Origin of the sequence: Microbacterium arborescens, assembly GCF_049707515.1 — a bacterium.
Classification (GTDB): domain Bacteria; phylum Actinomycetota; class Actinomycetes; order Actinomycetales; family Microbacteriaceae; genus Microbacterium; species Microbacterium arborescens_B.
In genome coordinates this window covers 1-114,762 of record NZ_JBNAFI010000001.1, presented here as the reverse complement: position 1 = coordinate 114,762, position 114,762 = coordinate 1, and the positions used below count along the sequence as shown (strand labels likewise).

General features: G+C 69.8%; 103 protein-coding genes and 1 riboswitch. Of the genes, 48 read left to right on the top strand and 55 right to left on the bottom strand.

All coding sequences use genetic code 11. The annotated features are described in order from the left end of the window. The first annotated feature begins 446 nt into the window (after positions 1-446). Positions 447-1,631: an HNH endonuclease signature motif containing protein gene (locus tag ACPYN5_RS00515; RefSeq protein ID WP_424447030.1), complete on the top strand. Its 1,185-nt coding sequence runs from the start codon at positions 447-449 to the stop codon at positions 1,629-1,631. 423 nt (positions 1,632-2,054) lie between these two features. On the opposite strand, the gene ACPYN5_RS00510 is transcribed toward ACPYN5_RS00515, so the two are convergent. Next, on the bottom strand, positions 2,055-2,831 hold the full coding sequence (locus tag ACPYN5_RS00510) for an enoyl-CoA hydratase-related protein (protein ID WP_424447029.1): 777 nt from the start codon (positions 2,829-2,831) through the stop codon (positions 2,055-2,057). Between the two features lie 119 nt (positions 2,832-2,950). On the opposite strand from ACPYN5_RS00510, the gene ACPYN5_RS00505 reads away from it, so the two are divergent. Then, positions 2,951-6,727 (top strand): choice-of-anchor I family protein, encoded by a 3,777-nt coding sequence (locus ACPYN5_RS00505; protein ID WP_424447027.1) that lies wholly within the window; start codon positions 2,951-2,953, stop codon positions 6,725-6,727. Positions 6,728-6,746: 19 nt separating this feature from the next. Here the strand turns inward: ACPYN5_RS00505 and ACPYN5_RS00500 are convergent, their stop codons facing one another. From ACPYN5_RS00500 to ACPYN5_RS00485, 4 genes are read right to left on the bottom strand one after another with little or no spacing between them, the layout of a single operon-like run. Further along, complete coding sequence (locus tag ACPYN5_RS00500) at positions 6,747-7,937, bottom strand: bifunctional 2-methylcitrate synthase/citrate synthase (protein ID WP_424447026.1); 1,191 nt, start codon at positions 7,935-7,937, stop codon at positions 6,747-6,749. Between the two features lie 57 nt (positions 7,938-7,994). Beyond that, the gene (gene prpB, locus ACPYN5_RS00495) at positions 7,995-8,921 is read right to left on the bottom strand and encodes a methylisocitrate lyase (RefSeq protein WP_424447025.1); all 927 of its coding nucleotides are present in this window, start codon (positions 8,919-8,921) and stop codon (positions 7,995-7,997) included. After that, entirely contained in the window at positions 8,921-10,441 is a 1,521-nt protein-coding gene (locus ACPYN5_RS00490; protein WP_424447024.1) for an MmgE/PrpD family protein, read from the bottom strand. The genes prpB and ACPYN5_RS00490 overlap by 1 nt, the downstream gene beginning before the upstream one ends. Next, complete coding sequence (locus ACPYN5_RS00485) at positions 10,438-11,100, bottom strand: GntR family transcriptional regulator (protein ID WP_424447023.1); 663 nt, start codon at positions 11,098-11,100, stop codon at positions 10,438-10,440. The genes ACPYN5_RS00490 and ACPYN5_RS00485 overlap by 4 nt, the downstream gene beginning before the upstream one ends. Positions 11,101-11,207: 107 nt before the next feature. Between ACPYN5_RS00485 and ACPYN5_RS00480 the strand changes: the two genes are divergently transcribed. Continuing rightward, on the top strand, positions 11,208-11,738 hold the full coding sequence (locus ACPYN5_RS00480) for a ribonuclease H family protein (RefSeq protein WP_424447022.1): 531 nt from the start codon (positions 11,208-11,210) through the stop codon (positions 11,736-11,738). 33 nt (positions 11,739-11,771) lie between these two features. Here ACPYN5_RS00480 and ACPYN5_RS00475 read toward each other — a convergent pair whose 3' ends face one another. From ACPYN5_RS00475 to ACPYN5_RS00435, 9 genes are all read right to left on the bottom strand, one after another. Continuing rightward, a complete protein-coding gene (locus tag ACPYN5_RS00475; protein WP_424447021.1) occupies positions 11,772-12,383 on the bottom strand; it encodes a hypothetical protein in 612 nt (203 codons plus the stop codon). A 59-nt stretch (positions 12,384-12,442) separates the two neighbouring features. Then, positions 12,443-13,327 (bottom strand): hypothetical protein, encoded by an 885-nt coding sequence (locus tag ACPYN5_RS00470; protein WP_424447020.1) that lies wholly within the window; start codon positions 13,325-13,327, stop codon positions 12,443-12,445. Next, complete coding sequence (locus ACPYN5_RS00465; protein ID WP_424447019.1) at positions 13,324-13,938, bottom strand: hypothetical protein; 615 nt, start codon at positions 13,936-13,938, stop codon at positions 13,324-13,326. The genes ACPYN5_RS00470 and ACPYN5_RS00465 overlap by 4 nt, the downstream gene beginning before the upstream one ends. A 23-nt stretch (positions 13,939-13,961) precedes the next feature. Beyond that, positions 13,962-15,233: a hypothetical protein gene (locus ACPYN5_RS00460; protein WP_424447018.1), complete on the bottom strand. Its 1,272-nt coding sequence runs from the start codon at positions 15,231-15,233 to the stop codon at positions 13,962-13,964. Next, positions 15,230-15,532 (bottom strand): hypothetical protein, encoded by a 303-nt coding sequence (locus tag ACPYN5_RS00455; RefSeq protein ID WP_424447017.1) that lies wholly within the window; start codon positions 15,530-15,532, stop codon positions 15,230-15,232. The genes ACPYN5_RS00460 and ACPYN5_RS00455 overlap by 4 nt, the downstream gene beginning before the upstream one ends. A gap of 100 nt (positions 15,533-15,632) precedes the next feature. Beyond that, positions 15,633-16,115, bottom strand: coding sequence for an NUDIX hydrolase (locus ACPYN5_RS00450; protein ID WP_424447016.1), 483 nt, complete (start codon positions 16,113-16,115; stop codon positions 15,633-15,635). Positions 16,116-16,137: 22 nt separating this feature from the next. Then, positions 16,138-17,151: an aldo/keto reductase family protein gene (locus tag ACPYN5_RS00445; protein ID WP_424447015.1), complete on the bottom strand. Its 1,014-nt coding sequence runs from the start codon at positions 17,149-17,151 to the stop codon at positions 16,138-16,140. A gap of 78 nt (positions 17,152-17,229) precedes the next feature. Next, positions 17,230-18,510 (bottom strand): dual-specificity RNA methyltransferase RlmN, encoded by a 1,281-nt coding sequence (gene rlmN, locus ACPYN5_RS00440; RefSeq protein ID WP_424447014.1) that lies wholly within the window; start codon positions 18,508-18,510, stop codon positions 17,230-17,232. Positions 18,511-18,515: 5 nt separating this feature from the next. Beyond that, the gene (locus ACPYN5_RS00435; protein ID WP_424447013.1) at positions 18,516-18,911 is read right to left on the bottom strand and encodes a MerR family transcriptional regulator; all 396 of its coding nucleotides are present in this window, start codon (positions 18,909-18,911) and stop codon (positions 18,516-18,518) included. Positions 18,912-18,963: 52 nt separating this feature from the next. Between ACPYN5_RS00435 and ACPYN5_RS00430 the strand changes: the two genes are divergently transcribed. From ACPYN5_RS00430 to ACPYN5_RS00400, 7 genes are all read left to right on the top strand, one after another. Continuing rightward, entirely contained in the window at positions 18,964-19,458 is a 495-nt protein-coding gene (locus ACPYN5_RS00430; RefSeq protein ID WP_424447012.1) for a flavin reductase family protein, read from the top strand. Between the two features lie 23 nt (positions 19,459-19,481). Next, positions 19,482-20,819, top strand: a complete 1,338-nt coding sequence (locus tag ACPYN5_RS00425; RefSeq protein ID WP_424447011.1) for an NtaA/DmoA family FMN-dependent monooxygenase — start codon at positions 19,482-19,484, stop codon at positions 20,817-20,819. 4 nt (positions 20,820-20,823) lie between these two features. Continuing rightward, positions 20,824-22,146, top strand: coding sequence for an NtaA/DmoA family FMN-dependent monooxygenase (locus ACPYN5_RS00420; RefSeq protein WP_424447010.1), 1,323 nt, complete (start codon positions 20,824-20,826; stop codon positions 22,144-22,146). An 89-nt stretch (positions 22,147-22,235) separates the two neighbouring features. Continuing rightward, positions 22,236-23,147, top strand: coding sequence for a PRD domain-containing protein (locus ACPYN5_RS00415; RefSeq protein ID WP_424447009.1), 912 nt, complete (start codon positions 22,236-22,238; stop codon positions 23,145-23,147). 186 nt (positions 23,148-23,333) lie between these two features. Beyond that, entirely contained in the window at positions 23,334-25,193 is a 1,860-nt protein-coding gene (locus ACPYN5_RS00410; RefSeq protein WP_424447008.1) for a beta-glucoside-specific PTS transporter subunit IIABC, read from the top strand. Between the two features lie 84 nt (positions 25,194-25,277). Continuing rightward, on the top strand, positions 25,278-26,696 hold the full coding sequence (locus ACPYN5_RS00405; RefSeq protein WP_424447007.1) for a glycoside hydrolase family 1 protein: 1,419 nt from the start codon (positions 25,278-25,280) through the stop codon (positions 26,694-26,696). A 116-nt stretch (positions 26,697-26,812) separates the two neighbouring features. Further along, on the top strand, positions 26,813-27,688 hold the full coding sequence (locus ACPYN5_RS00400; protein ID WP_424447006.1) for a Cof-type HAD-IIB family hydrolase: 876 nt from the start codon (positions 26,813-26,815) through the stop codon (positions 27,686-27,688). On the opposite strand, the gene mmuM is transcribed toward ACPYN5_RS00400, so the two are convergent. Next, positions 27,681-28,559, bottom strand: coding sequence for a homocysteine S-methyltransferase (gene mmuM / locus ACPYN5_RS00395; RefSeq protein WP_424447005.1), 879 nt, complete (start codon positions 28,557-28,559; stop codon positions 27,681-27,683). The two genes, ACPYN5_RS00400 and mmuM, sit on opposite strands and share 8 nt — an antisense overlap. Before the next feature lie 75 nt (positions 28,560-28,634). Here mmuM and ACPYN5_RS00390 point away from each other — a divergent pair, with 75 nt between their 5' ends. After that, a complete protein-coding gene (locus ACPYN5_RS00390) occupies positions 28,635-29,504 on the top strand; it encodes a Cof-type HAD-IIB family hydrolase (RefSeq protein WP_424447004.1) in 870 nt (289 codons plus the stop codon). Beyond that, positions 29,504-29,986: a GNAT family N-acetyltransferase gene (locus ACPYN5_RS00385; protein WP_424447003.1), complete on the top strand. Its 483-nt coding sequence runs from the start codon at positions 29,504-29,506 to the stop codon at positions 29,984-29,986. The genes ACPYN5_RS00390 and ACPYN5_RS00385 overlap by 1 nt, the downstream gene beginning before the upstream one ends. An 8-nt stretch (positions 29,987-29,994) precedes the next feature. Here ACPYN5_RS00385 and ACPYN5_RS00380 read toward each other — a convergent pair whose 3' ends face one another. Next, positions 29,995-30,684: a GntR family transcriptional regulator gene (locus tag ACPYN5_RS00380; RefSeq protein ID WP_424447002.1), complete on the bottom strand. Its 690-nt coding sequence runs from the start codon at positions 30,682-30,684 to the stop codon at positions 29,995-29,997. Positions 30,685-30,873: 189 nt separating this feature from the next. Between ACPYN5_RS00380 and ACPYN5_RS00375 the strand changes: the two genes are divergently transcribed. Genes ACPYN5_RS00375 through ACPYN5_RS00350 form a run of 6 tightly spaced genes read left to right on the top strand, consistent with a single transcriptional unit; the run spans position 30,874 to position 38,026 of the window. After that, positions 30,874-31,791, top strand: a complete 918-nt coding sequence (locus tag ACPYN5_RS00375; RefSeq protein ID WP_424447001.1) for an ABC transporter permease — start codon at positions 30,874-30,876, stop codon at positions 31,789-31,791. Beyond that, the gene (locus ACPYN5_RS00370; RefSeq protein ID WP_424447000.1) at positions 31,788-32,675 is read left to right on the top strand and encodes an ABC transporter permease; all 888 of its coding nucleotides are present in this window, start codon (positions 31,788-31,790) and stop codon (positions 32,673-32,675) included. Before ACPYN5_RS00375 ends, ACPYN5_RS00370 begins: the two co-directional genes overlap by 4 nt. Further along, on the top strand, positions 32,672-34,261 hold the full coding sequence (locus ACPYN5_RS00365) for a dipeptide ABC transporter ATP-binding protein (protein WP_424446999.1): 1,590 nt from the start codon (positions 32,672-32,674) through the stop codon (positions 34,259-34,261). The genes ACPYN5_RS00370 and ACPYN5_RS00365 overlap by 4 nt, the downstream gene beginning before the upstream one ends. A gap of 11 nt (positions 34,262-34,272) precedes the next feature. Continuing rightward, complete coding sequence (locus ACPYN5_RS00360) at positions 34,273-35,814, top strand: ABC transporter substrate-binding protein (RefSeq protein WP_424446998.1); 1,542 nt, start codon at positions 34,273-34,275, stop codon at positions 35,812-35,814. Beyond that, positions 35,811-37,034 carry an amidohydrolase family protein gene (locus tag ACPYN5_RS00355; protein WP_424446997.1) on the top strand — a complete coding sequence of 408 codons (1,224 nt, stop codon included), beginning with the start codon at positions 35,811-35,813 and terminating at the stop codon, positions 37,032-37,034. Before ACPYN5_RS00360 ends, ACPYN5_RS00355 begins: the two co-directional genes overlap by 4 nt. After that, on the top strand, positions 37,031-38,026 hold the full coding sequence (locus tag ACPYN5_RS00350; RefSeq protein ID WP_424446996.1) for an ornithine cyclodeaminase family protein: 996 nt from the start codon (positions 37,031-37,033) through the stop codon (positions 38,024-38,026). Before ACPYN5_RS00355 ends, ACPYN5_RS00350 begins: the two co-directional genes overlap by 4 nt. A gap of 39 nt (positions 38,027-38,065) precedes the next feature. Here ACPYN5_RS00350 and ACPYN5_RS00345 read toward each other — a convergent pair whose 3' ends face one another. The 3 genes from ACPYN5_RS00345 to ACPYN5_RS00335 are packed head-to-tail and all read right to left on the bottom strand — an operon-like array spanning position 38,066 to position 40,466. Next, positions 38,066-38,908, bottom strand: coding sequence for an SDR family oxidoreductase (locus ACPYN5_RS00345; protein WP_424446994.1), 843 nt, complete (start codon positions 38,906-38,908; stop codon positions 38,066-38,068). Then, positions 38,905-39,708, bottom strand: a complete 804-nt coding sequence (locus tag ACPYN5_RS00340; protein WP_424446993.1) for an enoyl-CoA hydratase/isomerase family protein — start codon at positions 39,706-39,708, stop codon at positions 38,905-38,907. Before ACPYN5_RS00340 ends, ACPYN5_RS00345 begins: the two co-directional genes overlap by 4 nt. Continuing rightward, positions 39,705-40,466: an SDR family NAD(P)-dependent oxidoreductase gene (locus ACPYN5_RS00335; RefSeq protein WP_424446992.1), complete on the bottom strand. Its 762-nt coding sequence runs from the start codon at positions 40,464-40,466 to the stop codon at positions 39,705-39,707. The genes ACPYN5_RS00340 and ACPYN5_RS00335 overlap by 4 nt, the downstream gene beginning before the upstream one ends. A 64-nt stretch (positions 40,467-40,530) precedes the next feature. Here ACPYN5_RS00335 and ACPYN5_RS00330 point away from each other — a divergent pair, with 64 nt between their 5' ends. Further along, positions 40,531-41,040 carry a GNAT family N-acetyltransferase gene (locus ACPYN5_RS00330; RefSeq protein ID WP_424446991.1) on the top strand — a complete coding sequence of 170 codons (510 nt, stop codon included), beginning with the start codon at positions 40,531-40,533 and terminating at the stop codon, positions 41,038-41,040. A gap of 8 nt (positions 41,041-41,048) precedes the next feature. Here the strand turns inward: ACPYN5_RS00330 and glpK are convergent, their stop codons facing one another. The 3 genes from glpK to ACPYN5_RS00315 form a co-directional block, all read right to left on the bottom strand. Continuing rightward, positions 41,049-42,563 (bottom strand): glycerol kinase GlpK, encoded by a 1,515-nt coding sequence (gene glpK / locus ACPYN5_RS00325; RefSeq protein WP_424446990.1) that lies wholly within the window; start codon positions 42,561-42,563, stop codon positions 41,049-41,051. A 46-nt stretch (positions 42,564-42,609) separates the two neighbouring features. Continuing rightward, positions 42,610-43,362 (bottom strand): MIP/aquaporin family protein, encoded by a 753-nt coding sequence (locus ACPYN5_RS00320; RefSeq protein ID WP_424446989.1) that lies wholly within the window; start codon positions 43,360-43,362, stop codon positions 42,610-42,612. A gap of 103 nt (positions 43,363-43,465) precedes the next feature. Continuing rightward, a complete protein-coding gene (locus ACPYN5_RS00315) occupies positions 43,466-45,187 on the bottom strand; it encodes a glycerol-3-phosphate dehydrogenase/oxidase (RefSeq protein ID WP_424446988.1) in 1,722 nt (573 codons plus the stop codon). Between the two features lie 121 nt (positions 45,188-45,308). Here ACPYN5_RS00315 and ACPYN5_RS00310 point away from each other — a divergent pair, with 121 nt between their 5' ends. Beyond that, the gene (locus ACPYN5_RS00310) at positions 45,309-46,289 is read left to right on the top strand and encodes a sugar-binding transcriptional regulator (RefSeq protein WP_424446987.1); all 981 of its coding nucleotides are present in this window, start codon (positions 45,309-45,311) and stop codon (positions 46,287-46,289) included. Positions 46,290-46,332: 43 nt separating this feature from the next. On the opposite strand, the gene ACPYN5_RS00305 is transcribed toward ACPYN5_RS00310, so the two are convergent. From ACPYN5_RS00305 to ACPYN5_RS00295, 3 genes are all read right to left on the bottom strand, one after another. Then, a complete protein-coding gene (locus ACPYN5_RS00305; protein WP_424446986.1) occupies positions 46,333-47,124 on the bottom strand; it encodes an energy-coupling factor transporter transmembrane component T family protein in 792 nt (263 codons plus the stop codon). Continuing rightward, entirely contained in the window at positions 47,121-48,683 is a 1,563-nt protein-coding gene (locus tag ACPYN5_RS00300; protein WP_424446985.1) for an ABC transporter ATP-binding protein, read from the bottom strand. Before ACPYN5_RS00300 ends, ACPYN5_RS00305 begins: the two co-directional genes overlap by 4 nt. Positions 48,684-48,685: 2 nt before the next feature. Beyond that, a complete protein-coding gene (locus ACPYN5_RS00295; protein ID WP_424446984.1) occupies positions 48,686-49,327 on the bottom strand; it encodes an ECF transporter S component in 642 nt (213 codons plus the stop codon). Next, positions 49,320-49,429: riboswitch (TPP riboswitch) on the bottom strand. It overlaps the preceding gene by 8 nt. 37 nt (positions 49,430-49,466) lie before the next feature. On the opposite strand from ACPYN5_RS00295, the gene ACPYN5_RS00290 reads away from it, so the two are divergent. Then, positions 49,467-50,873, top strand: a complete 1,407-nt coding sequence (locus tag ACPYN5_RS00290; protein ID WP_424446983.1) for a D-alanyl-D-alanine carboxypeptidase family protein — start codon at positions 49,467-49,469, stop codon at positions 50,871-50,873. 39 nt (positions 50,874-50,912) lie between these two features. On the opposite strand, the gene ACPYN5_RS00285 is transcribed toward ACPYN5_RS00290, so the two are convergent. Together ACPYN5_RS00285 and ACPYN5_RS00280 are read right to left on the bottom strand one after the other, a co-directional pair. Continuing rightward, positions 50,913-51,836, bottom strand: a complete 924-nt coding sequence (locus ACPYN5_RS00285) for a DnaJ domain-containing protein (protein WP_424446982.1) — start codon at positions 51,834-51,836, stop codon at positions 50,913-50,915. A gap of 130 nt (positions 51,837-51,966) precedes the next feature. Beyond that, positions 51,967-53,049, bottom strand: coding sequence for an enoyl-CoA hydratase/isomerase family protein (locus tag ACPYN5_RS00280; protein ID WP_424446981.1), 1,083 nt, complete (start codon positions 53,047-53,049; stop codon positions 51,967-51,969). 132 nt (positions 53,050-53,181) lie between these two features. Here ACPYN5_RS00280 and ACPYN5_RS00275 point away from each other — a divergent pair, with 132 nt between their 5' ends. Together ACPYN5_RS00275 and ACPYN5_RS00270 are read left to right on the top strand one after the other, a co-directional pair. Then, positions 53,182-54,135: an ATP-binding cassette domain-containing protein gene (locus ACPYN5_RS00275; RefSeq protein ID WP_424446980.1), complete on the top strand. Its 954-nt coding sequence runs from the start codon at positions 53,182-53,184 to the stop codon at positions 54,133-54,135. Continuing rightward, complete coding sequence (locus tag ACPYN5_RS00270) at positions 54,132-54,950, top strand: ABC transporter permease (protein ID WP_424446979.1); 819 nt, start codon at positions 54,132-54,134, stop codon at positions 54,948-54,950. The genes ACPYN5_RS00275 and ACPYN5_RS00270 overlap by 4 nt, the downstream gene beginning before the upstream one ends. Here ACPYN5_RS00270 and ACPYN5_RS00265 read toward each other — a convergent pair. From ACPYN5_RS00265 to ACPYN5_RS00240, 6 genes are all read right to left on the bottom strand, one after another. Further along, positions 54,917-55,342: a hypothetical protein gene (locus ACPYN5_RS00265; protein WP_424446978.1), complete on the bottom strand. Its 426-nt coding sequence runs from the start codon at positions 55,340-55,342 to the stop codon at positions 54,917-54,919. The two genes, ACPYN5_RS00270 and ACPYN5_RS00265, sit on opposite strands and share 34 nt — an antisense overlap. A 71-nt stretch (positions 55,343-55,413) precedes the next feature. Continuing rightward, positions 55,414-56,214, bottom strand: coding sequence for a uroporphyrinogen-III synthase (locus ACPYN5_RS00260; RefSeq protein WP_424446977.1), 801 nt, complete (start codon positions 56,212-56,214; stop codon positions 55,414-55,416). Between the two features lie 231 nt (positions 56,215-56,445). Beyond that, the gene (locus ACPYN5_RS00255) at positions 56,446-56,712 is read right to left on the bottom strand and encodes a hypothetical protein (RefSeq protein ID WP_424446976.1); all 267 of its coding nucleotides are present in this window, start codon (positions 56,710-56,712) and stop codon (positions 56,446-56,448) included. After that, positions 56,702-57,112: a phage holin family protein gene (locus ACPYN5_RS00250; RefSeq protein ID WP_424446975.1), complete on the bottom strand. Its 411-nt coding sequence runs from the start codon at positions 57,110-57,112 to the stop codon at positions 56,702-56,704. The genes ACPYN5_RS00255 and ACPYN5_RS00250 overlap by 11 nt, the downstream gene beginning before the upstream one ends. A 1-nt stretch (position 57,113) precedes the next feature. Beyond that, a complete protein-coding gene (locus tag ACPYN5_RS00245) occupies positions 57,114-57,473 on the bottom strand; it encodes a hypothetical protein (RefSeq protein ID WP_424446974.1) in 360 nt (119 codons plus the stop codon). A 94-nt stretch (positions 57,474-57,567) separates the two neighbouring features. Then, positions 57,568-59,016 carry a protoporphyrinogen/coproporphyrinogen oxidase gene (locus ACPYN5_RS00240; RefSeq protein WP_424446973.1) on the bottom strand — a complete coding sequence of 483 codons (1,449 nt, stop codon included), beginning with the start codon at positions 59,014-59,016 and terminating at the stop codon, positions 57,568-57,570. A gap of 40 nt (positions 59,017-59,056) precedes the next feature. Here ACPYN5_RS00240 and ACPYN5_RS00235 point away from each other — a divergent pair, with 40 nt between their 5' ends. Next, positions 59,057-59,635, top strand: a complete 579-nt coding sequence (locus tag ACPYN5_RS00235) for an HhH-GPD-type base excision DNA repair protein (RefSeq protein WP_424446972.1) — start codon at positions 59,057-59,059, stop codon at positions 59,633-59,635. 237 nt (positions 59,636-59,872) lie between these two features. On the opposite strand, the gene ACPYN5_RS00230 is transcribed toward ACPYN5_RS00235, so the two are convergent. Both ACPYN5_RS00230 and ACPYN5_RS00225 read right to left on the bottom strand, forming a co-directional pair. Then, the gene (locus ACPYN5_RS00230) at positions 59,873-60,169 is read right to left on the bottom strand and encodes a GIY-YIG nuclease family protein (RefSeq protein WP_424446971.1); all 297 of its coding nucleotides are present in this window, start codon (positions 60,167-60,169) and stop codon (positions 59,873-59,875) included. A 642-nt stretch (positions 60,170-60,811) separates the two neighbouring features. After that, positions 60,812-62,200, bottom strand: a complete 1,389-nt coding sequence (locus tag ACPYN5_RS00225) for a glycine--tRNA ligase (RefSeq protein ID WP_424446970.1) — start codon at positions 62,198-62,200, stop codon at positions 60,812-60,814. Positions 62,201-62,339: 139 nt separating this feature from the next. Here ACPYN5_RS00225 and ACPYN5_RS00220 point away from each other — a divergent pair, with 139 nt between their 5' ends. Both ACPYN5_RS00220 and ACPYN5_RS00215 read left to right on the top strand, forming a co-directional pair. Further along, a complete protein-coding gene (locus ACPYN5_RS00220; protein WP_424446969.1) occupies positions 62,340-63,749 on the top strand; it encodes an SPFH domain-containing protein in 1,410 nt (469 codons plus the stop codon). 173 nt (positions 63,750-63,922) lie between these two features. After that, positions 63,923-64,729 (top strand): SDR family oxidoreductase, encoded by an 807-nt coding sequence (locus ACPYN5_RS00215; RefSeq protein ID WP_424446968.1) that lies wholly within the window; start codon positions 63,923-63,925, stop codon positions 64,727-64,729. A 22-nt stretch (positions 64,730-64,751) separates the two neighbouring features. Here the strand turns inward: ACPYN5_RS00215 and ACPYN5_RS00210 are convergent, their stop codons facing one another. Beyond that, complete coding sequence (locus ACPYN5_RS00210; protein ID WP_424446967.1) at positions 64,752-66,485, bottom strand: LuxR C-terminal-related transcriptional regulator; 1,734 nt, start codon at positions 66,483-66,485, stop codon at positions 64,752-64,754. Between the two features lie 183 nt (positions 66,486-66,668). On the opposite strand from ACPYN5_RS00210, the gene ACPYN5_RS00205 reads away from it, so the two are divergent. Continuing rightward, positions 66,669-67,268, top strand: coding sequence for an arsenate reductase/protein-tyrosine-phosphatase family protein (locus tag ACPYN5_RS00205; RefSeq protein ID WP_424446966.1), 600 nt, complete (start codon positions 66,669-66,671; stop codon positions 67,266-67,268). 114 nt (positions 67,269-67,382) lie between these two features. On the opposite strand, the gene ACPYN5_RS00200 is transcribed toward ACPYN5_RS00205, so the two are convergent. Beyond that, positions 67,383-68,627 (bottom strand): hypothetical protein, encoded by a 1,245-nt coding sequence (locus ACPYN5_RS00200; protein WP_424446965.1) that lies wholly within the window; start codon positions 68,625-68,627, stop codon positions 67,383-67,385. A gap of 108 nt (positions 68,628-68,735) precedes the next feature. On the opposite strand from ACPYN5_RS00200, the gene ACPYN5_RS00195 reads away from it, so the two are divergent. Then, positions 68,736-70,106 carry a tyrosine-protein kinase domain-containing protein gene (locus ACPYN5_RS00195; RefSeq protein WP_424446964.1) on the top strand — a complete coding sequence of 457 codons (1,371 nt, stop codon included), beginning with the start codon at positions 68,736-68,738 and terminating at the stop codon, positions 70,104-70,106. Between the two features lie 92 nt (positions 70,107-70,198). Then, positions 70,199-71,659, top strand: a complete 1,461-nt coding sequence (locus tag ACPYN5_RS00190) for a tyrosine-protein kinase domain-containing protein (RefSeq protein ID WP_424446963.1) — start codon at positions 70,199-70,201, stop codon at positions 71,657-71,659. Positions 71,660-71,768: 109 nt separating this feature from the next. Here ACPYN5_RS00190 and ACPYN5_RS00185 read toward each other — a convergent pair whose 3' ends face one another. After that, complete coding sequence (locus ACPYN5_RS00185) at positions 71,769-73,244, bottom strand: hypothetical protein (protein ID WP_424446962.1); 1,476 nt, start codon at positions 73,242-73,244, stop codon at positions 71,769-71,771. 1 nt (position 73,245) lies between these two features. After that, positions 73,246-74,037, bottom strand: a complete 792-nt coding sequence (locus ACPYN5_RS00180) for a glycosyltransferase family 2 protein (RefSeq protein ID WP_424446961.1) — start codon at positions 74,035-74,037, stop codon at positions 73,246-73,248. A gap of 63 nt (positions 74,038-74,100) precedes the next feature. On the opposite strand from ACPYN5_RS00180, the gene ACPYN5_RS00175 reads away from it, so the two are divergent. After that, a complete protein-coding gene (locus tag ACPYN5_RS00175; RefSeq protein ID WP_424446960.1) occupies positions 74,101-74,565 on the top strand; it encodes a GtrA family protein in 465 nt (154 codons plus the stop codon). A gap of 27 nt (positions 74,566-74,592) precedes the next feature. On the opposite strand, the gene ACPYN5_RS00170 is transcribed toward ACPYN5_RS00175, so the two are convergent. Continuing rightward, the gene (locus ACPYN5_RS00170; protein ID WP_424446958.1) at positions 74,593-76,422 is read right to left on the bottom strand and encodes a DUF4012 domain-containing protein; all 1,830 of its coding nucleotides are present in this window, start codon (positions 76,420-76,422) and stop codon (positions 74,593-74,595) included. A 156-nt stretch (positions 76,423-76,578) separates the two neighbouring features. Between ACPYN5_RS00170 and ACPYN5_RS00165 the strand changes: the two genes are divergently transcribed. The 4 genes from ACPYN5_RS00165 (at position 76,579) to ACPYN5_RS00150 (ending at position 85,102) form a co-directional block, all read left to right on the top strand. Then, positions 76,579-78,135, top strand: a complete 1,557-nt coding sequence (locus ACPYN5_RS00165) for a sugar transferase (RefSeq protein WP_424446957.1) — start codon at positions 76,579-76,581, stop codon at positions 78,133-78,135. 69 nt (positions 78,136-78,204) lie between these two features. After that, positions 78,205-79,341, top strand: coding sequence for a glycosyltransferase family 4 protein (locus tag ACPYN5_RS00160; RefSeq protein ID WP_424446956.1), 1,137 nt, complete (start codon positions 78,205-78,207; stop codon positions 79,339-79,341). Next, a complete protein-coding gene (locus tag ACPYN5_RS00155; protein ID WP_424446955.1) occupies positions 79,338-80,219 on the top strand; it encodes a glycosyltransferase family 2 protein in 882 nt (293 codons plus the stop codon). Before ACPYN5_RS00160 ends, ACPYN5_RS00155 begins: the two co-directional genes overlap by 4 nt. A gap of 185 nt (positions 80,220-80,404) precedes the next feature. Beyond that, the gene (locus tag ACPYN5_RS00150; RefSeq protein ID WP_424446954.1) at positions 80,405-85,102 is read left to right on the top strand and encodes a CBM96 family carbohydrate-binding protein; all 4,698 of its coding nucleotides are present in this window, start codon (positions 80,405-80,407) and stop codon (positions 85,100-85,102) included. Positions 85,103-85,231: 129 nt separating this feature from the next. Here ACPYN5_RS00150 and ACPYN5_RS00145 read toward each other — a convergent pair whose 3' ends face one another. The 7 genes from ACPYN5_RS00145 to ACPYN5_RS00115 form a co-directional block, all read right to left on the bottom strand. Then, positions 85,232-85,786 (bottom strand): DEAD/DEAH box helicase family protein, encoded by a 555-nt coding sequence (locus ACPYN5_RS00145; protein ID WP_424446953.1) that lies wholly within the window; start codon positions 85,784-85,786, stop codon positions 85,232-85,234. A gap of 12 nt (positions 85,787-85,798) precedes the next feature. Beyond that, positions 85,799-86,479 (bottom strand): IS5 family transposase, encoded by a 681-nt coding sequence (locus tag ACPYN5_RS00140; protein ID WP_424446952.1) that lies wholly within the window; start codon positions 86,477-86,479, stop codon positions 85,799-85,801. Further along, a complete protein-coding gene (locus ACPYN5_RS00135; protein ID WP_424446951.1) occupies positions 86,398-86,679 on the bottom strand; it encodes a transposase in 282 nt (93 codons plus the stop codon). Before ACPYN5_RS00135 ends, ACPYN5_RS00140 begins: the two co-directional genes overlap by 82 nt. A gap of 61 nt (positions 86,680-86,740) precedes the next feature. After that, the gene (locus ACPYN5_RS00130) at positions 86,741-88,006 is read right to left on the bottom strand and encodes a hypothetical protein (protein ID WP_424446950.1); all 1,266 of its coding nucleotides are present in this window, start codon (positions 88,004-88,006) and stop codon (positions 86,741-86,743) included. 51 nt (positions 88,007-88,057) lie between these two features. Beyond that, complete coding sequence (locus ACPYN5_RS00125) at positions 88,058-89,305, bottom strand: oligosaccharide flippase family protein (protein ID WP_424446949.1); 1,248 nt, start codon at positions 89,303-89,305, stop codon at positions 88,058-88,060. A gap of 32 nt (positions 89,306-89,337) precedes the next feature. Then, positions 89,338-90,162 carry a hypothetical protein gene (locus ACPYN5_RS00120; RefSeq protein ID WP_424446948.1) on the bottom strand — a complete coding sequence of 275 codons (825 nt, stop codon included), beginning with the start codon at positions 90,160-90,162 and terminating at the stop codon, positions 89,338-89,340. 50 nt (positions 90,163-90,212) lie between these two features. Continuing rightward, entirely contained in the window at positions 90,213-91,355 is a 1,143-nt protein-coding gene (locus ACPYN5_RS00115) for a glycosyltransferase (RefSeq protein WP_424446947.1), read from the bottom strand. Between the two features lie 183 nt (positions 91,356-91,538). Between ACPYN5_RS00115 and ACPYN5_RS00110 the strand changes: the two genes are divergently transcribed. Together ACPYN5_RS00110 and ACPYN5_RS00105 are read left to right on the top strand one after the other, a co-directional pair. Continuing rightward, positions 91,539-92,909: an AAA family ATPase gene (locus ACPYN5_RS00110; RefSeq protein WP_424446946.1), complete on the top strand. Its 1,371-nt coding sequence runs from the start codon at positions 91,539-91,541 to the stop codon at positions 92,907-92,909. 116 nt (positions 92,910-93,025) lie between these two features. Next, positions 93,026-93,292, top strand: coding sequence for a hypothetical protein (locus tag ACPYN5_RS00105; protein WP_424446945.1), 267 nt, complete (start codon positions 93,026-93,028; stop codon positions 93,290-93,292). A gap of 267 nt (positions 93,293-93,559) precedes the next feature. On the opposite strand, the gene ACPYN5_RS00100 is transcribed toward ACPYN5_RS00105, so the two are convergent. Then, the gene (locus ACPYN5_RS00100; protein ID WP_424446944.1) at positions 93,560-94,618 is read right to left on the bottom strand and encodes a hypothetical protein; all 1,059 of its coding nucleotides are present in this window, start codon (positions 94,616-94,618) and stop codon (positions 93,560-93,562) included. A 419-nt stretch (positions 94,619-95,037) separates the two neighbouring features. Between ACPYN5_RS00100 and ACPYN5_RS00095 the strand changes: the two genes are divergently transcribed. Both ACPYN5_RS00095 and ACPYN5_RS00090 read left to right on the top strand, forming a co-directional pair. Continuing rightward, a complete protein-coding gene (locus tag ACPYN5_RS00095; RefSeq protein ID WP_424446942.1) occupies positions 95,038-95,973 on the top strand; it encodes an aldo/keto reductase in 936 nt (311 codons plus the stop codon). Between the two features lie 113 nt (positions 95,974-96,086). Then, complete coding sequence (locus ACPYN5_RS00090; RefSeq protein WP_424446941.1) at positions 96,087-97,451, top strand: HNH endonuclease signature motif containing protein; 1,365 nt, start codon at positions 96,087-96,089, stop codon at positions 97,449-97,451. A 145-nt stretch (positions 97,452-97,596) separates the two neighbouring features. Here ACPYN5_RS00090 and ACPYN5_RS00085 read toward each other — a convergent pair whose 3' ends face one another. Further along, positions 97,597-97,926, bottom strand: a complete 330-nt coding sequence (locus ACPYN5_RS00085; RefSeq protein WP_424446940.1) for a hypothetical protein — start codon at positions 97,924-97,926, stop codon at positions 97,597-97,599. Further along, positions 97,923-98,783, bottom strand: coding sequence for a cation-transporting ATPase (locus tag ACPYN5_RS00080; RefSeq protein ID WP_424446939.1), 861 nt, complete (start codon positions 98,781-98,783; stop codon positions 97,923-97,925). Before ACPYN5_RS00080 ends, ACPYN5_RS00085 begins: the two co-directional genes overlap by 4 nt. A 274-nt stretch (positions 98,784-99,057) precedes the next feature. Here ACPYN5_RS00080 and ACPYN5_RS00075 point away from each other — a divergent pair, with 274 nt between their 5' ends. After that, the gene (locus tag ACPYN5_RS00075) at positions 99,058-100,662 is read left to right on the top strand and encodes a hypothetical protein (protein ID WP_424446938.1); all 1,605 of its coding nucleotides are present in this window, start codon (positions 99,058-99,060) and stop codon (positions 100,660-100,662) included. A gap of 105 nt (positions 100,663-100,767) precedes the next feature. Here the strand turns inward: ACPYN5_RS00075 and ACPYN5_RS00070 are convergent, their stop codons facing one another. Then, positions 100,768-102,228, bottom strand: a complete 1,461-nt coding sequence (locus ACPYN5_RS00070; protein ID WP_424446937.1) for a protein adenylyltransferase SelO — start codon at positions 102,226-102,228, stop codon at positions 100,768-100,770. A 113-nt stretch (positions 102,229-102,341) separates the two neighbouring features. Between ACPYN5_RS00070 and ACPYN5_RS00065 the strand changes: the two genes are divergently transcribed. The 8 genes from ACPYN5_RS00065 (at position 102,342) to lepB (ending at position 110,415) form a co-directional block, all read left to right on the top strand. Next, positions 102,342-103,652 (top strand): UDP-glucose dehydrogenase family protein, encoded by a 1,311-nt coding sequence (locus tag ACPYN5_RS00065; RefSeq protein ID WP_424446936.1) that lies wholly within the window; start codon positions 102,342-102,344, stop codon positions 103,650-103,652. A gap of 57 nt (positions 103,653-103,709) precedes the next feature. Further along, positions 103,710-104,801 carry an acyl-CoA dehydrogenase gene (locus ACPYN5_RS00060; protein ID WP_424446935.1) on the top strand — a complete coding sequence of 364 codons (1,092 nt, stop codon included), beginning with the start codon at positions 103,710-103,712 and terminating at the stop codon, positions 104,799-104,801. Continuing rightward, a complete protein-coding gene (locus ACPYN5_RS00055; protein ID WP_424446934.1) occupies positions 104,795-106,159 on the top strand; it encodes a PIG-L family deacetylase in 1,365 nt (454 codons plus the stop codon). The genes ACPYN5_RS00060 and ACPYN5_RS00055 overlap by 7 nt, the downstream gene beginning before the upstream one ends. Beyond that, the gene (locus ACPYN5_RS00050) at positions 106,156-106,869 is read left to right on the top strand and encodes a glycosyltransferase family 2 protein (protein ID WP_424446933.1); all 714 of its coding nucleotides are present in this window, start codon (positions 106,156-106,158) and stop codon (positions 106,867-106,869) included. The genes ACPYN5_RS00055 and ACPYN5_RS00050 overlap by 4 nt, the downstream gene beginning before the upstream one ends. Positions 106,870-106,959: 90 nt before the next feature. Beyond that, complete coding sequence (locus ACPYN5_RS00045) at positions 106,960-107,109, top strand: hypothetical protein (RefSeq protein WP_424446932.1); 150 nt, start codon at positions 106,960-106,962, stop codon at positions 107,107-107,109. Positions 107,110-107,230: 121 nt separating this feature from the next. Continuing rightward, complete coding sequence (locus tag ACPYN5_RS00040) at positions 107,231-108,187, top strand: nucleotidyltransferase family protein (RefSeq protein WP_424446931.1); 957 nt, start codon at positions 107,231-107,233, stop codon at positions 108,185-108,187. After that, positions 108,178-109,662: a tyrosine-protein kinase domain-containing protein gene (locus ACPYN5_RS00035; protein ID WP_424446930.1), complete on the top strand. Its 1,485-nt coding sequence runs from the start codon at positions 108,178-108,180 to the stop codon at positions 109,660-109,662. Before ACPYN5_RS00040 ends, ACPYN5_RS00035 begins: the two co-directional genes overlap by 10 nt. A 3-nt stretch (positions 109,663-109,665) precedes the next feature. Beyond that, on the top strand, positions 109,666-110,415 hold the full coding sequence (gene lepB, locus ACPYN5_RS00030; RefSeq protein ID WP_424446929.1) for a signal peptidase I: 750 nt from the start codon (positions 109,666-109,668) through the stop codon (positions 110,413-110,415). A 69-nt stretch (positions 110,416-110,484) separates the two neighbouring features. Here lepB and ACPYN5_RS00025 read toward each other — a convergent pair whose 3' ends face one another. The 4 genes from ACPYN5_RS00025 to ACPYN5_RS00010 all read right to left on the bottom strand — a co-directional run bounded on the left by ACPYN5_RS00025 (position 110,485) and on the right by ACPYN5_RS00010 (position 114,254). After that, positions 110,485-111,459: an AraC family transcriptional regulator gene (locus ACPYN5_RS00025; RefSeq protein WP_424446928.1), complete on the bottom strand. Its 975-nt coding sequence runs from the start codon at positions 111,457-111,459 to the stop codon at positions 110,485-110,487. Positions 111,460-111,588: 129 nt separating this feature from the next. Beyond that, positions 111,589-112,242: a hypothetical protein gene (locus ACPYN5_RS00020; RefSeq protein WP_424446927.1), complete on the bottom strand. Its 654-nt coding sequence runs from the start codon at positions 112,240-112,242 to the stop codon at positions 111,589-111,591. 154 nt (positions 112,243-112,396) lie between these two features. Further along, positions 112,397-113,785, bottom strand: coding sequence for a PqqD family peptide modification chaperone (locus ACPYN5_RS00015; RefSeq protein WP_424446926.1), 1,389 nt, complete (start codon positions 113,783-113,785; stop codon positions 112,397-112,399). Between the two features lie 46 nt (positions 113,786-113,831). Next, a complete protein-coding gene (locus ACPYN5_RS00010) occupies positions 113,832-114,254 on the bottom strand; it encodes an acyl-CoA thioesterase (RefSeq protein ID WP_424447664.1) in 423 nt (140 codons plus the stop codon). A gap of 166 nt (positions 114,255-114,420) precedes the next feature. Between ACPYN5_RS00010 and ACPYN5_RS00005 the strand changes: the two genes are divergently transcribed. Then, entirely contained in the window at positions 114,421-114,672 is a 252-nt protein-coding gene (locus ACPYN5_RS00005; protein ID WP_424446925.1) for a three-helix bundle dimerization domain-containing protein, read from the top strand. Positions 114,673-114,762: the final 90 nt, after the last annotated feature.

The window sequence follows — 114,762 nt, the reverse complement described above, 5'->3', positions numbered from 1 at the left end:
GCGCGGGCTAGCCCTTCGGGTCAATGCTGGCGGCGCCCCGTTGATCTTGGCGTGGAAGCGGCGGGCGGCGCTGGCGGCGGCCGTACAGAGCGCGCAGCAGCGGGCGAGTGGCGGTCATCGGTAACGGAGGCGGACCCTGCCCGGCGCGCCGGGTTGAGAGTCGAGCGGTTGATTCCTCCCCAAGCTGAGGCCATGACGAAAGTTCCACAGCCGTACATACATTCGACTTGAATGTCGTACCCCGCTGTCATTATGGGTACATGCAAGCGAGTCGCGTTGAGCGTGATCAGGGCGGGGACCTCGATCCGTCGCCGCACGCCCACGCGTTCTCGACGTTCGCTGCGGCACTGAACGCGGCGCACGCGGCTGACATTCTCACAACGCGGGCGCTTGCCGAGTTGGGTCGGTCGGCTCTGCGCGAGGCGCGCCGTGATGGGGTGCGTGGGATGGCGTCGGACATGGAACTGCGGTCGGTCGCGGCCGAGGCGGCAGGGTTGGCGCGGCGCAGCGACCGCCGACTGCAGGCCGATATCGATCACGCGTTGACGATCGTGGATGACTACCCTGCCGTGTTCGCCGCGTGGGAATCGCGCCGGATCACCCGCGACCACGTCGACGTCGTCGTGAAAGCCGGCGCCGGCGTGCCCGCGGAAGTGCGGGCGGAGTTCGAGGCTGCGGCGATCGCGGTATGCGAGCGCGACATCGCCACCCGAGTCCGAGAGCCGTTGCGGGCTCTGACGGAGAAACTGCATGAGCGGTCGTTCACACAGCGGCACCGCGAGGCTGCCGCGGGACGGTGTGTGCGGATGCTGCACGGTCCCGACGGGATGTCGGATGTGATCGCGACGGTCCCCACGGTGATCGCGGCGGGAATGCTCGACCGACTCACGCAGATGGGCCAGGCGGTCAAGGACGCACGGGTAGGTGCCGGAGCGGCTGCAGACGCTGCGGCCCCGGGCGAGGCACCCGACGTGCGGACGATGGATCAGCTGCGCGCCGACATCCTCAGCGACCTCGTCCTCGGCGGGGCGCCCGTCGTCGACCCCACCTACGGGACCGACCGGGCCGGCGGGCTCGGCGCGATCCGCGGGCGCGTGCAGGTCGCCGTCACGGCCGAGACGTTGATGGGGAAGGACGAGCATCCCGCCGAGGTGGTGGGTGCTGCGCTGATCGACGCGGAGAGCGCCCGCAAGCTCGCGGGTCAGGTGTCCGAGTGGGACCGGCTCTTCATCGACCCCGTCACCCGCACCCCCGTCGAGGTCGACACATACCGGCCGACCGCGTCGATGAAGAAGCTCCTCACCGCCCGCGACCAGCACTGCCGATTCCCCGGATGCCGGCGTGCCGCGATCCGCTGCGAGATCGACCACACCATCGACTACGCCACAGGCGGGCACACCCACATCTTCAACCTCGCCCACCTCTGCCAAAGACACCACTCCATGAAGCAATTCACCAAGTGGGGAGTCCGGCAAGTTGGCGGTGGGGTTCTCGAATGGACCTCACCCCTGGGCCGGGTCTACCGCGAAGACGTCCCGATACCGGCGGTGTGCTTCACGATCGACACCGCGAACCCACCACCACCGGGCGCGGGAACGGGCGGGCCGCCCGACGCCCCACCACCCTTCTGAGATCCGTCAGCGCGCGCTGCCGCCGCGTCTCCCGAGAGCGAGACACCTCCAGGCGACCCCTGGCGCGCAATACCCTGCAAACACGCCCCGGCGCGCGACACCTCCGAGCGCGCCCTGGCGCGCGACACCGCCGAGCGCTCCCGGCGCGCGACACCTCCGGGCGCCCCCGACGAGCCGCCCCCCAGCGGGTAGCTCATCGGGGCATTTCATCCTGTAAGCAACGGCCGCACGGCGACGCTGCCGCCGATCGAAAGCTCGACCAGTCCAGGACCGCCCCGTTGCCGAGAACCCCGTCAGCACGAAGCACATCAGCGCGAGCAGCGCTATCGCGAACCGCGACTTCGCGAACCCCATCAGCGCGACCCGCGACAGCACGAACCGCATCAGCGCGAACCGCGACGCCGAGCCTTCCGCCCGAATAGGTCAGCGGTGCCGGAACTCCGGGCTGCGCTTCTCGGCGAAGGCTGCCATGCCTTCCTTCTGGTCCTCGAGGGCGAACAGCGATGCGAAGAGCGTCCGCTCGAGACGAAGCCCCTCCGCGGTCGTTGTCTCCTGCGAAGCACGCAGCGCCTGCTTCGCCGCGTACACGACGGGAAGCGACCGCGAAGCGATCCGCTCGGCCACCGCGCCGGCCTCGTCGAGCAGCTGCGCCGCCGGCACGACTCGTGACACAAGCCCGGCACGCTCGGCCTCGTCCGCCGGCATCCGGCGTCCGGTCAGCACGAGCTCGGCGGCCTTGTAGTAGCCGATCGCCCGCGTCAGCCGCTGCGTCCCCCCGATACCCGGGATGACTCCGAGGTCGATCTCGGGCTGGCCGAACACCGCGGTGTCGGCGGCGAGCACGATGTCGCACATCATCGCCAGCTCGCACCCACCGCCCAGAGCGAACCCGGCGACGGCGGCGACGACGGGCGTCCGCACCCGGGCGAAGTCCTCCAGCGCCGCGAAGGGATTGTCGATAGACATGTCCCGCGCACTCTTGCCGGCCATCTCCTTGATGTCGGCGCCCGCCGCGAACGCTCGCTCCGAGCCCGTCACGACGATCGCTCCGATCGCCTCATCCCGGTCGAACGCCGTCGCCGCATCAGCGAGCTCGGTCACGAGGGTGGAGTTCAGCGCGTTCAGCGCCTCGGGCCGGTTCAGCGTCACCCAGCCGACGCGCCCTCGCGTCTCGGTGACGATCGTGGTGTAGTCGCTCATCCCCTCATCGTGCCACGCGCCCCTCCGCACGTCTCCGGCCCGTTGCCGTCGATTCACATTCCGGACACATGGGCGGAGTAGTCACGACATGCACCCGTTCACCCGACCAGAGGACACCTATGCCTTCGCCTGCCCGGAACCGCGCGGTTCCCCGCACGCTCGCCGCCGTCGCCACGGCCGCACTCACCTGCACACTGGCGCTGACCCCGCTCACTGCGGCATCCGCGGCGATCGTGCCGGACCCGATCGTCGACTCCGCCCCCGGCGCGACGCTCGCCCTCACCCCGATCGGAACCCACGAGACCGGCGTCTTCGACGAGTCGGCCGCGGAGATCGTGCAGTCGTACCGCGACCGCCTCTACGTCGTCAACGCGCAAGCCGGATCCGTCACGGTGCTCGACAACAGCGACCCGACGGTGCCGCGCGAGCTGTTCACCCTCGCCGACGCGGGCACTGCCAACTCCCTCGCCATCCGCGACGACGGACTGGGAGTCGTCGCTTTCGAAGCGGAGGACAAGACGGCGAACGGATCGCTCGTGTTCTTCGACGCGAACGCCGACGACGCGGCATCCGCTCGCTTCGGATCGGTCACCGTGGGCGCCCTGCCCGACATGGTCACCATCTCCAAGGACGGCGCATACGCGGTCGTGGCCAACGAGGGCGAGCCCGCCGACGACTTCTCCCGAGACCCGGAAGGCTCCATCGGCGTCGTCGCTCTGCCGAAGAGCCTCACCGCTCCCGACCAGTCGGCCGTCCGCATCGCCGGATTCGGCGCCTTCGAGGCCGGCGGCGCGAAGCAGCTCGACCCCGAGGTCCGCGTCTTCGGTCCCGACGTGGCCGCGCCCGACCAGGGAGACCGCCCTCTCACCGCGAACCGCGTCAGCCGCAACCTCGAGCCCGAGTACCTCACCGTCGACGGCACCACCGCCTACGCGGCGCTCCAGGAGGCCAACGCGATCGCCGTCGTCGACCTCGTCAAGGCGGAGGTGACCGCGGTCCTCCCCCTCGGCTTCGCCGACCACGGCGTCGACGGGCACGGCATCGACCCGAGCGACCGCGACGACGCGATCGACATCCGCACGTTCCCGGGCTTGAAGGGCATGTACCTGCCCGACGGGATCCAGTCGTACTCGGCCACCACCGGCGGCAAGGCATCCACCTACCTCGTCACCGCGAACGAGGGCGACGCCCGCGAGTGGGGCGACTACGCCGAGGGCACCCGCGTCAAGGACCTGGGCTCCGACGGGCTGGCGCCCGTCTGCGCCGACACGTCGCTCGCCGGCCAGCTCGCCGACAGCGCACTCGGCCGCCTGAACGTCACCACCGAGAACGGCCTCCGCGACGACGGCAGCTGCTACGAAGAGCTCTACGCCTTCGGCTCGCGCTCGTTCTCGATCTGGGGCACCGACGGTCAGCTCGTGTTCGACTCGGGTGACGACTTCGAGCAGATCCTCGCGCGCGTCGCGCCCGAGTTCTTCAACTCCAACCACACCGAGGCCAACCTCGAGGGGCGCAGCGACGACAAGGGCCCCGAGCCCGAGAACCTCTCGATCGGCACCGTAGGCGGCCGCACGTACGCGTTCATCGGATTCGAGCGCGTCGGCGGGGTGATCGTGTACGACATCACGGACCCCGCGGCTCCGACCTACGTCACGTACGTCAACAACCGCGACTTCACCGCGGCAGACCCGGCCTCGCCGGCCGCCGGCGACCTCGGCCCCGAAGGCATCCAGTTCATCCCCGCCCACCGCTCGCCCTCGGGCCAGCCGCTCCTGGTCGTGGGCAACGAGGTCTCGGGAACCACGACGGTCTACGGCGTCGAGCAGCTGATCGGCGGCGCGCCGGCGGCCCAGCCCGACATCCGCATCCTGACGATCAACGACTTCCACGGTCGCCTCGTACCCGAGTCCAACGGCGTAGCGGGCGCGGCCGTGCTTGCCGGCGCCGTCTCGAAGTTCCGCCAGCAGAACCCGAACACCCTGTTCGTCTCGGCGGGCGACAACATCGGCGCATCCGCGTTCGAGTCGTTCATCGACGCCGACACCCCGACGATCGACGCCCTCCGCACCACAGGACTCGACGTCAGCGCCGTCGGCAACCACGAGTTCGACCGCGGCTTCGCCGACTTGACTGACCGGGTCATCCCTGGCTACGAGGGCGACGAGAACGCCGACGCGTTCAGCGACCTCGCACTGGGCGCCAACGTGTTCGTGAAGGGCACCGACGAGCACGCGCTGAAGCCGTACACGATCAAGGACGTCGACGGCACGCAGGTCGCGTTCGTCGGCACGGTCACGCAGCAGACGGCCGGCATGGTCAGCCCCCAGGGCATCGCGGGCATCGAGTTCCGCGATCAGGTCGAAGCGGCCAACGACGCCGCGGGTGCGGCGGTCGCCGAGGGCGCAGACGTCGTGGTGCTCCTCGCGCACGAGGGTTCGGCCGGCGCGGACTGCGCCGCGATCGCGACCGAGGCCGGCGACTTCGGCGATCTGGTCCGCGGCGCGTCCGGGGACATCGACGCGATCGTCTCGGCGCACACGCACCAGAAGTACGCGTGCGAGATCGGGGGCCGCCCGGTGATCCAGGCGCACCAGTACGGCACGACGCTCGGCTCTCTCGACATCGAGCTGACGGATGCCGGCGACCTCGAGTCCATCACCGGAACCACGGTGCCGCTGTACGACGCGACCGTCGGACAGCAGATCGCCTACCCCGACCTCGACACCAAGGCCGTCGTCGACGCTGCGGTGCTCGTGGCCGACGAGAAGGGGCGCGTGCAGGTCGGCTCGATCACGGCCGACATCCTCCGCGGCAAGACCGCGGCGGGCGCGGAGGATCGGGGCGTGCACTCGACCCTCGGCAACACCGTCGCCGACGTCTACCTGTGGGCCACCACGCAGAACCCCGGGTACGGCGGCGAGAAGGCCGAGGTCGCGTTCATGAACCCCGGCGGACTGCGCAGCGACCTCCTGTTCGGCGACGACCAGGGCGCCGTCTCGTACCGCGAGGTCGCCAACGTCCAGCCCTTCGCCAACACGCTCGTCACCCTCGAGCTGACTCCGGCGCAGATCAAGCAGGTGCTCGAGGAGCAGTGGCAGCCCGAGGGTGCGTCGCGCCCGAAGCTCGCGATGGGCGTGTCGAAGGGCTTCACCTTCGAGTACGACCCGGCGGCGGCGACAGGCTCGCACATCCGCTCAATGCAGCTGAACGGCGAGCAGCTCGCACTCGACGACTCCTCCACCGTCGTCCGGGTCGTGACGAACTCCTTCCTCGCGGGCGGTGGCGACAACTTCGGCACCTTCGCGGAGGGGTCGCGCCCGGCCGACTCGGGCCAGGTCGACCTGCAGGCCACCGTGGAGTTCTTCGCCGCGGTGGGCCCGGTCGCTCCGTCGCCGGCCAACCGCGCGTATGTCGCGGGTGAGCAGCCCCCGGTCGAGCAGCCCGGCTTCCCCGGCCCCGGAGCCCCCGGCGACGGCGAGCCCGGCGACGGCGAACCGGCACAGCCGTGGGCGACGGTCACGCTCGAGAACGACACGGTCGCGCAGGGCGGCACCCTCGAGGTCACGGTGGCGGGGCTCGAGCCGGGGCAGCAGATCGCCGCGACCCTGTTCAGCGAGCCGATCGTCGTCTCGGGCATCCCCGCGGCCGATGCCTCGGGGCGCACCGCCTTCACCGTCGCGATCCCCCGTGACTTCGCGACGGGCGCTCACCGCCTCGTCGTGACGTCGGGCTCGCTCGCGCCGATCGAGGTGAGCGTCACCGTGACCGCGGCTGCACCCGCCGGCACGATCGCCGTGACGGGTGGGACCATGCCGATCGGCTTCGCGGTCGCGGGCATCCTCGCCCTCGCCGCCGGCGGTCTGCTGGTCGCCGCGCGCCGCCGCCGCACCGTTTGAGCACGTCCGGAGGAAGCCGTCAGCCCGCGGCTTCCTCCGGACGCTCGGCGGCTTCAACCTCCGCCTCGTCGGCGACGTACCCGTCGACGTGACGCTCGGCGGGCCCCTCGTAGGCCGCGAGCGGACGGATGAGAGCGTTCGCGGCGTACTGCTCCATGATGTGCGCCGTCCACCCCACGACGCGCGCCGCGACGAACAGCGGCGTGAAGGTCACGGTGTCGAACCCCATGAGGTTGTAGGCGGGGCCCGAGGGGTAGTCGAGGTTGGGATAGATGCCCTTGCGCTGCGTGAACTCCCGCTCGAGCGTCTCGTAGAGCTCGCCGACATCCGGCCGGTCGTAGTGCTCGACCAGCGTGTCGAGCGCCGCCTTCATCGTCGGCACGCGAGAGTCGCCGCGCTTGTACACGCGGTGCCCGAACCCCATGATCTTGCGCTTCTCGGCGAGCGCCCGGTCGAGCCAGGCCTCGACGCCGGCGGCATCCCCGATCTCGTCGAACACATGCATGACGGCCTCGTTCGCACCGCCGTGCAGCGGCCCCTTGAGCGCGCCGATCGCGCCGACCACCGCCGAATACAGGTCGCTCAGCGTCGACGCGATGACCCGGCCGGTGAACGTCGAGGCGTTGAACGAGTGCTCGGCGTAGAGGATGAGCGACCGATTGAACGCGTCCGCGACCACGGGCGCCGGTTCCTCGCCGAAGGTCATCCACAGGAAGTTGGCCGCATCGTCGAGGTCGTCGCGCGGGTCGACGGGGTCGAGCCCGCGCCGGCGCCGCTGCCCGTATGCCACGATCGCCGGCAGCACGGCGAACAGGCGGAGGCTCCGTTCGAGGTTCCGCTCGGGCGTCCCGACCGCATCGAGCACGGATGCCGCGCCGGCGGTGTCGAGCGCGCCGAGCACGCTCACCGCGGTGCGCACCTCGTCCATGGGGTGCGCGTCCAGCGGCATCCGGTCGATCACCTCGCGCAATTCCGGCGGGAGCGCGCGCTGAGGCCTCGCCTGCCGGCGCTGCTCGGCGAGCTGGTCGTCGGTCGGCAGCTCGCCGTGCCACAGCAGGTGAGCGACCGCGTCGACGGGCTGCGTCGCGGCGAGCTCCTGCACCGGGTAGCCGCGGTAGAGCAGCGAGTTGGTCTCGGGGTTCACCTTCGAGATCGCCGTCACATCGGCGACGACCCCCACGAGCCCTTTACGGACGTCTTGCTCGGTCATCCTCTGTTCCCTCTCCGTTGAGTAGCCGGCTCCGTCGAGCGGCCAGGATCCGCGGCCTCAGTGCCTGTCGATCGCCCCATTCTGGCGACTCGACAGCGTGAAGTCGAAAACCGAGGAATCGAACCGCGTGTACCCCTCGTAGTCGACGAGGTCGTACAGGTCGGCGCGATGCTGCATCTCGCCGACCTTCGCCGAAAGGCTGCCCGCCGCGGTGAGCTCGTCGAGCGCCCGGCCCGCCGCCCCCATCGCGATCCGCAGCAACGACACGGGCCAGATGACGATGCGCACACCGGCGTCGCGCAGCTGATCCACCGTGAACAGCTCCGACTTCCCGAACTCGGTCATGTTCGCGAGGATCGGGACGTCGACGGCGGCCGCCATCGCCTCGAACTCGGCGAGGTCGCGCATCGCCTCGGGGAAGATCGCGTCGGCGCCCGCGTCGACGAGCGCGCGGGCGCGGTCGACGGCGGCATCCATCCCGTCGATCGCCCGAACGTCGGTGCGCGCCATGATGAGGAAGTTCTCGTCGCGGCGGGCGTCGACGGCGGCCCGGATGCGGTTCACCGCGGTGTCCTCGTCGACGACGCTCTTACCGTCGAGGTGGCCGCATCGCTTGGGATTGACCTGGTCCTCGATATGGCATCCGGCGAGCCCGGCGTCTTCGAGGGTCTGGATCGTGCGGGCGACGTTCATGGGCTCGCCGAACCCGGTGTCGGCGTCGATGATCGCCGGCAGCTCGGTCATCCGCGCGATCTGCTGGCCGCGGCCCGCGACCTCGCTGAGCGTCGTGAGGCCGACGTCGGGCAGCCCGAGGTCGGCGGCGATGACGGCTCCCGAGACGTAGACGCCCTCGAAGCCGTGCTGCTCGATGAGCCGGGCGGACAGCGGGTTGAAGGCGCCCGGGAACCGCAGCGTCTCGCCGCTCGCCAGGCGGTCGCGGAGGATGCGGCGCTTCTCGGCCGCCGTGGTCTGCGAGTACAGCATCAGAAGAGTCCTCGGGGGTTCGGGGCGGAGGCGATGACGCCGCCCTGGGCGACGATGTTCAGTTCGCGCACCTCGTCGACGCTCAGCTCGGGAAGGCGCTGCGCGAGATCGAGGAACCGCTCGATCTCCGCAGGCTCGAGAACCGGCTCGGCGAGGATCCGGAACTTGCGGATGTAGTCCTCCCGGGCGAACGGCCGAGCACCGAGCGGATGAGCGTCGGCGACGGCGATCTCGTCGACGAGCGTCGAGCCGTCGACGAGGCGGATCTCGACCCGGCCGCCGAACGCCTTCTCGGCGGGATCGTCGGAGTGGTAGCGACGGGTCCACTCGGCGTCCTCGGCCGTCGTGATCTTCTGCCACAGGGCCACGGTGTCGGGGCGGGCCGCCCGTTCGGGCGTGTACGAGTCCACGTGGTGCCAGCCGCCGTCCTGCAGGGCGACCGCGAAGATGTACGGGATCGAGTGGTCGAGCGTCTCCCGCGAGGCGGTCGGGTCGTACTTCTGCGGGTCGTTCGCGCCCGAGCCGATGACGTAGTGCGTGTGGTGACTCGTGTGCAGCACGATGCCCTCGACGTTCGCGGGGTCGACGAGCTCGGGGTGCGCGCCGTGGAGCTTTCGCGCGAGGTCGATCCACGCCTGCGCCTGGTACTCCGCAGAGTGCTCCTTCGTGTACGAGTCGAGGATGCCGCGCTTGGCCTCGCCCGGCCCCGGAAGCGGCACGGCGTATGCGGCATCCGGCCCATCGAGCAGCCACGCGATGACGCCGTCCTCGCCCTCGTAGATCGGGTTCGGACTCGTCTCACCGCGCATGGCCCGGTCGACGGCCTCGACGGCGAGCTTGCCGGCGAAGGCGGGCGCGTGCGCCTTCCACGTCGAGATCTCGCCCTTGCGCGACTGGCGGGTAGCCGTCGTCGTGTGCAGCGCCTGCCCGACCGCCTGGTAGATCGTCGCGGCGTCGAGGCCGAGCAGGGTGCCGATGCCCGCCGCGGCCGAGGGCCCGAGGTGGGCGACGTGGTCGATCTTGTGCTTGTGCAGGCAGATGGCGCGCACGAGGTCGATCTGGATCTCGTATCCGGTCGCGAGCCCCCGCACGAGCGCTGCGCCGTCGGCGCCCACGTGCTGCGCGACCGCGAGGATCGGCGGGATGTTGTCGCCGGGGTGCGAGTAGTCGGCGGCGAGGAACGTGTCGTGGTAATCGAGCTCCCGCACGGCGACACCGTTGGCCCACGCGGCCCACTCGGGGCTCGTGACATCCGTGACCCCGAACACGCTCGCGCCGGCGCCGCCGCGCGAGACCGGGTGGTCGAGCGCCTGCGCGCGCGCCGAGCTGACCGGCGCACGAGTGAGGGAGGCCGCCGCCACTGCGGCGTTGTCGATGACGCGGTTGATGATCATCTCGACGACCTCGGCCTCGACCGCGACGGGGTCGACGGCGACCTCGGCGATCTTCCAGGCGAGCTGATCCTCGCGCGCGAGCTCTTCGTCGCTGCGGTGAACGCGGACGGGGTGGCTGACGGTCATGCGGATGCCTCCAGGGAGTCGAGGATGCTGGTCAGGGCGTTGTGCAGATGGACGTGTGTGGCGTGCGCCGCGAGGTCGGCGTCGCCGGCGGCAATCGCGCTCGCGATGAGCCGGTGCTCGCCGATCGACGCGGCGAGCCGCGCGGGGTTGTCGCGCGCGAGCCGGCGGACGCGGACGAGATGGGCCCGCACCTTGGTCAGCGCCGACGTCAGGTAGGCGTTGCCGGCGACCTCGTCGAGCGCCGCGTCGAAGCGGGCGATGAGGTCGTAGTAGGCATCGGGGTCGCCGGTGGCGGAGGTCCCGTGCTGCCCCGTGCGTTCGAACGCCGCCGCGAGCTCGCCGAACACGGGGGCGTCACCGCTCCGCGCGGCGAGCCGAGCCGCGGTCTCCTCGAGGGCACGTCGCACCTCGAACAGCGACCGGATGTCGTCGCGGTCGATGTCGGCGACGACCGTGACGCGGGGGGACGCCTGACGGACGAGCCCATCGGCGGCCAGGCGGCGGAGGGCTTCGCGCAGCGGCGTGCGACTGACGCCGAGCCGCGTCGCCTGCTCCACTTCGGCGAGGACGGCGCCGGGAGCGAGATCGCCGTGCTGGATCTCGCGAAGCAGAATCGCGTATGCGCGTTCTCCCGCTCGTGCTCCACCCTCGGTCGCCATAGTGCGAGTGTATACACAGATGGCATCCGGGCGATCATTCATGCCAGAGAAGTCGCGCATCGTATACACAACCGGCCCATCGGCCGGCGCCGGGTAGCCTTGCCCGAGTGAGTTCCGACCGATACACCGTGGCCACCGACGGCGCCTGCAAGGGCAATCCCGGACCGACCGGCTGGGCCTGGGTCGGCGAGGACGGCCACTGGGCTGCGGGCGCCATCCCGGAGGGGACCAACAACATCGGCGAGCTCCTCGGGCTGCTGAAGGCGATCGAAGACCACCCCGACGTCCGGGAGCTCGTCGTCCAGGCCGACTCGAAGTACGCCATCGACACCTACGCGTCGTGGATGGACGGCCACCGCCGCCGCGGCTGGAAGACCTCGACCGGCGCGCCCACGAAGAACCGCGACATCCTCGAGCAGCTCATCGTCGCCCGGGACGCCCGACGGGCGCGCGGCCTGCCGGACGTCATCCTGGAACACGTCCGCGGCCACCGCGGCCACGTCCTCAACGAGTGGGCCGACGAGCGGGCCGTGCGCGGTGCCGAGCACGCCGCGAAGGGCACCGCGAGCGCGTGGTCGTCGCTGGGCGGGCTGCACGAGAAGCTCGACGTGTCGGAGGCCCCGAAGAAGAAGCGCTGACGCGCGACGGCACGGCGCGAGCAGTGCTGGACGTCAGTCTCGCCGGCGCCACCGGACGCTCGCGACGATCGCGTCGCAGACGAGCTCCATCGCGGCGATGCCGTCGTCGGGGATCTCCGTCCCGCCGGCGCTGTGCAGGATCGTCGATCGGAAGACGAGCGCACGCTTGGTCTCGTCGGGCACGCGGACGAGATAGCCGTGGCCGGCCGTCCGCACCTCCGCGCCTTCGATGGTGGAGGTCTTCGCGGCGGACCACTTCAGGATCGTGCCGCGTTCGTCGAGCGGCCGGGCTCGGAAGCGCTGCACCATCGTCGACCCCAGATCGGATGCCGTCGCACCCGCGGGCGCAGCGAGCCACGAGGCGACGAGCGACACCGGGATCGCGTCGTCTTCGCCGACCTGCGACGGCGAGAACACCCGGATGACGTCGGCACGGGTCGCCTCGGCGCGAGCCGAGGCCAGCGTCTCGCGCAACGCAGCGAGCGCGGCCCCACGAGAAGCTACCGGGAGCCCGGCGACAGCGGCATCGACACGCTCGTCCATCGACGCGAACTCGGGGGTGTGAGCCTCCCAGCCGGTGGGCAGGAGCACCGCGAAAGACGGGTCGTTCACGGTCTCACCGATCAGCTCCGCGCGCAGCGACATGGGGTTCCTTCCATCGGGGTGCCAGCGGTGTCGACCGCTTCGGCGGTCACCGGCGGGGACTATCGGGCGGTCTGCTTCCGCGTCTTAGCGACGGAGGCCGGAAGCCAGCGATCGGGATCGGTGTGCGCGGCGATCACGGCCGACCCGACCGGGGCAGACGAGTCGAACGCAGCAAGGGCCGCATTGCGCTTTCCCAGCTCGGCGAACAGCACCGAGCGAACGCGTGCGATCACCGCAGCTGTCGCGGGATCCAGCTCCGCGTCGAGACGTCGCTGCGCGTCGCGCGCCCCCGCCTCCACCTCATCGATCGCGCCCAGGTAGGCACGCTCGACGCCGAGATCGATCTGTCGCGTCGCCTCGGCATCGCGCCCGCGCACGACGACGACGACAATGCCCACGATCACCGTGACGACCAGGCACACCAGTTGCGCCGTGGCGGGGCCGATGAGCCCGTTCGAGAAGCTCAGCGCCACCGCGGCCGCCAGGGCGATGCAGATGACGACCTGCATGCGAAGGACGAACCGGTTCAACGGTTTCAGCCTCGAGCCCGCAAGCGAGATCGCGTTCGCGAGGGCGGCGACGACACCGAGGACAGTCGCCACGGTCGCCACATCTGCCGGGTCGGATCGGATGCCCGACGCGAAGGCGGCCGTCAACACGCTCGCCACGACCGAGAGGAACATCGCGAAACCGATCCAGCCGCGCTCGGGGTTGCGCGCCCCGAAGTCGCGGACGAGTCCGCTCTTCGCCCGTCGCACCGCCTCAGCCCCGAGGCCGCGAACCGCGTCCGAAGCGCGATCGGCGATGGCCCGCTGGCCGGCGACGTCGAACACGTTGACCTCGGCCATGCCGGGCGTGAACTGCGGCAGGGCCATGGCTGACTCGACCCGCGGCTTGGCACGCGCGACCAGCGTCTCGACCTGCTCGTCCGACACCGGCATCATGCGGGGCTCACCTCGAGTGTCGCCAAGACCTGCTCGGCGGCCCGTTGCGCCACGAACGCGGCCTCCGGCCGAAGGGGCGACAGGACGGCCATGACGAGCCCTCCCGCCACGTCGAGGAAGTACAGCGTCGACACGAAGTCGGCGATGAACACGGTGGGATTCGGTGCCTGCCCGCCCGAGGTCGAAGCGCCGTCCGCGGACTCCAGGACCGTGATCCGCCATCCGCGGTGATCCCCGAGCGCGACATCGATCGCCTCGCCCTGCCAGGGCGTGAGGGTCAGCGCCTCGGCGACACAGAGCGCGTCGGCGGCGTCCGTCGGCGCCGGCACATCGGCATAGGCGAAGAGCGAGAGCGACGCGACGATCGCGGCCCGGTCGTCATGGAGCAGGAAGACGAGCGCCGCGTCGGTCTCGACCTGCGTGCGGAGCGCGAGTATCCCCGCGTCCACGATGCGCTGCTCGTCGCCGCGCCCGTGCGTCTCGATCAGCCCACGCAGCCAGCGATCGGCCTCTTCGGCAACGGGCACGAGCGACCACAGCTCCGGGTCGGGTCGAGCAGACAGCAGCACCGGGACAGGAACACCGGCAGCGGCGGCATCCGTAGAGATCATGCGCCTCCGATCACCCTCCGACACTACAGCGCGGCGGCGATGCGATCTCGACCCTCACGGAGCGTCGAGACGATGTCCGTGTAGACGTCGACGCTGCCGCCGATCGCTTGCGCCAGGTTCGTCGGATTTCCGGCGAGCGCCTGCCAGCCGCCGCGGATGCTGCCGACCCACCCGTTGCCCTGCGCGAGGAACGACGGCGTCAGCAGCCCGCGGAACATGTTCTGCGAGTTGAGGCCGTGCGGCGAGCGGTAGACGAGCTGACCCGCGTCGTCGAAACGGTTGAAGAGGCCCGGCATCCGGCTTTCGACGAAGGAATCGAGCGATCGACCGTACTGCGCGAACTCCTCGCCGCCGAGCCGGAATGCGGCCGTGAGGCGGGGGAAACGCACGGAGCCCGTGAGACCCGCGGCCACGTCGCCCAATTTCGCGAGCTTTCCGAACGGGATGATGCCGACCGCGGCGAGTGCGACGCTCGTCCAGTCGCCGCGTCCGGCGTTCAGCTTCGCGATCTCGCCGAGCAGCGACAGGACGCCCGCGACCGCCGCGAGGACTCCTGCGAGGAGGGCGAGGGGACCCGTCACGAAGAACGCGACCACGAGCAGGACGATGCCGACGTAGAACAGCACGGTCAGCATCCCCTCGACGAACGGCATCGAGTTGTCCCAGAAGCTGTCGGACACGCCGTCGGCGTTGGTGCGCTCGAGGCTGTTGACAGCGGTGTCGTACGCCGACTCCCACGTCTCGACGGGCGCGTCGTAGGTTCCCCAGTAGGCCTCCCACGATGAGACCGCGGCGTCGAACGCGGCCTGCTCGCCAGCGCTGCTGGGCCGGGTCTCCGTCTGCTCGACGTCGGGGTGCAGCCGCTCGTTGCGGTCGAACTCCTGCTGGTCGGACTCGGCGCCGCTCAGGGCGCGCGACGCCTCGTTGACCTCGGGCCACGTCCGGTTCGCCCCGTCGACCCGCCAGTCGCTGTCGGCCTGGACGCTGCTGAGAGCCGTCGCATAGGCCGCCAGCGCGGTGCCGCTCGGGCGGTACCGGCGAGCGGCGGTCTGGAGATCTTCGTAGACCTCCTTCGCCTGTTCACGGACGGCGTCGAACGACTCGCCGCGCCCCACGGTGCCGTCGGCGAAAAGCTGCAGCGTCGAGGCGGCACGGGCCATCTTGTCGCCGAGCGATTCGATGTCGGACGCTCGAGAGCTGATCGAACCGGGGTCGCCCTCGATCTTCCGCACCCGCCGACCGCCGGGGGTCGAGGGCATCTCCTCGCGGGAGTAGATGTAGGAGTTCTCGGTCATTCGGCTGACTCCATGCTCTGGGCGAGTTCGAGATCGGCCTGGACCCAGCCCTCATGGGCGTCGTCCAGCCGCTTCTTCATCTCTTCGAGGTTGCGTCGCTGCGTCTCGCGCTTGTCGTCCCACTCCGATTCGAACTCCTCGGCGGCACGCGCGAGACGACTGTCGCCCTGCGGGTTCCCGATCGCTCCCACCAGCGCACCGGTGTGCGAGCCAGCGTCCTCGAACTCGGCGATGATGTCGCGCAGGGCGTCGCTGAGCGCTCGCATCGAGTCGAGCGGTATCTCTACACCGTCAGCCATCGTGATCCCTCCCCAGGGTCGTCGTGAACAGCATAGGAATAGTCGAGCCCCGGGGGCGATGGGGAGTTCTCCCCATGCGCTCCCCCACCCCGCCGAGCACCTATCGGCGCAGGCCCTGCACCAGTTCGTCGAGCCGGTCGAGGGCGGGGCGCTGCCCGGTCACGAGCAGCGCGCGGGCGCGCTCGAGTGGAATCCACTCCACCCGGTCGACCTCGGGGAACGAGGCGGTGCGCCCCGACCGCGGCGGCCACTCCATCTCGAACTCGCCGAACACCGCATCCGAGACGTCGAAGTCCGCCGCATCGACGACGAAGACCGTGACGCGCTTGCCCGACGCGTACGAGAACGTACCGAGCTCGGCGTACTCGCCGCCGGGAGGCTCGAGCCCGAGCTCCTCGCGGAACTCACGACGCGCGGCATCCAGCGCCGCCTCACCGTCCGGGTCGAACTCGCCTTTGACGATCGACCAGGCACCCTCGTCCTTGGCCGACCAGTAGGGCCCGCCCATATGTGCGACGAGCGCCGACACCGTGCCGTCCGCAGCGATGCGGTAGGGCAGGATGCCGGCGCTCGTCGAGGCCATGATCGGGCGGGGTCGAGCCGGATCAGGCCGGGCGCGTCTTCGGCGAGACGTTGTCGGTCTCGGCCGGGTCGGTCACCGCGACGCCGGCGAGGGCGTCGTTGATCGCGTCGTACGCGGACTGCTCGAGCTTCACGCCCGACGCCTTGACGGTGTCCTCGAGCTGCTCGGGACGCGACGCACCGACGAGCGCTGCCGCGATGTTGTCGTTGTGCAGCACCCACGCGAGCGACAGCTGCGCCACGGTCAGACCGGCCTCGTCGGCGATGGGCCCCAGCTTCTGGACGGCGGTGAGCACCTCGTCGTTCAGGAAACGCTTGATGAAGTTCGCCCCGCTCTTCTCGTCGGTGGCACGCGAGCCCTCGGGCACGGGCTGACCGGGCTGGTACTTGCCCGTCAGCACGCCCTGCGCGAGCGGCGACCAGACGATCTGCGAGATGCCGAGCTCCTGCGAGGCGGGGATGACCTTGCCCTCGATGACGCGCCAGAGCGCCGAGTACTGCGGCTGGTTCGAGACGAGCTGGAACCCGAGCTGCTTCGCCAGGGCGTGGCCCTCGCGCAGCTGCTCGGCCGTCCACTCGCTGACGCCGATGTAGAGCGCCTTGCCCTGGCGGACGATGTCGGCGAAGGCCTGCATCGTTTCTTCCAGCGGAGTCTCGTAGTCGTAGCGGTGGGCCTGGTACAGGTCGACGTAGTCGACCCCGAGCCGGCGGAGCGACCCGTTGATGCTGTCGAAGATGTGCTTGCGCGAGAGTCCCTGGTCGTTCGGTCCCTTGCGGCCGGTCGGCCAGTACACCTTCGTGAAGATCTCGAGCGTCTCGCGGGGCTGACCCTTCAGCGCCTCGCCGAGCACGACCTCCGCGGCCGTGTTGGCGTAGGCGTCGGCGGTGTCGAAGGACGTGATGCCCAGGTCCAGCGCCTTGTGGACGGTCGCGATGGCCGCGTCGTTCTCCACCTGCGACGCATGCGTCACCCAGTTGCCGTACGTGATCTCCGAGACCTTGAATCCACTGTTGCCGAGGTAGCGATACTCAACCATGGGAAAACGCTACCTCGCGGTGGGGCCGCACGGGCGGGGGTTGCGTCCTATGACTGCAACCGTCCCGGCTCGGCGACGTCAGCCCGCGGGAACGGTGTCGGCCGCGCGCTGATCGTCCTCGGTGGCGACGAGCTGGCCGCACGCCCCGTCGATCTCCTTGCCGCGGGTGTCGCGGAGGGTCGTCGGGATGCCGGCCTCGTTCAACCGTCGCACGAACTCGTCCTGCACCTCGGGCTCGGACGAGGTCCAGATCGACCCGGGCGTCGGATTCAGCGGGATCGGGTTCACGTGCACCCAGCCGCGACCGCGCGCGTTGAGCTTCTCGGCCAGGAGATCGGCACGCCACGCGTGATCGTTCATGTCCTTGATGAGGGCGTACTCGATCGACACGCGCCGACCCGTCTGGTCGAAGTAGGCCTTGGCGGCGTCGAGGGCCTCGTCGACCTTCCACCGCGAATTGACCGGGATGAGCTCGTCGCGCAGCTGATCGTCGGGCGCGTGAAGCGACAGGGCGAAGGTGACGGGGATGTCCTCCTTCGTCAGCTTCTGGATCGCCGGCACGAGGCCCACGGTCGAGACGGTGATGCCTCGCGCGCTCATGCCGATGCCGTGGTCCTTGTCGACCATCGTGCGCACCGCCTGCATGACCCGGGCGTAGTTGGCCAGCGGCTCACCCATGCCCATGAAGACGATGTTCGTCACGCGCTCGCCCTCGTGCCCGACCTTGCGCGGGTCGCCGAGACCGCCGTCGGCGATCAGGCGATTGGCACGGACGACCTGCTCGATGATCTCGCCGGCCGACATGTTGCGCGTCAGCCCGGCCTGCCCGGTCGCGCAGAAGGGGCAGTTCATCCCGCAGCCGGCCTGACTCGACACGCACAGCGTGATGCGACCGGTGTAGCGCATGAGCACCGACTCGACGAGGGCGCCGTCGTGGAGCTTCCACAGGAACTTGATGGTGTCGCCGCGGTCGGTCTCGAGGCGCCGGACCTCGGTGAGCAGCGGGGGCAGCATCCCCGCGACGAGCTCATCGCGACCCGCGGCGGGAAGATCGGTCATCTCGGTGGCATCCGAGGTGAAGTGCCGGAAGTAGTGCTTCTCGAGCTGCCTGGCCCGGAAGGCCGGCATGCCGAGCTCCTTGACCTTCTCGACCCGCTGCTCGGGCGTGAGGTCGGCCAGGTGCACCGGGGGCTTGCCGCGCTTCGGGCTCGCGAACTGCAGCAGCGGCCGGCCGGAGTCGTCCTTCTGCTGCGACCAGCCCTCGGTCGCCGGGCGCACCTGACGGCCCACCTCGGAACGGCCGGGTCCCGTGCGACGCACGGCGGTGTTGGTCGGGCGCGCGGGAGTGGACTCAGTCATGGGTTTCAGGGTACCGGCCCCACCTGCGCGCTCGCCGGGTTCGCTCTGTGGTCCATAGCGGCGACGTAGCGGGTGAGGGCGTCGCGATTCTGCTCGAGTGCGGCGATGCGCGCATTCATCGCATCGCGCTGGTCTATCAACATCGCCCGCAGTTCGGGGTCGGCGTCGCGCACGACGATCTGCGGCGATTGATTCAGGCACGGGAGGATGTCGCCGATGATGCGGGTGGGAACACCGGATTCCACGAGGCCTCTGATCTTCTTGACCCGGTCGACGAGGTAGTCGTCATAATCGCGATACCCGTTCGGCAACCGGCGGGGCGCGATGAGGCCCTGTTCCTCGTAGTAGCGGAGCATCCGTGTCGCCATGCCGGTCTTCGCAGCGAGTTCGCCGATCTTCATCCCGCAAGCTTAACTTGACATTGACAGGGTGTGAAGGTTTCACAATGGTGTCGTGCCGGATCTCGCTCCCCCATCACGTCCTGTGACGCAGGCGATGCGCCACGTCCTGGCCGGCTTCCCTACCGGCATCGCCCTCGTCGCAGCCGAGGTCGATGGGCGGATCGTCGGCCTATCGGCCAACTCGTTCACCTCGGTCTCGCTCGATCCGCCTTTGGTGTCGGTCTCCTTCGCGCATGCATCGACCAGCTGGCCGGTACTACGTCGAGCTCCACGCTGGGGTGTGAGCATCCTGGGCGAGGAGCAGGCGCAGGTGCTGGACGAACTGCGACGCCCCGCCGACCAGCGATTCGCGAACCTCGGGATGACCGTCGCGTCGGGTGCCGCGTTCGTGACCGGCGCGTTGGCCCGCCTCACCGTCGAGCTCGACGCCGAGGTCGCCGCCGGCGACCACACCCTGACGCTGCTACGGGTTCTCGAGCTCGATCGCGACACCCGGCAGCATCCCCTCGTCTTCTTCGGGAGCGGTGTCCACCGCCTCGCCCGCTGACCCGTCCGGAAAGGACTCTCGCGATGACTGACAACAAAATGATCCTCGGTCTGGCGCTCCACGACGGCTCCGGCTCGTTGCGCAACGCCTGGCGCGCACCCCACGTCGACCCCGCCGCCTACGCCGACATCGACGCCAACGTGCACTCCGCTCAAGCGGCCGAGCGTGGCGGCTTCGCCTTCCTCTTCATCCCCGACTTCCCGGCGGCGCGGGCTGACATCGGCCAGCAGGGCGTGCGCAACATCATCGACCCGATGATCGCCCTCACCGCGATCGCGCGGGCCACCTCGCGGATCGGTTTCGTGGCGACCGGATCGACCTCGTTCCAGGAACCGTTCAACCTCGCGCGGCAGTTCAAGGCGCTCGATGTCGTCAGCCACGGCCGCGCCGGATGGAACGCCGTCACCACGAGCGACCCCGCCGTCGCTGCCAACTACGGCAGGCCCGTGGCCGAGCGATCGGAGCGCTACCAGCGCGCACACGAATCGCTCCAGATCGTGCAGGCTCTGTGGGGCAGCTGGGAGGAGGATGCCTGGGTCAAAGACCAGGCGACGGGACGTTACCTCGACAGCTCCAAACTCCAGCCGATCAACATGCAGGGCACGTACGTCGCTTCCCGCGGACCGCTCGCGATCCCGCCGTCGGAGCAGGGGCAGCCGGTCATTTTCTCGTCCGGCGGTCCGAGTCCCCACCTGCTGTCGCTCGCGGGGCGGTACGCCAGCGGGTTCATCGCGGAGGTGTGGACCATCGAAGAGGCGCGTGCGCAGCGTCAGATGGTCAGGAACGCGGCACGGGATGCCGGACGCGATCCCGACGACATCAAGTTCTTCGCCGGCCTCATCGCCACTGTCGCCCCGAGCGTTCGCGAGGGACTCGACCGGCGCCTCGAGATCATCGGCGAGGACATCGGCATGCAGGTACCGCACCTGGCGAGCATGCTCGGCGTGAGAATCGACCGCGACCGCCTCGACGACCCTCTCTCCGCCGAGCAGCTCTCCGGAGCCCGCCCCTCGCACGACCCGCGCTCGGGCATCGCCCTCGACGTCGCGCGTCAGGGATGGTCGGTGCGCGACATCCTCGCCCACGGTGTCATCGACTTCCACCCGACCGTCGTGGGCCCGCCCGAACTCCACGCAGATCACCTGCGGACATGGTTCGAGGCGGGCGCCGCAGACGGATTCTGGCTCTCGCCGGACATCTTCGCAGACGGCGTCGACGCCTTCGTCGACCAGGTGGTTCCGCTGCTGCGGCAGCGGGGCGTCTACCCCGACGACTACGTCGGGTCGACCCTGCGCGAGAACCTCGGGGTCCCCGCGCAATACGGGCTCGACCCGCGTGTCTTCGGTGAAGGAGGGGAGTGAGCCCGTGACGGAGAGGCAGATGATCCTCGGCATAGCGTTGACGAACAACTTCGGCACGCACCCCGCCACCTGGCGGATGCCCCATGTCGACCCCCAGGCGTACACCGACATCGAGCTCACCGCGACCTACGCGCGGGCTGCGGAGCGGGGCACGCTGCACTTCATGTTCATCGCCGACCGGCTGTTCCTGCGAGACGATCTCGCCACCGCCAATCCGATCTTCAACCTCGACCCGATCATCACCCTGTCGGCCGTGTCTCGAGCGACACAGCGCCTCGGCCTGGTCGCGACCGTGTCGACGTCCTTCACCGAGCCGTATCTGCTGGCCCGTCAGCTCAAAGCCCTCGATGTGTATAGCCACGGCCGGGTGGGCTGGAACGCGGTGCCGAGCTACGAGCCCGAAGCCTTCGCGAACTTCGGGCAGCAGCCACCCGCTCGTGAGAACAAGTACGAGCGCCTGCACGAGACGATGCAGATCGTCCAGGGGCTGTGGGGCAGCTGGGGCCTCGAGGCGGGGCAGCCCGATCCGACCGGGATGTTCGCCGACCCGGCGCACGTGCAGCCCGTCGATCTATACGGCTCGCGGGTGGGATCGCGCGGACCGCTGCCCGTGCCGCCGTCCGACCAGGGGCAGCCGGTCATCGTGATGCCTCTGAGCAGCGGGCTCGGTCTTCAGGCCGCGGGCATGTACGCCGACGTCGTGATCGGCATGCCGGCGAGCATCGAAGAAGGTCGCTCGCAGCGCGAGTTGGTGCGACGTGCAGTCGCCCAGGCAGGACGCAACCCCGACGAGGTCAGGTTCATCGCTTTCGCGGGCTTCACGGTCGGCGCATCCGAGCGTGAAGCGCTCGACATGCGCCTCGCGCTCGATGACCACCTGGACATCCGTGGACCCCTTGCGCGCCTGAGCGCGTACCTCGGCCTGCAGATCGGACTGAGCCAGCCCGATGAGTCACTCACCGCGGCGCAGCTCGCGGCGGTGCGCGCCCATCCGGGCGACGTGCGGTCGGCCCGAGCCGTCGAACTCGCACACGCGGGGTGGTCGCCGCGCGACATCCTCGCGCACGCGATCTTCGACCCCTCCCCCACGGTGGTCGGAACCGCCGAGCAGGTCGCCGACCACCTGCAGGCGTGGTTCGACGGAGGTGCAGCGGACGGCTTCATGCTGAACTTCGACGACTTCAGCACGCAGATCGACGCCTTCGTCGACGAGGTGGTGCCGCTGTTGCGCGAAAGGGGAATCTTCCACGACGCGTACCAGGGGCAAACGTTGCGCGAGCACGCCGGGCTGCCGCTGCAGTACGGCTCTGTTCTGCGCGCACCGTAGGGGAACAGGCAGGCCCTCCGGACCGCGGCTGCACGCGTGCACCGCGCGGTCTGGGCAACGCCCTCGGCGGCGACTCTTAGAATGCAGCCATGGCTCTCGACGACGTCGCCCCGCCCGCGCGCGGAACCGTCGTGCACAAGGTGCTGAACAACAACGTCGTCATCACCCTCGACGAGCACGGACGCGAGCGGGTCCTGATGGGGCGAGGACTCGGCTTCCAGCTGAAGCCCTCCGACGCCCTCGATCCCGACAAGGTCGAGAAGACGTTCATCCTCGATTCCGGGGATGCCGGCGACCGCGTGCGCCAGCTCCTCACCGACGTCCCCTACCCGGTGGTGGAGGCCGTGACCCGCGCCGTCGACGAGGCCGAGCGCCGCCTCGGTCACCACCTCGACCGCTTCTTCACGATGGCGGTGCTCGACCACATCCAGTTCGTGCTGGAACGACTCGACAACGGCATCCGCATCCCGACGACCAACATGCCCGAGCTGCGTGTGCTGCATCCGCACGAGTTCTCGGCAGCGCAGCGGATGGCGTCGGCGATCTCCGAGTCGCTCGGGCGCGAGCTGCCGTCCGAAGAGGCGGTGTTCCTCACGATGCACCTCCTCAACGCCACCCGGGACGAGCCGAACGGCACCGCCGCCCTGTTGTTCCGCCGCCTGCAGCACGTCGTGATGACGGTCGAGAACGGTCTCGGCGTCAAGCTCGACGTCGACAGCCCGGATTACGCCCGCTTCATCCTGCACATCCAGTTCCTGCTGCAGCGCCTCGTGTCGAAGACGATGCTGCGCAACGCCGACACGTCGTTCTTCGAGTTCGCCAAGCACAGCTACCCGCGTTCGTACGCGATCGCGGAAGAGGTCAAGGCGTATGTCCGTGCGGCCACCGAGTCGGAGCTGACCGACGAGGAGCTGCTCTACGTCATCGTCCACGTCGAGCGCCTGGCCTCTCAGGTCGGCGCGAACGGCGCTGGCGGAGACGACCCACCCGTGGTACCGTGACCACCGCAGGGCGTCGCTGCCCTGCGGAAGTCTCCGGATTGTTACCGCGGCAGCGGGCAAAACCTGAACTCACATCGCTTTGATCGGCGGTGAACGAGTTCAGGTTTTTTTGTTGCCCGGAAACGGGATGCGGCGGCTTCCTCGACCCGAGTGCCGCGATGCTGCGGCAGAAAGCGAGCAGTCCCGATGGATTACTCGAAGACCGCGGCCGGCGTCCTGGAGGGCGTCGGCGGCGAGGAGAACGTGAACTCCCTCGTCCACTGCGCCACGCGCCTGCGTTTCGTGCTGAAAGACGAGTCGAAGGCGAACGCGGCGACCATCAAGGCCGTGCCCGGCGTCGTCACCGTCGCCCAGGCCGGCGGGCAGTACCAGGTCGTGATCGGCAACGACGTGCCCGAGGTCTACGCCGAGATCGGCAAGATCTCCAAGTTCGGAGGAGGCTCCGACGCCCCCGCGGCCGAGGGCCCGAAGGGCAACCTGTTCAACCGGTTCATCTCGATGATCTCGGCGATCTTCACCCCGCTGCTGTGGGCGCTCGCGGGCACCGGTCTGCTGAAGGCGTTCCTCGCCGCCGCGGTCACGTTCGGCTGGATCACCACCGACAACTCGACCTACGCCGTGCTGAACGCCCTCTCCGACGGCCTCATCAACTTCCTCCCGATGGCACTGGCCTTCACCGCCGCGCGCTACTTCAAGGCGAACGAGTTCACCGCGTTCGCGATCGCGGCAGCCCTGCTCTACCCCACCATCACGCCGCTGGTCGGCGCTGAGGGGCTGACCTTCTTCGGCATCCCCTTCACGATGGTCACCTACGTCTCGAGCGTCATCCCGATCATCGTGATCGTCTGGCTGCAGAGCCACGCCGAGAAGTTCCTCTACGCGAAGCTCCCGGGCGCCGTCCGCCGGTTCATCACCCCGATGGTCGTCGTGCTGATCGCCGTGCCGTTCGTCTTCGTCATCATCGGCCCCATCTCCGCGATCCTCAGCGGCGCGCTCGGCACCGGCATCGGCTGGGTCTTCGAGAACGCCCCCTGGGCCGGCGGCGCCATCATGGGCGGCTTCTGGCAGGTCTTCGTGATCTTCGGCCTGCACTGGGGCCTCGTGCCGCTGTTCACGCTCGAGTATCAGACCACCGGTCAGATCCTGCTCATCGGCCCCGTCTTCGCCGCCGTCCTGGCGCAGGCAGCCGCCGTGGCCGGTGTCTGGGTGCGGGCCAAGGGCAAGAACCTGAAGTCGCTGGCCGCGCCCGCGACGCTCTCGGGCTTCCTCGCCGGCATCACCGAGCCCGCGATCTACGGGATCAACCTGCCCCTCAAGCGCCCGTTCGCCTTCGGCATCGTCGGCGGCGTCATCGGCGGTGCGATCATCGCGATCGGCGGCGTGTTCTCGACGGCCTTCGTCGTTCCCTCGGGGCTGGCGCTGCCCGCCCTGTTCGGCAACGGCAATATGGCCGCCCTCGCCATCGGCCTCGCCGTGGCGATCATCGTTCCCTTCCTGCTGACCGTGATCGTCGGCTTCCGGGAGCCCGAAGAGCCGGCCGTGACGGATGCCGCAGCCGCCGCATCCGGTAACGACGTCGTCGTGCTCAGCCCCGTCGACGGAACCGTCGTCGCGCTGAGCGAGACCCCCGACGCGGCGTTCGCCGAAGGCAGCCTCGGCGACGGCGTGGCCATCAAGCCCCGCTCGGGTGCCGTCTACGCGCCCTTCGACGCCGTGGTCGCAGCCGCCTTCCCGACCGGGCACGCGATCGGCCTGCGTCACGCCGACGGCGCCGAGCTGCTGATCCACATCGGCATCGACACCGTCAAGCTCGCCGGCGCGCACTTCGACGTGAAGGTCACGACGGGTCAGCAGGTCAAGGCCGGCGACCTGCTCGTCGAGTTCGACGGCGACGCGATCGAGCAGGCCGGATACGACCTGACCACGCCCGTCATCATCACCAACGGCGAGCTCTACCCGAGCCTCGCGAACGCGGCCTCCGGCCCCCTCGCTCACGGTGAGCCGCTGTTCACAGCGGTCTCCGTCGAGACCGCGCTGGCGAAGTAAGCCGCCCCGACCGGGCGGGGATGCACCCCGCATCCCCGCCCGGTCCGAACACTCGAAACCGAACCCATACGAAACGAGAGAGATATGAGCACCACCGTGTTCCCCGACGGCTTCCTCTGGGGCGGCGCGACCGCCGCGAACCAGCTCGAGGGCGCCTACCTCGAAGACGGCAAAGGACTGTCGATCCAGGACGTCATGCCGAAGGGCATCATGACCCCGCGCGCCGAGGGCCCGACCGACGACAACCTCAAGCAGGTCGGCATCGACTTCTACCACCGCTACGCGGAGGACATCGCCCTGTTCGCCGAGATGGGCTTCAAGACCTTCCGCTTCTCCATCGCGTGGAGCCGGATCTTCCCGAAGGGTGACGAGACCGAGCCCAACGAGGCCGGCCTGGCGTTCTACGACCGCGTGCTGGACGAGCTCGAGAAGCACGGCATCGAGCCGCTCGTCACCATCTCGCACTACGAGACCCCGCTGCACCTCGCCGAGACCTACGACGGTTGGGTCAACCGCGACATGATCGGGTTCTACGAGCGCTACGTGCGCACCCTCTTCAGCCGCTACGGCGCCCGCGTGAAGTACTGGCTGACCTTCAACGAAATCAACTCGATCGTCCACGCCCCCTTCATGTCCGGCGGCATCAACACCCCGAAGGACCAGCTCTCGCCCACCGACCTGTACCAGGCGATCCACCACGAGCTCGTCGCGTCGGCGCTGGCCACCAAGGTCGCACGCGAGCTCGCCCCGAACGCGCAGATCGGCTGCATGGTGCTGTCGATGCCGGTGTACCCGCTCACCCCGAACCCCGACGACGTGTTCGCCGCGCTCACCACCGAGCGCGTCAACCTGGCCTTCGGCGACATCCACGTGCGCGGCGAGTACCCCGGCTACTACCTGCGGAGCCTGCGCGAGCAGGGTGTCGAGCTGCAGATCAGCGACGAGGACAAGACGCTCCTCAAGGAGAACACGGTCGACTTCGTGTCGTTCAGCTACTACTCCTCGATCTGCGAGACGACCGACGACTCGAAGCGCGTCATGGGCGAGGGCAACCTCTTCGGCGGTGTCAAGAACCCCACGCTGAAGGAGTCCGAGTGGGGTTGGCAGATCGACCCCGTGGGCCTCCGCCTCGTCCTCAACCAGTTCTGGGACCGGTGGCAGAAGCCGCTGTTCATCGTCGAGAACGGCCTGGGCGCCAAGGACGAGCTCGTCGAGGTCGACGGTGTGAAGACCGTCGTCGACGACTACCGCATCGCCTACCTGCAGGCTCACCTCGAGGCGGTCGGCGAGGCCATCGCCGACGGCGTCGACCTCATGAGTTACACCACCTGGGGCTGCATCGACCTCGTGTCGGCCTCGACCGCTCAGCTGAGCAAGCGCTACGGCTTCATCTACGTCGACCGCAACGACGACGGCTCGGGGTCGCTCGAGCGCTACAAGAAGAAGTCGTTCGACTGGTACGCCGAGGTGATCCGCACCAACGGGGCGTCGCTCACCAGCTGATCCTCAGCTGATCCTCCGCCGGCGGGCATCGATCCGCCGGACCCGACCGGGCGCGGTCGCGGGGCCCTCCTTCTGGCCCGCGGCCGCGCCCTCCTTCTTCGAGCCCGAGAGAACGCATGACCCCGACCGCATTCCGCCGACGCGCCGTCTTCCTCGACGTCGACGGCACCCTGCTGCAGGACGGCACCCATCTGCCCGACTCGGCCGTCGCCGCTGTCCGCCGCGCCCGCGAGAACGGCCACCTCGTGCTGCTGAGCACCGGACGCGGCATGGCCGAGCTGCGCGGACGCATCCTCGACATCGGCTTCGACGGCGCGGTGACCAACGGCGGTGCCTTCGCGGGCGTCGGCGACGAGCTCATCCTGTCGCGCCTCATGACGGCCGCCGACGTCGCCCGCCTCACGGCGGCGTTCGAGGCCCGCGGCATCCACTGGTACCTCCAGTCGTTCGACCGGCTGTTCGCGAGCCCCGGGCTGCCGTCGCTCCTGGCGGACCGACTGGAACGCGACCGTGCGCTGCAGGATGAGCGGGCGCGGGCGGCGGGGGTCGACCCCGACGAGCTCGAGTTCTTCAGCGTCGGGATGAAGACCTTCGACGACGCGGTGCACTTCTCGGATGCCGAGATCGCGAAGGCCGTCATCCTCGGGCACGATGCCGACGCCGTGGCCGACCTGCTCGCCGAGCTCGCGCCGGACTTCGCCGTCGTCTCGGGAACGATCCCGCTCCCCGACGGCAGCTCGGGAGAAGTGGCCCCGCGCGGCGTGAACAAGGGCGCGGCGATCCTCGAGGTGCTCGCCCACCTCGGCATCGACCCCGCCGACGCGATCGGCATCGGCGACAACTGGAACGACGCCGAGATGTTCGAGGTCTGCGGCACCGCCATCGCGATGGGCAACGCCGTACCCGAGGTGCAGGCCCTGGCCGACGAGGTGACCACCGCGATCGACGACGACGGCATCCACAACGCTTTCGCCCGTCACGGCCTCATCTGAGTCGGTGAGCGATGGCGGCGATGTCGTCGGGCGTCGTGCGGCAGCAGCCCCCGACGATGCGCGCACCCCATGCGAGCCACGCGTCGAGGTCGGCCAGGAGCCGGCCCGGGTCACCCGTCCACACCCGCGCTGCGGCGTCCCACGTCTCGCCGCTGTTCGGATAGACGACGTACGGCGCCGCTGCCGCGTCGGCGATGACGGACGACACCGTCTCGGGCGCGCAGCAGTTGACGCCGACCGCGAGAACCCCGGGTGTTCTCGCGGTCGCGGCGAGGGTCTCGCGCAGCATGGCCGCGTCGAACGCCGTGCTCGCGGCAGAGAGCGAGATCCACGACGGGATGCCGACGCCGTCGATCGCCCGCGCCACCGCCTCCGCCTCGGCGGGCGAGGCGATCGTCTCGAACGCCAGGACGTCGGGCTCAGCCTCGACGATCGCATCGAGCCGGCGACGATGCCACCGCTGGAGCTCGACGACGGAGAGGCCGTAGTCGCCGGTGTACTCGCTGCCGTCAGCGCGCGTGGCACCGAAGGGACCGACGGATGCCGCCACCCAGACGTCTCTCCCCGCATCCGCTGCTCCCTCGCGCGCCAGCCGCACCGCGAGGTGCAGCAGGCGGCGGGTCTGCGCGCCGTCGAAGCCGACCGCGGCGAGGTTGTCGAAGGCGATCTGGTACGAGCCGGTCGTGAGGATGTCGGCCCCCGCGGCGGCGAAGCGGGTGTGCACGGCGCGGACGTCGGCGGGCGCCTCGGCGAGCACGCGCGCCGACCAGAGGTCGCCCGTCAGATCGTGGCCCGACGCCTCGAGCGTCGTGCCCAGGCCGCCGTCGAGCACGACCGGTCGGGTCGCCAGCGCTGTGCTCAGGTCGGGCATGGAGTCACTCTAGGTTCCGGGTACGACCGCGGACGTTCACCGTCTGCCCATGCGACCCCGCATTACGCTGGAGGAGTGACGTCGGAACCTCGCATCATCTTCCTCGACGTCGACGGCACCATCCTCGCGCACGGCGAGACGATCGCTCCCTCGACGATCGCCGCGGTTCGCGCCGCGCGCGAGCGCGGGCACCTCGTCTACCTGTGCACGGGACGCGCCGCCGGCGACATCCACCCCAGCGTGCTCGACATCGGCTTCGACGGCGCCATCTCCAACGGCGGCGCCCTCGCGGTCTCCGGCGACGAGACGGTCCTCGCCGAGACGATGCCCCGCGCGGCCGTCGAGCAGGTCATGGCCTACTTCGCCGAGCAGGGCACGCGCTACTTCATCCAGTCGCACAGCGGCGTGTACGCGAGCGAAGGCGTGCGATCGTTCATCGCGGACTTCATCGCCGAGCGCCGCCGGCGTCACGCCGATGACCTGTCGTCGGTCGCCCTCGCCGAGGATGTCGTGGCGGCCCCGCGGTTCGCCCCCGTCGAGGAGGCCGACCTGGACCACATCGCCAAGGCCGTCTTCGTCAGCTCCGACCCCGACGCCGTCGAGAAGACGCAGCGGGCTCTCGGCGAGCAGTTCCACGTGATTCCGGGCAGCATGCCGCTGCCGACCGGATCCAACGGCGAAGTGGGGATGCGCGGCACGAACAAGGGAACCGGCATCGAGGCGGTGCTCGCGCACCTCGGCCGCGACGCTGCGGACGCCGTCGGCATCGGAGACAGCTGGAACGACGTCGAGATGTTCGAGGTCTGCGGCACGGCGGTCGCGATGGCCGAGGCCGACCCGCAGCTGCAGCGCATCGCCGGAGACGTCACCACCGGCGTCCTCGACGACGGCATCTGGAACGCCTTAGTGCGCCACGGCATCATCGACCCCGCGGCGGCCGCGTGATGTCCGGGGCGACCGAGGAGCGCAGCATCCGCCCCATCGTCCCGGACGACGCCGGCGAGGTGCTGACGCTGCAGCGTGCCGCGTTCGTCTCGGAAGCGCTCATCTACGACGCCGCCGACATGCCGCCGCTCACGCAGACGCTCGACGAGCTTCGCGCCGAGCTGGAGGAGAACCACGGATGCGTCGCGCTCGACGGCGGTCGCATCGTCGGCGCGGCGCGTGCCCGTGTCGACGGCGAGCTGCTGCTCATCGGCCGCATCTCCATCGCGCCCGACCAGCAGGGCACGGGACTGGGCACGGCCCTTCTCGCGGCCGTCGAGGATCGCGGTCGCGAGGCCGGGGCTCGGACGGCCGAGCTGTTCACCGGTTCCCTGAGCGAGGCGAACCTGCGCCTGTACGAACGCGAGGGCTACGTCGAGTCGGAGCGGGTGCCGCACGACGACGGCACGTTCCAGGTGTTCCTGCGCAAGCAACTCGACTGAGGGGCGCCTCAGCGCTGAGCGGGGCTGCGCCGGCGCCGCCGCACCGGCTCCGCCGGCAGCCGCTCGGCCAGTCTCGGCATCGACTCGCTGCGACCGCGCTCGACGTGGGCGGCAGCGAGCGCGAAAGCGAGGTCGGCGTGACCGGCGAGGATCGCCTCCACGATCTCGTCGTGCTCGTCCCACCGGCGGGGCGTGTCGCGCTCGGGGGTGAGGCGGAACAGCCAGCGGGTCCGACCGGTGAGCAGCCCGCTCATCCGCAGGAGCAGCCGGTGCGCCGCGAGGGCGAAGATCTCCTCGTGCAGGTCGGAGTTGCGGGTCGAGGCGGGGGCGTCCTCGTCGTGGTCGACATGAGCGATCTCGAGCGCGGCGACGAGGTGGGTGGTATCGGCGCCGGCGGCGGCGCGACGTGCGGCAAGGGATGCCGCGAAGGGCTCGAGCTGCATACGCATGTCGAACAGCTCGCGGGCGTCGTCCAGCGTGAAGGTGTGGACGATCGCGGCGCGCCGGTGCGCTGACGAGACGAACCCCTCGGCCTCGAGCACCTGCAGCGCCTCGCGCACGGGCACGCGCGACACTCCCAGCTGCACAGCGACGTCGCGCTCGCCGAGCTTGTCGCCCATCGGGATCTCACCCGTGATGATGCGCTCGCGCAGCGCGTGCGCGATGCGGCGGCCCGCGGCGCCCGTCTCGTCGTCCACCCGTCCATCCTGACAGGTCGTAGCCGGAACCCCGGGATGTGCGGTTTGGTATGCCGTAACGGGTACTTCGGCCCTTTCGGGCCTTTTCAGCGCCGTTTTGGTACTCCAAAGTGTCGTCGGCGTAAGAGTTGTGTTGCGTGTTCATTACGCGAGGGATTCACGGACGAGCCGTGTCATAGCGTCCTGATCGTGATCCCCTTCCTCTTGCGCCGCCTCGGCCTCGCCGTCGCCACGATCTTCCTCGTGGTGACCGTGGGGTTCGTGCTGGGCCGGCTCACCGATGCCCCCGGGGCTCTGCTGCTGCCCGACAACGCCACCGCCGCCGAGGTCGACGCCCTCAACGCGAGCCTCGGCTTCGACCGCCCGGTCGTGCTCCAGTACCTCGACTTCCTCGCCGGGCTGTTCGTCGGCGACTTCGGCGACTCGTACCGGCGCCACGAGTCGGCGATGGGTCTCGTGCTCGAGCGCGTGCCCGCCACCGTCGAGCTCGCGTTCTGGGCGTTCGTGATCGGGTTCGCCCTCGCGCTCGTCGCCGCACTGGCGATCCAGCTCACCGGCAGCAAGGCGCTGCGCGCGATCGTGGGCTGGAGCGGAGCTGTCCGCCAGTCGATCCCCGACTTCTTCTTCGCCCTGCTCCTAGTGCTCGTCTTCTCGGTCGCGCTCGGCGTGCTCCCGTCGCTCGGGCGCACCAGCCCGGCAAGCCTGGTGCTGCCGGTCATCACCCTCGCCACAGGACAGTTCGTCATGTACCTGCGCCTGCTCGACGCCGCCCTCAGCGAGCAGGCCGAACAGGACTACGTGCGCACGGCCTTCGCGCAGGGACGGCGACGCAGCGCCATCCTGCTGACCCAGATGCTCCCCAATGCCCTCTCCCCCGTTCTCGGCATGGCCGGGCTCAACCTCGGCGGGCTGCTGGGCGGCACCGTCGTCGTCGAGGTCGTATTCGCCTGGCCGGGCATCGGCAGCCTGCTCACGGATGCCGTCAGTCAGCGGGACTTCCCCATCGTGCAGGCCGGCCTGCTCTTCGTCGCCCTCATGTTCGTCCTCGTCAACACGCTCGTCGACGTCCTCGTCTCCCGCATCGATCCCCGAACGGCCCAGTCATGACCGCCGCCCCCGTCGCCATCGCCGCCGCGACCACCCCGACCCGCCCGCCGCGCTTGCGCCTGCGCCCTTCCGCCGTCGTCGGAATCACGATGATCGGGATCGTCCTGCTTCTCGCCGCGGTCCGCCCCCTCCTCCCGGGGTTCGACCCGATGGGGCAGGACCTCTCGCGAGCTCTCCTGCCGCCCTTCACCGATCCGGCGCACCCGTTGGGCACCGATCCGTTGGGTCGCGACCTGCTCAGCCGCATCGCCCTCGCCTCGTCGGTGACTCTCGGCATCACCCTGGCGATCGTCGTGCTCGGCGCCCTCATCGGCACGACCGTGGGGATCGTCTCGGGGTACTTCGGCGGTCGCATCGAATCGGGCCTCTCGGTGCTGTCGAACACGGTGCTCGCCATGCCCGTCGTGCTGCTGCTGATCGCGATCTGCGCGGTCGTGTCACCGAGCGCCGGGCTGACCATCCTCGTCGTCGGGTGCACGTGGTGGGTCGGGTACGCCCGGGTCACCCGCAACGTCACGGCGGCCCTGCGCCGCCAGGACTTCGTCGTCGCTCCCCTCACCCAGGGCGCCGACACCTTCTGGACCGTCACCCGCCACGTCGTCCCCAACGTCTGGCCCCACACCCTCATCATCGCCGCGACCGACATCGCGACGATCGTGCTCATCGAGGCGTCGCTGGAGTACCTCGGACTCGGCGTGCAGCCGCCCACTCCCAGCTGGGGCGCGATGATCTTCGACGGCCAGAAATACCTCGCGACCGACCCGTGGCTCGTGATCCTCCCCGGCCTGGTGATGTTCCTCGCCGTCGCGGGCGTGCAGTTCGTCAGCCAGCAGTTCACCGCAGAGGCGCGCGGCGCCCTGCTGCGCAAGGGAGGCCGGCGATGACCGCATCCATCCTCACCATCGACGACCTCTCGCTCGAGACCGTCGCCGCGGGAGAGACCCGAACCCTCGTCGCCGGGGTCTCGCTCGAGATCACGGCCGGGCGCGCGCTCGGCATCGTCGGCGAGTCCGGCTCGGGGAAGAGCCTGACGATGCTCGCCGCGATGGGCCTGCTGCCCGAGGGTGTGCGCGTGTCGGGAGGCAGGATCCTGCTCGACGGCCGCGACGTCACCGGCCTGAGCGATCGGGAGCTGCGCCGTGCCCGCGGACGCGTCGCGGCGATGATCTTCCAGGACCCGATGTCCTCGCTCGACCCGTTGCGCCCCGTGGGCGCGCAGGTCGCGACCGCCGTCCGCGTGCACGCTCCCCGGATGAGCCGGGCCGCGGCGCGCCGCCGCGCCGTCGAGCTGCTGGAGTCGGTCGGCGTCCGCGACGCCTCCGAGCGGGCCGCGGCGCGCCCCCACCAGTGGTCGGGCGGCATGCGTCAGCGCGCGATGATCGCGATGGCGATCGCCCACGACCCGCTGCTGCTCATCGCCGACGAGCCGACCACCGCGCTCGACGTCACCGTCCAGGCTCAGGTCATGGCGCTCTTGGACGAGGTGCGTGAACGCACCGGGTCGGCACTGGCGCTGGTCACCCACGACCTCGGCGTCGTCGCACAGCACACCGACGAGATCGTCGTCATGCGCTCGGGCGCGGTCGTCGAGCGCGGCACCACCCGTGACGTGCTCACCGTTCCGACCCAGGACTACACGCGGCGGCTGCTCGCCGCGATCCCCTCCGCGCATATCGCGCCGGCCCGCACCCGCGCCGCTTCACCGGACGCCGAGACGGCCCTCGAGGTCACCGACCTCGTCGTCTCCTACCCGGGCCGCCGCGGCGAGTCGGTGCGCGCCGTCGACGGCGTGTCGCTGCGGGTCGCCGCCGGCGAGACCCTCGCGGTCGTCGGCGAGTCGGGATGCGGCAAGTCCTCGCTCCTGCGCGCGATCCTCGGCCTCACGCCGGCGACGTCGGGGACGATCGCGCTCGCGGGAACCGAGATGTCGCCGTCGATCTCGGGACGCACGGGCGCCGACCGTGCGCGGGCGCAGATCGTGTTCCAGGATCCGTCGTCGGCCCTCGATCCGCGCCTGAGCATCGCCCGCACCGTCGCGGAGCCGCTGCGGGTGCGACGCGCGTTCTCGGCAGCCCGCGTGCGGTCGCTGCTCGACGCCGTCGGCCTCGATGCGTCGTTCGACCAGCGCCTGCCGCGCCGCCTCTCCGGAGGTCAGCGTCAGCGCGTGGGCATCGCCCGTGCGCTCGCGCTGGATCCGGCGCTCGTCCTCCTCGACGAGCCGGTCTCAGCCCTCGACGTGTCCATCCAGGCCCAGGTCCTCGATCTGCTGCGCGAGCTGCAGCGCGAGCACCGCCTCGCCTACCTCTTCGTCTCGCACGATCTCGGGGTCGTGCGAGGCATCGCCGACCGCGTGGTCGTGATGCAGGCGGGCCGCATCGTCGAAGAAGGCCCCACCGAGGCCGTGTTCACCGATCCGCAGCATCCCTACACCCGCACCCTGCTCGACGCCATTCCCCGACTCACCGTTTGAAAGGCCCCGCCATGACCTCTTCCCGCTCGCGCCGCGCACTCGCCGGCGCCTCCACACTCGCCCTGGGCACGCTGCTGCTCGCCGGGTGCGCCGGCGGCTTCGACGAGCCCTCCGGCTCGTCCTCCGGCAGCGCGCAGACCACCATCACGGCGGCGCTGCCGACCGACCCGACCTCGATGGACCCGATCCGATCGGGCGCCCTGGTGGTCCTGTCGGTGTTCTTCCACACGCACGACCAGCTCGTGAAGATCGCGGCCGACGGCGAGATGCTGCCCAAGCTCGCCACCGACTGGACCGCGAACGCCGACCTCACGCAGTGGGAGTTCACCCTGCAGCCCGACGTCACCGCCAGCAACGGCGAGGCGATCACCGCCGACGACGTCGTCTTCTCGTACGAGACGATCCTCGGCGATCCGACCGGCGAGAACTACGCCTACCTCTCCTCGGTCGAGCGCGTCGAGAGGGTCGACGACCTCACCGTGCGCTTCGTGCTGAAGCAGCCCTTCTCCGCGTTCCCGCGCAACACCTCGCTCATCTCGATCGTGCCCGCCGACACCTACCAGGAGATGGGTCCCGACGCGTACGCACGCGAGCCGATCGGCTCGGGACCGTACGTGTTCGACAAGATCGCCGCGGGCGTGTCGTACGACCTGGTGCGCAACGAGGACTACTGGGGCGAAGCACCGGTGATCGAGTCGATCTCGCTGCAGCCGGTGTCGTCGGCGGAATCCCGCGCCAGCGGCGTGCTGTCGGGCGACCTCGACGTCGCGCAGATCGGGCCCACCCAGGTGTCGAGCATCGAGTCGGCGGGCAACGCCCAGGTGTTCTCGGCCCTGTCGAACGGAGTCGTGTTCCTTGGCGTCAACTCCACGGCGGGCGCGCTGCAAGACGTGCGCATCCGTCAGGCGGTGGCACACGCGATCGACAGCGAGGCGATCGTCACGTCGCTGCTGGCGGGCCTGGCCGAACCGGCGAAGGCCATGCTCGCGCCCGCGGTCGAGGGGTATGCCGACAGCGTCGAGGGTGCCGCTTTCGACCCGGACGCGGCGCGCGCCCTCCTCGCCGAGGCAGGCTACGACGGAACCCCGATCCCGTTCGACTACGCCACCGACGGCCGCATCCCGCTCTCGAGCGAAATCGCGCAGAGCATCCAGGGCTACCTCGAGGCGGTCGGCATCGCCGTCGACATGCGCGGCGCCGACCAGCAGAGCCACACCCTGAAGGTGCGCGGCAAGGAGATGCAGGGCATCTACCTGAACACGTGGGCCCCGTCGACCCTCGACGGCGACCTGCCCCTGACGGACTTCTACGAGCCGGCGGGCAACAACAACTACGCCCAGGACCCCGTCACCACCGAGCTCGCCGAGCGTCAGCGGGGCGTCGACGGCGCCGAGCGCGAGGCCGTGTTCGCCGAGCTGCTGGACTACAGCAACACCCAGGCGTACTTCGTGCCCCTGTACGTCCCCGCCAACAACTTCGCCGCCGGCGGATCGCTGCGGTGGGAGCCGCGCGCCGACGGCCTGTACGACTTCACCGAGACGAGCTTCGAATGACCCGCACGATCCTCACCCGCGTCCGCCCGTGGGGCGGACAGACCGCCGATGTGACCCTGGAAGGCGACGTCATCACCGGCGTCGCCCCGGCAGGCTCGACGCCCGCCGGGGACGCGGAGCGGATCGTCGACGGTCGCGACCGCATCCTGTTGCCGTCGTTCGCGGACGTGCACGTGCACCTCGATTCCACGCGCATCGGTCTGCCGTTCCGCCCGCACACCGGCGTCCCCGGCGTGTGGGGCATGATGCTCAACGACCGTGACAATTGGCGCGAAGCCGAGGCCCCGATCACCACGCGGGTGGCCACGACACTCGAACGCGCCATCGCCCGCGGCACGACGGCCGTCCGCACCTACGCCCAGGTCGACACCGACGCCGGACACGAACGACTCGACGCGGTGCTCGCCGCGCGTGAGGCGAACGCGGGCCGCTGCGACGTCGAGATCATCGCCTTCCCGCAGGCCGGCCTGCTGCGGGAAGCGGGGTCTGCCGAGGTGCTCGATAGTGCCATGGCACGCGGCGCCGACGTCGTGGGCGGCATCGACCCCTGCGCTCTCGACCGCGACCCCGTGCGTCACCTCGACATCGTGTTCGGCATCGCCGAGAAGCACTGCGCACCGATCGACATCCACCTGCACGAGCCCGATCAGCTCGCGAAGTTCTCGGCCGAGCTGATCATCGAGCGCACTCGGGCCCTCGACCTGCGCGGTCAGGTGACGATCTCTCACGGCTACGGCCTCGGCCGACTTCCCGAAGCGCAGCTGCGCGTGCTCCTCGAGCAGTTCCGCGACCTCGACATCTCGATGGCGACGATCGCGCCGCCCAGCCCGCTCCCGACCATGCTGCTCGCCGAGTACGGCATCCGGCTCGGCCTCGGTCAGGACGGGCAGCGCGACTACTGGTCGCCCTACGGCAACACCGACATGCTCGACCGCACGTGGCAGCTCGCGTTCACCAACGGCTTCCGCCGGGACGAGGACATCGAGCACTGCGTCGCGATCGCGACCGCCGGAGGCCGCGCGGTCATGGGTCGGGGCGCAGCGCTCGCCGGCGCCGCCGACCGCCCGGGCGTCGCAGTCGGAGACCCCGCCGACCTCGTGCTCGTGTCGGGCGACACCGTCACCGCCGCGGTCATGGACCGGCTGCCCGACCGCACGGTGCTGTACCGCGGCGCGGTCGTCGCCGACGGGCTCGAGCTGACCGGCGAGGTCGCCGCGTGACCCTGCTTCTCGGGGCGTCCGAGCTCGAGTCCCTCGTCGACCGGCCCGCGACGATCGAGGCCGTCGCCCGCGCCTTCGCCGAGATCGCCGATGGTGGCGCCGACCAGCCCGGCCCCACCGCCATGTCGACGGCCGCGGACTCGGGACGGTTCATCCTCATGGCTGCCGTCTCGGATGCCGCCGGCCTGGCCGGCGTCAAACTCCTCGCCGACGTACCCGCCAACGGCGCGCGCGACCTCCCGACCCAGCGGTCGATGATCCTCGTGGTCGACCGCACCGACGGCGGTCCGGTGGCGCTGCTGCACGGCCGCGTGCCGACGCGCGTTCGCACCGCGGCGGCGAGCGCGGTGGCGACCCGGGCGCTCGCACGCGAGGACAGCCGTTCCCTCGGGCTGCTCGGCGCCGGTGCCCTCGCCCGCGAGCACGTGCGGGCGCTGCGCGGCATCCGGGCCTTCGACCGGCTGACGGTGTGGTCGCGCTCATCCGAGACGGTCGCGCGGTTCGCCGCCGACCTGGCCCGCGACGGCGACTGGACCGGCGACGTGGTCGCCGCAGCGGCTCCCCGCGACGTCGTCGAGGCCTCCGACGTGGTGTGCACCCTCACGCCGTCGGTCGACCCGATTCTCGCCGGCGCCTGGCTGCAGCCCGGCCAGCACCTCAACGTCGTCGGAGCGCGTCCCCGGCCCGACGAGCGCGAGGTCGATGGTCGGGCCCTCGCGCGGGCATCGGTCTGGGTGGACGACCGGGCCACCGCCGAGACGAAGTCGGGCGACCTGCTCCTGGCGGTCGCCGAGGGCGCGATCAGCCTCGACGACGTGGTCGGAACCCTCGGCGAGGTCCTCACGGGGCGGGTGCGGGGCCGGAGCTCCGCCGAGGAGATCACGCTCTTCGACTCGGTCGGCATCGGCGCGCAGGACATCGCGGTCGCCGAGGTGCTGCTCGGCGCCGCCCGCGCCCGGGGCGTCGGCACTCTCGTCGACCTCAGCGCCTGACCCGGCCGGGCCGGTCGGGCCGGCCGTGGCGCCTCGGGCTCAGTCGAGGAAGACGTCGGGGAAGAGGGCGTCGTCCGGTGTGCCGGGAACGGCCGCGTAGCCCGAGAGGTCGGTGATCCCCGCGGCCTCGAGCACCTCCTCGACGATCAGCGTCTGGCCCGAGTACGCGCGCGCCGGCTGCACCAGCACCTCGTAGGCGGCATCCGCGTAGATCTCCGGCGTGCGGCTCGCCGCCATCATCCGATCGCCGCCGAGGGAGTACTGCACCGCCGCGGTGGCGATCGTCGTGCGCGGCCACAGCGTGTTCGCGGCGATCCCGTCATCGGCGAACTCGGCGGCGATGCCGAGCGTCGCCATCGTCATGCCGTACTTCGCGAGCGTGTACCCGGTGTGCGCGCCGAGCCACTTCGGCGACAGGTTCAGCGGCGGCGACAGCGAGAGGATGTGGGGGTTCTCGGCCTCGCGCAGGTGCGGCAGCGCCGCGCGCGAGAGCAGGAAGGTTCCGCGGACGTTGACCGCCTGCATGAGGTCGAACCGCTTCGTGGCGAGTTCGAGCGTGCCCGACAGGTCGATCGCCGAGGCGTTGTTGACGACGATGTCGATGCCGCCGAACTCGCCCTGCGTCTTCAGCACGGCCTCGGTGATCGAGTCGTCGTCGCGCACATCCCCGACGATCGGCAGGGCCCGCCCGCCCGCCGCCACGATCTCGGCGGCGGCCGTGTGGACGGTGCCCTCGAGCTTCGGGTGCGGCTGATCGGTCTTCGCGAGCAGGGCGATGTTCGCGCCGTCGCGGGCGGCGCGGAGCGCGATGGCCAGCCCGATGCCGCGGCTGCCGCCCGACATCAGCAGCGTCTTGCCCGCGAGGGGCTTCGCGTCGGTCATGAGTTCTCCTCGGGTCGAGAGCGGCGAGCGGATGCGGCGGCGAACGCATCGATGCGGACGCGAGCCTCGTCGGTGTCGAAGCGCGCGCCGATGGTGCGCGCTTCGTCGTCGAGGCTGTCGGCGAACGGGCGCTGCGAGCCGGCGCGGACAAGACGTTTCGCCTGCCCGAATGCGGCGGTCGCGCCGTCGGTCCAGGACGCGGCGAGCGCCGCCGCGCGGGCCGCCGGATCGGGGTCGACCTCGGTCACGAGGCCCCAATCGCGGGCGGTCTCGGCGTCGAGGGCGGTGTCGTGCAGCAGCAGCTGCAGTGCACGCCGCTGTCCGACGGCGGCCGGCAGGAGCGTCGACACACCCAGGTCGGGTGTGAGGCCGATGTTGGCGTACTTGCTGACGAAGACCGCCGACGGCGCGGCGACGATGTAGTCGGCGACCAGCATGATGCCGAGCCCGCCGCCGGCGACGGCGCCCTGCACGGCGGCGACGATCGGCACGGCGCTCGCGGTCAGCGCCGCGATGCCGTCGGTGATCACCCGCGCCATCGCGGTGACCTCTCCGCCGCCGAGGCCCGACGTCGACATCGACACGACGTCGCCGCCGGCGCAGAAGGCGCGGCCCGCGGCATCCAGGATCACGGCGCCGACCGTCTCGTCGGCGGCCACCTCGGTCGCGACCTCGCGCCACCGCTCCGCCATCTCCGCGTCGACGGCGTTCAGCGACGCGGGCCGGTTCAGCGTGATGCGGGCGAGGGCTCCCTCGCGGCTCAGCAGGACGGTGTCGGTCGCAGATGGGGTGTCGCTCATCGTGGTGCCATTCTGATCGCGCCGTCGAGACGGATCGTCTCGCCGTTGAGGTAGTCGTTGTCGACGATGTGTGCGGCGAGGGCAGCGAACTCCTCGGGTGTTCCCAGGCGCTGGGGGTACGGCACCTGCTCACCGAGGGACTGCTGCGCGGCATCCGGGAGCCCGGCCATCATCGGCGTCTGCATGATGCCCGGGGCGATGGTGCAGACGCGGATGCCGTGACGCGCGAGCTCGCGCGCGATCGGCAGGGTCATCGCGTGCACCGCACCCTTCGACGCGGCGTAGGCGGGCTGGCCGATCTGGCCGTCGAAGGCCGCGACGGAGGCCGTGTTGACGATGACGCCGCGAGCACCGGTCTTCGTCGGGTCGGTGCGAGCGATCGCCGCCGAAGCCTGCGCCACGACGTTGTAGGTGCCGACGAGGTTGATGCGGACGATGCGTTCGAAATCCGCCAGCGGGGTCGGGGCGCCCTCGCGGTCGAGCACCTTCGCGGGCGGCGCGATGCCTGCGCAGTTGACGACGATGCGCAGCGGCGCCGCCTGAGCCGCCGTCTCGACGGCGTCGGCGACCTGGTCGGGATCGGTCACATCGGCCGGCGCGAATCTCCAGCCCGCCTCAGCGGCGACCTCGTGCCCGGCCGAGCCCGGCAGATCGACGATCGTGACGTGCGCGCCGCCGGCTGCGAGGCGCCGGGCCGTGGCCGCCCCCAAGCCGCTGGCACCGCCCGTGATGAGGGCGGAGACTCCCGCGATCTGCATGTGCTCTCCTTCGAACTCGCCCCTCCACCCTAGAACGACGGCGGCTGGCCTACTATCGATCGCTGTGGAACGAGACCTGACCTGGCGCATCGTCGATGCCGCCTACGACGATCCCCGCGCACGTGACCTGCGCGGACAGCTCGACGACGACCTCGGCGCGCGCTACGACGGCTTCCACGGCGACGAGCCCGACGAGCGTCGTCGGGCTCGTGTCCGCGCCCTCGCGACGCACCCCGATGAGATCGTCGCGACGCTGATCGCCCTCGTCGATGAGACGCCCGCCGCCGAGACGCCGGCAGGTCACGTCATCCTGCGGCGACTCGGCGACGAGTGGGAGATCAAGCGCCTCATCGTCGCGCCGGCGTTCCGCGGCCTCGGCATCGCCCGCGGGCTCATGGCCGCGGCCCTCGATGCCGCCCGCGCCGACGGCGCCGACCGGGTGATCCTGCAGACGGGACTCCAGCAGCCCGAGTCGATGGCGCTGTACTCGTCGATGGGCTTCACCCGCATCCCGGTGTACGAGCCCTACGTCGAGACGATGCCGCGCTCGGTCTGCTTCGCCCTCCCGCTCTGATCCCGGCTTCAGCGGACGTCGTCGTCGACCCAGTCCATCGACTTCGTCACGGCCTTCTTCCACAGCCGCAGTTGGCGCTCGCGCTCCTCGACGTCGTCGTTCGGCGTCCAGCGCTTGTCCTCCTGCCAGTTGGCCCGCAGCTCGTCGAGGTCGTTCCAGAACCCGACCGCGAGACCGGCGGCGTAGGCGGCGCCGAGGGCGGTGGTCTCGGCGACGACCGGGCGCACGACCGGGACGCCCAGGATGTCGGCCTGGAACTGCATGAGCGTGTCGTTGGCGATCATGCCGCCGTCGACCTTGAGCTCGGCCAGGTCGACGCCCGAGTCGGCGTTGACGGCATCCAGCACCTCGCGCGTCTGGAACGCCGTCGCCTCGAGAGCCGCTCGGGAGAGGTGCCCGCGGTTGGCGTAGCGCGTGAGGCCGACGATCGCGCCGCGCGCATCCGGGCGCCAGTACGGCGCGTAGAGGCCCGAGAACGCCGGCACGAAGTACACCCCGCCGTTGTCCTCGACCGACAGCGCCAGCTGCTCGACCTCGGGCGCGGTGCTGATGATGCCGAGCTGGTCGCGCAGCCACTGGATGAGCGACCCGGTGACGGCGATCGAGCCCTCGAGCGCGTAGTGGGTGGGACCGTCGCCGAGCTTGTAGCCGATCGTCGTCAGCAGACCGTTCTCGGACTTCACGATCTCGGTGCCGGTTTGGAAGATGAGGAAGTTGCCGGTGCCGTAGGTGTTCTTGCTCTCGCCCGCGTCGAAGGCGGCCTGACCGAAGGTCGCGGCCTGCTGGTCGCCCAGGATGCCGGCGACGGGGGTCTCGCGCAGCAGCGACGTGTCGCGGGCCTCGCCGTAGACCTCGCTGGAGGAGCGGATCTCGGGCATCATCGAGCGCGGCACCCCGAAGTCGGCGAGGATGTCGTCGCGCCACTCGAGCGTCTCGAGGTCCATGAAGAGCGTGCGCGAGGCGTTCGTGACGTCGGTCGCGTGGACGCCGCCCGAGGGGCCGCCGGTGAGGTTCCACAGCACCCACGTGTCGGTCGTGCCGAAGATGAGGTCGCCGGCCTCGGCCTTCTCGCGGGCGCCCTCGACGTTCTCGAGGATCCAGACGATCTTCGTTCCCGAGAAGTACGTCGCCAGCGGCAGGCCGACGATGTCCTTGTACCGCTCGACTCCCTCGTCGCCGGCGAGGCGATTGACGATCGGCTGCGTGCGGGTGTCCTGCCAGACGATGGCGTTGTAGACCGGGATGCCGGTGTTCTTGTCCCAGACGACCGCCGTCTCGCGCTGGTTGGTGATGCCGATCGCGGCGATGTCATGACGGGTCAGGTTGGCCCGCCCGAGCGCGATGCCGATGACCTCGCGCATGTTGTCGCGGATCTCGATCGGATCGTGCTCGACCCAGCCGGCGCGCGGCATGATCTGCTCGTGCTCCTTCTGCCCGACGGAGATGATCGAGCCCTTCTTGTCGAAGATGATCGCGCGGCTCGAGGTCGTGCCCTGGTCGAGGGCGATGATGTAGTCGGTCATGATGTGACGTCCTTGTCTGTCAGCGTGTCGGTTCGGGGTGGACGGATCAGGCGAGGCCCAGCAGGGCGCCGGCAGCGAGTGCGGCGAGCGTACCGCCGATGAGGGGTCCCACAACGGGTACCCACGCGTACGACCAGTCGCTGGATCCCTTGCCCTTGATCGGGAGCACCGCGTGGGCGATGCGGGGGCCGAGGTCGCGGGCGGGATTGATGGCGTAGCCGGTGGGGCCGCCGAGCGAGGCGCCGATGCCGACCACGAGGAGAGCGACCGGCACCGCGGTGAGGGGCCCGAGCGAGCCCGGCGTGCCGATCTCGATATCGCCGTAGTCGGCGAATCCGAAGATGACGAACACCAGGACGAACGTGGCGATGATCTCGGTGACGAGGTTCCAGCCGTGGGCGCGGATGCCGGGGCCGGTCGAGAAGACGCCGAGCTTGTTGGCCGGGTCGGGCTCGGCGTCGAAGTGGTCGTGGTAGGCCAGCCAGCACAGCACCGCGCCCAGGAACGCGCCGACGAACTGGGCGGCGACCGCGACGAGGAACTGGGCGAACTCGATCTTCCCGCCCACGAGCAGTCCGATCGAGACGGCGGGGTTCAGCTGCGCTCCGGAGTACGACGACACGAGCACACCGGCGAACACCGCCAGACCCCAGCCCCAGTTGATCATGAGCGTCCCGCCGCCGAGACCCTTCGACTTGGCGAGGATGACGTTGGCGACCACACCGCCGCCGAGCAGGAGCAGCATCGCCGTCCCGACGAGCTCCGACACGAAGTAGAGCCCGAGATTGATGTCGTGCATGTCAGCGTCGACCTTTCTGCAGAATCATCGCGTGCGACATCGCCGCGCGAGAGGGGTGGCCTGAGAACGAGCCGGCGTCAGGCCGCGCCGGGTCCGGGAGGCGTCAGACGCCGAGCGGCGCCAGCTGCGAGGTCCGCACGTCGATGCGGTGATCCTCCTCGAGCGCTCGCGCGGCTTCCTCGACCTGTGCGCGCACGGCATCCGCGTCCCAGCCGAGCACCGGCGCGGCCGCCTCGGCGACCTCCGTGAGGGTCGCCATCGAGACGCCGCCGACGAAGGCGATGGAGGTGCGACGCAGCAGCAGGTCCATCAGCGAGACGACCTCTTCGCGCTGGGCGAGGAACGCGATCTCCTCGGCCGAGTAGCCGGGGGCGTGCGCGAGCTCCTGCTGGGTCACCGGAAGCGCGGTCAGCAACTCCTGAGCGTAGGTGCCGTAGCGCTCGAGCATCCGCGCGGCGAGGGCCGCCGAGTGCGCACCGCGGTGCGTCTCGATCCAGCGCCGGTGCTGCGCCTTGCTGCGCGGGTAGCCGGCGCCGCCGCCGATCGCCAGGTCGGTCGTGGCGACCCGGCGCGGCCGCCGCAGCGTCCCGAGCACGTCGGTGGCGAGGTGCTCGGCGAGCGCACGGAAGGTCGTCCACTTGCCGCCGACGAGGCTGAGCACCGGCACGTCGCCGAGGCGCTCCTTCTCGATGCGGTAGTCGCGCGAGACGAAGCCGGGCGCGAGGTCGTCGTGGCGGGGAAGGGGACGGATCCCCGAGAACGTGTAGACGATCTGCGAGCGGTCGACGGCGAGGTCGGGGAAGACCTGGGCGATCAGATCGAAGAAGTAGTCGATCTCCTCGTCGGTGCAGACGGTCGGGCGCGTGGGGTCGGCGTCGATGTCGGTCGTGCCGACCATCACCCGCCCCTTGAGCGGGTAGATGAGGACGATGCGGCCGTCCGCGGCCTCGAAGAAGATCTCGTTGCCGCCGGTCGCCTCGAGCAGCGCCGGGTTGTCGAGGACGATGTGCGAGCCCTTCGTGCCGCCCATGAACCGCGTCGGCGTGCCGAGCGCCGTGTTCGTCACGTCGGTCCAGGGCCCGCTGGTGTTCACGATGACGTCGGCCGAGAACGCGAACTCCTCCCCCGTGACGTCGTCGCGGATGATGACCGACGATCCGTCGGAACCGACCACGGGAGCGTAGTTGGCCGCGCGTGCCGCTTCTTCGCGGATGCCGTCGCGCAGCACGTCGAGCGCCAGACGCTCGGGGTCGTGCATCGAGGCGTCGTAGTAGGTCGCGGTGTACCGGAAGCGCTCGTCGAGATCGGGGAACTGCGCGCGCGAGCTCCGCCGACCGCGGAACCGGTGACGCGGAACGGCACCGCCGTCGCGCGAGAACGTGTCGTACATGACCAGGCCGACCTTGATCAGGAGCGCCCCGCGCTCGCGCTGCTTGCCGCGCCCGTGGGTGACGAGCAGTCGGAAGGGCGCGGCGAGGATGCCGGAGAAGGTGCGGTGGATCGGGATGGTGGTGGCCAGCGGCTTCACGAAGTGCGGCGCATTGCGCACGAGCCGGTTGCGCTCGGTCACCGACTCCTTCACGAGGCGGAACTCGCCGTTCTCGAGGTAGCGGACGCCACCGTGGATCATGTGGCTGGAGGCGGACGATGCACCGCTGACGTAGTCGCCGCGTTCGACGAGAGCGACGTCGATTCCCTGCAGAGCCAGGTCGCGGAAGGTCGCGATGCCGTTGATCCCCCCGCCGATCACGAGCACCTCGGCATGGGGGCGCTCGCGCAGGGCTCGGATGTTCGCTCGGGTGGTGGTCGGCGTCGACTCGGTCATCATGCATCCTTTTCCACGGCTGTCCCGATCTACACTGGGGTCCACCGCACAGATGCGCAACGCGCGTGCACGAATGTGCATTCGCGTGGCGTCGATGCACGTTCGTGCAGGACGGAAGACGATGAGCGCCGACGCCGAGGCCGAAGCCCGCACGCGCGATGCACTGCGAGCGGCCCAGCTGTACTACGTGCAGGAACGCACGATGGACCAGATCGCCGGAGAGATGACGCTGTCGCGCTCCTCGGTGTCGCGACTGCTCGCACACGCCCGAGAGATCGGGCTCGTGGAGATCACGGTGCACTCCCCGCACGAGGCCAACTCGGTGGTGGCCCGGCGGCTGTCCGAACGCTTCGGCATCTCGGTGCACGTCGTGAGCACCCCGCCGCGCACGAACGACGCCGAACGCCTCGAGCGCACCGCGCGGACGGCCGCCCACGTGCTGTCGTCGACGCTCGACCCCGACGCGAGCATCGGCATCGCGTGGGGGGCGACGGTCTCCGCCATCGCGCGTCACCTGCCCACGAAGCGGCTCCACGACTCGCAGATCGTCCAGATGAACGGTGCCGCGAACGAGTCGACCTCGGGCATCTCGTACTCCGGAGCGATCCTCGAGCGGTTCGGACAGGCGTTCGGCACGGACGTGCAGCAGTTCCCGGTGCCGGCGCTGTTCGACGATCCCCTCACGAAGCAGCTGCTCTGGCGCGAGCGGTCGATCCGGCGCGTCCTCGACGCGCAGTCGCGCGTGCAGGTCTTCGTCTTCGGGCTCGGCTCGCCCCACGCCGACGTGCCGTCGCACGTCTACGCCGGCGGCTACCTGACGGGCGAGGATCTGCGCTCGCTGCTCCGCGACGGCGTCGTCGGCGACTGCGCCACGGTGTTCTACCGCCTCGACGGCTCGGCGACCGACATCGAGCTCAATGCGCGCTCGAGCGGGCCGTCGCTGGAGTCGATCCGTCGCATCCCGCGCCGATTGTGCGCGGTGTCGAGCCTGACCAAGCTCGACGCGCTGCGCGGTGCGCTCGCGGCCGGCCTGATCACCGAGCTGGTCGTCGAGGAATCCCTCGCCCGCCGTCTGGCGGAGTCCAGCGTCGGAGCCGCCTGACGCGACCCGCGTCGACCCGGCCCGCGTCGACGCGGCCCGGGCGTCAGGCCGGACCGAAGATCGGGTGGAACGCCCCCACCGCGACCGACACCGCCAGCGCCGTGATCGAGATCGCGAGGCCGCCGGCGATCAGCGCGAGATCGGATGCCGCCAGGCGTGATTCCCGGGCCCACGTGCGGCGGACCGGAGCGCCGAACGCCCGAGCCTCCATGGCCGTCGCGAGCGACGAGCCGCGCCGGATGGCGAGCACCAGCAGCGCGAACGCCATCCCGAGCAGCCGCCGCAGCCGGCCGGCGTCGGCCACGCCTCGGGCGCGTCGCGCCAGGGCGAGCGCGCGCCAGTCCTCGGCGAGCAGCCCGAGCATCCGCATCCCGGCGAGGCCCCCGATGACGAATCGCGCGGGGAGCCGGAGGATCTGCGCGAGGCCGTCCGCCAGATCGGTCGGGTCGACCGTGACGAACAGGACGACGGCGGGTAGACCGATCGCCAGGACGCGGAGCGCGGCGGCGAGCCCCAGCGCCAGCGACCCCTCGCTGACGTGCACGAAGGCCCAGGAGAAGAGGTCGGCGCCGCTCCGCTCGCCGTAGAGCGAGATCGTGACGGCGGCAGCGGGAGCAGCGATCCACAGCGGCAGGGTCCGCAGCCAGAAGCGCCGCCAGCCGACGCCCGATGCGAGCAGCAGGGGCAGCTCGAGGACGAGCGCCACCCCCGCCGAGACCGGGTCGATCGTGACGACGAGGGGCAACGCGATAAGCAGCGCCGCCACCAGCTTCGCCACGGGATTGAGTGATGCCACCCCACCCCGGGCGGTCGGGGTCTGCGCCACCTCGGTCATGCGCGAGCTCCGGGCGCGGGGGCCAGCTCGAACCGGCGCGCCGCGAGCGCGTCGAGCACGGCCTCGTCGTGCGTGATCGTGACGACCCCGAGCGGTCCGCGGTCGTCGACCCCGTCGCGAAGGGCGGCGATGATGGCGACGAGCTCGGCCCACGTGCGTGCGTCCTGACCGTAGGTCGGCTCGTCGAGCACGACGACCCGGGGGCGGGCGGCCAGCATCGCCGCGACCGTGAGCCGGCGCTTCTCCCCGCCCGACAGCGTGTACGGGTTCGCCGCCGCGAGCGGCGCGAGCCGCAGCCGTTCGAGCAGCTCGTCGACCCGTGCGGCCGTCTCCGTCGCGTCGAGGCCGAGGGCCGACGGCCCCACCTCGAGCTCGTGACGCACCGTGGACCGCAGGATCTGGTGCTCGGGCACCTGCAGGACGGTCCCGATGCGCGTCAGCAACGCCGTCGACGTCCACGCAGCGGGATCGAGGGCGCGGTCCGCCTGATCCTGATCCCGCTCACGCTGGCGGGCCCGTCCGCGCCGCCGGGGCCGCGCGGACAGCGCCGCACCTGCCGCCAGGTCGGCTCCCGCACGCACCGTCCCGCCCTGCGCCGGCAGCAGCCCGGCCAGGGTCAGCCCGAGGGTGGACTTGCCGGCGCCGTTGGGCCCCACGATGCCGAGTGCCTCCCCCGAGCGCACCTCGAGGTCGATGGGCCCCGCCACGGGCGAGCCGGACGCGCGCCCGACGACGAGTCGCTCCGCCGACAGCAGGACCGCCCCGGGCGGTCTCGCGGGAGCCGCGGGGGCGAGCGGACGGATGCCGGGCACCCACACCCCGGCGTCGGCGAGCGCAGCCGCCTGCGCGCCGAGCACCGCCTGGGGGTCGCCGTCGGCGATGACCCCGCCGCCCGCCGCGAGCACGATGACGCGGTCGACGAGCGGGAGCCACGCCTCGATCCGGTGCTCGATCACGACGAGCGTGGCACCGGTGGCATCTAGCACCCGCGAGACGGCATCGCGGACCTCGATGACGCCCGCGGGGTCGAGGTTCGCCGTGGGCTCGTCGAGCAGCACCGCGCCCGGCCGCATCGCGACGACACCCGCGAGGGCGAGGCGCTGCTTCTGCCCTCCCGAGAGCGCCGCGGTCGACCGGTCGAGCGGAACGGCGAGCCCGACGGCATCCAGTGCCGCCCGCGCCCGATCCCAGGTCTCGTCGCGAGGCACGCCGAGGTTCTCGCACCCGAAGGCGACGTCGTCGCCGACCCGGGCGAGGATCGTCTGGCTGTCGGGATCCTGCAGCACCAGCCCCACGCGCCCGCGGGCGCCCGCCGCCGGCTGCCCGTCGACGAGCAGGCCGCCCTCCTGCTCCCCCTCGTCGGCGCCCCCGAGGACGCCCGCGAACCCCTGCAGCATCGTCGATTTGCCCGACCCGGAAGCGCCGAGCAGAAGGACGCGCTCGCCGGCCTCGATGCGCACGTCGGCGTCTCGCACCGCCCACGCGTTGCGGGTGGCGTAGCGCCAGCCCCAGCTGCGCGCCTCGAGGGTCGCCGGCCGCGTCGCCCCGGAGTCGCGCACCGTCAGACGCGCGCGGTGGCTTCGCGCCCCGCCGCGAACCGGCTGAGGGCGCCGGTGCGTGCGAGGGCCCGCGTGATGAGCCAGCCGCCGAGACCCGCGATGACGGCGCCCGACAGCGTGGTCGAGGCGATGTAGACCGACGTGAAGAGGGTGTCGGCGCCCGGGTACCAGAAGACGCGGTCGTTGATGCCGCCTGCCAGTCCTGCTCCGGCGCCCGCGAGGATCGCGACCGGCAGACGCCACGCAGCGTAGAGGAAGACCAGGAAGATCAGCTCGGCGCCGAGCCCCTGCACGAGGCCCGAGACGATCGTGAGCGGCCCCCACTGGTTGCCCACGAGCGCCGAGATCACGGCCGCGAGCAGTTCGGTGTAGAGCGCCGCGCCGGGCTTGCGGATGATGAGTCCGCCGAGCACCCCGGCGATGAGCCACGGCCCCGCCAGCAGCCCCTGCAGGCCCGGAAGCAGCGGCGTGAGCGCGGCCGAGGGACCCTGGTAGGCGACGTTCCACAGCAGGAACACGGCGGCGCAGGCGACGCCGATGACACTGGCGATGACGATGTCGACGACGCGCCAGCGGAAGCGTCCGGCGCCTCCGCCCGCTCGGCGGTCCGCGGACTCGGTGGTGATGGGCGCAGCAGCGTGCATGTTCTCTCCTCCCTGCGCCGGCATGATCCGGATCAGGTTCGACGGTCGAAGCGTGGATCGCTTCCTCTCAGCCCGGCTCACCGGACTCCCGTGGTTGTCGTTGAAGTATAACGTCGCGCCGCCGTTGTACGTTTGGCGGGTGAGCCCTCCCGACCCCGCAGCGACGCGGCGCGTGCGGCGGGATCCAGCGGCCGATCCGGGCTCGACGCGCATCGCGCTCGCGTGGGTCGACCACGACGTGGTGGCGAGCCGGGACGGCCGCCGCGACGCCGCCTCGACCGGTCCCTACACGCTGGCCCATGCCGACCTGCTCGCCGATCGGCCCGGGCGCTCGCCCGCGGTGGCGACCGCGGCACTGTCCGTGGTCGGCGCGGCCGCCCTCACCGTCGGCGGCTACACGGCATCCACGCTGCTCTGGCCTCTGGATGCGGTCGCGCCCGACATCCTGCCCGCCCCTGTGTCCGCGCCGGCAGCGTCGGCGGCTCAGCCCGCCTGGCCGGTCGAGGGCGTCGGCGCGACCGCCGTCGACGGGGTCGCCGCGGTGGCAGCCTCGTCGAGCGACCCCGAATCCATCGCGAGCATCACCAAGCTGGTCACCGCGCTCGTCATCCTCGACCGGATGCCGCTCGCCGCCGGCGAGCAGGGCCCCGAGTTCGCCTTCACCGCCGCCGACCGCCGCGAGTACTTCGCGTACCTCGCCGACGACCAGTCGGCGCTCGATGTCCCGGTCGAGGGCACGCTGACGCAGTACCAGCTGCTCCAGGGGGTGCTCATCGGGTCGGCCAACAATTACGCCGACCGCCTGGTGTTCGACCTTTGGCCCGACGAGGACGCGTACGTCGAGGCGGCGAACGCCTGGCTGCAGAGCCACGATCTCGGCGGCGTCGCCGTCGTCGACTCGAGCGGCATCGATCCCGGCAACACCGCAGATCCGGCATCCGTCGTCGCGCTGGCCGAGACCGCGATGGCCGACCCCGTCATCGCGGGGATCGTCGCGCAGCGCTCGGTGGAGCTGCCGGGCGCGGGCCTCGTCGAGAACACCAACGCGCTGCTCGCCGACCCCGCGGTCGTCGGCGTCAAGACCGGCAGCCTGTTCGGCTCGTACAACCTCGTCGCCGCGAAGGACACGGCCTTCGACGGCGTCAACGTGCGCGTGTACGCCGCAGCTCTCGACCAGCCCGACGACGAGACGCGTCACTCGGCGACGGCGGCGCTGCTCGATCGCACCGTGGCCGAGATCGCCGCTTCTCCGGCCCTGCCCTCCGGCACCCTCGTCGGCACCGCCACCACCGCGTGGGGCGCGACGTCCGACGTGGTCACCGAGTCGGACGTGCGCGTCGCACTGTGGAACGCCCAGGGGTCGCAGACGACAGCCGACTTCGACCTGGGCGACGCCCGCGACGCCGGCGACGGTGTCGGCCAACTGACCCTCACGGGGCCGCTCGGAACCGCGCAGACGGCGCTGACGCTGACCGCCGACATCCCCGACCCGGATGCCTGGTGGCGCCTCAGTCACCCCCTCCAGCTGTGGGGCCTCGCCGACTGACCTCGCGCCGGGCGACCGTGCGCCGGCGGTGCGGCTGGCTCACACGAAGCGCACGGTCTGCTGCAGGCGGGTGCGCACGTCGAACAGCTCGTTGCCGCCGATCTCGCGCGCGCCCGCGACGCCGCGGCGGAGCACGGTGGCCAGCGCCGAGCGTCCGACGACGGCCACCGCGAGCCCCCGCACCCGGCCGAGCTCCTCGATCGCCTGGACCACATCGTCGTCGGGGAGGACGACGATCGCGCCGCTGAACTTCACCCGGGCGGCGCGGCTGAGCGCACGCGCGCGCTGGACGAGCGTCGCGATCGGCGCATCGACGCCGTCACCGATGAGGTCGCCGCGACGGGTGCGGACGGACGTGCCGAAATCCTCGGACAGGACGGCGTACAACCCCGACGGTCCGAGCACGACGTGATCGAGCTTGGCCTCGGGGTCACGGGGGTCGGCGGCGACATCGTGCCAGACGGTGTACCCCATGCCGAGGTCCGCTACCACCCGCGCCGTCGCCTCCTCGGCGAGCGCGTCGGCCAGCAGGCGCCGGATCTCGTGCGGCGCGGTGCGCACGAGCGCGGGGTCGTAGGGGTCTTCCACCGGCGCCCCGCGCCCGACCCACTCGCGGATGAGGTTGAGGTAGCGCTCTCGTCGCCAGCCGCCGGGCTGACCGAACGACCGGGCGCGCGGGCGCGTGTCGGCGGCGCGCTGCGGCGGACGCCACGTCGGGGCGTCGGGCGAGAACGACGGCGCGTCGGAGAAGCCGTGCCCGCGGTCGTACGCGGCCCGGGTCTCGGCCGTGCCGACGAGGTCCCAGGCGCGCTGCACCTGGACGAACTGCACGGCGTCGCCGCCGGTGTCGGGGTGCGTCTGCCGCAGCCGCAGCCGGTAGGCGCGGCGAAGCTCCTCGTCGTCGACGTCGGGGGCGACCCCGAGCACGTCGTACGCCGAGGCGGACAGCGGACTGTCGAACACGAACCCTCCCTCGTGCGCGCGCCCCCGCTCAGGAGCCGGGGCGCACAGCATCCCGAGACTATTACGTCGCGGGACGCCCGAGCCGGGCCCGCGGTCGGGACTCAGTCATTCCATAACCGGGCAACCGCTGTCAGCGGGAAGGATCGCCTGCCCACAGGGCCGGCTCGGGCACGAACGCGAACGCCTGCTCGACGATGTCGGGCGCCAGCGCGTCCCGGGACGACGGAGACCACGACGGCGCACCGTCCTTGTCGACCAGGCGCGCGCGGATGCCCTCCACGAGGTCGGGCTGCGTCGTGGCGAACCACAGCACCAGCCCGTACTCCTGGGCCAGCACCGCGCGGAGATCGTTCCGCTCGCGGGCCGCGCGGACGGCGGCGAGCGTGACCGCGAGGGCCGTCGGCGGCAGCGTGTCGAGCAGGTCGGCGGTGGCGTGCGCCTCCGGCTCGGCGCGGCCGCGCAGACGCCGGAGGATCTCCTCGACCGTGCCGGCGCTGAACGTCTCGTCGATCCACGGGCGGGCCGACTCCAGGCGTGAGGGTCCCGCGGTCTCGTCGAAGAGGAGCACGAGCTCGGTCGCCGTCTGCGGGTCGGCTCGGCTGACGAGCGCCTCCCGCAGATCGCCCAGCCGGTCCGCGGGCACGAGGTGATCGGCGAACCCGGCGTAGATCGCGTCGGCGGCGTCCATCGACTCCCCCGTCAGCGCGAGGTACTCGCCCGTCCGTCCCGGCGCGCGGGCCAGAAGCAGGCTGCCGCCGACGTCGGGGGTGAAGCCGATGCGCACCTCGGGCATCGCCAGGCGCGACCGTTCGGTCACCACCCGCACGGCCGCGTGGCCGGCGAGGCCGATGCCCCCGCCCATCGTCACACCGTCGGCGAACACGACGATGGGCTTCGGATACGAGGCGATGCGCGCGTTCAGCGCGTACTCGGCACGGAAGAAGTGCGCCGTCTCGGCGACGTCTCCGGTCACGATCTGGTCGTACAGGCCGCGGACGTCGCCCCCCGCGCACAGCCCGCGCTCGCCCGCGCCGTCGAGCAGCACGGCATCGACGCCCGGGTCGTGCTCCCACGCGTCGAGCGCTTCGGCGAGGCGCTCGATCATGCCGACGTCGAGGGCGTTGATCGCCTGCGGCCGATCGAGGGTGAGGTGTCCGAGCGCGCGATCGAGACGGGCCCGGACGCGCGGGTCGGATGCAGCGGCGTCGGTCACCCTCGCCACGCTACCGCCCCCGCGGCGGCATCCGAGAGGCCGGCCGCGGGCCGTGCCGGCAGCCCGGAGTTCGCGGTGAACGCGGCGTGTCGGGCAGGATGGGAGCCGGATCACCCGGCGAGAGGGGGCGCGATGGCAGACGGACAGGTGCTGGAGTTCACCGACGTAGCGAAGCGCTTCGGCCCGGTCGCGGCGGTCGACGGCCTGACGGCACGGGTCGAACCCGGAGCGGTCACCGGCTTCCTCGGGCCCAACGGCGCGGGCAAGACCACGACGCTGCGCATCCTCCTCGGACTCATCTCCGCCACCTCCGGCTCGGCCACCATCGGCGGTCAGCGCTACCGCGATCTGAAGCATCCGCTGCAGACGGTGGGCGCCGTCCTCGAGTCGTCGAGCTTCCACCCCGGCCGATCGGCCGCCGCGCACCTCCGCGTCTACGCGCACGCGGCGGGCATCGCCGCCTCCCGCGTCGACGATGCCCTCGGCATCGTCGGGCTCGGCGACGTGGCGGGTCGCAAGGTCGGCGGGTTCTCGCTCGGGATGCGGCAGCGCCTGGGCCTCGCCTACGCCCTCCTCGGCGACCCCGGCGTTCTCGTGCTCGACGAGCCGACGAACGGCCTCGACCCCGAGGGCATCCGCTGGATCCGCCGCTTCCTTCGCGACCTCGCCGCCGAGGGCCGCACGGTGCTGGTGTCATCGCACCTGCTCGCCGAGGTGCAGCAGTCGGTCGATTCGCTCATGATCATCACGCGCGGACGCCTCGTCTACCAGGGCGGCATCGAGCACGTCGTCCCGCAGGACGAGATCGCCACCGTCGTCGACGCCGACGACCGGGAGGCGCTGCGCAGCGCGCTCGAAGCGGCCGGCTACGAGAGCGACGAACGGCGCACCGGCCTCGCGGTCCGCGGCGCCGACGCCCCGACCGTCGGGCGCATCGCCGCAGCCGCCGGCATCCCGCTGACCGCCCTGCAGCGGAAGGGTCCGGCGTTCGAGGAGGTCTTCCTCGACCTCGTCAGCGGCGCCCGCGTCCACCCGTCCGCCGCGGAGTCCCCCGCCCGTCCCGCCGAGAGCGAGGAGACGCGATGAACCTCCTGAACGCGACCCGCTCGGAGCTGACCAAGCAGTTCTCCACGTCGGTGTGGTGGATCCTCCTCGTCGTCCTCGTCCTGTACATCGGGGGAACCGCCGGCGGCATGGCCGCCGTCTTCGCCGCCGGTGAGAGCGGGTCGCTTCCCGGCGCCACGATGCCGACCGGGCTCGGCGAGCGGCTTCCGAGCCTCATCTACGGTCTGGCCACGGCGATGGGCTACGTCTTCCCCCTCATCGTCGGGTCACTGCTGGTCACGGGTGAGTATCGCCACAAGACCCTCACCCCGACCTTCCTCGCGACGCCCCGCCGCGGCGTCGCGCTGACGGCGAAGATGCTCGCGGGCGTCGTCATGGGTCTGGTCTTCGGGGTCGCCGCAGTGGCCTCGACCGTCGCGGCGGGCGGCGGGATGCTGGCCGTGTTCGGCGTCGACCCGCAGCTCGGCCGCGCCGAGACCGGGGCCTTCCTCGCCCGCATGCTGCTCGCGCTCGTGCTGTGGGTGCTCGTGGGCATCGCGCTCGGCACACTGATCCGCAACCAGATCGCCGCCGTGGTCGGCATCCTCGCCTTCACGCAGTTCGTCGAGCCGATCGCCCGGGTGGGCGCCGGCCTCCTCGACGGGCTCGCGGATGTCGTACGGTTCCTGCCCGGTGCCGCCTCAGACGCGCTGGCGGGAGATAGCATCTACGCCGTCATGGGCGGCGGCACGGCCCAGCCGCTGGACTGGTGGGCGGGCGGACTCGTGCTCGCGGGCTACGCGATCGCGTTCGCCGTCATCGGCTACGCGGTGTCGTGGCGGCGCGACGTCGTCTGATCCACCAGATCGACCACGTCGACCGGGTCATCGGCCTCTTCGACCTCGAGGCGCAGGGCGCGCACGAGCGCGAGGCCGTGCCGGGTGGTGAGGATCAGCCGCTGGAACTCGTCGTCGCCGTCGAGATCGATCACGACCGAGGGGCGGCGGCGCCGGACGAGGACGAAATCGGTTCCGCCCGCCGACTCGAACGAGCCCGAGGCGATCACCCCGGGCACCGATAGGCCGGGGCTCGGCACGCCGCGAAGCCACGACCAGGCGTCGTCGGTCAGCTGCACCTTCGTGATGTGCTCGCGGGCCACCGCGACATTCCTCCGACGGAATGCCGCAGCCCGCTCGGTCGCCGAGAGGACGACTTCGAGCTGCGCCGAGTCGAGCAGCAGGGTCACCATGCGTCTCAGTCTGCCAGGCGCGCGCTCGCCATTTGCTCACAGAGCGGCAACGATCGCGGCGCGCGGTCTCGTCAGGATGCGGCGGCGTCGGAGGCCGGGGCGGGCTGACGCGCGATCGCCTCGACGAGCGAGGAGATCGTGGTCTCGGCGGCGACCACGTCGACGGCGAGCCCCAGCTTGCGGGCGTCGCGAGCGGTGCGCGGGCCGATGGCTGCGACCAAGGTGGATTCCGGCAGCTCCGGGAACTGCTCGCTGACCTGCTCGGCCACGGATCCGCTCGTCACGAGCACCGCGTTGATACGGCCGCTCGCGACGTCGGCGGCGATGCGTTCGGTCACGGGGACGCCGATGGTCCGGTACGCCACGACGCTGCGCACATCGTGGCCGGCCTCGATGAGCGTGCGGGTGAGCACCGGCTTCGCGGTCTCGCTCCGCAGCGCCAGGACGCGGGTCGGTTCGGGCTCGATCGCGATGATCCGCTCGGCCAGGCCCGCCGCCGAGTCGTCTTCGTCAGGGACGAGGTCGACGCGATAGCCGACCGCCGTCAGCGCCGCCGCCGTCGTCTCGCCCACCGCCGCGACGCGCGTGCTGGCGGGGATCTGCGCGCGATACGCGTACAGGACGTCGACCGTGGTCGCGCTCGTCAGCGTGATCCAGTCGAACGCACCGGCGGCCAGCTCGGACAGCGCGCCCTCGAGCTCGGCGGCGTCCGTCGTGGGCGCGAAGTTCACCAGCGGCGCGATGACCGGCGTCGCTCCGTGCGAGCGGAGGAAAGCCGCGACCTGGTCGCCCCACGGGCCGCCGCGGGGAACGAGCACGCGCCAGCCCCGAAGGGGCTTCTGCGGCTCAGCTGAACCGGGCTCAAGGTGCATATGGTGGCTCTCATGAGGCGCCGCCGCCCCAGAAGAGCGGCCGACGCGCGTTCCTTCTCCGGGTGACGCTGACCCGGATGCGCAACATCGGCAGCACCCGCTCCATCGCCGCTGCCTCGATTCCGAGCATACCCCGCTGCGAGCGTGGGGCCTCGGCGCCAGGTATCGATCCGGACTCGGTTGCACCGAGATCGGACCGCGCGGCGGCGAAGTGGAACGGGTGTGCCGGTGTCAGCGTGCGATCAGTCGGGCGATGCCCCACACGACGGCACCGACGGCCACCGCGACGCCCACGGCTGCCGCGGCAGCTCCGGCGGGGTTGCGCTGCGCGTAGGCGCGAGCCTCGCGGCTCGCCCGGTCGGTGGCGATGACGGCGCGCTTGGGCAGGTTCGCCTTGTGCTCGATCGCGGCCAGCGCGGCCTTCAGCTCGGCGCGTGCCTTCTCGACCGGGTCGGTGATACCCAGCGGCACCGCGGTGTCGGGGAGCTCAGAACTCATCGGCCACTTCCTTCACGATCTTGACGTCGGTGGAGATCGACTGTGCGGGGCTCTGGCGCGAGCTCAGCTTCTTGAAGCGCAGCAGACCGAGCACCGCGAAGACGGCGGCGATCACCAGCAGGATGCCGATGACGATGAGCGACGAGGCCCACGCCGGCAGCCACGACGACAGGCCGATGATCGCGAAAGCGCCGATCGCGGGGATCGTCCAGAACAGGAAGAACAGGGCGACGATGAACCAGACACCGCCGAGGCCGGCATCCTTCCCCGTCTTCTTCGCCCACGCCTTCGCCGAATCGATCTCCGCGACGACGAGGTTGCGGACGAGCTCGGGGATTTCACCGATCAGGGTGAACAGGCTCTCATCGGCTCGATCGCGGAATCCGCGGGGTGTGCTCATCTCAGCTGTCCGCCACGGCGCTCGCGTCGGCGACCTTGCGCGCATCGCGCTCGGCTGCCTTGCGCACGTCGCCGGCGGCCTTCTCGCCCTCCGCGACGGCCGCGTCGAGCTTGTCGCCCGCCGATCCCTTCTTGCCGGCGGCCTGGGCCACCTTCTTGGCGCTGTCCCACACGACGCTGGGAACGGCGAAGGCTGCCGACTTGCCGAGCTCGGTCACCTTGCCGACCTGCTTCTGGACGGGCTCGAGCTGCCAGAGCTCCTGGGCCTTGTCCTTGATCTGCTCGTAGCGCTCACGCCCGGCGCGGGCGCCGAGCACGTAGCCCGCGGCGAGTCCGACGGCGATGCCAATCTTGCCCCTCATGGGGTCTCCTCACGTTCGACGTTGCTGCGTGGTCCCAGGCTATCGCCGTATGCCCTCTCAGGTATCCACTCCCGTAACCTGCCGGACCCGGCTATCATGCCGTGCCCGGTCCTCGCCAGAGCACGGCCGTGCGCGCCGCGTCCGCCTCGGTGCGGGCGTCGGCGGCGACCCGCTCGAGGCTGTTGCCCGAGAGCCAGCCGCCCACGAGCGCCAGCCCGGGGAGCTCGCGCGCTCGTTGGCGGATGGCGGAGACCGCCTCGTGATGACCGAGCAGCGAGCCGGGCGCGGCACGCTGATAGACGACGCGGACGGCCGCGCGCACGGCCTCCGGCGCGATCTCGACCTCGAGCAGATCGGATGCCGCCGCGCGGGCGGCGGCGATGACCTCCGCGTCGGCCGATGCGGTGTGAGCGAGCGTCACCCGCAGCACCTCATCGCCGGCGGGGAGCGCATCGCGAAGCGACGGCCACGTCTGCGACACCGGTCTCACCGTCGCCGGGGCGGCCCCTCCCCCGATCACGAGCGAGCCGCGGTCGGGCAGGCTCACCCCCGAGATGTGGAGCATCACGACGTCGAGGGGTTCCGGTCGCGGTCCCGCACTCTCGGGGAGGACCAGGTGCGGCGCGAGGAGGTCGCGCGCCGCATCCTCGTCGGTCGCGAGGATGAGCAGATCCGCGGTCAGCGGGCCGACCGCCGTGTCGTCGCCGGTGCCGGTGCCGGTGCCGGTGCCGGTCTCGGTGCCGGTGCTGGTGCCGGTCTCGATCGTCCACGCGTCGCCGTCGCGGCGGAGCGCCGACACGGGCGTGTCGGTGCGGATGTCGACGTCGAAGTCGCGCAGCCGATCGGCGAGCGCGTCGACGAGTCGGTGCAGTCCGCCCCGCGGCGCCGACCGCTGCGGTGTGCCGCTGCGCATCGTCTGAGAGACGGCACCGCTGAGCGACCCGGTGCGGGTGAGCGCCGGGTTCAGCGAGGGCGCCGCGACGTCGACGTCGACGAACTCCGGCGCGACACCGTGGACGGCGAGGATGTAGGGCGCGACGAGCCGATCGCGCACCCGGGCGCCCATGCGCGACTCGACCAGTTCGCCGAGGCTCCGTCGACGTCCGACGGTCAGAGGCGGACGCAGTCGGTCGAGGTAGGCCCGCCAGGCGCCGCGCGTCTCGATGTGACGGCGCACATCCTCGGCCCAGGGATTGGCCGGGATGCCGAGCACGGTCTCGACGGGGGCCGGCGCCGCGCCCCTCGGTCCCGCGGCGAGCCACAGCCGATCGTCGCGCGGCGCTTCGAGCTCGCCCGCGAGCCCGACCTCGTCGATCAGGGCCGAGAGGGTCTTCGCGGCCGCGGGAACGCCGTCGGCTGCGGCATCCACCACGACGTCACCGAGGGCGATGCGGTCGAGCGAGCCGCCGAGGTGCGGCCGGGCATCGACGAGGGTGACCCGCATCCCCAGCCGAGCGCATTCGAGCGCTGCCACGATGCCCGCGATGCCACCGCCGACCACGACGACGCGGGTGTCGTGGGCGTGCGTCACGAGATCCGTCATCCCCCCATCCTGCCGCGTCGGCGATGAGAACATGGAGAACATGAGCCTGCACATCACCGACGACGCCGCCGCCGATCAGCTGCTGACGGAGAGCCCGCTCGCGCTGCTCATCGGGATGCTGCTCGACCAGCAGATCGCGATGGAGACGGCGTTCACGGGTCCGCTGAAGATCCGCGAGCGCGCCGGCTCGGTCGATGCGGCGACGATCGCCGGCTACGACCCCGAGGCGTTCGTCGAGGTGTTCCGTCAGACGCCCGCCGTGCACCGGTACCCCGGTTCCATGGCCGGCCGCGTGCAGACCCTCTGCCAGACCGTCGTCGACGACTGGGGCGGCGACGCGTCGGCCATCTGGACCTCGGGCGATCCCGACGGCCCGACGGTGCTCAAGCGGCTCAAGGCACTGCCGGGCTTCGGCGAGCAGAAGGCGAAGATCTTCCTCGCGCTCCTCGGCAAGCAGTACGGCTTCACCGGCGAGGGATGGCGGAAGGCCGCCGGCTCGTACGGCGACGAGGGCTCGTTCCGCTCGGTCGCCGACATCGTCTCGCCCGAGTCGCTCACGAAGGTCCGCGAGTTCAAGCGCGCCGCCAAGGCCGCCGCGAAGGACGCTGCAAAGTCTTAGCCCCTCCCCCGGAGGTCGAGCGAGCGAAGCGAGACGAAACCCCCACGCCCACGCCCCGCCCCTCCCGGAGGTTGAGCGAGCGAAGCGAGACGAAACCCCCACCCCCGCGCCCACGCCCCCTCGCCCCCTCGCCCCCTCCCGGAGGTTGAGCGAGCGAAGCGAGACGAAACCCCCACGCCCACGCCCCTCCCGGAGGTTGAGCGAGCGAAGCGAGACGAAACCCCAGCGCCCCGGCCCTCACTCCCCGCGGCGACGCTGTCGTTCCCGAGAACTCCATCCCCGAATGGCGTCCACGCCACCCTCGGCGAAGGCCACACGCTTGGCGTGGCTCCAGCCCTGGATGCGCTTCTCCCAACCGAAGGCGTCGTCGACGCGCTCGAATTCCTCTGCCCAGAACAACCGGACGGGAAGACGGGCACGCGTGTAGGCCGCCCCGTTGCCCGCCTGATGTTCGCTGAGGCGTCGTTCGAGGTCAACCGTGCTGCCCACGTAGAGGGTGTCGTCGGCGCAGAGGAGCATGTACACGTGCGGCATCCGCCGACGGTACCGAGCTGCGTGAGCGTCGCGGTTCCACTCTGCACAACCCAAACCCCCCGGACGTTGAGCGAGGAGCGCAGCGACGAGACGAAACGCACCCACCGGCCGACACGGTTTCGACTCGCTCCGCTCACTCAACCCCCGGAGAACGCGAGAACAAACCCCCCGGACGTTGAGCGACGAGCGCAGCGACGAGACGAAACGCACCCACCGACCGACACGATTCCGACTCGCTCCGCTCGCTCAACCCCCGGAGGACGCGAGAGCAAACCCGCCCCGGGCGTGGAGCGAGGAGCGGAGCGACGAGACGAAACGCACCCACCAGCCGGCCCGGTTTCGACTCGCTCCGCTCGCTCAACCCCTGGAGGCGCGAGAGCAAACCCCCCGGACGTTGAGCGAGGAGCACAGCGACGAGACGAAACGCACCCACCGGCCGGCCCGGGTTTCGACTCGCTCCGCCCGCTCAACCCCCGGAAACCGCGACACCAACGAGACGAAACGCACCCACCGACCGACACGGTTCCGACTCGCTCCGCTCGCTCAACCCCCGGAAACCGCGACACCGACGAGAGGAAACGCACCCACCGGCCGACACGGTTTCGACTCGCTCCGCTCGCTCAACCCCCGGAAGGGGACCTGTCAGGCGCCGCGCAGGCGCTCGGCGAGATAGCCCTCGAGAGCGTCGAGCGGGATGCGCTCCTGCGCCATCGTGTCGCGATCGCGCACCGTGACGGCGCGGTCGTCGAGCGAGTCGAAGTCGACGGTGACGCAGAACGGCGTGCCCACCTCGTCCTGACGGCGGTAGCGGCGCCCGATGGCGCCGGCGTCGTCGAAGTCGATGTTCCAGCCGCGGCCGCGGAGGGTGTCGGCGACCTCACGCGCCAGCGGCGACAGGCGCTCGTTGCGGCTGAGGGGCAGCACGGCCACCTTCACCGGAGCCAGGCGCGGGTCGAGGCGCAGCACCGTGCGGGTGTCGACACCGCCCTTGGCGTTGGGCACCTCTTCTTCGTCGTAGGCGTCGACGAGGAAGGCCATCATCGCGCGCGTCAGTCCGAACGACGGCTCGATGACGTACGGCGTGTACTTCTCGCCGGATGCCTGGTCGAAGTAGGTCAGCGACTGACCGGATGCCTCGCTGTGGCTGCCCAGGTCGTAGTCGGTGCGGTTCGCGACGCCCATGAGCTCGCCCCACTCCTTGCCCGGGAAGCCGAAGCGGTACTCCACGTCGATCGTCCCGGCGGAGTAGTGCGCGCGGTCGTCTTCGGGCACGTCGAAGCGGCGCATGTTGTCGGCGTCGATGCCGAGCTCGATGAACCAGTTCCAGCAGGCCTCGACCCAGTGGTCGAACCACTCCTGCGCCTCCGCGGGCGGGGTGAAGAACTCGATCTCCATCTGCTCGAACTCGCGCGTGCGGAAGATGAAGTTCCCCGGCGTGATCTCGTTGCGGAACGCCTTGCCGACCTGCCCGATGCCGAACGGCGGCTTCTTGCGGCTGGCGGTGAGCACGTTCGAGAAGTTCACGAAGATGCCCTGAGCCGTCTCGGGGCGCAGGAAGTACAGGCCCGACTCGTCGTCGACGACGCCGAGGTAGGTCTTCACCAGACCCGAGAACGACTTCGGCTCGGTGTACTGACCCTTCGTGCCGCAGTTCGGGCACGGGACGTCGGCGAGGCCGTTCTCGGCCGTGCGGCCCTTCCGCGCCTCGAAGTCCTCGATGAGCGTGTCCTCGCGGAAGCGCTTGTGGCACTGCAGGCATTCGACGAGCGGGTCGGTGAAGGTCGCGACGTGACCCGACGCCTCCCACACGCGCTTGGGCAGGATGATCGACGAGTCGAGTCCGACCATGTCGCCGCGACCGCGGACGAAGGTCTGCCACCACTGGCGCCGGATGTTCTCCTTGAGCTCCGTGCCGAGGGGACCGTAGTCCCACGCCGAGCGCGAACCGCCGTAGATCTCCCCCGCCTGGAAGACGAACCCGCGATGACGGGCGAGGGCGATGACTTTGTCGAGGCGGGACTGCTCGGCCACAGGTGGCTCCAAATGGTCGTTTTCGGGATGCGCCGATCGGCGCAGACGCCGTAGGCACGGCATCCCGATTCTAGTCGCGCCGCGCACACCGACCCCGATACGGTCGAAGGACACGTCGATACGCACGGGAAAGGTCAGCATGGAAGCTCTATTCGCCGGAGGCGCGCTCGTGATCGGCGGCATCGCCGTGGTCGCCGTCATCATCCTTCTGATCTTCCTGCTGATCATGGTGCGGGCCTGGTACAAGGTCGCTAAGGCCGACCAGGCGCTCGTGATCGTCGGTCGCAACCAGAAGAACGCTGCCGGAGACTCCTCGCGCATCTCGATCATCACCGGCGGCGGCGCCCTGGTGAACCCGCTCACGCAGCGGGCCGAGATGATCTCGCTGCGCGCACGCCAGATCAAGATGGAGCCCACGGCCCAGGCATCCAACGGCGTCACGGTCAGCGTCGCCGGCGTGGCGCTCGTGAAGATCGGATCCGACCCGGAGTTCGTCCGGCGCGCGGCCGAGCGCTTCCTCTCGCAGGACGGCGCGATCGAGCAGTTCACCACCGAGCAGCTCGAGGGCGCGCTCCGCGGCGTCGTGGCGACGCTGACCGTCGAGCAGCTGATGAAGGACCGGCAGAAGCTGTCGGACCAGATCGCCGAGGGCATCAAGAGCGACCTGCTCGCTCAGGGCCTCATCCTCGACTCCTTCCAGATCCAGGGCATCACCGACAAGAACGGCTACATCGACGCCCTCGGTGCGACCGAGGTCGAGCGCGTCCGCCGCGAAGCGGACGTGGCCCGCATCAACGCCGCCCGCGAGGTGCGCGCGCGTCAGCTCGCCACCGACGAGGCGAACCTCATCGAGCAGACCGCGTACGACAAGAACTCCGCCGCCGCATCCGCCGAGGTCGGTCGCGCCCGCGCCGAGGCCGAGCAGGCCGAGGCCCTCGCCCGCGCGCAGCGCGAGCAGGACGTGCTGCTGCAGGCCGCCGAGAACCGGCAGGCCCAGCTCGACGCCGACATCAAGAAGGTCGCCGACGCGGCACTCTACGAGCGCCAGCGCAAGGCCGACGCCGACGCGTACGCCGAGGTGAAGGCCGCCGAGGCACGTGCCCAGATCGCCGCGCAGGAGGCGGAGGCCACGCGCCTGCGCGCCCAGGCCGAGGCCGACGCGGTGCGCCTGGCCGGTGAGGCCCGCGCCGAGGCGATCGAGGCCGAGGCCGCCGCCATCGCGCAGAACCAGGAGGCGCTACTCGCCCAGCGCGCCATCGAGGCGCTCGTGCCGCTGATGACCGAGTTCGCCCGCGGCTTCGACAAGGTCGGCTCGATCACCGTCCTCGGCGGCGACGGCGCGTCCAGCCACATCGCCTCGGAGAGCGCGTCGAGCATGCGCGCGACCTTCGACGCCGTGCAGGCCACGACCGGCATCGACCTCCGCCAGATCATCCAGGGTCAGGCCACCGGCCGCGGCGTCGCCCAGGGCCTGCGCGCGGACGACGAGGCCGCGCCCGCGGCATCCGCCCGCACCCGGCCCGCCGGCGACAGCCCGGCATCGGAGTGAGCGCGCCGTAACCCCTCACGATCGTCGACGCCCCGCCTCACGTTCCGCGTGACGGCGGGGCGTCGTCGTCTCGGGCTGCCCGCATCCGAGGAGTCGCCGCGCACGGCCTCACTGCACCGCCCCGGATTGTCAACCGGGTGCGTGACGGGCGGGGCCGTTCGTAGCGTCGAGGCATGACGTTCACTCCTCGCCGTGCCATCGTGACCGCTTCCGACTCGGGGATCGGTCGCGCGACCGCCCTCGCCCTCGCCGACGCCGGAATGGACGTCGGCGTCACCTGGCACTCGGATGAAGAGGGCGCGAACGAGACCGCGGAGGGCGTTCGGGCCCGGGGCCAGAAGGCCGTCGTCGCGCAGTTCGACGCGACGGAGTTCGACAAGGTCCCCGGGGTCATCGAGCATCTGGCCGCCGAGCTCGGCGGGCTCGACGTCTTCGTCAACAACGCCGGCGGCGGCACGGGCGGCCCCGTTCTCGACCTCGACCTCGACGGCTGGCGCACGGTCGTCGCACTCAACCTCGACGGCGCCTTCCTCGGGATGCAGACCGCGGCGAAGCTCATGGCGGATGCCGGCGACGGCGGCCGCATCATCGCCGTGACGAGCGTCCACGGCTCGCAGCCGCGCGTCGGCTCGGCCGCCTACGTCGCCTCCAAGCACGGCCTCGAGGGCCTGGTGAAGACGATGGCGCAGGAGCTCGGCCCGCGGGACATCACGGTCAACTCCGTCGCTCCCGGCGAGATCGCCACCCCCATCAACGACATGGAGGGCGACGAGGCCGAGAAGACCCACCGCCCCGGCATCCCCATCCCCCGCCCGGGCAAGCCCGAGGAGATCGCGTCGGTCGTCGCGTTCCTGGCCTCGCCCGCATCCTCATACGTCACCGGTGCGACCTGGGTCGTCGACGGCGGGATGCTGCAGATGGGGCCGCAGGCGGGCTCGCACCTGCAGTCGGACGACTGGCGCGACGCCGGGTCGGAGTAACAGCCCCGCGAGGCCCGGGGCCTCAGCGGACGATGCCGAGCATGTGCCCGATCTCACGGCGGCTCGAGATGCCGAGACGGCGCATGATGTTCGCCACGTGGTAGTCGACCGTGCGCTTGGAGAGGTGCAGGATGCCGGCGATCTCGCCGCTCGTGTAGCCCTGGCCCACCGCCTGCGCGATCGTGCGCTGCTGATCGGTCAGCTGCGCGGCGGGGTCGGCGCGGTCCGACTCGAGCAGCTCCGCCGTCGTCTGCGCGACGACGTCGTCGTACCGGCGTGAGAGGTTGACCGCGCCGAGCTCGGTCAGCTCGGCGCTCGGCCCTTCGTAGAGGGCGAGAGCGCGCGCGGGGTCGGGCCTCCCCCGGGTGCCGAATCGGCTGTAGTAGATGCCGGCGACGATCCGCACCCACGCACGCCCGAGCGGGTCGTCATCCGGTGAGAGCAGGTCGAGGGCCCGGGCGATGGCGGCCGCCGCCTCGGGGTGCCGCTCGTCGTGCTCGGCGAGCATGGAGACGTTCGCCCAGTAGTACGCCGTGGCGGTCGCTCCGTCTTCGTGGCTCCACTCGACGATGCCGCGACGGAACTCGTCGATGCGCCCGAGGTGCCAGGCGGCGAGCTGGGTGAGCATCCGCCACTCCTCGGGCCGGTAGGGCTGGCGATACCCCGACTCGGCGGCTTCGTCGAGCGCGCGCCGCAGCCCTGTCCAGTCCTCGCGCGTGATCTCGACGATGAAGCGAGCGTGCGTGAGCACCATGCGCGCCAGGAATACCGGGGTTTCACGGCACAGCCGTTCTGCGCGCTCGAGGATCGGTCTGCTGGCCTCGAGGTCGCCGCGCAGCGCGAGCAGCAGCCCGTGCACCGAGAGCGCCTGCGGCTCGAGCCAGTCGTGTTCGATCGAGTCGGCGGGAGCCGTCGTGGACCGCACGACCTCCGCGGCATCCTGCCACCGCCCCTGCCGGATGCGGACGAAGGCGAGCTCGACGTCACCGTGGATGCGCACCCCGTGCCGCCACGACGGGGCGAGCCGCGCGCCGCGGGCGAGGTTGATGGCCGCCTCGGCGAGCCTGCCGGTGACGTGGTCGATGCTGCCGAGGCAGATGAGGGCGAGCGCGTGGTCGGCGGAGAGGTTGTTGCGGACGCGAAGCGGCGCCAGTGCCGCCGCGAGAGCTCGGCGGGCCTCGGTGCCGGCACCCGTGTGCAGCTCGACGAAGGCCTCGAGACCGAGCAGGTCGAACGGGATGTGCGCGGGCACGACGACCGCGCCGGAGGGTCGGGATGCCTCGGACGCGGCCGCGATGGCGCGACGCGCGGCGTCGATGCAGCGGCGGGCCCGCGCCCACGCACCCGATGCCGCAGCACCCGTCGCGAGGTAGGAGTAGAGCATGGGCAGGAGGAGACCCTCGTCGGCGAGCGGATCGGATGCCGCCGGGTCGGCGAGGTCACCGGCGCCGTTGCCGGTACCGTCGGCGGCGGCGATCGCGTCGATCCGCTCCATCGCCCCGTCGAGGTCGCGGATCCCGATCTGCAGCATCGCCAACACCCCGTCGCGGAGCACTCCCGGGCCCAGGGCCGCGATCTCGTCGCGATGTCCGCAGAGAAGATCGGCGCGATAACCGCGCAGCGCGATGGAGCACGCGAGCGGCAGTCCGCGCTCGTCGGCCCGCTCGTGGGCCGCGAGCGCGCTGCGCACGGCGACCTCCGTCTCGCGACGCCGCCATGCCGCGCGCGCTTCGTCGATGAACTGGTCAGCCGACATTCGGTTCCTCCGGTCGCGCTGAGTATCCCAGCGCACGACGACGCAGGCCCGAGGCTTGCGGTCGCCGCTCCGGTAGGCAAGCCGTCGCGCGACCGGCCGCGTGAGACGGTCAGCCGCGTGAGACGGCCAGCGGTCGGCGGTTAGGCTGACGGGGTCGACCAGCCCCGACGGAAAGAGCTCCTGATGTTCGAGATCATGACCGTCTGCACCGGCAACGTGTGCCGTTCTCCCCTAGCCGAGCAGCTGCTGCGCACGCGCCTGGCCGGCCTGCCGGGCACCGTCACCAGCGGTGGGACCTACGACATGGGCGGCGCGCCGATGCCCGCCGAAGCCCAGCGTCTCGCCGTCGAGAACGGCGTCGCCGCCGACATGGCGGACGCCCACCGCTCGCAGCTCATCTCGCCGGCACGGCTCGGGTCGCCCGACCTGATCCTCGCGATGGCCCGCGAGCACCGCCGCAGCATCGTCGAGCTCGCGCCGAGCCGCCTGCGCGTGGCGTTCACCCTGCGCGAGTTCGCCCGGCTCGCTGCCGATGCGAGCGACGACGAGCTCCGCACCGCCGCGGATGCCGCCGGGGATGACCCTTCGGCGCGACTGCGGGCGTCGGTCGCGGCGGTCGCTTCGCACCGCGGCATGGCGCTTCCCCCGGAGTCGCCCGACGATGACGACGTCATCGACCCGTACCGCCGGTCGTGGAACACCTACCAGCTCTCGGGCTCGCAGCTCGTGCCGGCGATCGACGAGGTCGTGCGCGTCGTCCGGCTCGCCGTCGCCCCCGCCTGAGACCGAGCCGGAGCCTGCCGACTCGCGTCAAACTGCGAGGTTCTATATGGCCCGCATCCGGACATCCTCACCAGTCCAATCGAGAACGGAGCGGACGGCGCGGCCGTGCTGGGGCTACGGGTTAGGGACCTCACCGACGGGAGGAAGGCTGCCCTCCCCGATGCTCTCGCCCGACCCGTCGCCGCTCCCCGAGCCGTCACCGCTCCCCGAACCGTCACCCACGGCTCCTCCGCCGCCGGTGTCTCCGTCGCTTGTGGCGGGAACACTCGGCGTTGGTTCCGGCGTGACCGCCCCGCCCGAGTCACCGCCCGTGCCGGGGTTCGTGAACCCGCCGCCATTGTTGTTGGCGTTCTCGCGCTCGGCCTCGCGCTCGGCGAGGATCTCGGCGATCGCGAGCTCGTGGTTATCGCGCAGCGCATCGACCAGCGGCGGGTAGGCGACCATCTCGGCGACACCGAAGCCTCCGGCCGCCTGCGCGGCGGGCACCGCGGCAGCGGCGGAGGTCACCGCGTCGCGGAACGACTGCAGCGCTTGCCCGTACTCCTCGACCTCCGCCTCGGCGGAGGCCGGGAAGCTGGCGCCGAGCGCGGCGATCGACGCGGCGAACGCGTCACGCAGTGCGACGACCTGCGCGCGGACGGTTCGCGTCTGCTCGGTGAGCCCGGTGAGAGCGTCCGAGCGCTCGCGCACCGCGTCGATCTGCGCGCCGACCTCGCCGAGGTCGTCGGTGTCGATGGCTGGGCGGGTGTACGAGGCGGGCACCTCGGGCGCCGCGATCGCGTCGAGCCCCGCCCGCAGATCAGCCACCGCCTGTACGGCCGCGGCACGCGCCGGCTCATCGACGTATCCCTCGATCGTCGCGAGCGCAGGCTCGACGGTGTCGGCGTCGCTGCGGCCCTCGGCGACGAGGGTCTCGATGCGCGCGACGCCCGACTGCACGGCCTGCTCACCGTTGGCGAGCGACGCCTCATCGACCGAGAGCGCGCGAAGAGCGGATGCCGCGGGGCTGGCGTTCGCGAGCTGGATGCCGCCGAACACGCCGACGACCGCGACGACGGCGACCGCGAGAACGGCGAACGACACGTTGAGCCAGTCGGTGCGCTTGTGTCCCCGCCTGGGCATCTTGGGAGTGCCACCGGCGCCCGCTATCTGCGCGGGCGAGGCGGAGCGGGCGGCCTCGTCGACGAGGGCGCTCAGCCGCGCCGTCTCGTCGGAGCCGGCCACGGGAGCCGCCTGCTTCACGCGCGGCGGGCCGACGAGGGCGGCGAGGCGGCGGTCGTCGATGATGCTGTCGGCGGCGCGGTCCGCGTCATCGCTCGACCGACGATCGTCGGTGAAGAGATCGGCGAGAGAGTTCATCGGAAAGGGCCTCGGACTCGGACTCGGGCGCACGGAAGGGCGCGCGGATGTCGGTGGAGCGTCTGGTCTCGTGAAAGGATACCCGGCGACACCGACGACAGGAGAACCGTGGAACTCCACGACTACATCCGCATCCTGCGCCGCAACATCGTGCTGATCATCGCGACCACGCTCATCGGCATCGCCGCGGGTGCGGCGTCGGCGCTCGTCACGCCGCCGCGGTACGACGCCACGACGCAGCTGTTCGTGGCCACGCAGTCCTCCGGCGGCGCGACGAACAACGAGCTGCGCCAGGGCACCGACTTCGCCCGGCAGGCGGTGCAGAGCTACGTCAACATCATCCCGACGGCGCTCGTGCTCGATCCGGTGATCGACGACCTCGGCCTCGATGAGAGCGCCGCCGAGCTCGCCGAACGGGTCTCGGTCTCGTCCACGCAGAACACGGTCGTCATCTCCATCACGGTCTCCGACCCCGGTCCCGAGGGCGCGGCGCGGATCGCGAACGCCATCGCGGACAGCTTCACCACCGTCGTCGCGGAGCAGCTCGAACGCTCGACCGCCGAACGCCCGAGCCCCGTTCGCATCGAGACGGTGCAGCCCGCGCAGGTCCCGGTCGATCCGGCCGCGCCGAACATGCGGCTCGCCCTCGCGCTCGGCGCGCTCGTGGGCCTCGCGGCCGGTGTGGCGATCGCCATCCTCCGCGCCGTCGCCGACACCCGCATCCGCACGGTCGAAGACGTCGAGAAGATCGTGTCGGCGCCCCTCCTCGGCGGGATCGCCCTCGACCCGGAGTCGAAGAAGCGGCCCCTGATCGTCGCGGCCTCCGCCCGCGACCCGCGCGCGGAGGCGTTCCGCGCGCTGCGCACCAACGTGCAGTTCCTCACCACCTCGGGCGGTCCGCTCGCGTTCGTCGTGACGAGCGCCAACCCGTCGGAGGGCAAGTCGACGACCGCCGCGAACCTCGCGATCGCGTTCGCCGAGACCGGCGCCAAGGTCGCACTGATCGATGCCGATCTGCGGCGCCCCAAGACGGCGGAGTACTTCGGCATCGAGGGTGCTGTGGGCCTCTCCGACGTCCTCGTCGGGCGCGTGAGCCTGCTCGACGTGCTGCAGCGCTGGGGCCAGGGCACGCTCTTCATCCTTCCGTCGGGCGCCGTCCCACCGAACCCGGCCGAGCTGCTCGGGTCGTCGGCGATGTCGAAGCTCCTCGACGAACTGCGCACCGCATTCGATGTCGTCATCATCGACGCTCCCCCGGTCCTCGCCGTCACGGATGCCGCGGTCGTCGGTCGCGCCGTCGACGGCGTGATCCTCGTCGCGGCGGCCGGGTCGACCACCCGTGCGCGCCTGACCTCGGCGGTCAAGAACATCGAGACCGCCGGTTCCCGTATCGCTGGAAGCGTCGTGACGATGCTGCCGACCGCCGGCGCCGATAAGACGTCGTACGGCGTTTACGCATACGTGGCAAAAGGCGACTGACCAGCGATAACCAGCACGTGGCGAGGCCGCCCTAAGGCGTGTGGAACAATGACAGAGCCGTCGACCCGGACACCTATAGGGGGAATTACCACGTGGAACTCCGCGATTACCTGCGCATCCTGCACAGGAACTGGATCCTCCTTCTCGCGCTCCTGATCGTGGGCACCGGCGCCGGGGCGGCGTACGCGCTGCTGCAGACGCCGCGCTACGAGGCATCTACGAGCCTGTACGTCTCGGTGCGCACCGAGGGAGCCGCCACCGGAGAGCTCGTGCAGGGCACGACGTTCGCCCGCCAGATGGTGACGAGCTACGTCGACGTCATCCCCACTTCGCTCGTCCTCGAGCCGGTGATCGAGGAACTCGATCTGGATCAGACGGTCGCGCAGCTGGCTGAACGGATCAGCGCGAGCACTCCGCTGAACACCGTGCTCATCAACATCAGCGTCAACGATGCCGACCCCGAGCTCGCCGCGCGCATCGCGAATGCGACCGCCGAGAGCTTCACCACAGCAGTCCAGAACACGATCGAGCGCCCGGCCGACGGTCAGGGCACTAGCCCCGTCCAGGTGACCGTCACGCAGCTCGCGACCGCCCCCGAAGCTCCCTCGAGCCCGAACATCCCCCTCTACATCGCGATCGGCGCACTGCTGGGCCTCGCCCTCGGTGTCGGCTTCGCCGTGCTGCGGTCGGTGCTCGACACCCGCATCCACACGCTGCACGACCTCGAGCAGCTCACCGACAAGCCCATGCTCGGCGGCATCGCCTTCGACAACGAGGCGTCGAAGCGTCCGCTCATCGTGCACGCCGATCCGCGCAGCCCGCGCGCCGAGTCGTTCCGCACGCTGCGCACCAATCTGCAGTTCTTGAACGTCGAAGACGGCCCGCGCAGCTTCGTCGTCTCCAGCGCCGGCCCCGGTGAGGGCAAGTCGACCACGACCGCGAACCTCGCCATCGCCCTCGCCGAGACGGGCGCGCGCGTCGCTCTGGTCGACGGCGACCTCCGCCTCCCCCGCGTCGCCGACTACATGGGCGTCGAGGGCGGTGTCGGCCTGACCGACGTCATCATCGGTCGCGTGCCGCTCGTCGACGCGCTGCAGAAGTGGGGCCAGAACCAGCTGTTCGTGCTGCCCAGCGGCCCGGTTCCGCCGAACCCCAGCGAGCTGCTCGGCTCGAGCTCGATGGACAACGTGCTCGCCGCTCTCACCGAGCACTTCGACTACGTGCTGATCGATGCGCCGCCGCTGCTGCTCGTGACCGACGCCGCCGTGCTCAGCAAGAAGACCCGCGGTGTCATCATGGTCGCCGCATCGGGCCGCACAAAAAAGCAGGAGCTGCAGGGCGCGTTCCGCACCCTCGACACCGCCGGCGGCACGCTGCTCGGTGTCGTCGTGACGATGCTCCCGACCAAGGGCCCCGACAGCTACGGCTACGGCGCGTACACCTACGGCTCGACCCACGTGGTCGACCAGGCCCCCGTGCAGCTGAGCCGCGCCGAGGCGAAGGAGAAGCGTCGCGCCGAGCGAAGCGAGTCGACGGGCGCACGTCGCAGCTGATCCTCTTCTGACCCGGTCGCATCAGACCGGCCACGAGCCCGCGGAGCCCCGAGCTTTGCGGGCTCGTTCGTTTCCGGCGGCGGGCGCCGGTGTCCGGCGGCGGGCGAGGTCAGTTCGTGGGGCAGACGACGACGCCCGGGGCCTCGGCCAGCGACGCCGCCTCTCCGCACAGGTCGGCCCCGCCGGGCTCGAGCCGCGGGAAGCCGGCGATGTTCTCGGGCGGGGCGTCGAGGAGCGCCACGTGTGAGCCCGACATCACAACGACGCCGACGAGGACGCCCCAGTGCGTCGCGACCCACTCGGCATCCACCGATGCCACGGCCGACGCCTGCTCGCGCTGCTGCTCGAGCTCTGCACCGTCGCGAGCGGCAGCAGTAGCGGCGGCGCTGACGGCCGGCACCGCGAGGCATCCTACGAGCGCGGCGGATACGACGACGGATGCCGCACGCGCGGCCGTTCCCGATCGCCAGAGCTGACGCAGTGCCGGCACGAGCGCGGCGACGAGCACGGGCGCGAAGGCGAGGATGCCGGGGGCGGGATGCCGCACCCACAGCGGCAGATGCCCCGCGGTGGACCACCAGCCGACGAAGGCGCCGAAGCCGAGCACGGCGGCCACGGCGAGGTGTGTGCGGGGCTCGGCGGCGAGCGTCGCCCAGAAGCGGTCGGTGCGGCGGGGCGGGAACCGCAGCAGCAGCCCCACGACGAGCACGGCGACGGCCACCACGACCGCGACGATGACCAAGGCCGGCGGCAGGTACCACGATGATGCGAGCGTCGTCAGCTTCTCCGCGAAGGTCGTGTGCGCGACCTGACCGCCGCTCCGGATGAAATCACGCGTGGCCCGCAGATGGTCGACGAAGCCGGCGGGTCCGAGCGCGATGAACGCGATGACCTCCACGAGCAACGTCGGCACGGCCAAGGCCACTGCCGGCACGATGAGAGCGCGGAAGCGCTGCAGCCACGGGCGTCCGTGCTGCAGCAGCAGCAGCAGCACCGCGACGATGAAGGCCGGCAGCGACAGCAGCGCGATGTACTTCGCCTGGATCGCGAGCCCGACGAGCAAGCCCGCGAGCCACGGTCGCCTGCGCAGCGCGACGAGTGCCCACGCCAGCAGCGCCGCAGCCGGCACCTCGCCCAGCACATCGGCGGGGCCCTGGATCGGCGAGGGCAGCGCCGCAGCGGTGAAGGCGAGGGGCACCGTGACGGCCACGAGGGCGGCCCAGCGCCCGCCCATGCGGTTCCCCAGAATGCCGACGGCCACGAGCAGGGCCACGAAGTACGCGGCGGGAACCAGACGCGCGCCGACGACCAGGTCCGCCCCGGTGGCCAGCACCGCGGCAATGGGGAGCAGCACGGCGGGGCCCGTCGAGATCCGCGCGTCGTAGGGCGTCAGCTCGCTGCCCGAGAGTGTGCCGTCGCTGGTGTAGCCGAGCCCCCGCAGGAGGTTGACCGGAACGGTCAGGTTGAAGGCCTCGTCCTCCCAGAGCCTCGTCGCGGTGAGGCTCTGCCACAGCACGATCGCGTGGGCGACCGCGAGGAGCGCCGCGACGATCCAGAATGCGGCGGTCCGGAACGTGCGGGGCATCTCAGGCCTCCTGTCGCGCCGGCTCGCGCAGGGCGCGCATCGGGGCGGCGGGACGCAGCGACAGCTGCCACAGCTCGACTAGGGCGTCGCGCGCGAAGGCGCGCAGGCGCGGGGGCGGCAGCATCGGCTGACCGCTCGTCCCCCACATGGTGCCCGTCGTCTCCGAGCCGCGGCGAGGCAGGCTGCGGACGGCGACGTAGCGCACCCGCATCCGGCGACGAGCCTCGGCGAGCGAGAAGTGCACATGCGGCACCAGCGCATCGGGCCCGACGGCATCCAGCAGCGTCGCGATGACCTCGGGACGGTACGCACGAAGCGGAGTGTTGATGTCGGGCACTCCGCGACCGGCGAACGGGCGGATAACCAGGCGCAGCCCCGCGCTCAGCACGCGGCGGTACCAGGGGTCTTCGCGGCCGCGGCGCACACCGTGCACGACGTCGGCGTTCTCGGCCTCGAGCGCCGCGATGACGCGAGCGATGTCCTCGCCGGTGAACTGCCCGTCGCCGTCGACGTGCACGACCAGATCGGCCGACGTCGCGAGCCCGGCTCGGTAGGCGGCGAGCGCGGTGGGACCGTGCCCCCGGTTCGCAGCTTGTGTCTGCACCTCGACACCGGGCAGCTCGAGCTGCGCGATGACGGATGCCGTCGCATCCGTCGACCGGTCGTCGGCCACGATCACGCTGAGCCGGCCGCAACGCGGCGCGACGTGCTCGACGATCTCCTGCAGGAACCCGGCGATACCGTCGGCCTCGTTGTAGGCGGGCATGACGATAGCGATGTGCTCGAAACTCACGTGGCTCCCCGTGCTTACCGGTGATGTCCCGGGCGCGGACAACGCCTGTAGCCTAGTCGAGCCATGTCACTGACCCCCCGCGTGAAGCGCGCTGCCGCTCTGAGTGTGCGCTTCCTCACCGTCGGAGGCATCAGCACCCTCATCGAGATCGTCACCTTCAACATCCTGTTGCTCGGAATCGGATGGGATGTCGTCGCCGCGAAGATCGTCGCGTCGCTCGTGGCCCTCATCAACGCGTACTTCGGCAACCGGCAGTGGACGTTCAAAGACCGCGCACGCCGCCGCCGCTGGGTCGAGATCACGCTGTTCGTGATCGTCAACGCCGTCTGCACCGCGCTCGGCGCACTGCTCGTGTGGGGCGGAGTCGAGGCCGCGTCGGCGCTGCTCGGCCGCCCGGCCGGGCCGTTCGTCGTCAACGTCGTCAACCTCGTGAGCATCGTCATCGTCGTGCTTGCCCGCTTCGGCTTCTACCATGGGCTGGTCTTCCGCGCGGGTCCAGCTGACCGGACCGGTACGGCGCGCGCCTGACCGGGCCTACGCGTCGCGGCGGATGCGTCAGCCGGCGCAGCCCGGCGCCTCGATGGTGACCGGGGTGTCACGCACCATCGGGGTGTGCCAAACATCCAACGGTCCGTATTCGCCACCCGGCGTGCCGGTGAACGTAGCTGTCACCGTGTGCGAAGACGCGGGCTCGTTCTCGACGTTGACCTTCACTGCGGGACGACCGAGGTGGTCGACGGGAGTCGCGCCGACCGGGTTGCCATCCACCGAGGCCGAGACGAAGGTCGAGCCGACCGGTCCGTAGAGGACGAGATCGGTGCTCGTCACGCCCTTCGGGAAGAACCGGGCTGGTGACACGTAGCGGGGCAGCCCTCGTACGTCGTCCGGCTGCAGGCTGTAGTTCAACGACGACGTGACTGTGAAGGTCGGCGCCGTCGCAGCGTCGACGGAGCAGACGTCGGACGCCACGGTGACCGCGGTGTCCATGTAGTAGTCGAGCTTGCCCTCGGTGATGTCGTTGACGTACGACCCGATCATGGTGATCCCCGAGTTGTCGGCCGGGAGTCGCCCCGTCATCCGACTCCCAGCGATCATCTCGGCCTCGGCCTGCGACGTCGGCACGTAGAGTACGCGTCCTTCCTCGGCCGCGCGCGCCACCTGGTCGACGAGCGCTCGCGGGTTCGAGACCGAGGTGATCGAGTCGAATACCGCGCCGGCGGCCACGGCGAAGAACGCGTCCTGCCGCGTGTTGTCGAACACCGGGTCACCGCTGTTGAAGCGCTCGTACACACCGTTCAGGAGAGTCGGCACGACGTTTCCCGCGTCGAGGGTGTCTCCCGTGGGCAGCGTTACCGGGCCCGTCGCTTCCATGAGGTAACTGAGGGCCACCGGGTCGATGGAGACGGTTCCGTCGATCGGGGTGCCGAACTGCTCTTGCCAGAAGGCCGCCATGACGCGCGCCGAGTCCGGGAAGTCCGGCGTCGTGGTCACGTCTTGCATATAACGGCCGATCTTGTCGCCGTAGAGGGCGACAGCCGCCGGATCGAGGTCGACGATCGGGTCCGGACGGCCGTTGTCGAAGTCGGTGCTGGAGGCCTGCTGCGTGATCGAGATCGCCCCGTTGTCGGCCGTGATCATCACCAGCGAAGCGGGGTTGCCGCCGGTTCCCCGCGATTCCGCGTTGTTCTGGACAAGCACGAGGTAGTTGCGTGGGCCCTCGGCGCCGAGGATCCCCGGAAGGATCGCGAGCGTCTTCTGCGCGGGCCCGACCACCGGCTCAATCTGCGCGAGCGCTTCATCGAGCTGAGTGACTCCGGACGCGACCTGATCGATCAGCGCCGACCGATCGATGCCGTCGACGGTCGAACGCGCGTCGGTGAGCGCGACGGAGGCGCGGTCGAGGATGTCGGAGGCGACATCGAGCTGCGCAACGTCGATACGACCGTCGACCGGGGCCAGACTCGAGAGACTGAGTTCCGTCGCAGGTTCGAGCGCGTTGACGACGAGGTCGTCGATCGTCTGCGCGACCTCGCGCACGGCGGTGAGGTTGGCACCCACCACCGGTATGGCCTCTCCGAACCGCCAGAGGTCGCCATCGGCCTGCTCCTTCGCATCCGTGGTGAGGCTGCGCAGTTGCGCAACCGTCGCGCGTGCTCCCTCGGTGTCGCTCGCGAGCACCTGTTCTTTCGCCGTCGACGCGAGAGGAATCGCGCTCTGCAGCGAATCACGGGCGGCAAAGGCCCGGTCGGCAATTGCCTTCGCCACCAGCGCGCCGCCAATACCCACCGCGACGATGAGGAGCAGGATGACGATGGGCACCCAGAAACGGAAGCTCTTGAGCAGCGGGCGCTTCACCTTGCGGGAACGGCGGGTCTCTTCGGGCACCAGCACATCCTAGAAGGGGCTATCTGCGTATCCGCCCGCTTCAAGGACACCACTCGACACGTCTGCTCCCAGCGCCGGATCTGAGACCCGTTTACACACTGGACACACGCTGAAGGTAGCCTGAGCATCTGCGATGTACCGAACGAGGGGTGCGGTGTGACGTCGGAGGCAGGTTACGCGATCAGACCGGGCGGAACGCCGCCCGGTACTGAAGCGAGCGCGAGCGAAATCAGCCCGCCCACCTCCACTTCGCCTACGCCGACGATTGTCACGCCGCGTGATTGGCGCCCTGCGTACGCTCGCCGGCTGCGGATCACCGATTTCTTCGTGCTGGTGGCGGTCGTGTTCGGCGCCCAGATCATCTGGTTCGGCACCGGCAATGCGGCAGTCGACATCAGGGCCGACGTTCGGATCACCGAGCTGTCGTACTGGTACTTCTCGACTGGCCTCGTCCTCATCTGGATGATGGTCCTCCACCTCATCGACTCGCGAAGCCACCGCATCGTCGGCACCGGAATGGCCGAATACCGGCGGGTCGTCGACGCGAGTTTCCGGCTCTTCGGCTTCATTGCGATCTTCGCGTTCCTCTTCAAGGTCGACGTCGCTCGCGGCTTTCTCTTGATCAGCCTTCCCGCCGGGATATTGGCACTGGTTGTCGAGCGCTGGCTGTGGCGCCAGTGGCTCATCCGCAAGCGGCGGCACGGGGACTACACGGCCCGCGTCCTGCTCGTCGGGTCGGAGCAATCGGTCGCACATATCGCATTCGAGCTCCAGCGCACGCCGGAGGCCGGATACGCGGTCGTCGGAGCTTGTGTTCCCACCGGTCGGATCGCCGACACGATCCGCGGAACGACCATCCCGATCATGGGCAACGTCAATACGATCGAACGGGCGCTGCGAGTCACCGGAGCTGACACCGTCGCGGTCACGAGCACGGACGACCTTCCTCCGATGAAGGTTAAGCAGATCTCCTGGCAGCTCGAGTCCGGGCGGCAGCACCTCGTTCTCGCGCCGAGCATTGTCGACATTGCCGGCCCCCGGCTTCATACGCGACCGGTCGCAGGTCTCCCCCTCATCCATGTCGAGACACCACGGTTCAGCGGTGGTCAACGATTGGTGAAGCGAATGGTCGATCTTCTCGTCAGCGTGGTGGGGGTGATCATCATCAGCCCGCTGCTCGTTTTTCTTGCCATCACAGTCCGGCTGACGTCCAGCGGTCCGGTCCTCTTCCGCCAGAAGCGAGTCGGACTCCGCGGCCGCGAGTTCACCATGCTCAAGTTCCGCTCCATGGTCGTCAACGCCGAAGAGATCCTGCCCGAGCTGCTCGCGAAGCAGCGAGATGTGGGCAACGAAGTGCTGTTCAAGATGAAGGACGACCCGCGCGTTACGCCCATCGGGCGCATCATGCGGAAGTTCAGTCTCGACGAGCTGCCGCAGCTCTTCAACGTGATCGCCGGCTCAATGTCGCTGGTGGGACCGCGCCCGCCGTTGCCCTCCGAGGTCGAGCAGTATGCGGACCATGTTCACCGCCGGTTCCTCGCGAAGCCCGGTATCACTGGCCTCTGGCAGGTCAGCGGGCGCTCAACACTTTCGTGGGAAGAATCTGTGCGGCTCGATCTTTCGTACGTCGAGAACTGGAGTCTGATGGGCGACCTCGTGATCGTCCTGAAGACAGCTCGAGCGGTGCTCGCGCCGGGGGCGACGGCACTGTGAAAGCGGCGGCGTGCACGCATCAGAGGGCGCGCACAGAGCTATGAAACGCACGACGATGGAGGCCCTTTTATGCTGATTGTCGCCGTCCACAGTTCCTCCGAACTGTACGGGTCCGACCGTTCATTCCTAGCGATCTGCCTCGCCGGTGTTCGCGCTGGCCATCGGGTCATCGCCCTTCTCCCCGAAGAAGGGCCGCTGGCCGACCGCCTCCGACCCCAGGGAGTCGACGTGCGGGTGACGGACGTCGCGGTGCTACGCAGGACCGCCATCGGGACCGTTGCGGGCTGGCGAGGGCTCTGGCGCGGACTGTTGCGCAGCGTGTCGGTGGCGAGAAAATTGCGTAGACCGCCAGCCGGTCAACAGACGGTGATCGTCTCGAACACGTCGGCAGTGATGTCCGGACGACTCATCGCGGCCCTGAGCAAGACGCCTCATGTGCAAATTGTCCGCGAGATTTACACAAGCTCCCTTGAACGCAAATTGTTCGAGATGTTGGTCAAGCGTTCTGCCGCCGTCATCTGTGTTTCTGAAGCAGTCCGCGATCAGTTCAAGAGCGCTGAGGCGTGGGGCACGCGTGTCGAAGTCGTCTACTCAGGGGCCGAGCTCGCTCATTCCGACCTGACGGCCCGCGAAGAGCACGACGGCCCGCTTCGAGTCGTCTGTGTGGGGCGGTTGAGTAGCTGGAAGGGACAATCTACGCTCATTCGCGCCGCGGCCAGGCTCGCGGAAGGCGGTATAGCGACACACGTCAAACTCGTCGGCGGCGAGTACGGAGGATCCACAACCGTTACTCGCGAGCTGGCGGGACTCGCGAGTGACCTGGGCATGTCCGAATCGGTCGAGTTCGTGGGGGAGGTCGACGACCCCAGTGACTACTATCAGTGGGCCGACGTGGTGGTCGTTCCGTCTGAGCGCCCGGAACCCTTCGGCAAGGTGGTGATCGAAGCTATGAACACCTCTAGACCCGTAGTAGCGTCCGACCAAGGAGGCCCGGCGGAAGTCATCAGAGGCTCGGGGGCAGGGAGGCTCTTCGCGCCGGGCGACTCGGAATCTCTCGCCCGCGAACTCGCAAAGATCGAGCCAGGCACCGCTGAGTGGCAGGCCATGTCGCATGCCGCATTCCAGCGAAGCCAGACGTATTCCGTGCACACAAACGCAAATACCGTACTGAGCATCGTGCAGGCGGCGGAAACGGGCGGGCGATGACCGGCGGGCCGATCCTGGTAACAGTCTGCACTTACGGCAGGCTAGACGGGCTCAGCAAGCTGCTGACAAGTATCGAGACGGAGCTGGGCGAGGGCGATTGCGTCTTGGTTGTCGACAACAACGCTACGCCTTCGGCAGAAGCACAGCTCTCCGAGCGGTTCGGTGATGTGCGGTTCGTACATGAGCCCGAGCCGGGGATCCCGGCCGCTCGTAACCGGGCGGTCGCGGAGGTGTCGGACGAGTGGGCGCTCATCTTCATTGACGACGACGAGTTCGTACCGTCGGGCTGGCTCGAAGCTCACCGGCGTTTCGCCGCAGAATCGACCGCGGACGTCTTTTTCGGACCGGTGATCTCCTCCTACGATGATGGAGCGGACGACCGAATCTTGAGGGGCGACATCCTCGACCGCCCTCGTCGTTCGAGCGGCACATCGATGCCATACGGGCCGACCAACAACACGCTAGTGAAGTCGGAGTGCCTCCGCCGCTTCGCGGATCTCCGATTCGACGGGCGCTTTACTCGCTCCGGCGGGAGCGATGTTGACTTCTTCGCGCGAATGCGCGAGCGCGGCGCATCTCTCGTATGGAACGACGACGCGGTCGTGTACGAGACGGTCCCCGCAGAGCGGGCATCTGTCGCTTGGGCAAAGGCGCGTTACCGACGAGTCGGCCATAACCGCGTCGCGCTCGCTGCACCATCGCGGTCGCGATTCCGGCTATGGGCATCCGCTCTGGCGCGAACAGCGCTAGGTGCGCCCTTCATGCTGCACGAGCGGGTCACGAGACGTACGACAAGAGCCGGTAGCGGGCGCGTGTGGACTGCGCAAGGGATGCTGGAAGCGCTTCGGGGCCAGAGTATCCATGAGTACCAACGCTGAGCGGACGTCCGATTGGTCTCGGTCATCCGAGACCTGGAAACCGCACTTGAGGTTGATTGACTACCCCCTGTTGATCTGCCCGTCACTCGCCTATGTTTCTCCGCACGTTGCAACGACTTGCAGTTGGCCGGCTTTCCGGTCAGCGCCACCGATCCCCGCGTAGCGGGGAGGGAGGGTAGTTCCTGATGAGAGCACTCACCACTATTCTGCTCGCCGCAAGCTTGATCGCCGCACCTGGCTCCACGTCGGCACATGCGACCGCCGCGTACGGTATCTCTTCACCAATGGCCGGGGCGGTCGCTGCGGGTAGATCTCACCTCGCCGAGATGGGCGATGAGAAGTTCGCCGCGGTGGGGACGACAGCAGCGACGCAAGTGGCTTCGTTCGAGAAAGTTGGCAACGTATCAACTGCGCACCCAAGAATTCTCTTGACGAGCGCAGACGTTACTCGGATCCGCGCGCAGGTCACGAGCAATACTGCTCAAAAGCAACAGTTCGACCTCGTACGTCAGCGCGCGGATGCCGCGCTGGGGCAGCCGCTCGCGACGTATCCCGCTGGGAAGCGCATGCTGGAAACAAGTCGGACGGTGCTGGACCGAGCGCTGAATCTCGGCATGGCTTATCTCGTCACCGCCGACACGAAGTACGCGGAGCGGCTACGTCGTGAGGTTGTAGGAGTCGCAGCGTTCAAGGATTGGGGGCCTTCGTCGTTCATCGACACGGCAGAAATGGCCACTGCCGTAGCCATTTCGCTTGATTGGTTGTGGCCCTACTTGACCACCGCGGACCGCGCAACCCTGTCTCGATCGCTGGTCGAGAAAGCTATCACGCCCGCCCTGACAGTGTACAAGTCGGGATTCAGTTCATCCGGTTCGTCGGAGTCCAAAGAAACAAACTGGTCAGCTCTCACCAGCAACTGGAACGTGGTCATCAACTCTGGCATCGCCATGTCATCGTTGGCCATCTGGGATCAAGATCGAGCGACTGCTACAGAAGCGCTCACTCTGAGTCTCGATAACCTGAACCTGGGCCTTGCGGCTTATGGTCCGGACGGAGGTTACGCGGAGGGCCCGACCTACTGGGACTATGCAACGCGATACCTGACGAGCTTGGTGACATCGCTGCGCTCCGCGACGGGCGGAAGCGCAGGGATCACGGACACCCCCGGACTTCGGCAAACGGGTTACTTTCCGATACGAATGTCGAGCTCCGGCGGGACGCGCTTCGCTTTCGGAGACAGCGACGCGGGCAGTTTCAGATCTGCGGCATTGGTCGGATTGGGCCGAATCTTCAATGACGGCCACCTCACGCATGAAGGGGTCAACAATTCCGATGGGAGCTACCCGGCGCTTCGCGTTGCCTGGTTCGATCCCGCTACAACGCCCGCGGCCGCGTCCTATGCGAACATTCCTTTTGACGGCGCGTTCGAGGGGGCAGCCGCGACAACGCTTCGTTCCGCCTGGACGGGCGGGCGAGAGATCTTCGCGGGCCTACGAACCGGAGTTCGGCAGTCATCCGCTCACCAGAACCGCGACGCCGGCACCTTCGTTCTCGGAGCGCTGGGGCAGACCTGGGCTACCGAGTTGGGACAGGAAGACTACAACCTTCCTGGCTACTTCGAAGATGCGCCAACTGGCGCCCGTTGGAATTACTATCGCGAACGCGCCGAAGGGCAGAACACGCTCGTCATCAATCCTCGGGACGCGAGCAAACCCAGCCATTCGAGCGACAAGAACGAGAAGCGGGTTAGCTCAACCAGTCGCGATGGACTCGTAGTTGCGAATCTAGACGGGGTCTACGACAACGTCTCATGGAGCCGTGGCCTTCGGCTGAGCGGGGATCGCCGCGAGGTTTTCCTCCAGGATGAAGTGTCGGTGCCTGCGGGCGAGTTCGACGCAATGTGGACCATGCACACTGCGGCGCGGGTGCAGCTGAGCGCGGACGGGCGCACAGCGCGACTCTACCTGGGAGGTCGCGAACTCATGGCGCGCCTTACATCACCGGGTGACTTGAAATTCGCCGTCATGGCGGCGGAACCTCTCCCCACTTCGCCTCGCCCGCCGCAAACTGCGAACTCCGAACTGCAGAAGCTCGTTGTGATGGCTTCTGGCCGGAAGTCCTTGACGATCACCGTACAGTTCACGCCGGTCATGGGAGAGTCGCTCGGCGTAGCGAAGGCAGTAGTCCCGCTCGGATCGTGGTCAGCGTCGTCCGACTCCGGCGAGTCTCGCCTCACCTCGATCAGCATCGCCGGCAAACCTATCTCTAGCTTCGACGGGCGCAACTTCTCCTACTCAACCGAAGTCGATCCCACGGAGCCGGTACCGCCCGTAACTGCTACCGCGCCGCCCGGCAGCTCGATATCGATCTCACCAGCATCAACTTTGCCCGGGCGTACCAATATCTCCGTGAAAAGCTCGAGTGGCGCTGTGCGAACCTATGTGGTCGCGTTCGAGCGCGCGGCTACGCGACCGCGCTCCGTATCAGCTACTCGCACGACGGAGAACGCACCAGCCGACACGGTCGATGGCAATTCAGGAACATACTGGGCCACATGGGGCGATCAAGCGATCACCTGGGATCTCGGTAGCGTCAAAGCGCTGAAGTCAATGGCTGTCGACTGGCGACAGAACTCCGCGGGTCGGACGAAGTACGAAGTGGAGACGTCTACTGATGGATCCACTTGGCGCAAAGTTCAGGACTTAACGCTGGACGGCAAATCCGCAACGCGAACCTTCACTCTGGGCTCGGGCTCCATGCGTTACGTGCGGCTACTCGTGCATGGCGACGAGACGAGCGATCGTTGGTCCGCGATCAGCGAGGTCAGGTTCTACGCATGGAACAACTCAGCCGTTGTGCCGTCGTCCGCGCTGTGGGCACCGGACGCTGGCAGTTTCCAAATCAGCGGCATTCCCGCTCAGATGAGCAAGGGAGAGTCGGCTCAGGCTACCTTCTCCCTGCCAGCTAGCCAGTGGGGCGCCGTCTCATTCTCATCGGGTAACCAGGCCGTGATTCGCGTGGGCACTGATCGAAGAGTCACAGCTGTCGGAGAAGGCGTGACGGAAGTGGGCGGCCTCATAGAGTCCGGCGGTGTCCTCCGCTCCGCGAGCACACGAGTCAAGGTTTCTGACGCCACCAGATATGAGGCACGTCCGTTGGCGGATTCGTATGTACAGGGAGGCGCGACAGCGAACCAGAATTATGGCGCTGGGTCGGGCGGCATGCTCGTGAAGCCGACCTCCCCCGGTTCATCCGATGGAGCCACAACCCGATACGCGTACGCGAAATTTGACGTCGCCTCTCTCCGCGGGCAGGAGATACGGTCCGCGGTACTCTCGATGTCGGGGACGGTCATTGACTCGGCCGATGTCCCTCGGGCGCGCGTGGACGCGCACACAACAAGTGCGGCGTGGACAGAGGGCGGCCTGACCTTCGCGAACAGGCCAGCTTTCGGCCCTACCGTTGCGAGCGCCTTCTTCACCAAGACGAGATCGGTTCAGAAGCTCGACGTCACGGAAGCGTTGCGGGCTCAACTGAAAAGCGGCGCCACCACACTGGATCTGGGCTTCACGCAGGACGACCCAGAGGGAGGCCGCCCCATCCTCGTCTCGCTGGACTCCCGGGAGAGCCAAAACTCTCCAGTACTGCAGGTCGTCATTCAGCCTCCGAAGCTGCCGGTCCTCAGCTCGAAGGCGACCCTGAGCCAGGGCGCCGCTCCGTCCACAACACACGACGGCAATCTGACTTCGTACTGGAACACCTGGGGGCGGCAGTCCATCACCTGGGAACTCGAAGAATCAGCACCCGTCAAATCTGTAGCGGTGCGGTGGCGCGCAAACTCATCTCAGCGGACAGTGTGGAGTATCGAAACGTCCGCCGATGGAGTTCAATGGAGGCGTCAGGCAGACAGTGTTGCCACGGGGCCGTCCGCAGTTCAGCAACTCGCGCTGCCGACCGCTGAGCAGGCGAAATTCGTCCGGTTCGTCGTCAACGGCGACGGGACCAAAGATCTCTATACCGGAATCAACGAGGTTTGGTTCTACGACTTCGACGTAACCGCACCGATCCCCGAGGCACCCCCCCGCATCCTCGGAACAGTCGAAGTCAGTTCGTCGCCTGCCAATCTCAACATCGGAAACTCAGCGCCCCTCACGGTGCGTGCGCTCGACACAACAGGCGCGGAAATCGAGGGCGCAAGGGTCGAGGTTCAGAGCAGTGCGCCCGAGATCGTGTCTATCGAGGATGATCGCATGCGTGCTGTGTCTGCTGGGTCCGCTACCGTCACCGCGACCGCTGAGTGGAACGGGGAAGAGCGCGCGAAGTCGGTTCAGGTTATTTCTGCGGATCCTTCCAGGGCGACTCTCGCCCCCTCGGGCGACGCGTATGTCCAAGGGGGTCAGGCGCTCAACCAGAACTTTGGCACTCAGTCCGGCGGCATGCTCGTCAAGCCAACAGAAGTCGGCGCGCAAGACAGCCAGCTCAGCAGATACGCTTTCGCGTCTTATGACATCGCTTCGCTGGCTGGCCGACAGGTGGAATCCGCGGTACTCACTGTGAGCGGGGCACTCATCGACTCTGCACCGACTCCCAGCTCGCGTATCGATGTTCACACCACTCGTGGGAGCTGGAACGAGCTGGAAGTCAACTTCGCGACTAAACCCTCATTCGGGCCGACCATCGCGAGCGCCACGTTCACCAAAGAGCGGTCCGCACAGCCAATGGATGTGACCGCGGCCGTCCGCGAGCATCTCGCTCAGGGTGCAAGCAGATTCGACGTCGGCTTTACCCGCGACCTCACCGCGGGCGAACGGGCATTACTTGTGAGCATCGAACCGCGCGAGAGTCGATACCCTCCGTCGCTGGAGATCAAGTTCAGCGACTGAAGATCCTCACAGGCGTGGCGACGCGGAGAGCGCAACAAGGGACTTCGCCGTCGCGCCGCGGCCCCGGCCCCACGCCGGTCTGACCCTGAGAAACTCTGGTCGGCCCTGACGGGCACTAGGGTGCGTTTGCTAAAACGTGTCCCCACCGGGGATCGGCGTGCCGGGGAGCCAGCCTGCTGATTGGAGAATCTCGGCAGCGATGTCGGTGAGGGGGCGGTCGTCGGTCCGCACTCTGTATGCCGTGCTGGCGGCGTCGAGTCTCGCGGCGGCGAGTTTGCTGCGTCCGATGTGTTCGTCCAGCGCCGTCCCGACTTCGCGCTGAGTCAGACGCTGTGACGCCGTCTCGTCGGTCGCGGTCAGCAAGACGCCGAACGAACGGACCTGTCCGCCGAGCGCGGCGCTGAGCGAAGGTATCTCGAGCACGCTCACGGTGTTGGTGAAGATCAGGCGCGAGTAGCCGATCGAGCGGTAGTTGCGCCAGATCGCAGCGAGGTTTCGTCCGGCGAGGTCGATTCCTTCATGCCACGGCTGGGGGTGCGCCTGATCGAGGTTGTCGCCTTCTATGACCGCATGACGGATGTCCGCGCGCGCCAGCAGGTGCGACGCTTCGGTAGCGACTGAGGACTTCCCCACGCCGGAGCGACCACCGATGAAGATGACCTCTGTGGGAAGTTGCAGGGCCATTCCCCCATCTTGCTACGAGGTGAGCCAGTGCAGAGTCGCTGCGAGGCAGAGTCCGGCGTGGTGGTTGCGGGCGGCCTTGTCCGATCGCAACGCGATCCCGCGCCACTGCTTGAGCTTGTTGAAGCAGCGTTCGACGATGTTGCGCCCTTCGTAGCGTTTCCGCTGCTGGTCACCGAAGTCGATCGGCCGTCCTGGCTTCTTTCGGCGGTGGGCGATCTGATCGTCGCGTTCGGGAAACGTCGCGGCGATGCCTCGTTCCCGCAGCCACGCCCGATTGGCCTTGGAGGGGTAACCCTTGTCGGCCAGCAGCGGATCTGGTCGTGTGCGCGGTCTGCCGCGGACGCCGGCGACGCGGATCTCGCTCATCGTGGCCATGAGCATGCTGGTGTCGGCGGCCTGCCCAGGGGTGAGGATGAAAGCCAGGGCCCGCGCCTTGCCGTCGCAGACCAGATGGCTCTTGGTCGTCAACCCGCCCCGGGAGCGGCCGATCGCGTGATTAGGCGGCTCGTCGCCGAACTTCTTGTAGTTCGACGCCGCCCCTGTGGCGCGCGGCAGGGTGGCGCCATGCTGGTGCACACGGACGATTGTGGAGTCGATCGACGCGACCCAATCTAGGTCGCCGCTCTGCCGCTCTGGTGCGCGAGGGACTGCTCCTTCTCCAGCAGCCGTGCCCAGACGCCTTGCTCGGCCCACCGGTTGAAGTTCTTGTAGATCGTGTTCCAATTCCCGAACCGTTCCGGCACGTCCCGCCACGGCACACCGGTACGGAACCGCCACGCCGTCGCCTCGACCACGACCCGCCGATCGACCGGCGGCCGACCCGTCGACTTCACATTCGGGAACAGCGGCCCGCTCACGGCCCACGCCTCATCCGAGATCACGTCACGCTGCACGCCTTCAAGACTCGCCCGAGCCCTGCCGAAACAGGTTTAGCAATAGGGCCTAGGGCGAGGGCTACTCGCTGTCTCCTCGCACCGAGGTGTCAATCATCGCGAGCAGCATCGGGTAGATCACGAACGACTGCGGTCCCAACGCGAGGGCGCGGAGCGGGTCCTCGGCGACGCACAGGACCAACAGTATGGAGAGGAAAAGCAGCTGCAGACGATCGGCGTTGAACACGCGTCTGGCGTTCATATAGGCCGTGACCATGACCATCAGGATGAGGAGAACTGTGACGATCCCCCCAGTGGTGAAGAACGTCACAAAGAGGTTGTGCCCGGTAGTCGACACGAACCCTATCGCCGTGGTCAGCTCGTTCACTTCTCGATACGAAGATCCGCCGCCACCGATCAACCACGCACCATCCAGTGTCTGACGAAGCGACGTCATCCAAATGAGGCCCCGGTTCGTGAAGAAAGTGGGGTTGGTTGTGAGGAGCGGCAGAAAGACGATCACAAAAGCTAGCCCGACGATCGCCGCGGACAACAGGCGACGAGCCACCGGTTCAGAGGCCTTGATGGCGATGATGCTCGCGCAGAGGGCGAATACAGCGGCGGCGGTAGACAAGCGGGAGGCGGACCACAGCAGCGCTCCGGCTACGAGTACAACGGCCGCCAGGCGGAATGTTCTCCTGAAGTTCAGAGCAACAAAGGGAAGAGTCAATGCGAGGGAGAGTCCGAGAGCATTCGAGTGACTATAAGGCCCCGCGAGGATATCGTTACCGAAAAGGGCCTTATCAGCGTTCGCCGCCCAGTCGCTTGACATGAACGCGAGAGGCGACACTAATGCGAACCCCACGGAAATGACCGCGGTCGCCACCCCAACCCAGGCAAGGAGGCGATAGATGTAGCGAGCCGGTGGTCGCACTAGCATCCATGCGAATACGAATACGGGGAGCGTCACGCTCGTGAGGGACACATCGGCGCCACTGAGCAAGTTGATAACGCCCCACGCGACAAGCAATAGAACGTACGGCCCGGGCCGGGCGGCCGCCACACGTGGCAAGGAGAAGAGGATAGCAATTAGGAGCAGGCCGAAGGCCCCGTACGAAAGCAGGTTCGAGGCTCTAACCGCCAGCTCGGTGGCTTCAACCGTCGCGGACAGTCCGCTGATCTGACCGCGTCCCGCTGTCAGCAGAGTGAGCAGGTTCGGAAGCCAACCCAACAGCCATACACAAACGATCGCAAGCAAGACTGCAGCAAGTGAGGTTCGTTCAAGAGCGGATGCCGGTGCGATCGCTCCTCGCTGCTGCTTCCGGCTCAGCACTCTTTCTGCGGTCATGAGCGCCATCCTACGGGGGCGGCGGGTTGAGGCCCAGCCAGCACGTTGTGCTCAGCGGCGCCGCAGGTTCGAAACGAGTTCCCACAGACGGCGGGTGTCGCTCGCCCTGGGGCGGAGAACCTTCGATGGAGGGATCTCAAACACGCGCCACGCGATAACCACCACCATTAGCCCAGTCAGCGCATTTGCCACCGCAGCAGCTGTCGCAGCTCCGACTGCGCCGAGCACGGGGACCAAGAGAAGGAGCAGCACGACATTCACGGCCACGCCCGTCATGATAGCTATGCTTCTCAGCCAGGGCCGCCCCCGTGCCGAAATGCCCGCGGCAAGGACCGACCCTGGGTTTCCGAGCACCGTGCCTAGCAAGATGATGCTGACGACGAGCGGGACGGACGCGAACTCGACGCCGAAAAGAGGGACAACGACCAAGAACGAAGCGCCGGCCACAGCTCCGGCCATGGCTACGGTGATCAAGGTTGACAACCTCGACGCGAGGGCGAGCGCTTCGTCGTCCCGAGAGGCGGACTCTCGAGCGAAAATCACGTCTCGAACCGCGATATTGAAGACACGGGCACTATCGGCAATGCTGACGGCAACTGCGTAAACGCCAAGCGCTGCGGCACTGGACAGCGGCAGGATGAGGGTTTGATCGAGTCGGGACAGCACCACTCCCGCGAGTACGCCCGGCCAGACCGAGAGCCCGAAACCCACAATCCTTCGGTGGGGCTCCAACGGCGCCCCTGGATGGAGCAGCGGGATGATCACGAGATACGTGAGGCCGCCGACCGACAGCGCGGCGCTGAGGAGTATTGATGCCGACAAGGCGCTGAGATTCCCGGTTGCGAGCAAAGCGACCACTCCCACCAGCTTGACCGTCGAGCTGACGATCTGCTCGGCGACGACGAGGGACCACCGCTGTAGCCCGCGTGCGAATCCTCTGCCTATTCCGACCCACAGTGCGGGTGTGAGAGCCGTCCCACAGATGCGTATCAAGTCCCGGAGCTCGTCGGACCCGCCGGAAAGCGGCGGCGCCAGCAGAAAGACCAGCACCGTCCCTGCCACCCCGACGACGGTGAGCAATGCCCAGTTCGCGAGAAATGAACGTCGTGCGTACCGACTGAACCGAGCTGTGAAGTGTGTCACCGCGTCCGGCAAACCGAGAGTCAGGGCCGCGGCGGCGAGAAACAGGGGCGCTGTAGCCGCTGCGAGCTCCCCCCTCGCAACAACTCCCAGCCCTTGAGCCAGTAGGGGCGCGGTGACGAGCGCAACGATCGGGGACGAGAGATTACCGAGCGTCACGAGGGCAATGTGCCAGGAGCTGCCCCGCTGCCTCATGAAGCAAGTTCCTCTTGCATTGCCGCATTGAGGAGATCCAGGTCAGCATCCGAGTATGTTCGGCGGATCTGTTCGTCGTTCGCGCCAGCGGTCACGTTCGAGTGCTTCAAAGCCCCCCGCTGGGTGCCCGAGAGGGTATCGAAAGCGACCGAGCGTCGGCGGACCAGGCTCACCCGGATGCCCTCGCGCAGCGCGGTGTTGTGCAGCCAGACATCGTCCGCGCGAGGGCAGACGGGCACGAAGGCCTCACCCCGGTCACGTAGGGCCTTCTGCATCGCTGAGGGGTAAAGCACACCCGAGTGGCCAGTCCCGAAATTCAGGACCGAAGGACGTGGCTCCGCACTGAATGGCCATGCGTCGTACGGCGTGATCGCTCCGTCCCGATCGACGCTGATTCTGCGAGCACGGTACGCGACGACGCACGCCGGCATTCTTCCACTTGCTTCTACGAGATCGGACAGCCAGCGAGGCGGATAGATCACGTCATCATCCGCGGTGACCAGGGGCGTCTCGAGGTCCTCCATCGAGGACACGAATGGGTAGTACTTGGTGTGCGGACCATAGTTCGACGTCAGCCTGACCTCCAATCCGCGACGCTGAAGGCGGACGAGGGCGGGAGGAAGCGACTCGAAGATTGCAGGATCATCGATCCACAGCAGCAGCCGAGACGGACGACTGTCGCCTCGTCCAATGCTCTCAATTGTGATGTGGCATCGACGTAAACGAGAGCCATGACTGGTCAGCGATACCACCGGGCCTGCAGTCGATACGAGGCGCTTCCGGCCATATCGCGCGAGCGCCCGCAGCGCGAGCGCCCACACCAGTACCTGGCAACGCCGAAGGCGATATCGCACGGACCGGACAACTCTGCTCATTTCGTTCGCTGCCCGCTCTGACGAGAACGGGCGGCCCCGAAACCGCGCACAAGGTCACGCAATGCCGCGTCGTATGAAGAGTTGACCAGCGGCCATGTGTAGGACGCCAGTGATCTTTCCAGGGACGATTCGGACGATGCAGTCTGCGCCGTCCGATCGCTCATCAGCTCAACGACGGACGCGGCGATGGCGGTCGGCTCCGGAGGACAGAGGCGAGCTCCAGAGCCGAGGACTTCACGGTTGTAGACCGTATCCCGAGCGACGATCGGCGTGCCGGTCGCCATCGCCTGAACCAGTGTCGGATTGGTTCCTCCCACGCTGTGCCCGTGGAAGTAGACGCCCGCATGCTGCCACAGCGACAGTAGACGGGCATCGTCGCTGATATGGCCGAGGGCATGCACATTGGGGTTCTTCGCGGCGAGCGCGTGGGCCTGCTCATCGAGGGGGCCGCCGTATCCGGATGAACCGACAATCACCACGGGATACTTTTCTGCGATGAGCTCGGCGGCGTCGAGGAATTCTGGGATGGTGTTCTCTGGTACGAAGCGAGCCACCACGAGCACGTAACCGCGGTGTTCGAGGCCGGGCTCGATCGGCAGCTCCGCCGGCACGTCACCGCCGTACGGGATGAAGACACCTTCGCGCCCAAATTCGGTGTTCCAGCGTCGTTCGATCTCACGCGAGTCAAACACCAGGTTGTCAGCGAACCTAGCCGTGAACTTCGCGCCCATCTTGAACACGAATTTCGCCAGGCGCCCCCACTTGGCGCGGTCCCACTCGATGCCGTCCACGTTGACGAGGGTCTTGATGCCGCGCATCTTGAGAAGCGGTAGGAAGTAGCCATTGGCGACGTTCATCACCAGAGCGACGTCGGGCTTGTCCTTCAGCGCGTGCAGTGACGCTGTAAGCCCGTATGACAGGGTGCTGAGCGACTTGCTCTCGACACCGCCGGTCACCACCGTGCGAATGCGGACGTCGCGTTCCGGGTCATCGTCCTTCGTCGCGCCCTTCCGGCCGTACACGATGACATCCCAGCCTTCGTCGGCGAGATACGGTGACAGCTTTCGAACAGCGGTCTCGAAGCCGCCGTAATAGCTGGGGTACCCGCGTGTACCGATGATTGCGACAGATGAAGCCATGCCGTTTGCTGCTCCCACTCATGCTCGGATGAATTGCACCGCTGCCGTCGGGATGCCCGCCTACCCTATCGCGACCCGGTTGAGCCCATGCGGCAGCTCACAAGGGGGGGACAATCCCCGGGGCCTCCTCGGCATGCCTGGATGCGTCCCCAGTTGCTAGCCTGCCGCGCAGGAGGCATCCCCATGACTGATGAACTCGACCATGAGCTACTCCAGGCCGTCTCGGCGTACTTGAAGCGGGTGGCGGCATCCGATCGAGACGAACAGGCCGTGCGGCGTACGCCGCTCGGTGACGCGGTCTCGGAACACCTGGGGGCGGATGCCTCGCAGATCGCGGTCGTCTCCGAAACCGTCGCCGACCATCGGCTGGTCGACGCCGACATCGCACTCGAGACCCTGGCCGGGCCGGACGGTTCGCTGATCGGCATCGGCGGCGGCGAGCAGCGTCTGCATCAGAGCTTTGCCGAGCTGATCGCCAATCCGTACGCGAGGTTCCAGCCGGGACCGGTCGACTACAGCGAGCGTGCCACCGGCCCGGCCAGCACCCGCCGCGTGGTCGCGATGGGCGTATGGCTGCTCAGCTTCGACGGAGCGCCGCTCGCCGTCCTGCAGCGCGCGGCGTCTCCTCGCTCGGGCCGCGACACGGCGGTGCTTGAAGTCATGGCGAACGACCACGAGGTCACCGGGGCGTTCTTGGAGCGGCTCCGCGAAGTGATGATCGAGAAGAGCGTCCTGCGCGGGCAGGTGCTCTCGTTCCAGCCGACGCAGTTCGGCCATGAGGCCGGCGCGACGTTCCTGCCCCGCCCGGCCGTTTCGGCCGACGACATCGTCCTCGCCGACGGCGTGCTTGACGAGGTCGTCCGCCACGTCATCGGCATCGGTGCCCACCGAGACGAGCTGCTGCGCTCCGGGCAGCACCTCAAGCGTGGCGTTCTGCTCTACGGCCCTCCGGGAACCGGCAAGACCCTCACCATCCGGCACCTCGCAAGCCGCGCGACGGAGGCGACCGTCGTGATGCTGACCGGCGACAGCATCCGGTTCATCCCCTACGCGACCGAGATCGCGCGCACGTTCCAGCCGTCGATCGTGGTGCTCGAAGACATCGACCTGGTCGCGATGGAACGGCACATGACCCCGCAGCCCCTGCTCTTCGAAGTACTCGAAGCACTCGACGGGCTCACCGGCGACGCCGACGTCACCTTCGTGATGACCACGAACCGTGTCGAAGTGCTCGAGCCGGCTCTCGCCGAACGTCCCGGACGCGTCGACCTCGCTGTCGAGATCCCCCGCCCCGGACACCGCGAGCGCGAGCAGCTGCTGCGCCGCTATGCCGGCGGTCTCCCCTTCTCCGACGCCGCGATCAGCGCCGCCGCCTCCGCGACCGACGGCGTGACGGGTTCGTTCGCGAAGGAACTCATCCGTCGCGCCGTGCTAGCGGCCGCGATCGAGCAGCAGCCCGTGTCCGACGCCCACCTCTCCCGGATGCTCGACGAGATCATGGACTCGCGGCAGCACCTCACCAGACGGATGCTGGGAGCCAGCGAGACCGAGTGACGGACACACGCCGCGGCGCCGAGACCGACGCCGGCCCAAGATCCCCCTCGCGGGGGACGCGCCGCCCCTGCTGCACTTCGTACGCTCGAGGGAAATCCCCCAGACAGGAGCGACCGGTGTCCGAAACGAACGAGCGCGAAGAGGCCTCGACCTCTGTCTGGTACTTCGTCGGCGCGACCTTCATCCTCACGATTCCGGGCCTCATGTTCCCCGAGCTGCCGTGGTGGGCGCGCATCGGGCTCATCCTGCTCGGCTTCGGGGTCATGATCGCGGGCTTCACGCGGTTGCGGCGAGAGCTCGGCGCCGCCCGGCGCCCCGCGACCGACGAGAAGCCGGACGACGGAGCAGCATCCGATTCGCCCCCACCTCCCCCGACGAACTGAGCGCGGCGTGGGAGTCGACATCTGGAAGCGTCTGCTGCGTTGCGGGCACAAGCAAGCCTCAGCTGTCGCCGATCCGCCGCCGGGCCAACGCGGCGGACCGCCCCGAGATCCGCCGCCGTTCTGACGTCACCGCCGGTCCAACGCGGCGGACCGCCCGACGAGCCACCGCCGTTCTGACGTCCGCGCTGTGCCGCATCACGGGGTGACTGCTCCTTCACCGTGGGTTCGGACAGTCGCGCCATCTCGTTGCGATGCGGGTCGGATGAGTCAGCGCACCGGCGCGACCCGCCGTCTCGTCATCACGGTATCGGGGTCGAAGAACCCGCCGACCGCTCGCGGTGATATGAGGCGATCGACGAAAGGGAGGCGTTGCGTCGGAACCGGCAACCGACTGCGAAGGGTCGCGATACCGATCAGAGCGATGAACGCCGAGAGCATTTTGTCGATCACCGACGTGAGCAGGTTCGCCGAGAACGCGGCGAGCACCACCGGCAGGCCGAGCCCCGCGATCGACGAGGTGACTCCGTCGGAGCCGTGCCCGGAGTACCCGCCGAACATCAACAATCCGAGGGGGGTTCCGATGAGCGAGCACGCTACGGCGACCAGCAGAGTCAGGTTCACATAGCCGAACAGATTCGCACCCATGCCGAACCGGCGGATGCCGTAGGCCCAGACCAGTGCTCCCGCGACGTTCACCAGCGCGAACGGCGCGGCCCCCGGGGACCCGATGACGAAGCCGAACACGTTCGTCGACAGGCCCACGAGAACACCGGGCCCGGGCCCGAAGAGCATCGCTGCCACCGCAGTGCCGGCCATGTCGAGGTAGATCGGCAAGTGCAGAGCCTGAACCGTCGCCATCCCGGCGAAGTTCGCCGCGAGACAGGCGAGCAGGATCATCGCGACAGTGCGGCGTCGCAGGTCAGGGCGGACGGCGACGAGCCTCTCCGCATCCCGCGCCGACGTCGGCAACGCGTCCGCGGCGGCGGGCGACGACTGGCGCACGAGGTCGCGCGTCCGGCGCGCCCGCCGATACCGGGCGACCCACCTCTCGGCCTCGGCCTCGTCCGCACCGAGCGCCACCACGATGTCGCGCAGAAGCATGACGTCGATCCGGGCGCGGCCCGGCCGGAATGCGTCGTACACGGTGGTTCGGGGAGGTTGAGCGGCCGCAGGGCTCACACCCCGCTCGATGCGCTGACGTGTGATCCGCCGGACGAGCTCGGCATACGAGACGGGACCCGTCCGCTCCTTCAACGCGAGCAGATCACGGGCGATGCCATCGAGCGAATCGTGCTCCACGGCACCCGGATCGTTATGGTCATGCATCGGTGTTCCCCTAGCGGGCGTCATCTATGTCGTTCGTCGCATATGGCTGGTGAACCCCATCACGATGCGGCGCTCAACTGTAGCGAGGTCGGGGCGGGCTGTGTTCGGACTTGTTCGGAAACCGTCGAACACGCCCCGGCGAGCAAAACACGCTCTCGCTCCCTGCCAACGTGTTCATCGCGGCCCGTCATCGCTCAGCGGGTCGTCGACGAAACCCGGCCGGCGGAAGTCCCCGAGCCCGAGTTCGCGTCGGTGGCGCCAACTGTTGGGGGGTGGCGCCACCGACAGCTCGAGCGTCCGAGCGGTCCCTACAGATGCCCGCAGCGGACGACCGTCGTGGCAGTTCCCCCGCCGCGTCCCCGCGCGCCTCTCCAACGTCGATACTGAGAGGAACACCTTCCCTGAATCAACGGAGAGTCATGCGTAGCGTCCCCCTCGGTCGGAGCAACATCCAGGTCCCCAACGTCGTGGCGGGGATGATGCGCATCGAAGACCTGAGCGACGACGCCATTCGCGCCCTGTACGACCGCTCGCGCGAGGTCGGCGTCAACTTCTTCGACCACGCCGACATCTACGGATCCAGCCGTCATGGCTGCGAGCGTCGTTTCGCTCAGGCGCTCCAGCTCAGCCCGAGCGAGCGCGACGAGATCACACTGCAGACCAAGACCGGCATCGTGCCGGAGGAATGGCACTTCGACCATTCCTACGAGCACATCGTCTCGTCGGCGGAAGCGTCGCTCGAGGCACTCGGCACCGACCACATCGACGTACTTCTGCTCCACCGCCCCGACGCGCTCGTCGAGCCCGACGAGGTCGCCCGCGCGTTCGATCACCTCGAATCGACGGGCAAGGTCCGCGCCTTCGGGGTCTCGAACCACACCCCGCGCCAGATCGATCTGCTCAAGACCGCGGTCACGCAGCCGCTCGTCGCCAACCAGGTGCAGCTGTCGATCACGCACTCGACGATCGTCGCGCAGGGGCTCGCGTCGAACATGGCCGGTGAAGACGACTCGATCACCCGCGACGGCGGCGGGCTCGTCGATTACTCCCGCATCAACGGCATCACCCTCCAGGCCTGGTCGCCGTTCCAGAAGGGCTTTTTCGACGGTGTCATCTTCGGGGCCGAGGAGTACCCCGAACTCAACGCCAAGCTCGATGAGCTCGCCACGAAGTACGGCGTCACCCCGACCGCGATCGCGACGGCCTGGATCACCCGCCACCCGGCCGGGATGCAGGTCGTCCTGGGCACCACGAACCCGCAGCGCGTCGCGGATGCCGCCGATGGCAGCGACATCCCGCTCACGCGCGCCGAGTGGTACGGCCTCATCCAGGCCGCCGGACACAAGGTGCCCTGAGCCGCGGTTCTGCGAACGGCAGCGATTCCTCCACAGCGGGGAGCGCCGACGATCATTGCAGAATCGTAGAAATGTTCTAGTTTTGGGGGCGCTCTGGCTGCGATAATGGGAACATGGCATCGACGAGCAGGGCAGGAGCCGGGGACACGCACCCCGATCCGTTGCCGCTCGCATCGCCGCACGCGCTCGCTTTCGCGGGCTACGCGCACGCGCTCGATCTCGCGCACGCGAGCGACATCGCCTCGACCCTGGCGCTGGCTGAGCTGGGCCGATCAGCGCTGCGTGAAGCGCGGAGCACCGGCATCCGAGGCATGGCCTCCGACATGGAACTGCGCTCCGTCGCCGCGGAAGCCGCGGGGATGGCGCGTTTGACCGACCGGCGGCTGCAGGCCGAGATCGACCACGCCATGACCATCGTCGACGACTATCCGCTCGTGTTCGCGGCGTGGCAGCAGCGCCGCATCGAGCGCGGCCACGTCGACGTGGTTGTGAAGGTCGGCGCGATCGTGCCCGAAGAAGCGCGGCCCGAGTTCGAACGGGCCGCCATCGACGTCTGCGAGCGCGACATCCCGTCACGGGTACGCACGTCGCTGCAAGCGCTCGCGGAGCAGGTCCACCCTCTGTCGTTCAGCGAACGGCACCGCGCGGCGGCGGCGTGCCGAGGCGTCCGGCTCGTGCACGGCTCCGACGGCATGTCGGAGGTGATCGCGAACCTGCCCTCGGTGATCGCGACGGGAATGCTCGATCGCCTGACCCAGATGGGGCAATCGGTCAAGGATGCCCGAGCGGATGTCGCCGAGCCCGAGCCCGACACTCGCACCATGGATCAGCTTCGCGCCGACGCCCTGGCCGACCTCGTCCTCGGGGGCGCGCCGGTGGTCGACCCGACCCACGGCACCGACCGCTCCGGCCCGCTGGGGGCGATCCGCGCTCACGTGCAGGTCGCCGTCACCGCCGAGACGCTGATGGGCAAAGACGAGCACCCCGCCGAAGCCGCGGGAGCGACGCTGGTCGACGCCGACACGGTTCGGCAGCTCGCCGCGCAGACCACGACGTGGGACCGGCTCTTCATCGACCCCGTCACCCGTACTCCGGTCGAGATCGACACGTACCGGCCGGCACCGGCGATGCGACGACTCCTCGCCGCCCGCGACCAGCACTGCCGATTCCCCGGATGCCGCAGAGCCGCGATCCGGTGCGAGATCGACCACACCATCGATTACGCCAAAGGCGGCCACACCCACATCTTCAACCTCGCCCACCTCTGCCAAAGACACCACTCCATGAAGCAATTCACGAAATGGGAAGTCCGGCAGGTCGGGGCCGGGGTGCTGATCTGGACCTCACCGCTCGGGCGGGTCTACCGCGAAGACGTACCGGTACCCGCCGTCTGTTTCACCCCGGCGATCACCCCACCACCGGGTGGGCTCGGCGCACCACCCCGCGCCGACGCTCCGCCGGATGCCCCGCCGTTCTGATCCGTCGCTGGTCCTAACCCCCAGAGACGTCGCCCGCGCTCGCGAGCTGCCGGCCCGCTTCGTCGCGGGAAGTCCGCGTGAGGCGGCATGGAGCTTCCCACCCGCCGCCTGTCTAACCTCAGGCGCCGCGGCATTCGGCCGCCCGCTACGGTCGGGGGCCTCTCCCCCACAATCCGTTCAACCGGTCGACGGTGCGCGCGACGTTCTGCTCCCCGACGACACCCGACAGCGATTCGCCGAACCAGCGATGCCATATGGCATCCAGCCCGTCGCGAGAGACCTCGCCGTCGCGTCGCAGAAGCTCGGCGACCGGACCGGCCTCGAGCGCGTACTCATCCGCGGGCGGACCATCGGGGCTCCCGGGTTCGAGCTCGTATGGGTCGAGCTCCGACAGCACAGCGAGCACGGCCGCCACGAGCTCGCGCGCATCCGCGGGCTGATCACTCGCGCCGGGGATGCCCGGCGAACCGGTCACCGACCGAAGAAATCGCCGAGGTTCGGGAGCTCGAAGTTCGAGAGCTGATCACCGAAACCCGACACCTGGTCGCCGAGACCGGCCGCCTGCTCGCCGAGCCCTCCGGCGATCGACTCCGCGTCGAAGCCGGAGACGAGGCTCTCGGGGTCGATACCCGACGCGATCGCGTCGAAGTCGACGAGGCCGGCCGCCTGCTCGAGCATCGGCGCCGCAACAGCACTGACGATCGCGCCGCCGGCGACGGCGGCGAACAGACCGCCCGCCGCGGCCACTCCGGCGCCCGCCAGCATCCCGGCACCCGCTGACCGCGCACCGCCCGCGCCGGACCCGCCGCGGACGCGCGTCAGCATCCCGCGTAGCGATCCGGGCGTGAGCATCTCGGCACGCGTGGCCGCGCGCGCCAGCACACCCGGCTCGGACGATGCGGGCCGCTCGTGAAGAGGCAGGCTCCCCGACAGCCGCGCCTCGACCTCGGCCCGCTGCGCCGGACTCAGCCGCGCGAAGGCGTCACGGTGGATCTGTTCGAGCTGCGCCGGATCAGCGGTCTGCACGAGGTAGTCGTACCGCGCGATCGCCTGGCGATCCGCGCCGGTGAGGGCACCTGACGACGGCGGTGTCAGCCCCACCCGCCCGTGCGCACCAGGCCCGGCGGCCGTCGTGGCGTCCGGAGTCGCTCCGCGCGGCGCTTGCGGCTGCCCGGCACCGCGGCCCTCCCCGGTCAGCGCGTCAGCGGCGCCGCGGACGATCGACCGCCAGTCTCCGCCGCCCGCGCCCGCGGCTCCTGTACCCGCGCCCGGTGCAGCCTTGTCACCGAGCGCCTTCGAGGCCATGCCGATCAGGCGATTGAGCTTGCTCATGCCCAGCACGGTAGGCCAACAGCTGATGAGACCTCTGAGAACGGACTCCGCCATCGCCAGCCCATATGGCGATCTCGTACCGAATTCGTTCAATTGAGTGAATTCGAGAAAAGTGTCTGGTCTCGGGTGTTCACGCACTGCTATGTTTCGCGGAACGCGCTGATGTCTTTGGGGGGCATGCGTGTTCTCGGCCCCACCCGTGCTGTCGGGGCGGCCGGAGCTGTTCGGCCGACCCATCCGTGCGGGCTTCTCGCCACACGATCATGAGGTCTCAATGCCTGTTCACACGTCCCTGCGCCGGAGAGCCGTCGCTTTTCCTGTCGCGCTCGTCGTCGCATTCGGCGCGGCCGGGTTCGCCGCCGCGCCCGCATACGCCGCGACCGCGGATTCCGCCGCCGAGTCCACTCCCATCGAGGTGACGATCGAAACGGATGCCGTCGACGAGGGCGCCTCCAACGACATCGCCCCCGCAGAGGGTGCCGCCGAAGAGGGCGCCGCCGAAGAGGGCGCCGCCGAAGAGGTTGTTCCCGGAGAAGGCGCCGCCGAAGAGGGCGTCACTCGAGAAGGTGCCGTCCAAGAAGGTGCGGCCGAAGAAGGCGGCGCCGAAGAAAGCGCCGCCGACGGAAGCGCCACCGAAGAAGGGGCGGCTGAAGAAGGGGCGGCTGAAGAAGGGGCGGCTGAAGAAGGGGCCGCCGAAGAAGTCATTCCCGGCGCCGCGCCGGACGCCGAAGTCCTCCCGTTCGCGGTGCTGAGCCCGGAGCCCGACGCCAGGACCTTGACCCGGACCGTGCTGTTCGCGGGCACGGGAGCCGACGGCGCGATCGTCACGTTCACCGACGACGAGGGCACCCCGCTCTCCGGCACGGTTCCCGTCACCGTCACCGTCACCGACGGCGCGTGGACGACGACGGTCACCTTCCCCGACGACGCCGACGCGGCACAGAGTGTCGTGATCGTCCTGGCCGCCGAGGGCGCCGAACCCGAGAGCCGCACCGTCTCGTTCACCCTGCCCGAGCCGGGCGCCGAGGTCCCGTTCGAGATCGTCACCCCATTGCCCGGCGAGACGCTGCCGACCCGCACCGTCCTGTTCTCGGGCACGGGCGACGAAGGCGCCGTCGTCACGGTCCTCGGTGTCGACGGCCAGCCGCTTCCGGGAACGCAGCCCGTCACCGTGGTCGCCGGCATGTGGCTGGTGCCCACGACGTATGCCGACGACGCGCCGGTGTCGCAGACCGCGACCGTCGCGCTGAGCGTCGCGGGCGAGACCCCGCGCACCCTCGACGTGTCGTTCGAGCTGCCTGCCACGCCCGCCCTTCCGGCTCCCGTCATCACGAGCCCGGCAGCGGGCGAGATCGTCACCGGCGACCGGGTCACCTTCCGGGGCACGGGGCAGCCCGGCGCCTTCGTCGGACTCCTGGTCGTCCCGACAGCTCTGGCTCAGGATGCCGCCCTCGGCGGCGATCCCGCAGACGGCGAGATGTCGCTCCTGGCAGCCGAACCGGCCGCTCCGCCGGCGCCCGCCAACCCCGCCGACCCCATCCCGGTCGCCTCCGACGGCACCTGGTCGGTCACCGTCGCACTGGCCCCGGAGGACTACACGGTCGTCGTGGTTCAGGCATCCGATGCCGCCGGCATCACCGGCCTCTCCGACCCGTCGGCGCCGGTCGCGTTCAGCCTGCGCGCGGCGCCCGCCGTCGTGCCGGTGCTCGCCGGCAGCGGCTCGAACCCGAGCTCGAACGTCAACGCGAACTCGAACGGCGAACGCCTCGCCGCCACCGGTGGAGACGACATCACGGGCCTGTTCGGCATCAGCATCCTCGTAATGCTCGCCGGCGCAGCGACCGTCGTCGCCACCCGCCGCCGCGCCACGCAGGGATAACCCGCACCGCAGCACCACAGCACCACAGCACCACAGCACCACAGCACGAAGGGCGCCCGTCCGTCATCGCCGGCGGGCGCCCTTCTGCGTGGCGGGCAGCGAAACTCAGGTGCCGCAGAATGTCCGGTAGTCGGCCGCGAAGTCATCGCCTGCGGGCTCGGCGTAGCGCTCGGCGCCGGAACGCTCGACGAACGGCGTCGAGAGCACCGTCGTCAACCACCCGAGCGGCTCGAGGTCGCCATCCGTGGCGGCGGCGAGCGCCTCCTCGACGAGGTGGTTCCGCGGGATGTAGACGGGGTTCGCGGCATCCATCACGACGGGATCGGGAGCGTGACCGCGCCAGCGTTCAAGCCACGGCCCAAGGGCGACATCGGCACCGAGCGCCCGTTCCAGCGCCGTCGCGTCACCCCGGGCGGCATCCGACAGCGACCGGAAGGTCGAGGTGTAGTCGGCGCGCGCCCGCTCGAGCATCTCGTGGAAATCTCCGGCGAGCGCCTCGACCGCGTCGTCCGATACGGCGGCGTCGACGAGGCCGAGCTTGCGACGCATGCCGGCCGTCCGCGCCTCCGCGAACCGCGGCCGGAACTCCGCGAGCAAGCTCTGAGCCTTCTCGACGGCGCGCTCGAGCTCGTCGTCGAAGAGCGGCAGCATCGCCTCGGCCAGGCGCGCGAGGTTCCACTCCGCGATGTACGGCTGATTGCCGTACGCGTATCGCCCGCCGGTGTCGATCGAGCTGTAGACCGTCGCCGGGTCGTACGCGTCGAGGAACGCGCACGGGCCGTAGTCGATCGTCTCGCCCGAGAGCGTCATGTTGTCGGTGTTCATGACGCCGTGGATGAAGCCGACGAGCATCCACCGGGCGACCAGATCCGCCTGCGCGGCCACGACGGAGCGGAACAGTCCGAGCGCCGGCACGTCATCCGCCGCAGCTTCGGGGTGGTGGCGGGCGATCGCGTAGTCGACGACGGAGCGCAGCACCGCGATGTCGCCCGTCCCGCGGGCGAACTCCACGCTCCCGACACGCAGATGGCTCGCGGCCGTCCGCACGAGCAGCGCACCGGGCAACGGCGTCTCGCGCAGCACCTCGCGACCGGTCGCCACGACGGCGAGCGAACGAGTGGTCGGGATGCCGAGGGCGTGCATCGCCTCGCTCATCACGTACTCGCGCAGCATCGGCCCGACGGCCGCGAGCCCGTCGCCGGCTCGCGCGAACGGCGTCGCACCCGAGCCCTTGAGATGCAGGTCGCGGAGCGACCCGTCCGGCGCCGTCACCTCGCCGAGCAGCAGAGCCCGCCCGTCGCCGAGGCGCGGCGAGAATCCGCCGAACTGGTGACCCGCATACGCCTGCGCGACCGGCTGCGCCCCGTCCGGCAGCGCCCGACCGACGAGGAGATCGATCCCCTCGGCGCTGCGCAGGAACGGGGCGTCGAGGCCGAGCTCGTCCGCGAGCGCCTCGTTCAGCACGAGGAGCCGCGCGTCGGGCGCCGGGTCGGCCGACCAGGGGCGGGCGAGTGCGGGCAGGGCATCGGCGAAGTCGTGCGACAGCGTCAGCGTGACCGAGGACATGCTCCGAGGCTACGCGCGCGGTGAGCTCCGAGGGTCGGTGCGTTTACACATCCGTCATGCGTTCTTGATAGGAATGTGTGGCGGTCCGCTCGGGTCCGCGGAGAGAGAGCACCATGCGTCTGTCGGTCATCGGTTGCGGTTACCTCGGAGCGGTCCACGCCGCGGCTATGGCATCCATCGGTCACGACGTCGTCGGGATCGACGTCGACGAGCGCAAGATCGCCTCGCTGTCGAAGGGCGAGGCCCCCTTCTTCGAGCCGGGCCTGCAGGAGATCCTGAGCGACGGCCTCGCATCGGGCCGTCTGCGCTTCTCGACCGACATGGCGGATGCCGCCGGCGCGGCCGTGCACTTCGTCGGCGTCGGCACCCCGCAGCAGAAGGACGGCTACGCGGCCGACATGACCTATGTCAACGCCGCCGTCGACGCGCTCATCCCCCACCTCGCCGAGGGCGACATCGTCGCGGGCAAGTCGACCGTCCCCGTCGGCACCGCCGCCACACTGGCCGAGCGCGTGACGCCCACGGGTGCCACCCTCGTCTGGAACCCCGAGTTCCTGCGCGAGGGCTGGGCCGTGCAGGACACCGTCGACCCCGACCGCCTCGTCGCCGGCGTCCCCGCCGGGCCCACGGGCGAGCGCGCCGCCGACATCCTCCGCGAGGTCTACCACCCCCCGGTCGCGAAGGGCACGCCCTTCATCGTCACCGACCTCGCCACCGCCGAGCTCGTCAAGGTCGCCGCGAACGCGTTCCTCGCGACCAAGATCAGCTTCATCAACGCGATGGCCGAGATCGCCGAGGTCACCGGCGCCGACGTCACGACCCTCGCCGACGCGATCGGACACGACGCGCGCATCGGACGCCGCTTCCTCGGAGCCGGCATCGGCTTCGGCGGCGGCTGCCTCCCGAAGGACATCCGCGCCTTCTCCGCCCGCGCCGAAGAGCTCGGCCGCGGCGAGTCGGTCGCGTTCCTGCGCGAGATCGACGCGATCAACATGCGTCGCCGCGACCGCGCCGTCGACATGGTCGTCGCCGCGTTCGACGGCTCGGTCTACAAGAAGAACATCACCGTCCTCGGCGCGGCCTTCAAGCCCCACAGCGACGACATCCGCGACTCCCCCGCCCTCGACGTCGCCGTGCGCCTGCACGGTCTCGGCGCCTGGGTCACCGTCACCGACCCCGAGGCGATCGAGAACGCCCGCCGCGTGCACCCGCAGCTGAATTACGTCGAAGACCGCGACGAGGCCCTCCGCGCCGCCGACGCCGTCATCGTCGTGACCGAGTGGGACGAGTACCGCCGCCAGCTCGACCCCGCCCACGCCGCGAGCCTGGCGACGGGCCGGATCGTCATCGACGGCCGCAACTGCCTCGACGCCGACGCCTGGCGCGCGGCCGGCTGGGACTACCGCGGCATGGGCCGCCCCTGACGTGTCGGGAGCCCGTCCGCGACCCGCGCGACCGTGAGCGCACGCGATGATGGGGCAGTGGCAGAACCTCACGAAGCGCGAGCCGTCCTGACGCTTTCCGATCGATCGGCGACATCGCCCGGCGGCGACAGCGATGCGGTGCGGACCGCGGTGGAGACGGCGACGCGCGTCGCGGGTTTCGGCACCGACGTGGACGCCACCCTCGCCTGGGCTGTGTCGGTCGGCGCGAGACGCGCCGTCGACCGTCGGCTCGTCGACGACTGGGAACTGCTCGCCTCGATCGCCGCGCGCGACGTCGCCGCGGCTCGCGTGCTCGAACCGCACCTCGATGCGCTCGACATCCTCGACCAAGCGCGGCGCGACGGGATCGACATCGATCTCGACGCGATCGGAGTGGATGCCGGCTCCTCGTGGGGCGTCTTCGCCGCCGAAGGCCCCGGAGTCCGCCTCGACGCTCATCGCGGGCCGCGTGGCTGGCGACTCACGGGCACCAAGCCGTGGTGTTCCCTCGCCCAGCACCTCAGCCACGCCCTCGTGACCGCGTGGGTCGGCGACGAGCGCCGCCTCTTCGCCGTCGCGCTGCGCACCGCCGAGGTGTCCGCCCGGAGCGGACCGTGGCACGCACGGGGCCTCACCCAGGTGGTCAGCGCCCCCGTGGACTTCGCGGCGGCGGCCGCGGTTCCGGTCGGCGAACCGGGCTGGTACCTGCGCCGGCCGGGCTTCGCCCGGGGAGGCGTCGGCGTCGCGGCGTGCTGGTGGGGCGGCGCGATCCCCCTCCGCACGGACCTCCTCGACGCCGCGCGGCGACCGAACGCGGACCAGCTGTCGCGGGTGCATCTCGGCCGCGTCGACACCGCGCTGTGGAACGCCCGGCTGGCGCTCGGCTCTGCGGCCCGCGAGATGGACGGCCCCGGCTCGCTCGTCGCCGACCCGGGAACGCTCGCGGCGCGCACCCGCGCCGTCGTGGCCGATGCCGTCGAGGTGACGTTGAGTGAGTCGGCGCGCGCGCTCGGCCCTCTCCCCCTCGTCGCCGACGAGGCCTACGCGCGGCGGGTCGCCGACCTGCAGGTCTACGTGCGCCAGCACCATGCCGACCGCGACCTCGCGCGCATCGGTGCGAGCGTGAGCGAGGGGCGCGGCGCGTGGTGAGCTTCGACCACCGCGACGCCGGCACCCCCGAGACGGTGTGGACCGCGGCCTTCGGTGAACGCTCGCTGCCGCCGCTGGCGGACCCGATCGAGCATCTCATCGTCGTGGCCGCGCATCCCGACGACGAGACCCTCGGGGCTGCGGGTCTCATGGCGCGCACCGCCCGGGCCGGGGGCGCCGTGACCGTGATCATCGCGACCGACGGGGAAGGGTCGCATCCGGATTCCCCCACCCACACCACTGCCGGCCTCGCCGCAGTGCGGCGCGACGAGGCGACCCGTGCGCTCACGAGCCTGTCCCCGGCGATCCGCGTCCGCTTCCTCGGCATCCCCGACGGCGACACCGACGCGCACCGCGACGAGATCGCTGCCGCGCTGCGCGCCGAGATCGAGTCGGCCCCGCAGTCACGAAGCCTCGTCGTGGCCCCCTGGGCCGGCGACGGGCACCGCGACCACCGCGTCGCCGGAGAGGTGGCCGACGAGGTGTGCGGCGATCTCGGCCTGCCCTGGCGCACCTACCCCATCTGGCTCTGGCACTGGGGGTCGCCCGCCGACGTCCCGTGGACGGACCTCGAGCTCGTCGAGCTCGACCACGAGCTCGCGGCGGCCAAACGCCGCGCCCTCGACCTCCACCGCAGTCAGACCCGGCCCCTCTCGCCGTCGCCCGGTGATGAGGTGATGCTCCACGCGGGGATGCAGCAGCACTTCGAGCGGCCGTTCGAGGTCTTCATCCGGCCCCACGGTCAGCCGACCAGTCTCGGCCGGAGCTTCTTCGACGCGTTCTACGACCGCAACGGCGACGACCCGTGGGGCTTCGACACCCGGTGGTACGAGCAGCGTAAGCGCGCGATCACGATAGCGACCCTGCCCCGCGCCCGGTACCGGTCGGCGCTCGAGCTGGGCTGCTCGACCGGAGCGCTCACCGCGCTCCTCGCCGACCGCTGCGACGACGTCCTCGCCCTCGACATCGCAGAAGCACCGCTCGCCTCGGCGCGGCGCCGCGTCGGCGACCGCGACGACGTCCGCTTCGCTCGCGCCGTGCTGCCGGACGAGTGGCCCGACGGATCGTTCGATCTGATCGTCCTGTCCGAGGTCGGCTACTACTGGAGCGAGCCCGACCTCGCCGCCGCGATCGTTCGGATGCGGGAATCGCTGACCCCCGACGGGCACCTCGTCGCCTGCCACTGGCGTCACCCGGTCGCCGAATACCCGCTGTCGGGCGACCAGGTCCATGCCGCGTTGCGCGCCGACGACCGGCTGATCCGCCTGGCTCACCACGACGAGACCGATTTCCTGCTCGAGGTCTATGCCCGCCCGGATGCACGGTCGGTGGCAGCCGAGACGGGCCTCGTTCCGTGACGCCCACCGCGGTGGCCGTCGTCGTCCCGGTGCACGACGAGGCCGAGCTCCTCGATCGCTGCCTCGCGGCGATCTCCGCCGCCGTGAAGCACGCACGCCGGACGCATCCCGCCGTCGTCGTCGCCACGGTCGTAGTCCTCGATGCGTGCTCCGACGAGTCGGAGGACATCGCCCGCTCGCACCCGGTCAGCGTCCGGCGGATCGACGCGGGCCGCGTCGGGACCGCGCGCCGCGTCGGCGTCGACGCGGCGCTGGCCGAGCTCGGCGACCCGCCACGGCCTCGCACCTGGATCAGCACGACCGACGGCGACTCCGCCGTGCCCCCGACCTGGATCAGCCATCAACTGGACCTGGTCGCGGCCGGTGCCGATATCGTCCTCGGAACCGTGCAGCCCGACTTCGCCGATCTCACCGCCGAGCACGCGGCGCACTGGATCGAGACCCATCCGCGCGGACGCCCGGCCGGCAACATCCACGGGGCGAACCTCGGGCTTCGCGCCGACGTCTACACCGCCGCCGGGGGCTTCTCCGATCTCGACGAGCACGAGGATGTCGTCCTCGTACGGTCCGCCGTCGCCGCCGGCGCCCGCGTCATCGTGACGGACGAGCACGAGGTCGTCACCTCGGGCAGGTTCGTGGGACGAACACCCGGAGGGTATGCCGCATTCGTCCGCCAGACGCACGACCGCGTGCACGGCGGAGCCGCCTGATCCTCACAGATCCGAGGAGGAGCTCCGCGATCTCCGAGGTGTAACCCGCCCGACATCTGCCGGAGCCCGCACGGGCGTACCGTTGCCGCCATGAAGCGATCGCGGCGTTACGACTACGGCGAACAGTCATGGTGGACGCAGGACCACGGCGGGCTGCCCGGATGGGCGATCATCGTCGTCCTGATCGTCATCGTGATCCTCGGGGCGTTCGTCGCCACCCTCCTCCTCACCCCCCGGTAACCGCGGGCCGGCGCAAGCTGTCGCCTCAGCGCCGGTGCCGGACCCGATCGTGTCGCCGAGACGCTGAAGCGAAGGCGCGGGATGTCGACATAATGGGCTTGATCACCGACCTGAGAACCGCATGCCCCCTCACGAACCAGCGCTGGCCCTCGCACTCCGCAGCGGCGTCGAGCTCGCGCATGCCTGGGTCCAGGACGTGGCCGACGGTCTCGGCATCCGCGTGCTCTTCATCAAAGGACCGACGCTCTCTCGGCAGGGGCTCCGCGCGGAGCGCACATCGTCCGACGTCGACGTCCTCGTCGAACCGGCGGGGTTCGACCGCCTGTGCAACGAGCTCCAGTCGCGCGGCTGGCGCGAGCGCCCCGCACCGCTGATCGGACGGCTGACGAGCGTCCACTCCCGCGCGTTCCTCCACGACCGGTGGCCCTGCGACCTCGACGTGCACCGTCACTACCCGGGCATGCTCGCCGACCCCGGTGCCGCGTTCGACGCGCTGTGGGCCGAGCGCGAGAGCGGCGAGTTCGCCCATCGCCCCTGCGCCGTGCCCTCACGGATCGCGAACATCATCGTGCTCGCTCTGCACTCCCTTCGCGGCACCGAACGGCAGGCGCGTCACGCCGACGAGCTCGCGGCGCTCGAGACCATCCCCCTCACCCCCGCCGAGCGAGCGGGCCTGGCCGACATGGCCATGCGGACCGGAACGACCGTCACACTCGCCGAGGTGTTCCAGCGCATGGGCGTCGCTGTCCCCGTCGATCCGCAGCAGAACGCCTCGACGGCCGCGAACCGGTGGCGCGAGCGCGTGAACTCGGGATCGTTCGGGTCATACTTCTGGTTCGCGGCCCTGCGCGACGCCCGCGGGGCGGAGCGCGCGCGCATCGCGGCGCGGGCGGTCTGGCCGAGTCGTTCCGATCTGCTCCTCAGCCGGCCCGAGACCGTCGACACCACCGTCGGTCGCGCCGCCGCACGCCTGCGACGGTGGGGCCGCGGAGCCCGCTCGCTGCCGCGCGCGCTTCGGGCGATGAGGGCGCGGACGCGAATCGATAGCATCGGATCAGGGGGTTCACCGTGGAGCTGAGAGATTACCTGCGCATCCTGCGCGCGCACTGGATCGCGCTGTCGCTGTGCGTGATCCTCGGCGTCGTCGTCGCCTTCGCGTGGACGCTCGTGCAGCCGAAGGTGTACACCGCCGACGCGAGCGGATACGTCACGCCCGTCAAGGCCGAGGGGCAGACCGACAGCAGCTCGGAGTACGTCAGCGACAACCTCGCGAAGTCGAAGGTCAAGTCGTACGTCGACGTCGGCACGTGGCGCGCCGTCGGCGAGCACGCCCGCGAGGAGCTCGGGCTGGACGTCAGCCCCGAGAGCCTCGTGCGCCGGGTGTCGGTGTCGAATCCCCTCGACACCGTGGTCATCAAGGTCGACGCGACCGGTCCGACGCCCGAGGCAGCGCGCGACCTCGCCGGCGCCTGGATCCGCGGGATGCAGATCGAGATCGAGAACATCGAGTCGGGCGGCACCGGGGTGAACCCCGGCATCACCCTCGTCACCGCCGACTCGGCCCGGCTGCCGACCAGTCCGAGTTCGCCGAACGTGCGCCTCGCACTCGCGATCGGCGGTCTCGTCGGGCTCGTCGTGGGTGTCGGCTACGCGCTGCTGCGCTTCACCCTCGATCGCCGCATCCGCTCTGCCGAGGGCGTCGAGCGCGAAACGGGTCTGAACGTCGTCGGCGCGATCCCCGAAGAGAAGTCGTTCACCGCCGACAACCGCCTTATCCCGTTCGACGGCGCCAACACGTCCTCGAGCAAGAACGTCCACCTGTACGCCGTGTCCGAGGCGATGCGCGAGCTGCGCACCAACATCCAGTTCATGGATGTCGACAGCCCGCCGCGCATCCTCGTGATCACCAGCCCCCTCCCCGGGGAAGGCAAGTCGACGACGGCGGCGAACCTCGCCATCACCCTGTCGGCGAGCGGCCAGCCCGTCGTCCTCATCGACGGCGACCTGCGCCGCCCCATGGTCGCGACGATCTTCCATCTGATCGGCGATGCCGGACTCACCGACATCCTCGCCGGCCGGGCCACCGTCGACGACGTCGCGCAGCCGGTCGGCCGCACCGGCGCCCTCCGTGTCATCGCCGCGGGGAAGATCCCGCCGAACCCCAGCGAGATCCTCGGCTCGCAGCGCATGCGCGACCTCCTGCACACCCTCAGCCAAGACGCCGTCGTCATCATCGACGCGCCGCCGCTGATCCCGGTGACGGATGCCGCCGTGCTGAGCAACCGGACCGACGGAGCCATCATCGTCACCACGGTCGGCCGCACGACCTTCGATGCGCTGAAGAAGGCGCAGCAGAACCTCGAGCGCGCCGGCGGACGGGCCCTCGGCGTCGTCCTCAACCGCGTCCCGCGCAAGGGAAGCGGCGCGGCGTACTACGGCTACCAGTACACCGGCGCCTACTACCGCACCGACGACGAGGCTGCGGCCGATCTGGTGCCCGCCCCCGCCGCTGCGCTGCCGGACGGACGGCGCGCCCGCCGCACGCGACGCTGACTCGTGACGGCCGCGCCCGACACCGCTCCGGAGCGTGAGCGCGATGCACCCACGCCGCGGCCCCGCTGGCGGCGCGTCGCCGGACACCCGCTGACGCATCTCGCCGCGGCGCTCCTCGTGGTCGCGCTCGTCCAGTCGTTCGTCGTCAAGGTCTATCAGGTGCCGTCCGCTTCCATGGAGCAGACGCTGACGCCGGGCGACCGCATCCTCGTCGACCGCCTCGGGATCTCGGGTGAGCCCGGGCGCGGCGATGTCGTCGTGTTCGACCGCCCGGAGTCATGGCGCGACGCTCCTCCGCCCGACGCGCCACCGTGGCGCGTGGTCGCCGGCTGGTTCGGCGACGTCTTCGGATTCGGCCCGAGCAACGGCGACGCACTCGTCAAGCGCATCGTCGCCGGCCCGGGTGAGACGGTCGCCTGCTGCGACGCGGCCGGCCGCTTGACGGTCGACGGCGAGGCGATCGTCGAGGACTACGTGACCCACGACCTGCCCTTCGAAGCGGGAACGCTCGACTGCGCCAGCATCCCGCAGTCGCCGCGCTGCTTCGCACCCGTGCCGCTCGGCTCCGACGAGTTCCTGCTCCTGGGCGACAACCGCTCGAACTCGGCGGACTCGCTCGCAGCGTGCCGCAGCCAAGCGGCAACCGCGACGGCAACGGCGCCGGACACGTGCGCTCGGCCGGTGGGCCGCGAACACATCGTCGGCGAGGTGTTCTTCCGCTTCTGGCCGCTCGACCGTCTGGGTACGCCATGAGCGCTCCGCGGGTGTCTTCGCGCCTCCTTCGGCTCGGTCACGGTGTCGATGCACGAGCGAGCACTTCGTTCACGCAGGCGCCGTAGTCGGCATCAGGGCGGGCAGGGCGTGCAGGCCGCGCCGCTCTGCTCGCCCTGCCCGTCCAGGATGCCGCTGGGAGCGCACCCGCGTGGGCGACAGCTCGCCCTGCAGCCGGAACGCCCGACGCAGGTCGTCGGCGCTTGCGAATCCGGCGTAGCGCGACACCTCCTCGATCGAGAGCACGTCGTAGCGCGCCTCGGTGAGCAGCTGCACGGCGAGCTCGACGCGCAGGCGGCGGATCTCCTCGGTCGGCGAGGTGTTCTGCTCCGAGAAGGCCCGCTGCAGGTGGCGCGGTGACACGGCGAGCTCCGCGGCCAGCGATGGCACCGTCAGGTCGGGGTCGGCTCGACGCGAGGCGATGAGGGCGAGCGCGCGTCGATACAGCGACGGCTGCACCTTCACCGGTTCCGCGCCCACGCTCGCGCGTTCGAGGAACAGGCTGCCGATCATCTCCTCGGCCAGCCGCGACAGCGCGTACGTGGCCACGCGCCCGGGCCGGGCCGCTCCCGACAGCAGCGAGCGGAAATAGGCGGTCGCGGGCGTCACCAGAGCCGAGTCGCCGGCGAAGAGGGGCCCGTCGTTCTCGTCGATCGGGGCGCCGAAGGCGGCGACGACCTCTTCGGCCGCCGAGACGACGATCACTTCGGCGTCGTCCGACCAGGCCACCAGGTGGTCCGAGCGCGACCGCAGGAACAGTCCCCGGCCGGCATCGACGCGGTGCCGGCGGCGCGCATCGAGGGTCGGGGCGATGCTCACCGTCCCCGAAGCGACCAGCATGCTGTGCACGAGCGGTGTCCCGCCGGCCGGTACGACCCGCTCGACTCCCGCGGCGAGCTGGTAGCGCTTCAGGACGACCGATTCGAGCGTCAGCGTCTGCGCGGGCCGGCCGGCGAAGGGCTCGCCCGGCCGGCGCGATGAAGGGGGCGACACTGCCGGCCCACTCGGGTAGCGCTCGTAGCTCACGGCGCGCCTCCCCCCTCGATCGCCTCACAGCGTAGGAGCGGCCGCGCCGCCGCCCCGTACCGGATCCGCGGGTGCCGACTACGCATTCGGGGCGCAGTCGACACCCGCGGACACCACGGTCACGACTACTTAGAGAATCCCCGCGCCCACCGGGACGACGACGCTCGACGTGGCCGTACGCGTCAGACCGTTGCCGAAGTCGACGACGATCGTGACGGGGAAGGTGGCCAGGGCCGACACCGCGACACCGGTGGAGGTGCCCGCGAGCCCCAGGACCAGCGGGACGCTCTGCGTCCCGTTCGACGGGACGTTCACCGGAAGAGTGGTGGTGAAGGTCGTCAGCGGGAAGCCGAATTGACCGACGACCGGGGCGCTCTGGTAGACGGCGGTGCGCTGTCCGGCCGTGGACGGCACGCCGTTCAGGCTGAAGACGCCGAACCCACGCGCACGGCCGACGGGGAGGTTGATGCCGGCCGGCCGGCCGACGGTCACGGTGACGGTCGCGGTCTGATTGATCGCGCCGGCGCCGTTCGTGATGGTGAACTCGGTGGGCACCGTCGTCAGCGCCGTCGCGGTGAGGGTTCCGCCTCCGTCGAGCAGGTTGAGCGCGAGCAGACCGGTGTTCGTTCCCGTCACCGCCAGGCCGGAGTTGTTGACCGATGCTGCGGCGAGCGGTGCCGCGACGGCCACCGCCATGACGGGAACGGCCCACGCCGCGCCCTTGATGATGGTGCGGCGGTCGATGCCGTCGGACTCGCGGCGGGTGGGAACGACGTCGGTCACGGGAACTCCTCGGGTCGGAATGAGAGGTTTTCCCGTACTTTTTCGCCGCCACGAAGCGCCGTCGATGGCCGAGGCGGCATCCGTCGCTCACATCACGATCGGTGTCGCGAAGTGTCGGATTCGAGGCCTGCACCAGCGCAGGCGACAGCCCTGATCAGGGCAGGTAGGACTCCGCGAGATCGCGCTCCGCGAGCTCGTGAAGGAACGCGCGGACGTCGCCGTCGATCTCGGAGGCGTCGGCCCCGCTGCGCGCGGCGATCGCATCCACGAGCGCCTCCAGGGTCGCGCCGCGCGCCGTCGTCAACACCGCCCAGACGATCGCGGCCGTGCCCTCCAGGGCCACCGGCTCGGGCGATCCGCCGCGCGAGAGAGGCAGCACGACGAAACCGTCGTCGCTCGTGGTCCACGCGACGTCCCGGCGTGCCCGCCACGAATGCTCTCGCGCGAGCACGCCGTCTGCGCGGAGTGCGTCGAGGGCCGCGCTCACGACCGCCTCGGGGTCGCCCGTCGGCGGCGCGCCGTGGACGGCGACCGCCGCGTCGACGAGGTCCTCCACCGATCGCCCGTCGGCCGCGCGCCACAGCGTCGGTCCGATGCCGTCGAGGACGCGCAGAGTCGCACCGCCCGACACCTCGGGTTGCAGCAGGGCGATCCGTTCCCTCGGGTCGCCCGGGGCGGAGAGCGCGATCGCGTCGAGGTACGATCCCCGCCGCCAGCCCCTCTCGGACCGGTGCCCCCGCTTCTCGTCGGCGATCTCCGCGACCGGGGCGGCGTCGGCGTCGCCGACCGGGGCGGGGGTACGGAACAGCGGGGCGAGGGCCGACGCGAGCGTCTCGGCCTCGCTGTAGACCACGCGGTGGACGCCGCCGACAGCCGTCACGTGTGCCGCGACCTGACGCAGCGGCGCAGGCAGGTCGGCGAGGTAGCTCGTCTGCTCGACCAGCTCGGGAAGCGCGTCGGCGAGGTCGCACGACTCGAGCACGGGACGTTCCGGTCCGCCCGGCACCCGGTCCAGCAGCACGATCGCGCTCAGCCGGAGGGGAACGTCCGGCAGGGGCCCCAGCCCGAGCTCCGATGCGGAGCGCTGCGCTTTGTCGGATGCCGCGCCCTCGATGATCGACAGCGGCTTCCGATAGGGCAGCACGGTGCCGTCGGGGGCGATCGCGACCGTCTCGTCGGTGACGTACCCGTAGTGCGCAGCGAGCGCCCGCGTCGCTGTCGTCTTGCCACGCCCCGACGGGCCGACGATCGCCACGACGTTGCCCTCGTCATCGGCCAGGCCGCCGGCGTGCAGCATCCAGAGGTGTCCGCGCCGCGCCTCGATCGCCGCCAATGTCACCTTCTGCGACAGCTCTGACAATTCGCGCCCGAGCGCCGCATCCGACACGGCGACCCTCAGGTGGGCAGCCGGGATGCTGTCGGCCGAAGTCACCTCGGCATCACCCCATGCCCGAGCGATCGCGGCCACGTCGTCGGGCGAGCGGTCTCCCCCATCGATCTGCACCGCGCACCCGAGCGCGGAGACGAGGGGAAGCTGCAGCACCCTCGTAGCCTAGGGTCAGCGCCTTCGACCCTGACACCCCCGCGGGTCAGGGCAGGCGCACCGAGTCGGTGCGGGGATGCTCGCGCGGCATCCGATCACGGTCGTAGGTGATGGCGGAGTAACCGTGCGGAATCGGCTGGCCCGCCTCGTCGACGCTCACGAACACGAGCCGCTCGATCGAGAGGATGCGCTTGCGAGTGATCATGTTGCGCACGACAGCGCGCATGGTCAACGAGGTCCGCCCGAAGTGGGTCGCGGTGAGCCCCATCTCGATGAGGTCGCCCTGCAGCGCCGACGACTCGAAGTTGATCTCGGAGATGAGCTTGGTGACGACGCGGTAGTTGCCGAGCTGGATGATCGCGTAGATCGCGGCTTCCTCGTCGATCCAGCGGAGCAGGCTTCCTCCGAAGAGGGTGCCGTTGGCGTTGAGGTCCTCCGGACGCACCCATTTGCGCGTATGGAAGTTGATGCCGTCCTCCGACCAGTACCACTCGGATTTCGCTCTGTCGGAGGCCGCCCCCTCGGGGCTCGTTTCATCGGTCACGTTCATCCAGCGTAGCCGCGCGGATGATCGCACGCCGGAGCCGTCCGCGCGATGGCTTCCCCGGCACGGCGGACCGGCCGAGGATGAGGCCATGGACAAGCCCACGAGAGACTTCGACCCCGCCGAGCTGGTCGAGGAGGTCACCGATCGCGTCAGCAGGCGGATGCCCGGCGTCGACGACGACGTCATCCGCCGCGAGGCCGAGGCCTCGGTCGAGAGTCACGCCGACGCGCGCGTCACCGACTTCCTCGGCATCATCGCCGAGCGCGAGACGCGCGAGCGCCTGTCGGGTCTCGCCGAAGGGAGCGGCGAGACCGACGCCAGCGTTCCGCCCCCGAGCTGACCGCGCCCCGGTCCGGGGCTACCGGCGGTCGTCGGTGGTCTGTCCGTAAACGTTCTGATACCGGTCGTAGAGCCTGTCGATCGCGTCCTG

Coding starts and splice junctions, on each gene's coding strand:
- ACPYN5_RS00515 (WP_424447030.1), top strand. CDS start 447: ATGGCGTCGGACATGGAACTGCGGTCGGTCGCGGCCGAGGCGGCAGGG.
- ACPYN5_RS00510 (WP_424447029.1), bottom strand. CDS start 2,831: ATGAGCGACTACACCACGATCGTCACCGAGACGCGAGGGCGCGTCGGC.
- ACPYN5_RS00505 (WP_424447027.1), top strand. CDS start 2,951: ATGCCTTCGCCTGCCCGGAACCGCGCGGTTCCCCGCACGCTCGCCGCC.
- ACPYN5_RS00500 (WP_424447026.1), bottom strand. CDS start 7,937: ATGACCGAGCAAGACGTCCGTAAAGGGCTCGTGGGGGTCGTCGCCGAT.
- prpB (WP_424447025.1), bottom strand. CDS start 8,921: ATGCTGTACTCGCAGACCACGGCGGCCGAGAAGCGCCGCATCCTCCGC.
- ACPYN5_RS00490 (WP_424447024.1), bottom strand. CDS start 10,441: ATGACCGTCAGCCACCCCGTCCGCGTTCACCGCAGCGACGAAGAGCTC.
- ACPYN5_RS00485 (WP_424447023.1), bottom strand. CDS start 11,100: ATGGCGACCGAGGGTGGAGCACGAGCGGGAGAACGCGCATACGCGATT.
- ACPYN5_RS00475 (WP_424447021.1), bottom strand. CDS start 12,383: ATGTCGCTGCGCGCGGAGCTGATCGGTGAGACCGTGAACGACCCGTCT.
- ACPYN5_RS00470 (WP_424447020.1), bottom strand. CDS start 13,327: ATGATGCCGGTGTCGGACGAGCAGGTCGAGACGCTGGTCGCGCGTGCC.
- ACPYN5_RS00465 (WP_424447019.1), bottom strand. CDS start 13,938: ATGATCTCTACGGATGCCGCCGCTGCCGGTGTTCCTGTCCCGGTGCTG.
- ACPYN5_RS00460 (WP_424447018.1), bottom strand. CDS start 15,233: ATGACCGAGAACTCCTACATCTACTCCCGCGAGGAGATGCCCTCGACC.
- ACPYN5_RS00455 (WP_424447017.1), bottom strand. CDS start 15,532: ATGGCTGACGGTGTAGAGATACCGCTCGACTCGATGCGAGCGCTCAGC.
- ACPYN5_RS00450 (WP_424447016.1), bottom strand. CDS start 16,115: ATGGCCTCGACGAGCGCCGGCATCCTGCCCTACCGCATCGCTGCGGAC.
- ACPYN5_RS00445 (WP_424447015.1), bottom strand. CDS start 17,151: ATGGTTGAGTATCGCTACCTCGGCAACAGTGGATTCAAGGTCTCGGAG.
- rlmN (WP_424447014.1), bottom strand. CDS start 18,510: ATGACTGAGTCCACTCCCGCGCGCCCGACCAACACCGCCGTGCGTCGC.
- ACPYN5_RS00435 (WP_424447013.1), bottom strand. CDS start 18,911: ATGAAGATCGGCGAACTCGCTGCGAAGACCGGCATGGCGACACGGATG.
- ACPYN5_RS00425 (WP_424447011.1), top strand. CDS start 19,482: ATGACTGACAACAAAATGATCCTCGGTCTGGCGCTCCACGACGGCTCC.
- ACPYN5_RS00415 (WP_424447009.1), top strand. CDS start 22,236: ATGGCTCTCGACGACGTCGCCCCGCCCGCGCGCGGAACCGTCGTGCAC.
- ACPYN5_RS00410 (WP_424447008.1), top strand. CDS start 23,334: ATGGATTACTCGAAGACCGCGGCCGGCGTCCTGGAGGGCGTCGGCGGC.
- ACPYN5_RS00405 (WP_424447007.1), top strand. CDS start 25,278: ATGAGCACCACCGTGTTCCCCGACGGCTTCCTCTGGGGCGGCGCGACC.
- ACPYN5_RS00400 (WP_424447006.1), top strand. CDS start 26,813: ATGACCCCGACCGCATTCCGCCGACGCGCCGTCTTCCTCGACGTCGAC.
- mmuM (WP_424447005.1), bottom strand. CDS start 28,559: ATGCCCGACCTGAGCACAGCGCTGGCGACCCGACCGGTCGTGCTCGAC.
- ACPYN5_RS00385 (WP_424447003.1), top strand. CDS start 29,504: ATGTCCGGGGCGACCGAGGAGCGCAGCATCCGCCCCATCGTCCCGGAC.
- ACPYN5_RS00370 (WP_424447000.1), top strand. CDS start 31,788: ATGACCGCCGCCCCCGTCGCCATCGCCGCCGCGACCACCCCGACCCGC.
- ACPYN5_RS00365 (WP_424446999.1), top strand. CDS start 32,672: ATGACCGCATCCATCCTCACCATCGACGACCTCTCGCTCGAGACCGTC.
- ACPYN5_RS00360 (WP_424446998.1), top strand. CDS start 34,273: ATGACCTCTTCCCGCTCGCGCCGCGCACTCGCCGGCGCCTCCACACTC.
- ACPYN5_RS00355 (WP_424446997.1), top strand. CDS start 35,811: ATGACCCGCACGATCCTCACCCGCGTCCGCCCGTGGGGCGGACAGACC.
- ACPYN5_RS00345 (WP_424446994.1), bottom strand. CDS start 38,908: ATGACCGACGCGAAGCCCCTCGCGGGCAAGACGCTGCTGATGTCGGGC.
- ACPYN5_RS00340 (WP_424446993.1), bottom strand. CDS start 39,708: ATGAGCGACACCCCATCTGCGACCGACACCGTCCTGCTGAGCCGCGAG.
- ACPYN5_RS00335 (WP_424446992.1), bottom strand. CDS start 40,466: ATGCAGATCGCGGGAGTCTCCGCCCTCATCACGGGCGGTGCCAGCGGC.
- glpK (WP_424446990.1), bottom strand. CDS start 42,563: ATGACCGACTACATCATCGCCCTCGACCAGGGCACGACCTCGAGCCGC.
- ACPYN5_RS00320 (WP_424446989.1), bottom strand. CDS start 43,362: ATGCACGACATCAATCTCGGGCTCTACTTCGTGTCGGAGCTCGTCGGG.
- ACPYN5_RS00315 (WP_424446988.1), bottom strand. CDS start 45,187: ATGACCGAGTCGACGCCGACCACCACCCGAGCGAACATCCGAGCCCTG.
- ACPYN5_RS00310 (WP_424446987.1), top strand. CDS start 45,309: ATGAGCGCCGACGCCGAGGCCGAAGCCCGCACGCGCGATGCACTGCGA.
- ACPYN5_RS00305 (WP_424446986.1), bottom strand. CDS start 47,124: ATGACCGAGGTGGCGCAGACCCCGACCGCCCGGGGTGGGGTGGCATCA.
- ACPYN5_RS00295 (WP_424446984.1), bottom strand. CDS start 49,327: ATGCACGCTGCTGCGCCCATCACCACCGAGTCCGCGGACCGCCGAGCG.
- ACPYN5_RS00275 (WP_424446980.1), top strand. CDS start 53,182: ATGGCAGACGGACAGGTGCTGGAGTTCACCGACGTAGCGAAGCGCTTC.
- ACPYN5_RS00270 (WP_424446979.1), top strand. CDS start 54,132: ATGAACCTCCTGAACGCGACCCGCTCGGAGCTGACCAAGCAGTTCTCC.
- ACPYN5_RS00265 (WP_424446978.1), bottom strand. CDS start 55,342: ATGGTGACCCTGCTGCTCGACTCGGCGCAGCTCGAAGTCGTCCTCTCG.
- ACPYN5_RS00260 (WP_424446977.1), bottom strand. CDS start 56,214: ATGCACCTTGAGCCCGGTTCAGCTGAGCCGCAGAAGCCCCTTCGGGGC.
- ACPYN5_RS00255 (WP_424446976.1), bottom strand. CDS start 56,712: ATGAGTTCTGAGCTCCCCGACACCGCGGTGCCGCTGGGTATCACCGAC.
- ACPYN5_RS00250 (WP_424446975.1), bottom strand. CDS start 57,112: ATGAGCACACCCCGCGGATTCCGCGATCGAGCCGATGAGAGCCTGTTC.
- ACPYN5_RS00245 (WP_424446974.1), bottom strand. CDS start 57,473: ATGAGGGGCAAGATTGGCATCGCCGTCGGACTCGCCGCGGGCTACGTG.
- ACPYN5_RS00240 (WP_424446973.1), bottom strand. CDS start 59,016: ATGACGGATCTCGTGACGCACGCCCACGACACCCGCGTCGTCGTGGTC.
- ACPYN5_RS00235 (WP_424446972.1), top strand. CDS start 59,057: ATGAGCCTGCACATCACCGACGACGCCGCCGCCGATCAGCTGCTGACG.
- ACPYN5_RS00230 (WP_424446971.1), bottom strand. CDS start 60,169: ATGCCGCACGTGTACATGCTCCTCTGCGCCGACGACACCCTCTACGTG.
- ACPYN5_RS00220 (WP_424446969.1), top strand. CDS start 62,340: ATGGAAGCTCTATTCGCCGGAGGCGCGCTCGTGATCGGCGGCATCGCC.
- ACPYN5_RS00215 (WP_424446968.1), top strand. CDS start 63,923: ATGACGTTCACTCCTCGCCGTGCCATCGTGACCGCTTCCGACTCGGGG.
- ACPYN5_RS00210 (WP_424446967.1), bottom strand. CDS start 66,485: ATGTCGGCTGACCAGTTCATCGACGAAGCGCGCGCGGCATGGCGGCGT.
- ACPYN5_RS00205 (WP_424446966.1), top strand. CDS start 66,669: ATGTTCGAGATCATGACCGTCTGCACCGGCAACGTGTGCCGTTCTCCC.
- ACPYN5_RS00200 (WP_424446965.1), bottom strand. CDS start 68,627: ATGAACTCTCTCGCCGATCTCTTCACCGACGATCGTCGGTCGAGCGAT.
- ACPYN5_RS00185 (WP_424446962.1), bottom strand. CDS start 73,244: ATGCCCCGCACGTTCCGGACCGCCGCATTCTGGATCGTCGCGGCGCTC.
- ACPYN5_RS00175 (WP_424446960.1), top strand. CDS start 74,101: ATGTCACTGACCCCCCGCGTGAAGCGCGCTGCCGCTCTGAGTGTGCGC.
- ACPYN5_RS00160 (WP_424446956.1), top strand. CDS start 78,205: ATGCTGATTGTCGCCGTCCACAGTTCCTCCGAACTGTACGGGTCCGAC.
- ACPYN5_RS00155 (WP_424446955.1), top strand. CDS start 79,338: ATGACCGGCGGGCCGATCCTGGTAACAGTCTGCACTTACGGCAGGCTA.
- ACPYN5_RS00150 (WP_424446954.1), top strand. CDS start 80,405: ATGAGAGCACTCACCACTATTCTGCTCGCCGCAAGCTTGATCGCCGCA.
- ACPYN5_RS00145 (WP_424446953.1), bottom strand. CDS start 85,786: ATGGCCCTGCAACTTCCCACAGAGGTCATCTTCATCGGTGGTCGCTCC.
- ACPYN5_RS00130 (WP_424446950.1), bottom strand. CDS start 88,006: ATGACCGCAGAAAGAGTGCTGAGCCGGAAGCAGCAGCGAGGAGCGATC.
- ACPYN5_RS00115 (WP_424446947.1), bottom strand. CDS start 91,355: ATGGCTTCATCTGTCGCAATCATCGGTACACGCGGGTACCCCAGCTAT.
- ACPYN5_RS00110 (WP_424446946.1), top strand. CDS start 91,539: ATGACTGATGAACTCGACCATGAGCTACTCCAGGCCGTCTCGGCGTAC.
- ACPYN5_RS00100 (WP_424446944.1), bottom strand. CDS start 94,618: ATGCATGACCATAACGATCCGGGTGCCGTGGAGCACGATTCGCTCGAT.
- ACPYN5_RS00095 (WP_424446942.1), top strand. CDS start 95,038: ATGCGTAGCGTCCCCCTCGGTCGGAGCAACATCCAGGTCCCCAACGTC.
- ACPYN5_RS00090 (WP_424446941.1), top strand. CDS start 96,087: ATGGCATCGACGAGCAGGGCAGGAGCCGGGGACACGCACCCCGATCCG.
- ACPYN5_RS00080 (WP_424446939.1), bottom strand. CDS start 98,783: ATGAGCAAGCTCAATCGCCTGATCGGCATGGCCTCGAAGGCGCTCGGT.
- ACPYN5_RS00075 (WP_424446938.1), top strand. CDS start 99,058: ATGCCTGTTCACACGTCCCTGCGCCGGAGAGCCGTCGCTTTTCCTGTC.
- ACPYN5_RS00070 (WP_424446937.1), bottom strand. CDS start 102,228: ATGTCCTCGGTCACGCTGACGCTGTCGCACGACTTCGCCGATGCCCTG.
- ACPYN5_RS00065 (WP_424446936.1), top strand. CDS start 102,342: ATGCGTCTGTCGGTCATCGGTTGCGGTTACCTCGGAGCGGTCCACGCC.
- ACPYN5_RS00045 (WP_424446932.1), top strand. CDS start 106,960: ATGAAGCGATCGCGGCGTTACGACTACGGCGAACAGTCATGGTGGACG.
- ACPYN5_RS00040 (WP_424446931.1), top strand. CDS start 107,231: ATGCCCCCTCACGAACCAGCGCTGGCCCTCGCACTCCGCAGCGGCGTC.
- ACPYN5_RS00005 (WP_424446925.1), top strand. CDS start 114,421: ATGGACAAGCCCACGAGAGACTTCGACCCCGCCGAGCTGGTCGAGGAG.